The sequence below is a fragment of the Dyadobacter sp. CY347 genome, from assembly GCF_021502655.1.
In the GTDB taxonomy this organism is placed as follows: domain Bacteria; phylum Bacteroidota; class Bacteroidia; order Cytophagales; family Spirosomataceae; genus Dyadobacter.
The window spans coordinates 229764-345106 of the sequence record NZ_JAKFFT010000009.1; the positions used below are offsets into that span (position 1 = coordinate 229764).

Here is a 115343-nt window from a genome sequence, read left to right on the forward strand (position 1 = left end):
GAAGTGGACCTTTCATTGCAAAACATTAATGACAGCCAGCTTCAAATGATGTTTGCTGTTTGTCACCCTTCCGTTTCTCATGAATCCCAGATCGGCCTTTCACTGCGCATTCTTTGCGGATTTGGAATCGATGAGATTGCGAGCGCTTTTATGACCAATAAGGATGTCATCAACAAGCGCCTTTTCAGGGCTAAAGAAAAGCTGCGTGAAGCGAAAGTGGCTATTGAAATGCCGCCAGCCTCAGCCATTGAAGCCAGGCTGGAACCGGTTTTAAAGACCATTTACCTGTTGTTCAACGAAGGCTATTATTCTGCCAGCCAGAACAATACATTAAGAAAAGACCTTTGCCTGGAAGCCATAAGGCTCTGCACCATGCTGATTGAACATTCAGAAACCAATAAACCAAAAGTGAATGCGCTGCTGGCCCTGATGTGCTTTCATGCATCGCGATTTGATGCAAGAATCAATGATAATGGTTCTGCCGTTCTTTACGATGAACAGGATTCCAGCCTTTGGAACAGAGACCTGATCAGCAAAGGCGGGTATTTCCTTAGAATGGCCGGACAGGGAAATGAATTGTCGAAATATCATCTCGAAGCCGGCATTGCAGCATGGCACACGCAGCAGTCCGACACGGCGGAAAAATGGGAAGGAATTTTGCACCTTTATAATCAATTATTACAAAGAGAATACTCCCCTGTCGCGGCACTTAACCGCACCTATGCGGTGGCAAAAGTCAGGGGGAAAGAAGCGGCTATTGCGGAAGCAGAAAAGCTGCAAATACCAGAAAATCACTTTTATTTTGCACTCTTAGGAACGCTCTATACAGACATTGATGACCAAAAAGCAATGCTGCACTGGCAAACATCCCTGTCTCTCGCAAAAACAGACAGCGACAAAGAAGCGATCCGAAAAAAGCTGAGAAGTGAAATTTAACTAAAAGAGGTTGTGCCTGTGAAGTTCTGTAATCGAATTGCCGCAATCGAATTGCCACAATGGAATTGTCGCAATGTACCCTCTAATTCGTCGTATTTGCACTGCTTCCTTCGGCGAAAGATGCAGTAGGTTTGTATTAGCAAAAAAGAAACTCAATCATCAAACATTTACTGTCATGAAAACGACCCGCATTATTTTCTGGATTTCTACAACATTGATCTTTCTGTTCGAAGGCGTAATGCCCGCACTTACTTCCCAAACTGAAATGGCCCGCGAAGGAATCCGGCATCTTGGTTATCCCGACTATTTCGGCCCCATGCTTACGGGCTTCAAGATCGCAGGTTCGTTAGCTTTAATACTGCCAAAAGTCCCTTCCCGTCTGAAAGAGTGGGCATATGCGGGTTTCGTCTTCGACTTTCTCTGCGCCAGCATCAGCACGACCGTAGTGGACGGATTTGGCTTTAATTCTGTATTCCCACTGATCGTGCTGGCCGTTCTGATGGTGTCCTATTACAGTTATCACAAACTCCAAGCTGCCGAGCACCGCACGCACGTTTATTGATCGCGCTGCAATTCGGAAAATGAATAAAATAGAAAGGTGCGATCCTTTCTATTTTAGTTTGTAAAAAGTAGGGAGTGTAAATATTCGCCAGATAAAAACGCTCAAAAACATTTCCAGGGCCTTGCAGCGTATCATTTAAATTGTACTTTTGCAAAATCCTCGGCCAGGTGGTGGAATTGGTAGACACGCTACTTTGAGGGGGTAGTGCCTTCGGGTATGGGAGTTCGACTCTCCTCCTGGTCACATGTTATAAAGTGCGTTTAGACTTCTTAAACGCACTTTTTTTATGACCGAGGCATCCGTATCGCCAGGATCTCGCCAATTTCTCGCCCAAAAGCATGACCTCTGGCTAGACGAAAGCGGCCCCTACCCTTTCGAATTTGCTGTATTGCAGCGACCGAAGACATCTCAATGGTATGTTTCGTTTTACGTGTTTTCGGTAAAGCGAAATGAATTGGTTAGGAAAAGGAGATACATTTCAGGCGACTCCCAAAAAGTGAAGAGAGAAAATGCCAGAAAAATTATTGACGAAATCAATTTAGTGTTGAAAGCAGGCGGGCATATTGATCCAATAAAAGTGTTACGGGATTCTGGGCAAATGCCGCTAGTTGTGGCGCTAGATGAGTTCACGAAAGATAAGCGCTTGACCCTGAAACGCCAGTCTGTAACAACCTATGAAAAATGGGCAAATTACTTTATGACGTTCCTGGAAGCCTATGAAATCGTAAATATCAACTTGAAGGACTTCAATAATGAGCATGCGGCCGATATGCGCACTCATGCATTGACGGTCCTAAAAATGGGCGACAAGTCCTACAACACATATAAGGCATTTGTCAGCGGTTTTTTCATTTACAGCAAACCCATTTATAAGCTTACCTCAAATCCTATTTCGGAAACGCTTTTCAATCTTCCCACTAAAACGAGTAAGCACATTGCTTACAACAGCACACAGATAAATGCTTACAAGGAGGCTTGTGAAAAGTTGGGGCTTCCGGAACTTTGGTTTTTTGTCCGAATGATTTATTACACCTTCTGCCGGCCTTGGGAAGAAGTGCGAAAAATGCAAGTTGGAGACATCAAAGACGATCACATTATTATTTACGCTGACACCTCGAAGACAAATCACAGATCTGTAATGATACCGCCGGCACTGGAAGTGATTTTTAAAGAGTGGAGCGTTCGAGAATATCCAGCACACTTTTACCTGTTTTCTCATGGCTATAAGCCTGGGAAAACTCTGGTTAGCCCTAACTTTTTCTATGACAAGCATCGTAAAGTTCTGGACGAAATGGACCTTGCAAGGCAGGGCTATGACATTTACGGATGGAAACACACCGGTGCGATAGCACTTTACAAGGCGACAAAAGACTTAATGCTGGTCAAAGAGCAATCCGGGCATTCAGACATAAGCCAGACAGTACAGTATTTGCGTGACCTGGGTGTGTTTCACTACTCAGCTGGCATCAACCTATTTCCCGAAATCTGAGAGCATGTTCAAATATAATCCTAGTGTTCATCGTGAAGATGATATCATCGAATACATACTAAATGAATTGATAAAACCTGAGTGGGCTGGCGGTTGTTTACAGGTTCCTGATTTTTGTCGAACACTAGATAGCTATGACCGATTTATGGAGCAAGCGGTGCGACAAAAAATGTACAGTCACAAGGTAGCCCAAAGATGTAATGGGATCAATCAACCCGAAACCGCAATAATGATTTCCCTTATCGGTATTAATATTGCAAAAAATGGAGGTTGGAAAGTTTATCTAAAAAATGCAGCAGACAGACGACGAGCAGAAAGACAGCAGCTTGCAGATAAGGAACGTGCCAGAGACGAACGTGATATGTTTGAGACTGAACGAAGTAAGCTTGAAAGTATAAAGACGGCGCTGGAGATTGAAAACCTCACTTACGAGAAAGAAACCAGAGAATTGAACGAGAGAATCAAGCGATTATCGAGTGTAAATTTACAACTTCAAAACGCTGATTTTGTCGGAAAATGGATTTCAGGCATATTAGGTGTGTTGGTGACAATGTGTATTTCCATTATTACGGAAGCGAAATTCCAAGCCATATCAAGGCTAGCAAAAGCAATATTGAAAATATGGTCATCCATAGATTGACGATAGTTCTTGTTGCTTTAAAATGTCTGAGTCTCCAATACTCGGCATTCAAATAGTTATCCAGATCTTTTAATTGTTGATTGTTCATTTTTTGATTAGTGTCGAAATGAAGACAGCATAAAGTTAAAAAAAAACTAGTGCTATCCTTAAAAAATCCCTCGCTAGGAAGTTTTCCACTACTCAACGGGTATCAACTTTATTCCAGAAATTTAGAAGCGCCACATCCATCATAAAACTCGTTTCCATGCAGCAGGACGAACTCGATCAAATGATAAATTATATTTTACCCATCATTCAATATAATACCGATGATGGACAATTGTGCGATGCTAACCAAGTTCTTGCTACTGGTTTTGGCTACAATCGCCAGCAAGTCATGATTCTTGTCGATACGCTTTTGGAACAAAAGCTAGTCACTTCAGGACAGAAGGCAAAAACACTATTGAGAATAACTCCACATGGCACAAAAATAGTTGCTGATGGAGGCTGGCACATTTACCTGGAACGGAAACAACGACTTGAAGAAGCTGAGATAGCCCGACAGATTAACCTTGAAGATGAGATGCGCGAAAGGCAGCGCCGAGAAGATGATCGGGCTGAACAAAATCTAAGAATAGGAATAGCAACAGCTCGTGCTGCAAAGAATTCAGGAATAGCAGCTTGGGGATCTGTTTTTGCAACGGTCGTATCCTTTCTATTCTCAGTTTGGAATGGTGATAACGAGAAGGCAAAGGCAATCGAAATCGCATCCAAAGTTGATTCGTTAAAAATGGCTGTTTCTCAACTAAATAAAGAAATGACTATTTTGCAAGATACTGTTCCGATAACCTCATTTGCGGTGCCAGAAACTACCTTAGGAAGCAACAAAGATTCAAGTTCTCAAGGAGCTATTAAGCGCCCAACCCGCGACAGGTAGCACCTTTGAAACTTTGAAATTAGGTCCTCAATAAACTATTTAGCTTCCCGTAGCCAAGCCGCGCCGGTCATGTATCCATAAACAGTGTAGATCCGGATTTGGCTACCAACTTCTGAATCATAGAAGATTCCAGGCTTGCAGTCAACCTTTACAACCTGGCCCGTTTGAAGTTTTTCGTAGAAATGCAAGGATGCAGGCGCATGCCGAACGCTCGTGCTGGTGTTATATCTCCCTTTTGAGTCAGTATAAGAATTGTGTTCAACATACTCACGCTCTTGTTTAAAAACCTTTTCCACGACGGTGCCGGTCTCTGCTTTTTCATTACCCATACAAATATCAATGGCGAAACAAATGATCACAGTAATAACGAGCGAAACGACGATTTTTTCGAAAAAATATCTCATAGGATTGTTGGTAAAAAAAGAACGGGACCGCTACTGCTCACCCGTTCTTTCTGTGTTGTTTGATCATGTTACTATGCCGTCGCCGGCTTGTAATCGGTTTTGATAGTGATCCAGATTTCTTCACCTTTTTTATCCGCTGCCATAATCTTTTGCATAAGGCGCTCATGAGCGGTTACGCTGGATCCGATGCAGTATTCTTTATCCTGGATCCAGTTTGTTAGACCTGGAAGCAAACAGCCTTCAGTGTTCCGGATGTAGTTTCCTGGATGAATAAGAATGCCACTGTAACCAGGTACGCCAACCAAGCGCGGCAAAAGCCTTTTGAAACGGTTTGAGTATGCAATAATGACCTTATATCGGCTGGTCGGGATGGCCGTTTCTTTCTTGGTTTTTTTGGCTGCTATTTGTGCCAGGCTCATTTTCCAGTCTAGCCCACGGTCTTTATCTTCCAAAATAAAGTGATGCACTTTTCCGTCGACGGTCAGCGAGCTGAGCGTACTGGCTTCTCCCTGCCAGCCTCGGGTCATTACTAATTCCATCAGGGTTTATCAGTGTTTTCTCGGCTGCTAGGATTTTCTTAAAGCTTTTTGCGGAAGCTAGTTGAATCCGACCCATTAGTTTTATCTAGGACCTATTCGCTTACGCAACGGACAACGTCTAGATCCTTATATAGTCTTAGCGAGATATTGTCAAAATACCAACTACATTAAACGTTGTCTTCTTTAGACAAATTAACGCACAGACACAGATCTCAACCCCTACCGAAATCTCATATGGCATTCCTTTTTAAAAAAATAGCATATATTTACTATCAATTGAACGACCCCTGATTTTGTAAATAGTTTGAAGGACTACCATCACATGAAAGCAATTGCTCTGCTTGGAGTTATTGGGCTGGTTTTTGCTTGCCGGTCTGTCTCCCATGCACAGTGCCTCACCAAAGTAAGCCGATCCACGAACAAAACGGAATATTATCAAATTGTTCAGCTGGTTGATAAGAAGGAATATCTAAGCTTGTCGCGCACGGGAGAAGAGAAGATTTTTACTTACCATAATGAAGAAGTAGAGCTTATTTTTCACGTGCAAATGTTCACGGAAATTCGGTTCACGACCAAAGAGGGCACTTTTTCACTTTTCACGACCACTTCCGACCGGAATTTCTGGAACAAGTCATTTATGCTTTCCTCGCCGGTTACGCCGCAGGAATTGGAAAAAATGAAAGGCACATCCAAGATTGAAATTATCCTTCCCGAAGAACGAAAGGTCTACACATTCAGTCCCAAAAGCAATCAGATCCTCAACAAAGCATTGGCCTGCGTGCTTTAACTGAAACAACATAACAATGTGGTTTTCAGATATAAAACAACTCTTTGTTCAATTTGGAAACAATGAAGTTGAAGTCCTCGGGATTAGCTGCAAAATCCATCTGATTTACATCGATTTCAATGATCTTGCCGTGATCGTAATGCTTGACGAAGTCTTCGTAATAGTGGTTAAGCGCCATCAGGTAATCTGTTGAAATGTCTGCTTCGAAGTCCCTACCCCGTTTTTTAATTTGTGAAACCAGTTTGGGAATGTCTGCTTTGAGGTAAATGAGGAGGTCTGGTTGTGAGACTGTGCGGATAATGGATTCAAAAAGTAAAAGATAGGTCTGGTAATCCCGTTCTGTCATCACGCCCGACTCGTGCAGATTTCTTGCAAAAATAAATGCATCCTCGTAAATGGTCCTGTCCTGAATAATGGTCGAGTAAGTGGTTTCGCGGATTTTTTGGACTTGCGCAAAGCGGTTATTCAGGAAAAAGATTTGCAGATTAAATGCCCAACGGTTCATATCCTGGTAAAAATCAGCCAGATATGGATTGCCTTCGACGGCTTCGTACATGACATCCCATTTGAAATATTCGCCCAGCATTTGGGTTAATGTTGTTTTACCGGCGCCGATATTTCCGATGATCGCGATGTGCATAATGTGAGCAATGTAATGGTTAGGAATGCATTGAGTGGGGTAAAAATATAGAAATCATTTTAATAGTTTGCTGTACGCAAAGTCCAATTACCGGATTTTCGTTAAAGTGCGTTTCTTCGTATATTTGCACGTGATTTGGAGGAAGGAGCTGCGTGGAAGAATTTCTTTCCTCTTTGGAATACATCAAAAAATGCAATAATGAAGCCTTTCAAGGTCATTTTATATTATTTCTATGCGCCCATCGAAGACACGGAGACGTATCGCGATGAGCATCATTTGTTTTGCGTGCAGCACAATCTTTTAGGCAGGATCATCATTGCGCCGGAAGGTTTGAACGGGACCGTTTCGGGCACTCCGGAGGATTGCGAGGCATACATGAATTATGTGCGTTCCGACAGCCGGTTTAAAGATGTGCAGTTTAAAATCGAAGAACACGATAAAATTGCTTTTCAAAAGCTGCACGTTCGGGTTAAGGATGAGATTGTGAATTCCGATCTGGGTGTTGACCCACTGGTCCGTACAGGGAAACATTTGGAACCGTCTGAATTTAAGGAGCTTATTAATGATCCGAATGTTGTGCTTGTGGATATGCGCTCTGATTATGAGCACGAATTAGGCAAATTCAAAGGCGCTATCACTTTTGATATGCACAACCTGCGCGAGCTCCCCGATCACATTCACGAGATCGAACATTTGAAAGAGAAAAAGATTGTAACCTATTGCACAGGCGGGATTAAATGTGAAAAAGCAAGTGCTTACCTGCTGGAACAAGGCTTCCAGGATGTGTATCAATTGCACGGCGGCATTATCCGTTACGGACTCGAAGAAGGCGGAGAGAATTTTGATGGCAAATGCTACGTTTTTGACAACCGCATTGCCGTAGAAGTTAATAAGGTTAACCCGACCGTTATTTCCCGTTGCTACATCTGCGACGAACCTTGTGACCGGATGATCAACTGCGCCAATGCCGAATGTAACACGCACGTGCCGGTTTGTTACAAATGTGGCGAAGAAATGGAGGGCGCTTGCTCTCCTGAATGCAAGGCGCATCCCGATAAGCGTACATATGATGGAACGGGTTACTATGTGAGCAACAGCAACCATTACCATCCGTTACAAGGCCTGAAAAGCCAGAAAAAGAACATTAAAAAGATGAAACTGGCAGAAAGAACTGAACCGGCCCAGTGAGTCAGTTCAGTTCCTTTTCCAGGATATAATCGTTCATCCAATAAGGACCAATCGGAATGTCTTCTTCTCCGGTGACAGAAAAGCCCAATTTTTCGTAAAAACCTTTGGCTTTATTATACCGGTTTACATTTAAAATCAGTTTTTTGCCTCCGTTCGACTTTACAAAATTTTCAGTTTCAACCAGCAGGAATTTCCCCGCGCCCGTTCCCTGCGTGGAGGGAAGTACGTATATTTTCTGTAACTTAAACTTTTCCGGCCCTTCCTGTGATACGGACGAAAATCCTTCCGGCTCGCCATTGTTCAGCAGGATCAGGAAGAAATGTTGGTCAACGGTAAACTGACGCTGAAGAGAATCATAAGAATATATTTTTTCAAACATAAAGTCAATTTGCTCTTTCGTAAGTATATCACCATAAGTAGGTTCCCAGGTTTTTTCCTGGATTGCAATGATGGTCGGGATGTCTGCGGTGGTGGCAAGCTTTGTTGAGAATGATGGCATAATGTTTAATTTTGGCTCATTACAGTTACAAATAAATATTTTTTCAACCTAAAAATCACATAGCTTCATCAGCAAGCCGGAACATGAAAACTTCCAAAAGTGGCTGGCAGATAAGTAGAAATATATGAAACCCCTTATTTTAGTTACAAATGACGACGGCATTACGTCCAAAGGAATCCGGACACTGGTAGAAGTGATGCAAACAATTGGAGAAGTGATCGTTGTGGCGCCAAACAGTCCGCAATCCGGAATGGGGCACGCAATTACGATTGGAGAACCTTTAAGACTATATTCGACGCATATATTTGAAGGAGTTGTTGAATATGAATGTTCGGGAACACCGGCTGACTGCGTGAAATTGGCTAAAAATTATGTGTTGCAGGATCGCAAGCCGGATTTGGTCGTGAGTGGCATCAACCACGGAAGCAACAGCTCGATCAGCGTGCTTTATTCAGGAACAATGTCCGCGGCCATCGAAGCGGCGATTGAAGGCATTCCGGCGATAGGATTTTCGCTGACAGATTACCGTGAAGACGCTGATTTTGACCATGCTATTCCATATATTAAATCCATTACCGAAGAAGCGCTCAAAAACGGAATACCAAACGGTATTGCATTAAACGTTAACATTCCTGAGAAGAGCGACCTGCCCTTGAAAGGCGTGAAAGTTTGCAGACAGGCTCACGCGAAATGGCAGGAAAAATTCGATTACCGCGTGGATCCGAATGGAAGAGGTTACCTGTGGATGGCGGGAGAATTCGTCAATTTTGACACTGAAAAGGAAGATACCGATGTCTGGGCGCTGGATAACAATTATATTTCTGTTGTCCCGTGTCAATATGATCTGACAGCGTATGAGGCAGTTAAGCAGCTTTCGACCTGGGATTTATAATTTTAAAATTCAGCTATGGCATTAGTAGGGAGTTTATTAAAAAAAGGAATTCATATCAGCAATATCGTTGCTAACCGCAGAAAAGCAAGTCTTCATATTCAGCAAAAAAAGACTTTGGCAAAATTGCTCGCCAAGGCGCGCTACACCGAGTTTGGAGAAAAATACAATTTCGACGAGTTGCTATCATCGATCTTGTTCAGTGAAAAAGGCGCTTACTACGAATTATACAAGAAAACCGTCCCAGTTTACGATTATAACAAGATTTTCAACGAATGGTGGCACCGGTCACTCGAAGGGGAAAAAGACATTTGCTGGCCAGGCCAGATTAAATATTATGCATTGAGCTCGGGCACTTCTGAGGCTGCCACCAAGCACATTCCGGTTACCAAAGCAATGTCGCGCGCGATCCAGAAGACGAGCATCCGCCAGATCCTCTCGCTCGGACATTACAAAGACCTTCCCAATGATCTGTACGAAAAAGGCTTCCTCATGCTGGGCGGCAGTACAAATCTGAATAATCAGGACAAACATTTTGAAGGCGATCTGAGCGGCATTACGGCCAAGCAAATCCCCTATTGGTTCAGACCTTACTATAAACCCGGTGAAAAGATCGCGGCGCAAAAGGATTGGGGATTGAAACTGGAAGAAATTACCAAGCAGGCGCACGAATGGGACATTGGTTTCATCGTGGGCGTTCCGGCCTGGATACAGCTTTTGATGGAAAAGATCATTGCGCATTATAATGTAAAGACGATTCACGATATCTGGCCCAATTTGCAGGTTTTTGCCCACGGCGGCGTTTCTTTTGAGCCTTATAGAAAAGGTTTTGAAAAACTCCTCGCGCGCCCATTGATCTACATTAATACCTATCTGGCTTCCGAAGGATTCATCGCCTACCAAACCCGCCCGGGCGCACAAGGCATGGAGTTGGTTTGCGACAATGGCATTTTCTTTGAATTTATTCCTTTCAACGAAAAAAACTTCGATTCCGACGGCACATTACTGGCTGATCCTGAGACATTAATGATCGACCAGGTGGAAGAAGGCAAGGAATATGCCCTTTTACTGTCGACCTGCGCGGGGTCATGGCGCTATTTGATCGGGGACACGGTAAGATTTATTGATAAAGCCAAAGGTGAAATTGTCATTACAGGACGCACAAAGCATTATTTAAGCCTTTGCGGTGAGCACCTTTCGGTTGATAATATGAATAAAGCTGTTGACCTTGTTTCGGATGAAATGGGTTTAACTGTGAAGGAATTCACGGTTTGCGGCATTGAGTATGGTTCAATGTTCGCACACCACTGGTATGTGGGCGTAGAGGAAACGGACGTAAATGCCGAGGAGCTCAAAACCAGGCTGGATGCCAAATTAGCAGAACTGAATGATGATTACGCAGTTGAAAGACGCCACGCATTAAAGGAAGTTTTTGTAACGGTTTTGCCCAACAAAGCTTTCTACGACTGGATGAATTCCAAAGGAAAAATGGGCGGTCAACACAAGTTTCCGCGCGTTTTCAAGAACTTCTTAATGGACGATTGGAAGGGATTTTTGGAAAAGAACGGTTACGTTAAAGACGAGCCCATCCATTAACTCAGAAAATTGACATAAGCAATCTGGCAGGCGATCAGGATAAAAACGACGCCTGTCACTTTGTTAAATATCGTGACCACCCTCGGCGTAAAAACGCGTTTCAGCTTGTGTGCAAATACTGCAATGCCGCATTCCACCAGAAACACCGCTACCACACTCGCCCCGAAAAACATCAGCACCTGGTGATAATTGTAATGCAGATTGGTGCGTATATAGGACGCAATCGTTACCCAGCTGATAAAATTCACCGGATTAAGCCCGTTTAAGAAAAAGCCGGTTGTGAAATAATAGAGCAGGTTTCCCAGACTCGTTTTTGGATAAGCAATCTGCGGCTGCCCTTTGATAATGTTCGTCAAGCCAAGGGCGATCAGAAAAAACACGCCTGCACCAGCCATCCATTTTTTAAAGTCCGGAATATCAGGAAGCAATGCAGTTCCGTAAATGGCGAAAAAAACGAAGATAATGTCGCATACGAATACGCCCAAAGCGATTTTTATCCCGGTTTTATAACCATTGTCAACACTGTTCTGAACCAATGAAAAAAACACGGTCCCGAATGTGAGGCATAATCCTATTCCTGTAAGCGTGCCATAGAAAAGCGATTCCAGCATATCAGATTCCCCTCAGTCTGGCGGTCATTAAAATGGCGCATACAGAGAGCGAATCGGTGATTTCAGCGCGCATGCACATGTCAACTGCCTCCTGCAAAGACACTTTCCGCACTTGCAGATCTTCCGTATCCTCCGGCTCCGCAGCCTCCTGCGTCAATTCCTCGGCGATGAACAGAAAGCCTTCTTCATTTGTGGCGGAGTTGGAAGTATGAATGCGTCCGAGTTTCGTCCATTTTCCAGCAACCAGGCCCGTTTCCTCTTTCAATTCACGCTTTGCGGCAACCAGCGGATCGGCATTCAGTGCGCCGCCGCCTTCCGGGATTTCCCACGAATATTCATCAATGGCATAACGATATTGGCCTACCAGATAAATGTTGCCTTCCGCATCCAAAGGAATAACGCCAATAGCCTGATTCTTAAATTTCACCAGCCCATATATGCCTTTATTCCCCGACGGGTTGATCACATCGCGATGGCTCAGTTCCAGCCATGCATTTTCGTAAACAGTTTCGGTTGAAAGTGTTTTCCAATTATTTTCTGTGGTTATAACCCGCATTTTCTTAGTATTTTTGGCCTCTGAATTTCAAATCGCAGATGCAAATAAACCAAAATAAGCTTAAACAACGTCTCATACTGCTGTCTTTTATAGCCAGCATCCTGCTGACGGGTTTGAAATTCTTCGCCTACTATCTCACCTCCTCCAACGCCATCCTGAGTGACGCGCTCGAATCGATCATCAATGTGATCGCGAGCGGTTTTGCGTTTTACAGCATTTATCTTTCTGCGCAGCCCAAAGACCGCAACCATCCGTATGGTCATGGTAAAATAGAGTTTTTCTCGGCCGGGTTTGAAGGTGCGCTGATCATGATCGCTTCGCTTTTTATCATTATAGAAGCGGTAAACAGGATTCTGGACCCCGCTCCTATTCAAAACCTGCTTCAAGGTTCCGGTTTTATCCTTTTTACCATTCTGGTGAATACTGCTATTGGTTATAAACTATTAAGCGAAGGCAAAAGGGTTAATTCGCTGGCATTGATCGCTGATGGCAGACATTTGATGACGGACAGCGTCAGCAGTATGGTGCTCATATTAAGCGTTGGCCTGATCATGCTCACGGGTTATGTCTGGATTGACAGCGTGGCATCGTTGCTGTTTGGCCTATTCCTGGCTTATAATGGTTTCCTGTTAGTCAGCAAATCCGTTGCCGGTTTAATGGACGCGGTGGACGATGCGCTGCTGGAAAAAGTGGTGCAGACATTGAAAATCAACAAAAAGACAGAATGGATTGACGTGCATAACCTGCGCGTGCAGCAGTATGGCTCGGATCTGCACATTGACTGCCATTTGACGCTGCCATATTATTGGGAACTGCAAAAAGTGCATGAAACAATTCATAATTTTGAAAACATACTCAAAGAAAGTCATACGGGAGAAACCGAAATTTTCGTTCATGCAGACCCGTGCCTGTATCAGTGCTGCTACTTTTGCCGGGTAGAAGATTGCCCCGTTCGCGCGCATGCATTCATCAAGGACATTGACTGGGACGCAGCGAGCCTCGTGAAAAACGAAAAGCTGTATAACGAAGCCAGAATTCACATTCCATAATAAACATAAATCTAAATTCTAACCAAAATGTACGTTTCCCGTCGTGATTTCCTTAAAAAAGCTGGTGCGACTGCCTTTGCAGCAACTGCTTTTTCCGACTTACTAATGGCAGATCCTGCTAAAAAACTATGGTTTGATATTTCTCTCGCAGAATGGTCATTACACAAAGCGCTTTTCAAAAAAGAACTGACTAATCTTGACTTCCCTGCGTTGGCGAAAAAAGAGTTTGGCATTTCAATCGTAGAATATGTAAACCAGTTTTTCAAAGACAAAGCGGAAGACAAAACATATCTGAATGATCTGATTCAAAGACAAAAAGACAACGGCGTTACCGCTCACCTGATCATGATCGATGGCGAAGGTGGCCTCGGAGAATTGGATGCTGCGGTGCGTAACAAAGCAGTTGAGAACCATTATCGCTGGGTTGAAGCTGCAAAATATTTAGGTTGCAAAACTATCCGTGTGAATGCATTCGGAAAAGGAAGCTTCGAAGAAATAGAAAAATCTGCCGTTGAAGGACTTGGCAAGTTAGGTGAGTTTGCTGCGAAAACCGGCATTAACGTAATCGTAGAAAACCACGGAGGATCTTCGTCTAATGGACAATGGTTGTCAGGCGTTATGAAGCAGGTTAACCTCAAAAACGTAGGAACATTACCAGATTTCGGCAACTTCTGCATCACCAGAAAAGACGGCGGCTGCGCAGAATCATACGACAGATATCAGGGAACAAAAGAATTAATGCCTTTCGCAAAAGGTGTAAGCGCTAAAACCTACGATTTCGACGAAAAAGGAAACTGCGTAGAAACAGACTACACAAAAATTCTGAAAATCGTAAAGGACGCTGGCTTCAAGGGAATTGCAGGGATTGAATATGAAGGAAGCAAGCTTTCCGAGTATGACGGGATCAAGGCGACGAAGGCGTTGCTAGAGCGCGTTGGGCCTACTGTATAACCCCCAACCTATTGAACGGAGCTGCTTGTTTTTGCCCCCAAACCCCTAAGGGGGGCTTCGTTACTGCTAGTTAAATGACTTGTCACCCTGAGCGGAGTCGAAGTGAGGACCGTTATGCCCATTGCATCCTACACTTCCCTTCGACTCCGCTCAGGGTGACAGTTGGCTTAGATTAACTCTATTAATAAGAATGACGGAAATAATCTCCGAGCCACCTTTTTAGATCTGGTAGCCTTACATCCCCAAATAACTCAAAAACTCCTTCTTAGTCCCTTCTTCCTGGAACTTCCCGCCATAAAACGCAGTAACAGTAGAACTCCCCGAATCCCGGATTCCGCGTGATTGTACGCACATGTGTTGCGCGTCGATTACTACGGCTACATCCTCCGTTTCCAAAGCCAGTTTCAACTCGTTAGCGATTTGCACGGTGAGTCTTTCCTGAACTTGCGGGCGTTTTGCGAAGTATTCTACGATGCGGTTTAGTTTGGAGAGGCCGATCACTTTGCCGCTGGAAATGTAGGCGACGTGGGCTTTTCCGTAAATAGGCACGAAATGGTGTTCGCAGTTGGAGAATACCGAAATATCTTTTTCGACCAGCATCTGGTCGTATTTGTATTTATTTTCAAAAAGTGTGACCGCTGGTTTGTTTTTAGGATCGAGTCCGCTGAAAACCTCTGTGATATACATTTTGGCGACACGTTTTGGCGTGCCTTTCAGGCTGTCATCGGTCAGGTCGAGACCCATGATTTCCATAATGTGGCGGAAATGCTTTTCGATCAGCTCCATCTTCATATCATCATCCATCGCAAAAGCATCTTGGCGCATGGGCGTATCTATGGAAGAGAATAAATGATCATTCCCGATTTCCTCAACCTCAACCGTTTCAGTCGACTGGATATTCGACGAAGTTCCGTTCTGTTTCATATAATCTAACTTTCAGGTCAAGGCCTGAGTCAATTTTTGGTCTCAATATTGAATATATAACAATCGCGATATTTTCCGCGGAGGGGTTGAGTGATTTGAATTCTTCGACGTCCAGGTTCAGGTTTTTGTGGTCAAAACGATCTAGTACAAATTCCTTTAAAACAGAACTTAACACCTTCATGTCCAATACATAACCTGTTTCAGGATCCACCTCGCCGGTTACTTTCACGATCAGTTCGTAATTATGCCCGTGAAAATTGGGATTGTTGCATTTACCGAACACGCGCTCGTTCTTTTCAGCCGGCCATTCCGGATTATGAAGACGATGAGCCGCATTGAAATGTTCCTTTCGAAACACCGCCACCTTTTGCGCCATATGATTTATATAAATTAATGTTTGCTTTAAATGTCGTTACAAAGTATGTGCCCAACACATTTAAAGCCTTCGAGCCTGGACGTAATGCTCGTTTTGGAGTTACTTGATTGGGTTAACGCTTTACAAATCCAATTTGTTCATTTTTTGAAACATTCATTATCAGTTACGATAAAGGACTTCAAAGGGATTAATAAAAAAATTAAAAAATACGGTTATTGCATGTAAATTGCGATCTTGGAAACCATTGCACCTAGGCCGGTTTACTGCATTCTAAACCTTTAAGTTGGACAACTTCATGAATAGACGCGATTTTATTCAAAAAGCCACAATGGCCGGACCCGCTATCGGGATACTGCCATCATTGTATTCAAACGAAGCAAGAATTGCTGATAAAGTGCGGCTTGGCTTTATTGGCGTAGGCCTTCGCGGCCGCAGCCATCTGGAACAGGCGCTTTACAGAAAAGACGTGGAAGTGAACGCGATCTGTGACATTGATCCTGCTGCCATTAACTTTTCACTCGAACAAATCAAAAAATCAGGACGAAAGGCACCGGCAGTTTACGGCAAAGGGGATGAGGATTTTTTGAACCTTGTCAAACGCGACGATCTGGACGGCATACTCATCGCCACACCCTGGCAATGGCACGTGCCTATGACATTGGCTGCGATGAATGCCGGGAAATATGCGGCAGTAGAAGTCTCCGCAACAGTTACGCTGAAAGAATCCTGGGACCTGGTGGATACTTTTGAAAAAACAGGCTCGCATTGCATGATCCTGGAAAATGTTTGTTACCGCCGGGATGTCATGGCCATTCTGAAAATGGTGCGCGAAGGAATGTTCGGAGAAATGACCTACGCACATTGCGGTTATCAGCACGATCTGCGATCCGTTAAACTCAACGACGGCAAAAGCAATGGCGGCGTGGGTGTGGAATTTGGCGAGAAAGGATTTTCCGAAGCCAAGTGGCGCACGCAGCATTCAGTAGACCGCAATGGCGACATCTATCCGACACACGGTTTAGGCCCCGTTGCACATTGGCTGGACATTAACCGCGGAAACAGCTTTTCCTATCTGACTTCAACAGCCACGAAATCAAGGGGATTGCATAAATATATTGTAGATCACGGCGGGAAAGACCACCCGAATGCCAAAGTTAATTTCAAGCTCGGCGACATTGTAACGACTGTAATTCAGTGCCATAATGGCGAAAACATCGTGCTCGTTCATGACACTAACTCGCCACGTCCCTACTCGCTGGCTTTCCGTGCGCAGGGAACAAACGGCATCTGGATGAATGACGGCAACAGTATATATATAGAAGGTGTTTCTCCCAAAGAGCACACAGCCGAGCCCGACAAGGCATATTTAACCAAAAATGATCATCCTTTATGGTCGAAATACGCGAAAGACGCCGAAAGTGCAGGCCACGGCGGCATCGACTATTTTGTATTGAGAGGATTTATTGAATCCATTAAAAGAAAAACGGCACCGCCCATCGACGTGTACGACGCGGCGACTTGGAGTGCTATCAGCCCATTATCAGAATTATCCATTGCAAAAGGAAGCGCACCGGTTGAAATCCCTGACTTCACAAGAGGCAAATGGAAAACCAACAAGCGCATTTTCGGGCTCAATGATGAATATTAGGATCTCATTTTTCATTTTAAACTGCATAACCCTGACCAATTAATTTTAACCTAAATGAACAACAAGAACAGCTACCTTGGCCCTCTCTTTATGATTGGCGTTATATTCTTTGTGATGGGTTTCATCACTTGGGTAAACGGCACCTTGATTACATTTTTCAAAAAAGCATTTTCCCTTGACAACACCAGCTCCTATCTGGTGACATTCGCCTTCTTTATATCCTACACGGTCATGGCGATCCCTTGCTCGTACGTTGTAAAAAAGACAGGTTTCAAAAACGGAATGTCGCTGGCATTGCTTGTAATGGCTGCAGGAACATTGATCTTCATTCCAGCCGCTGAAATGGCATCCTACCCCGTATTTCTGGTTGGTCTTTTCACAATCGGGATCGGTCTGACTGTTTTACAAACATCTTCCAACCCATACGCAACGATCCTCGGGCCTCGCGAAAGTGCAGCACAACGGATCAGTATTATGGGAATTGCCAATAAATCAGCAGGGATTTTGAGCCAGGTGATCATTGGTAAATTGCTTCTGTCGGGCGCAAGCTCAACAGATCCACAAGAAGAACTGGACAAAGTGGTTGTTCCGTATCTCGTTCTGACGGCCGTTTTGGTTGGTCTGGCAATTTTGATCCGTATGTCAAAAGGTCTGGTTGAAGTAAGCGAGGAAGAGGAAGCGCCGGTTGGGACATTGCCTGTTGTTGAAAAAACGAGCGTTTTCCAGTTTCCTAACCTTGTGTTGGGGGTGATTGCCTTGTTCTGTTATGTCGGTGTTGAAGTTATTGCCGGTGATACTATTATTAACTATGGCGTTTCGCTGGGCTTTGCGGAAGAGGAAGCGAGACTTTTTGGAACATATACATTGGGCGGAATGATGTTTGGCTACATTTTAGGCATTGTATTAATTCCTAAATACGTATCTCAACAAGCATATCTCATGTTTTCGGCCGTTCTGGGAATGGTGGTGACCATTGCTGCGATCTTCACGACAGGTTTTGCTTCTGTCATTTGCATTGCCATTTTAGGTTTTGCCAATGCGGTGATCTGGCCGGCATTATGGCCTTTGGCTTTGAGCGGGTTAGGTAAGTTTACTAAAATTGCATCTGCGTTACTGGTGATGGGAATTTCCGGTGGTGCGGTGATGCCATTGATTTATGGCGGCATTGCGGATTCCATCAAAAACGAACAGCAGGCCTATTGGATCATGGTTCCATTATATATGTTTATCCTTTATTTCGGTCTGATTGGCCATAAAAAGAAAAGCTGGTAGTTCATGAGGATTTCGACTCCGGGCCGTATATGTTTATTTGGTGAACATCAGGATTATCTAGGATTACCTGTTATTGCAGCAGCCATTTCGCGCAGGATCAGCATCGACGGACATTACCGCGATGACAATAAGATCATCCTGCATTTGCCCGATCTCGGGCTGAAAGAGGAATTTTCACTTCAAGATACATTTCCATACGTGGTGCAGCGGGATTATTTCCGCAGCACCATTAATATTTTAAAACGAAAAGGTTTATCATTTTCAAAAGGTTTTGAATGTGTAATCCAAGGTAACATTCCGATCAATTCCGGGACATCCAGCTCCTCTGCACTGATTGTCTCCTGGGCGCACTTTCTGGATAAAATGAGCGATAACCCCGTTGGTTTTTCTCAAAAGGAACTCGGTGAGATAGCCAACGCGGCGGAAGTGCTTGAATTTGGGGAGCCCGGTGGGATGATGGATCATTATTCAACGGCTATCGGCAATGTGATTTATCTCGAATCAACCCCCATCATCCATGTCGAAGCGCTGACGCCCACATTAGGAACATTCGTGTTAGGCGATTCTTTGGAAGCAAAGGACACATTGGGAATCCTCGCAAGATGCCGTTATGGAATGGAAGATGTGATTAAAAAAGTCACTAACTACGACCCCGAATTTTCCATTTTCACCACACCTTATGACAAATGGAGTGACTATAAAGCGCAGCTTACCGATGACGAGCTGAGCCTTTTGAAAGCCAATCTGGAAGATCGCGATATTCTCATTGAGGGGAAAGCCTTATTAAACCAAAGTGTTAACAGCCCCGTCGATGAAGTTTTTGACAAAAAATTCGGTGGTCTTCTTTACAAACATTACAAAAACCTGCGCGACCACAAACGGACCTCAACGCCGAAAATCGAACGCATGATGAATGCTGCATTATCTGTGGGCGCATTGGGCGGGAAAATCAATGGTTCGGGCGGCGGCGGTTGCATGTTTGCATATGCGCCGACCAGGGCCGAAGAAGTAGCAGAAGCCATTGAAAAAGAAGGTGGAAAAAGTTACATTATCACCGTTGATTCAGGAACACGGATCGAAAACTGAGGCATTAAAATGCACGATTGTAATTCCGATTGTGTTTTTGTTTTAAGACCTTTGCCAATAATAATAACAACTCCATGGCAGTAGTTACAGCTTCTGAAAAAACAACAAATCTTTACTGTCCCTCACTGACAGCATATAACAGGCGAAAGACCATCACAATCAATATCGGCGACCTTCCCATGGGTTCCGATTATCCCATTCGCGTCCAGTCGATGACGACCGTGGACACGATGGATACGCAAGGCTCCATTGATGAAGTGATCAGAATGGTGGATTCGGGCTGTGAATATGTGCGCATTACGGCGCCTAGTGTAAAGGAAGCGCAGAATCTTGAAAACATCCGGAACGGCCTGCGCAAAGTTGGCATTAATGTTCCTTTGATTGCTGATATACATTTTACACCCAACGCGGCTGAGTTAGCGGCGAGGATCGTAGAAAAAGTTAGGATTAACCCCGGAAACTACGCCGACCGCAAGCGTTTCGAAGTGATCGATTACACGGACGCTTCTTATGCTGCGGAGCTGGAAAGAATTCGTGAAAAATTTATCCCGCTCGTGCGCATATGCAAGGAATATGGCACCGCCATGCGCATTGGTACCAACCACGGTTCCCTATCCGACCGGATTTTAAGCCGTTATGGCGACACGCCGCTGGGCATGGTGGAATCTGCACTGGAATTTTTGCGGATCTGTGAGGAGTTCAATTATTTCAACATTGCGCTTTCCATGAAATCCAGCAACACGCAGGTGATGGTGGAAGCTTATCGTTTGCTCGTGCAGCGCTTGGATGAAGAAGGTTTGAAGCCTTACCCGCTGCATCTCGGCGTTACGGAAGCCGGCGAAGCAGAAGATGGCCGGATCAAATCGGCCGTGGGAATCGGCACCTTGTTGGAAGATGGGCTTGGTGATACGGTAAGGGTTTCACTGACGGAAGCACCTGAGAAAGAAGCACCTGTGGCACGCGCATTAATCCAGCGCTACGCCAATCGCACCCCTCATGATTACATTGAACCTGTAGAATCCTGCCCGATCAATCCATTCCAATATACACGACGGGATACTCAGGAAGTTTACAACATCGGGCACTTGAATGTGCCACGTGTTATCGCGGATTATTCCAATATAGAAGTAACGCAGCTCGACGACCTGAAAAGCATCGGACATTTCTTTTTGCCTGTGCCAGATAAGTGGGCAATGAATGATCAGGGAGCTGATTTTATCTATTCAGGAAAAAATCCTTTGCCGTTCATGTTACCGAATGGACTGCGTGAAATCCTGGATTATGAGCAATGGCTCACGCACGAGAACGCAGTCAACAAATTCCCTCTTTTTGGGGCCGAAGAATGGCTTGAAGCCGATAAAATAAACGTTTCCACACAGCTGAATTTCATCAAAGGAAACATTCACACGCTCGACAATTCGCTTCTTGAAAGCATCAGATTCTCGACGAATATTGTTCTTCTAATTCATACTGACAACGCCCACGCAATGCCCGAGCTTCGCCGTTTTTTCTATAAACTGGTTGAAAAAGGCATTAAGGTTCCCGTAGTTGTGCAGCGCTATTACGCAACGGATCTTGGCGATGAACTCACATTATATTCAGCCACGGACATTGGTGGTTTGCTTGTAGACGGTTTTGGAGATGGCGTATTACTGCAACCCACATTTCCGGAACATCAGGTTCACGCTGAAAAATTAAAGTCTGCTGCCTCGTTCAACAGCATTGCTTTCGGCATTTTGCAGGCAGCAAGAACCAGGATGTCGAAAACGGAATACATTTCCTGTCCATCCTGCGGCAGAACCCTTTTCGATTTGCAGGAAACCACCGCAATGATCCGCAAACATACCGAACATTTGAAAGGCGTAAAAATCGGCATTATGGGCTGCATCGTAAATGGCCCAGGTGAAATGGCAGACGCGGATTACGGTTATGTGGGTATGGGAAAAGATAAAATTGCTTTATATCGTGGTCAGGAAGTGATCAAGAGATCGGTTACAGCGGCAAAGGCCGTGGAAGAATTGATTGGCTTAATCCGTGAAGACGGCCGCTGGATTGAGCCGGACGAGCGGGAAATATTGGTTTAGTAGGGTTGGTTAAGACAGCAATCAGTAAATTTTATGAAAAGATACTTTCAGTTAGGCGACGTGTTTGGCTATTTCATCCGCGTCTTCAAAAAAAGGGATCCTAATGCCCCCGATTCCTTTAACCTGCGCATGATGCATGGGATCAACAAAATTTCCATCATCATGTTCCTGATTTGCGTTATTGTAATGATCGTTAGAGCATTGACACGATGAATTTAGAATCGCTGAGAGATTACTGTCTGGCATTGCCGGGCGTAATCGAAGAACTACCATTCGGTCCTGATACACTGGTCTTTAAAGTAAAAGGCAAAGTGTTCCTGCTCACCCCAATGGACTCAGCGTCCCACCAGTTCAACGCCAAATGTGACCCCGAAAAAGCCGAAGAACTCCGAGAAAAATATCCGGACGTAAAGCCCGGATATCATATGAATAAAAAGCACTGGAACACGGTTTACGTAACCGGTAACATCCCAAGTGAGACGTTATTTGAATGGGTAAAGGATTCTTATGATCTGATTGTGAAGAGTTTGCCCAAGAAAGACCAGGCGGAGTTGGCTGGATAAGTAGTGTTGTGCTAGGCCTTCGGCTGGCCGGCGATCCGGTATGCTCAGTGTGACAGGTGCTCGACGTGTGCATTGTGCTGGCGCTTCGGCCGGCCGGCGATCCGGTGCGCTTAGGCTGACAGGGGCTGGAATTGAGCGTTGTGCTTGCCCTTCGACTCCGCTCAGGGTGACAGGGTATGGAACTGAGCTTTGTGCTGGCACTTCGGCCGGCCGGCGATCCAGTGCGCTCAGAGTGACAGGTGCTGGGAATAGAGCATTGTGCTTGCACTTCGACTACGCTCAGTGTGACAAGGTGCTCGACATGTGCATTGTGCTGGCACTTTGACTCCGCTCAGGGTGACAGGTGCTGGGAATAGAGCATTGTACTAGCACTTCGACTAAGGTAAGTGTGACAGGTCGGACGAGACATTAACAATATCGAAATAAGCTACTGTCAGTCTGAGCGGAGCCGAAGACACATCCCCGATGCACTCACGGACCCCAACGCCTTAACGAGCAACAACGCCCTGGCAGTTTGAGCGCACCGGATCGCCGGCCGGCCGAAGACACATCCCCGACGCACTCACGGACCCCAACGCCTTAACGAGCAACAACGCCCTGTCAGTCTGAGCGCACCGGATCGCCGGCCGGCCGAAGACACATCACCGACGCACTCACGAACCACAACGCATTAACGAGCAACAACGCCCTGTCAGTCTGAGCGTACCGGATCGCCGGCCGGCCGAAGACACATCCCCGACGCCAAAACGAGTCAAAACGCCCTGTCAGTCTGAGCGGAGTCGAAGACACATCCCCAACGCCCTATCGAGCATCAACGCCCCGTCAGTCTGAACGTACCGGATCGCCGGGTGGTCAGAGCAACAACGCCTAATCCCGCCAATACGCCGTGCGAAAAACTACTTCGCGGCCTTCATCTCTTCATCCAACTTCTTACTCAGTGTTTCGCAAACGCCTTCAATGGCATCTGCCATGATGTTGTCATTGGTGGCTGTCAGTAGCGTGTCGGCTATTCCGCTCATGAGTTCGATGTAGAAGCGTTTCATTTCGAAGACTTCCATGTCCTTTGTCCAAAGGTCGATTTTTAATGTGCCGCGGTGGTAATGGTCCCAAACAGCGATGGCGATGGCGCGGGTGTCGTTGATGCCTTCGTTGGGATTGTCGGTTGCATTCCAAAAAATCTTTTCAGGTATGTTCTTGTCGTCGAGTTCAACGCTAAAATGTATTTCCGATTTTTTCATATGAGGTGTTAATATTTAGACAAAAGTAACCATTCGGTGAAATTTATAGTTCTGAAATTACTTTGCTGCCTGCTTAAACACCTTTTTTAACAAATCGGTTACCCTTGCTTTCGGGTCTTCGCGGATCTTTTTTTCTTCCTGCGCGATCAGCACATATAGTCCGTCAATCGTCTTCTGGGTCGCATAACCTTTCAAATCCGGGTTCACTTTTTTCACCAGCGGGATTTTGTTGTAAGTATCGACGATCTCTTTATAATAATCGGTCGCTTTGTTCAGGTTCAGTGTTGAATCGACAACCGGGAAAAAGGTTGCGTACAAATCTTCGTTTGTAGTTTTCTTTAAATACTGGGTAGCAGCATCATCTTGCCCTTTCAAAATGCCTAATGCATCCGGCACAGTCATGGAAGTGATGGCTTTTACGAAAATCGGCTTTGATTTTTTTGCGGCGTCTTCCGCAGCGCGGTTCAGCGACAATGTAAATTTATCAACCTGATCGCCAAGTCCCATTTTCCGCAATGTCTCAGCGACCTTCTGCGCTTCCGGCGGAACGGCGATTTTGATTAATTCATTTTTGAAAAAACCATCCATTTTGGAAGCTTCCGCGGAACCGTTGCTAATCCCGACATTCAGGGCTTCTTTTAAACCCGACACGATCTCATTTTCACCGAGCCCGTCTCCTTTTCCGCTCACCTTATCCAGCACTTTTCCTAAGTTGAACTGTGCCTGCGAATTAGTGCCTGTTATGAGCGAAAATAATATTATTGCTAAGATTTTGTGATTCATTACGATTGTGTTTGTTAAATTCTGACTACGCCTTAAACGTACTCAATAACGATTAATTTTACTTATTTTTGGGAAAATAACGGTCTCATTCAACCAATTCCAAACTATGGTTCCCTTAATCCGGGCTGAAATATTAACGATCGGTGATGAAATTCTTTTTGGACAAATTACGGATACAAATACGCAATGGATTGGCGCTCAACTCACTGATATTGGCATCCGTCCGGTCAGAAAGACTTCGGTTGGTGACAATAAGGCCGACATCCTGGATGCCTTCTCGGCGGCCAGTCAGCGGGTGGACGTTATTATAGTGACGGGTGGCCTTGGCCCTACCCGGGATGACATTACCAAGCATACATTTTGCGAATATTTTGGGACTGAACTGGAAATCAACCAGGAAGCGCTGGAACTGATCACTGCGTTTTTTGCGAAACGCGGCCGCGCCATGACCGAGCTGAACATTCAGCAGGCAGCACTTCCCAAAAATTGTACTTACATTCCAAACCTTTGGGGAACAGCGCCCGGAATGTGGTTTGAAAAAAACAATGTAGTCTACGTTTCGCTGCCCGGCGTTCCATACGAAATGAAGAGCCTGATGGAATTTGAGATCCTTCCCAGGCTGAAAGCAAAGTTTGTTTCCAATATTATTCAACATAAATCGGTTCGGACGATCGGCATAGGAGAATCCTTTCTGGCCGAGACGATCGCACCTTGGGAAGACGCCCTTCCGGAACACATAAAATTGGCTTATCTTCCTCATTTTGGTCAAGTTAAGCTGCGTCTGACGGGAACAGGAACGGACCAAAATCAGCTCGATGCTGATCTGGCAGAGCAGGTTGCATCGCTGATGCCTTACATTGAAGAGTGGGTTTTCGGGTTTGACAATGATGAACTGGAAACGGTCGTAGGATCGTTACTAATCCGGAACCAGGCTACGGTAGGGACCGCAGAAAGTTGCACGGGCGGTTTTGTAGCCAATCAGATCACGAATGTCCCCGGCGCGTCCCGATATTTTGAAGGGTCCGTGGTGAGTTACAGCAATGAGGTGAAAATGAATGTTTTAGGCGTCTCACCTCAGACATTGGAAACATTCGGGGCGGTGAGCGAGCAGACTGCACGTGAAATGGCCGAAGGCGCCCGCAAAGTCCTGAACACGACATTCGCGATCTCTACAACGGGCATAGCAGGACCGGATGGCGGCACAGCTGAAAAACCGGTCGGAACCGTGTGGATCGGCTGCGCGACACCGGACGAGACATTTACCCAGTTGCTCACTTTACGCAACAACCGCAAGATCAATATAGAACTCACCTCTTCCTATGCATTGAATTTGTTGCGGAAAACCATTTTGAAAACAAATCTTGCCATTAAGGGTTGAGAAAATCATTTAATACATTCGGCAGCGAAATGGGCTGTCGGGAATGAAAGAAACCAGTTATGAAAATAGTTGAAATGGTAATGCCTCCAATGGGCGAAAGCATTATGGAATGCACTGTACTTCATTTACTTGCGAAAGCCGGGGATAAGGTTTCGGTGGATGATTCGATTTTGGAGGTTGCCACGGATAAAGTGGATACGGAAGTGCCCTGCCCTTTTTCGGGTGTGCTTACAGAATGGCTTGTTGCTGAAAATGACATTGTGCCGATCGGGAGCCCGGTCGCAAAGATCGAGGTGGAGAATGATGTGGACGAAGGCGATCAGCAACCGGTTAGTAAACCTGATAATGAATCAGTTACATCCGCACCAGAAGTGGAAGCAACAGCTGCTGTTTTGGAAAAAGAATATGAGCAGGTGCTGACCAAAAAGGCGGAACCCGCCCTGGATTTGGCGCATAGTAATCCGGATTACAACGCTTTTTATTCCCCGCTCGTGCTTAGCATTGCACGTGAAGAGCACATTACCGAAACCGAGCTTGCTACCATTCCCGGAACGGGCATGGAAAACAGGGTGACCAAAAGCGACATTTTCTCCTTTCTCAATAATCGTAAAAAGCAAGTTGCCGTTCCTGCGCCCGCGGCAACTTCGCTGAATGGCAGCAACGAGATCATTGAAATGGACCGGATGCGGAAGATGATCTCGCAGCGAATGGTGGAGTCCAAGAGAATTTCGGCGCACGTTACCTCATTTATCGAGACTGATATGACGCCGGTTGTTCAATGGCGGGAACATACGAAAGCCGAATACCGGAAAAAAACAGGAGACAGCATCACATTCACCCCGATCTTGATCGAGGCCGTCGTGAAAGCAATTAAAGATTATCCGATGATCAACATTTCCATCGATGGCGATAAGATCATTAAGAAAAAGGAAATTAACATTGGTATGGCCGTGGCTTTGCCGGATGGAAATTTAATTGTTCCTGTCATTCACCGAGCCGACCAATATGACTTGCCAGGTCTGGCTAGAAAAGTGAATGATCTTGCCAAAAGAGCGCGTGAAAATAAATTAAAAGCCGATGACCTGGCTGGCGGAACTTACACGATTTCCAACATTGGTGCATTTGCCAATCTAATGGGAACGCCGATCATCGTGCAGCCGCAGGTTGCGATCATGGCTTTCGGTGCGATCAAAAAGAAACCGGCGGTGATTGAAACGCCGCAAGGTGATTTGCTTGGCATCCGCAGCCTGATGTTTATCTCGCATTCTTACGACCACCGCGTTGTAGACGGCTCATTAGGCGGGCTTTTCCTGAAACGTGTGAATGATTACCTGGAAAATTTCGATACGCACAGATCTATAATGTAATGCTCAGACTTACCCTGGACATGGACGATGTGATGGCGAACACACATAAGAAGCTCGCCAACATTGTGCATAATGATTTTTCAACAGTATATAACGAAGAACAGCTGAGAAAAAGCGCTTTCAGGGACATCTTACACCCAAAGCAACTTGCAAAGCTGCACAAGATCATTGATACACCCGGTTTTTTTGCTGACATTGAAGTGATGAACGGGGCGGTTGAAACGGTTTACAAACTGTCCAAGTTTTATGAAATATTTGTAGCCACTGCCTGTATGGAATTTCCAACGTCCTTCAACGACAAATTTGCATGGCTTAAAAAGCATTTTCCGTTTATTCCCTGGACTAATGTTGTGTTTTGCGGTTATAAAAGCATTATCCAATCTGATTATTTGATCGACGATCATGTGCGGAACCTGAATGCATTCAAAGGAACGGGCATACTTTTCACAGCGCCGCATAATGTTAAAGAAACCTCATTTAAGCGTGTTTCCAATTGGAAGGATGTTTCTGAATTATTCCTACCTATCGCATGAAACTACTATTAATTGAAGACGAACCGAAAACGCTGCAATCCATTAAACAAGGGTTGGAAGAAAACGGATATGAGGTCGACATTGCATATGACGGTCTGATCGGCAGGCAGTTAGCAAAAAATAATACATATCAGTTGATCATTAGCGATATTATCATTCCTGGTATTAATGGCATCGAGCTTTGCCGCGAAATCCGTACCTGGGGTGATGAAACGCCGATATTAATGTTAACCGCATTAGGCACAACGGATGATAAAGTTACGGGCCTGGATGCTGGCGCGGATGATTATCTGGTCAAACCATTCGAATTTAAAGAACTTCTTGCGCGTGTAAGGGCGCTCACGAAACGCGGGACAACCGTTTCCCACACCGCGCAGGTCCTTAAATTTGCCGATCTGGAAATATCATTGGATGCGAAAACAGTGCATAGGTCAGGAAACAAGATTAATCTTACGGCAAGGGAATTCAACTTGCTTGTCTACCTGATCCGTAACCAGGGCCGTGTGATTTCAAAAGTAGAAATTGCGGAGCAGGTTTGGGACATTGGGTTTGATACGGGCACGAATGTGATTGAAGTTTATGTCAATTATCTTCGTAAAAAAATTGATAAGGATTATCCTGTCAAACTGATCCACACGCAATTTGGCATGGGCTATGTGCTTAAAGTAGAGTAAATTATGCAAATCCGCACCAGACTTACAGTTCAGTTTTCCCTGCTGGTGAGCGGAATCCTTCTGATCACGTTTCTTGCAATCTACTTTTTTTCCTATTACAATGTTAATGAGGATTTTTACGACCGGTTAAGGTCCAAAGCGAAGTCGCAAGCTGAGCTTTTGCTGAAAGTCCCGCAGGTGAATACGGAGGTTTTAAAAGCGCTCGATGAAACAAACCGCGATCTGATATACGACGAGAACACATTCATTTTCGATGAAAAGAACCGTCTTATTTATAGCAACCCGTCCAGCCCGCAATCTAAATCCATTCACGTTTCCAACTTTTGGCTTGACGAAATCCGTAAAGCGGGACAGATCCGCTACACAGACGGGGACTATAAGGTTGTCGGACTATATTACAAGTATCCGTTCAACCGGGCCGTGGTTTTGTTAGGTGCCAAAGATTTGTACGGGCAGGCGAATCTGTCCAATCTGAGCACCCTGCTCACTGTGTTGTTCTTCATTGTGACCATTATTGTTGCGCTTGTCGGCTGGATATTCTCAAAACGAGCATTACGGCCCATTTCCAAGGTTATGAATGCCGTGGAAAGAATTTTACCCCAAAAATTGGACACCAGACTTGACGTTCCGAACCAAAAAGATGAGATAGGACGCCTCACAACAACATTCAATAACCTGCTGGACCGGATCGAAACAGCGTTCCAGATGCAAAAGATTTTCGTGGCCAATGTCTCGCATGAGCTCAAAAATCCTTTGACCAAAATACGATCGCAACTCGAAGTGAGTATGCTGAAAGAGCGCAACACGGCTGATTACCAACTGACTATCCGGTCCGTTTTGGAAGATATTCAGGAGTTGGCCCAACTTTCAAATACATTGTTGGAACTAGCGAAAGTGAGCGAGGACCAAAAAGATCTGCTCACAGAAATAATCCGTGTAGATGATCTTTTGCTGGATTGCCGGCTTGGCCTCGCACAGGCAAACCCTTCCTACAACATTCAGCTTAATTTCGACGATTTGCCCGAAGACGACACCTGGCTGGAACTGACGGGAAATACAACATTGCTTAAAACAGCATTCCTGAACCTGATGGACAACGCCTGCAAGTTTTCAGACGATCACACCGTGAATGTCAATTTGAAAGCATCTGCAAGAAGGTTAACATTAAGCTTTTCAGATAATGGGAAGGGGATTCCGAAAGAAGATCAGAGTCTGGTTTTTCAGCCATTTTACCGGAGTGACAACACGGCAAACATTAAAGGGTACGGGATAGGCCTTTCACTGGTTGAGCGGATTGTGAAGCTGCATTCAGGCAATGTTAACATTTACTCCAATGAATCGAAGGGAACGACATTCGTCGTCATTTTTTCGAAGCTCTAAGCAAATTCTAACTTTTTATTAACGCCTTTTTAAGTATTGTATGATTTATTTGTATTGTCTCAATAAGACATGCCGATAAAACGGCAGTTCAAGAGGATTTCATTTTTTGTGGTGTTAATAAGCAAACTTGGCAGGTGTATCTCACACCTGCCAAAGTTTTTTTGTGGCCGCCCTCCTTCGACTACGCTCAGGAGGACAGGCTTCATACTTCACTTCGATTACGCTAGATGTGCTTAAAAAAAACTCCGCTCAGACTAACAGCTGACTGTCACCCTGAGCGGAGCCGAAGTGCAAGTAGCAAGATACTTACTAGTTCTTCTTTCGTATCTCAATAATCTTCAATTTATTCAGCATCTTAATCACTGGGTAAGTCGGATCGACTTCGTACCAGCGTGAGCCGAAATTGATCGAATTTGGTCTTTTATGGTGGTTATTTTGGAATAGCTCACCCATCATTAGGAAGTCAAAAATCAACGAGTTCTTCGACTTGTCCTCGTTATCAAAATTCTGGTAACCGTATTTATGACCGCTCCAATTTACAATCGCTCCGTGGATCGGGCCCATCAGGAAATGTATTGGTAACAAGAAGAAAAACGCCCAGTGCATATCCAGGTAAACGTAAGCCAGGATATAGAAAGCGGTGTAAAGCAATGCCCAGCCGGAGCGTGAAAGCCAGGAATCTCCCAACTTTTCAATGAAACGCCATTCCGGATAATTTCTTTCGAATTGCGATTCGATCGCACGCTTGCGGCTTAGTACTGCATTATAAATATTCTTCGTTTCCCACATCATCGTAAATACGTTTTTTGTGTGGTGCGGCGAGTGCGGATCTTTTTCTGTGTCGCTGAAAGCGTGGTGCATGCGATGCAGAATCGCGTAAGCTCTTGGACTTAAATAAGATGATCCTTGGGAAAGATAAGTAAGCAAATAGAAGAACCGCTCCCATGACTTGCTCATAATGAACATCTTATGAGCGGAATAGCGATGTAGGAAAAAGGTTTGACAGAATAGGGACAAATACCAATGTACAACAAAAACGATAAGGACTATATACATGGAACGAGATGAAATGATATTATTTTAAACTTTGTACAAAAGTAAGGCTAAGCGCTTACAAAACCGAAATTCAGAAAACTAATTTGGAATTATTTTATATAGCCTGATGCGAAATTTAAAGAATCATAAAGGCATAGCTGACCAGGTTAGCGCCCATTTGTAAAGCCTTTCTCCGCATTTCCTCAGGATCATTGTAAACGCTCTGATCTTCCCAGCCATTCCCCAGATCCGTTTCATAACTATAATAACAAACCAGCCGGCCTTGCCAGATGAGCCCGTAACCCTGCGGCTGCTTGCCATCGTGCTCGTGAACCTTTGGCAAACCTTCCGGAAACACATATTTGATCCGGTAAACCTGATGATCAAAAGGCAGTTCCACAAAAGAAAGCTCAGGAAAAACCTTTTTCATTTCCCTTCTGACAAACTGGTCCAGGCCATAATTGTCGTCAATGTGCAGAAAACCGCCGGATAACATATAGTTACGGAGGTTTTGGGCTTCGGCATCGCTGAAAACAACATTGCCATGGCCGGTCATATGCACAAACGGATAAGTAAAAATATCCGGGCTGCCCACTTCCACCACGTCTTCCGCGGGGTTAATGTTCATTTTCAGTTCCGTATTACAGAATTTGATCAGGTTAGGAAGGGAGGTTTTGTTTGCATACCAATCCCCGCCGCCGCCGTATTTTAGCTTCGCGATTTTCAATGATGACTGCGCCAATGTTGCGGTGCTTACTAGAACAAATGTGACCAGCCCTAAAAATTTCCCAAAACTCACTACTGATCGTTTCATACTAACTAATGCTTTTATAAAATGTTCTGTGCCAGGTTAATGGCGTGGCAACCAGCTACTGCTGCGGTTTCTGTCCGCAAACGGGTCGGGCCGAGTGAAACTGTTGAAAAGCCATGATCGAGCGCCATTGAAACTTCCATCTCACTAAAATCTCCCTCCGGTCCTATTAATAAAGTTGTTCCCTGGCCTTTTTTTACTTTACTAAAAACGTGCTCAACCTTATTATGATCTGGCACATAGGCAATTAATTTTATAGAATCGGATGCTTCTTTAACAAATGCCTCATATTGATTGCCCACCGTAATGATAGGCAGATAGTGCTGTTGAGACTGTTTCATCGCCGCAGCTGCGATCCGGTTCAGCCGGGTCAGGTTTACCACGCGATTGATCGTATCTGTATTGGTATGTTCTGTGATAACAAAATCAATGCGCTCTACGCCTATCTCCGTCATCTTTTCCACCATCCATTCGTTGCGCTCGGCCTTGCGCGTGGGCGCGATCACCATATTTACGGCAAACGGGCGTCTTTCGATTTGCTGAGATTCCAAAACTGCGTAACCCACCTTCTTTCCCTGAACATTCAAAACGCATTTCTGCAATGTTCCTTTTCCATTGGTCACATATATAATGTCGCCGGAGCCTAGCCGCAGCACTTTGGAACTGTGCCTGGCCTCTTCTTCATCCAATTCAAAAATTTTCGAATCGGGCTGGTAAAATAGGTGCATTTGAGATTAAATAATTAATAAGATAAGAGAACCGTCGAACATAAGCAAAATGACGCTCAAATTTACGTCCGACAGAGACAAAACCGTCTTGGTTGGCTTATATTATTCCACGAATAGTCAAAAACCTAATTTTTGCATTTTCGCAACATTTTACCACAAAACTTATTTGAATGAAACACACTATTGCACTTTTTGCAAAATTATTTCCGCGAACCATTTAATTACGATTTTGAGTGTTTTATAAGAATAATACATCTTTTACTGACAATACTACCACAAACCCAATAATATTCTGTGTATGGTTAATTTTTCTTAGGTTTTATTTTTTGGAAATACATTTTTGCATTAATATTGTGCCGTTATAATAATTCGTCACCACTTTATCTAGTACTATTATGTCAAAATCCAAGCTGGAATATATTTGGTTGGATGGCTACAAGCCGACCCAAAGTTTACGTAGCAAAACCAAAATTGAAAGCGATTTCAGTGGAAAATTGGAAGATTGCAGCAACTGGTCATTTGATGGTTCATCTACTGAACAGGCGCTTGGCGGTTCTTCTGACTGTTTGTTAAAACCAGTTTACATTTGCCCGGACCCATTGCGCAGAGATGCATATCTTGTTATGTGCGAAGTGCTTAATGCAGACGGAACTGCTCACGTATCCAATGGTCGTGCGACGATTGAAGATGATGACAATGATTTCTGGTTCGGTTTTGAACAGGAATATTTCCTTTGGGATATTGATACAAACAAGCCATTGGGCTTCCCGGCAAATGGCTACCCTGCGCCACAAGGACCATATTATTGCTCAGTAGGCGCTCAGAACGCTTACGGTCGCGAGATCATTGAGGAGCACCTGGACGCTTGTCTGGATGCAGGTCTGAATGTTGAAGGGATCAATGCAGAAGTTGCAGCAGGACAGTGGGAATTCCAGATCTTCGCAAAAGGCGCGAAAGAAGCTGGTGACCAGATCTGGCTTGGCCGTTACCTGCTTGAAAGAATCGGTGAAAAATATGGTGTTGCTATCAACTGGCATTGCAAGCCTTTGGGCGAGCTTGACTGGAACGGAAGCGGAATGCATGCTAACTTCTCAAACTCAGCTTTGAGAACTGCGGGCAGCAAAGAGGTTTTCGATAAAGTTTGCGAATCGTTCCGTCCGGTTGTGAAAGAACACATTGAAGTTTACGGTGCTGATAACCACCTTCGTTTGACTGGAAAGCACGAAACTGCTTCTATCCACGATTTCAGCTACGGTGTTTCTGACCGTGGTGCATCCCTCCGTATCCCTGTTTTGGTTCCTCAAAAAGGATGGAGCGGATACCTGGAAGATCGTCGTCCAAACTCAGCTGCTGATCCTTACAAAGTGGCAGCGCGTATCATTAAGACTGTTAAATCTGCGCTATAATATTCGCAGGTTCACAATATAGTAACACAAAAAAACCACCTTAAAAGTGGTTTTTTTGTGTTTTCAGGAAGCTTAAAAAATTGGATCTTCGGTCAATCCTGCTCTTCGCTTCCTGAGAATGAGTAAAGCGTCGGATCCAATTGAATGCGGCCGGCGTTGAAGCGGATGATGAAATCGTTGATCGTTTTATCGTTGATCTCCGTTTTGTTCAAACCAACTTCCAACCCGATTCCGTAATCGAATTTATCATCTGTTTCAACGTGCTCGCGAACCGTGATTTCTTCATTTTCTTCGATTTCCTCGATGAATTCGGTCAGCATCAATTCTGCTTCTTCGTCTTGCTCGTCGTCCGCCACGTAATCTTCCGGGCGCTCGTCGAGGGAAACGTAATTCGGCATCACTTTTTTGAGCCTTTCCAGCGCTGCATCATAAACAAGAGTTGAATGGTGCAATCTCAATGTATAAATCAGCGCGTCGTAGATCACTTCCTTTTCCTTATAAAAACCAACAAACTGAACATGCGCATGTTCGTTGTTGTCTTCTTCATCCTCTTCCAGTTCGTCTTCAACATGTATAAAGCTCGATCGCTCTGCCTTACATTCTTGTTTCAGCACTTCAATTTCTTCTGGATCAAATCCCGGATTCATAGTCTCGATAGTTTGTTAAATAAAGCGTTTGCTTTAAAATTATTCCAAAAATAACATTTCACGGTATTTTGCCAAAGGCCAGTCTTCATCGTCGATCAATAATTCCAGTTTATCCACGTGATATCTGATCTCTTCAAAGAAACCCTTCACTTCTGAGCCGTACATTTTTGCCCTGTCGTAAAGATCATCAATGTTGTTGGCTGTTTTTCGCTGCTCCGTCATTTCATGCACGAGCTTTTTAATGATGACAATGTGCGTCGAAATATCCTTAATGATCTCCTTAATAGGCGCCGCTTCATCCAGCATTTCGAGGTCTGTCAGCGACCGGGCCGTTTGCGCAAGTTTAAACTGGTATTTTACAACCGTAGAAACAATGTGGTTTAATGCAAGATCGCCGATGACACGGGATTCGATCTGTAATTTCTTCACATAATTTTCCAGTTCAATTTCGTAGCGTGCATGCAATTCGCGCGAGGTAAGCACGCCCATTCTTTCAAATGCCGCAATGGTACGCTCTGTTTTATACGCGTGCAAAGCCTCGTAAGTTTCACGGATGTTGGTCAGTCCACGATTTTTAGCTTCCTCCACCCATTCCTCAGAATAACCGTTTCCTTCAAAAAGAATGTTTTTTGATTCGGTAAAATAGCGTTTTAGAATTTCCACTGTCGCTACTTTTTTCTCTTCCCCTGCCGCGAGGCGCTCATCCATTTCTTTCTTAAATTCCAGCAGCTGGTTGGCAACAATGGTGTTCAAAACGATCATTGGCGACGCGCTGTTCTGCGAGCTTCCAACTGCGCGATATTCAAATTTATTTCCTGTAAAACAGAATGGCGAAGTGCGGTTACGGTCCGTGTTATCGCGCTGCAAATTCGGAATGCGGGTTATGCCGAGTTTGTAATAAAAATTCTCCCCTTTTTCCAGCGTAATCTCGCCCTTATTAACCAACTCTTCAAGCATATTGGTCAGCTCATTGCCCAGGAAAACGGATACAATCGACGGTGGTGCTTCGTTAGCTCCCAATCTGTGCTCATTACCGGCAGAAGAAATGGATGCACGAAGTAAGTCCGCATGATCGTGAACGGCCTTCACAACATTCATCAGGAACGTCAGGAAGCGTAGGTTCTCTTTTGGCTTGGAAGTTGGTGCAAGCAGGTTAATGCCGGTGTCGGTAGAGAGCGACCAGTTATTGTGCTTTCCGCTTCCGTTGATACCAGCAAAAGGCTTTTCATGAAAAAGAACCTGGAAATTGTGTCTGTCTCCCACTTTCTGCATTAAATCCATCAATAATGCATTGTGGTCAATGGCGAGATTAACTTCTTCGAATGTCGGTGCACATTCGAACTGACCGGGCGCGACTTCGTTGTGGCGTGTCCGCACAGGAATGCCCAGTTTCAATGCTTCGAATTCAAAATCCACCATGAATGCATTTACGCGCGGGGATATGGAACCAAAGTAATGGTCGTCCAGCTGCTGGCCGCGCGCGGGGCTGTGTCCAAAAACGGTCCTACCGGCCATTAGCAGGTCGGGACGAGCATAGTAAAGGGCTTTATCAACTAAAAAATATTCCTGCTCGATGCCTAACGTGGGTGTTACTTTATCAACATCACGATTGAAAAACTGGCAAACCGAAGTGGCCGCTTTATCCAGCATAACCAGCGATTTGAGCAATGGTGCCTTATAATCCAGCGCTTCGCCTGTGTATGAAATGAAAACAGACGGAATGCATAAGGTCTTCCCTCCCGCCCCATTGTCCATCAAGAACGCCGGAGAGCTTGGGTCCCAGCCTGTGTAACCGCGCGCTTCGAATGTTGCCCGCAAGCCGCCGCTGGGGAACGACGACGCATCCGGCTCCTGCTGCACCAATGCGCTCCCTTTGAATTTTTCGACGGCTTTTCCGTCCATTGTCAGGTCAAAAAATGAATCGTGCTTTTCTGCCGTGGTTCCGGTCAGTGGCTGGAACCAGTGCGTGTAATGCGTCGCTCCTTTGGAAACTGCCCAGGATTTCATTGCCGCTGAAACTTCGTCTGCAACTTCCCGGTCGATAGTCGAGCCGGAGCGTATTGCGTTGGAAATCTTGGTGTAAGCCTCAGCGGAGAGCAATGTTTTCATTACATCATCGCTGAAAGTGTTACTACCATACAAGTCGGTAATTTTTTCTGATGGAGGAGTAAGTGAGGGAGCAACCCGGCCTTGAGCAATCTCAAAAGCTTTGGAACGAAAAGTCATTTTATATCTTGATTTATATTATTTCTGCCCAAAATTATTTATTTAAAAGTACGAACAACAATTATGGGCGACATTTTCATATTTAACCTGATTACATACGGCAGGTTGGCGCAATTTTCAGAACTTTGCAAATTCTCTCTGACACAATGCGCAAAAGATTAGAATTTATTGCCCTTTACGGGATCACCTGGATCATCCTTTTCCAGTTTTTCCGGATCATATTCCTTGCTTACCATTATAAAAAAACACTGGAACTGCCTCCTTCTCTTTGGGTTAGCAGTTCCACGCATGGATTACAAATGGACATTTCCTTTGCCGGCTACATCCTCCTGATTCCCACATTACTGATCATATTCACGGCCAAAAATTGGCGTTGGTTTTCTAAAACACTGTCTATATACAGTTTCATCGTCTCATTTGCAATTGTTTTGCTGGTTGTTACCGACCTGGAATTGTTCCGGGCGTGGGGATTTCGCATTGACGGGACATCATTACATTACTTAAAAACACCCAAAGAAGCCTTCGCGTCCATGGGTGCCGCGCCGGTAGTCCCGCTTCTGATGTTATTTGTGGTGCTCTTTGTGTTGGTCTGGAAACTGTTGGAAATAATTATAAAGCGAAGCACATCTGCATTCCAGAAAACTGGTTTCGTTTATACCATTCCGGTTTTTCTTGTTTTGACTGCCAGCCTGATCATCCCCATCCGCGGCGGCCTGCAACTTGCGCCAATGAATGAAAGCGCCGTGTTTTTCAGTGATAAAAGTTTTGCCAATTATGCAGCTGTGAATGTTCCCTGGAATTACATGAGTTCGCTGATCAATTCGACTTACGAAAAGAAAAACCCATTTAAATATTTCGAAGAGAAGCAGGCTGACGAGATGGTTAAGGCACTTTATCAGCCCGACAGCACAGCGGAAAAGATTGTTAAGGAAGGAAAGATTAATGTAGTGGTTATTATCTGGGAAAGCCTTACAGCCAAAGTGGTAGGCAGCTTGAATGGTGTCAAAAACGTGACGCCTGAGTTTGATCAGCTTGCAAAGGAAGGTTTACTTTTTACACAAATGTATGCGAGTGGAAACCGGAGTGATAAGGGAATGGTCGCGATATTGAGCGGCTATCCGGCACAACCGACTGCTTCGATTATTAAGATTCCTAAGAAGACAGCAACGCTCCCGTCTTTGCCCAAAATATTCCATAAAAACGGCTGGTCCACTTCCTTTTATTACGGAGGGGAAACTGAATTTGCCAATATGAAATCCTATTTTTTACAACAGGAGTTTGACCGGATCATTGACAAAAATGATTTTGATCAAAAAGATATGAATTCCAAATGGGGCGCGCACGACCACATTGTTTTGAACCGGTTACTGAGTGACCTGGATAAGCAAAAACAACCATTTTTCTCAACACTTTTTACATTAAGCAGCCATGAGCCGTTTGAGGTGCCCGTTGCAACAGCCATTCAGGGCAATGATCCGGAGCATTTGTTTTTAAATGCACATCATTATACGGATGCTTCGATCGGTGATTTTATCAAAAAAGCGAAAACCAAATCCTGGTGGGACAATACATTGGTAATCATTATCGCAGATCATGGCCATCCGCTTCCGGAAACGGACAAATCAAAACCTGCCGAATTCCACATTCCTATGCTCTGGCTGGGCGGGGCGCTTGAAAAACCAAGCGCTCGTGTCGATTCGCTCTGCTCGCAGACAGATCTGGCAGCCACATTATTGAACCAGTTGCGTATGTCTTCGGGTTCATTTAACTGGAGCAATGATATATTTGGTAAAAACCGGACGCCATTTGCCTATTTCGCCTTTAATAATGGTTTAGGCTGGATGAAACCAGGCGGATTTTTGGTGCGGGACAACATTGGCGGCAACATTACCGAGAAATCGGGAGCGTTGACGCCGGAAGAAGAAAATTTGGGTAAAGCATATTTACAGTCTTCTTTCAACGATTATTTAAAGCGTTGAGCCTAAAAGGTGTAATTTTGCAGAATATTTGAAAACAATGAAAAAAGTCGCTTTCTATACATTAGGCTGTAAACTGAATTATTCCGAAACATCGTCCATAGGCCGCATGTTTGAGCAGAAGGGATATACTAAGGTTGAGTTTAACGAAACACCTGATATTTTTATCATTAACACGTGCTCTGTTACCGAAAATGCGGATAAGAAATGCCGCAAGATCGTAAGGGAGGCGCAAAAGATCAATGCGGATGGTTACGTGGCCATTATCGGCTGCTATGCGCAATTGAAACCCAAGGAAATCTCGGAAATCCCGGGTGTGGACGCAGTCTTGGGCGCAGCTGAAAAATTCCGTTTGGTGGAGCTGATCGATACATTTGAGAAAACTCCCCTTGGTCAGCCTGCGCAAGTGATGGCTTCCACCATTGACCACGCCATCGAATATCACACCTCATATTCATTAAATGACAGAACCCGCACTTTCCTGAAAGTGCAGGATGGCTGCGATTACCCTTGCTCCTACTGCACCATTCCATTGGCGAGAGGCAAGAGCCGTTCGGACAGTATCGCGAACATTGTAAACGCTGCCCGCGACATTGCTGCCAGAGATGTGAAGGAAATTGTTTTAACAGGTGTCAACATTGGTGATTTTGGTTTACAAAATGGCGAGCGGAAAGAGACATTTCTGGATCTGGTAAAAGCATTGGATGAAGTGGAAGGCATTTTACGATTCCGCATATCGTCGATTGAACCAAACCTGCTTACCGACGAGATCATTGAATTTGTTGCCGGGTCGAAGCGATTTGCGCATCATTTTCACATTCCGCTGCAATCGGGCTCCAACACCGTTTTGGGCTTGATGAAGCGTCGTTACAAACGCGAGCTTTATGCAGAGCGGGTTGCGAAGATCAAATCGCTGATGCCCGAATGCTGCATTGGCGTAGACGTTATTGTGGGCCATCCGGGTGAAACGCAGCAGTTATTCGAAGAAAGTTACCAGTTCCTGAACGAGCTGGATGTTTCCTACCTGCATGTATTCACTTATTCTGAAAGGGAAAACACGGCCGCTTTGAACATCAGGCCGGTTGTAGCTAAAAATGTAAGGGCGGATCGCTCCAAAATGCTGCATATCCTGTCAGAAAAGAAAAAACGATTCTTTTACGAGCAACAAATTGACAAACAAAGCCTTGTGCTGTTTGAAGATGAGATACAGAACGGTCAGATGCTTGGTTTTACAGACAATTATGTCCGTGTGGCTGTTAAGTATGACCCTTTATTGATCAATGAAACCAAGGCGGTCCGTTATAGCGAGATCAATGCGCTGGGCTTGATGGAAGTAACCGAAGCAGAGGAGCTTGCGCCTTTAATGATCTGATTTTTTTATTGAGTTTTAAGATACAAAAAAGTCCGCCCTGGTTTTACCCTGGGCGGACTTTATGTTTATAACCGTTGAGAAAAATTACGCTTCTACAAGAAACTCATCGTGCTGACTAACATCCAATCCAGCTTTTTCATCTGATTCAGATACACGTAGCGGCAAGATCAGATCCGTGATTTTAAGCAATAGCAATGAACCTCCGAATGCGAATACTGATACACCTACCAGCGCAATCACGTGGTTAATGAACAATGTTGTTTCACCAAAAGCAAGACCTTGATCAGTTACCAGTGAGTTAACACCGCTTGTAGCGAACACACCAGTCATAAGCATACCAACCATACCGCCTACACCGTGGCAAGGAAACACGTCCAATGTATCATCCAATGTAGAACGGGTGCGCAGGTGAGCGACATAGTTACTGATCACAGCGGCAATTGTTCCGATGAAAAGAGAAGCAGGAACCGTTACGAAACCAGCAGCAGGCGTGATAGCCACAAGACCTACAACCGCACCGATACAGAAACCAAGTGCCGACACTTTTTTACCTCTTGCAACATCAAACAAAACCCATGAAAGACCAGCGGCACCAGCAGCAGTATTTGTAGTAGCGAAAGCGGAAACTGCCAAAGGAGAAGCGGAAAGTGCAGAACCAGCATTGAAACCAAACCAGCCGAACCAAAGTAAACCTGTTCCCAAAAGAACAAAAGGAATGTTAGCAGGAGGCAAAACATGATCTTCCAACAGTGACTTACGTCTTTTCAGGTAAAGCGCGCCAGCCAAAGCAGCCCAGCCAGCAGACATGTGAACAACAGTTCCACCCGCAAAGTCAAGCACACCCATTTTGAAAAGGATGCCATCCGCATGCCAGGTCATGTGCGCCAATGGAGAATAAATGAAGATACAGAACAAGATGATAAACAACACGTAAGAACGGAAGTTAACGCGCTCAGCCATTGAACCAGTTACCAGCGCAGGTGTGATCACCGCGAATTTCATCTGGAACATAGCGAACAAGGCGAAAGGAATCGTTCCCCAAACCGGACCGTCCAAAACGCCTTTGAACATAAAGTGCGTCATTGGGTTACCGATAAATCCGCCAATGTCATCACCAAATGCCAAGCTGAAACCGACCACAACCCAAAGGACACTGATAACGCCCATTGCGATGAAGCTTTGAAGCATTGTCGAAATCACGTTTTTGTTATTCACCATTCCGCCGTAGAAGTAAGCCAGACCAGGCGTCATAAGCAATACAAGCGCAGCAGACACAAGTAACCATGCTGTGTCACCGGAGTTGATCCCCTCAGTAACGATCTGAGTCGGAACGTTAGGAATGAAGGCACCGAGAATGCTGATTGTCAGCAGGATAATCAGCGGAATGAAATTACGTTTTTCCATTTTAGTAAATTGTTATTATGGGTAGATTAAGAAGGTATGTGATTGAAATTAGAATTTGTAAATGAATGCAAGTCCGAATGTAGTCTGGCTGTTTTTGGTAAACTCGCCATTTTTGTCTTCAAATTGCTGTGCTTCTGTCGCGCCGCTTATTTTTGGATATGAATCAAGGCGGAATTCAGGTTTTACAAGAATGTGTCCGTCTGCAAGGCTGATGTTACCCGTTAGTGTTATTGAATTTACACTCGTTCCCATGCCGGCAGGTGTAAGCAAACCTCTGACACCGCTGTCATTGTTGAAATACTCATAACGCGCTCCGATTGCGAAGTTGTCCGTCAATGCTGTGTTTGCGTAAACCGCTACACCGCCCCATGTTTCCGTGTCAGCAGGTCCGCCGAATCCCTGATAATCTCCTTTTTGGCTTCCGTATGCAGCATTTAAGCCAAGTAAGAACTTCTCAGTGATCTGGAAACTTGTGGTAAGGTCAAAAACCTGGTAAAAAGCAGATGGCTCTTTGAATGTAACTGTGTCCGGGTTAGCCTCGTTGCTTCCGATATAGTTTACATATACGTTCCAGTTTGCGACAGGCTGGAAGTAAAGTTGGCTGATAATCCCTTTTTTCCGGTTGTTATCGCCTAGTCCATCAACATTATTGATAACACCCACCATAAGGGATGCCTTATCAGAAAAAGCATAAGTTGCTTTCAGACCTGCGTGGTAGAATGGGCCGTTGTTAAATAAGTTTGAGAGAGAATAGTTGAAGTTGGCCGGTGCGTCGATCACTTCATATCCGATGTTTGTTCCGAATTGTCCGGCAGTCATCGAAAACTTGTCTGTGAATTTGTAGGTGAAATAAGCCTGCTTGATAGCAAGTGCAGTGCTGAACAATGCGTTTCCATAGTTACCCATGTTTGCATTAGGACCGAATGTCAGGTCGACAACTGCTTCCGATTTTGCATTGGTGTAAGCCACTTTTGTTTGTACCAATCCCAAAGAGAACTGACCGGAACGCTGATCAAAAACCCGTGCATTGCTGCCTCCCATGTTAGAGCGTGACGCGGGTTTGTTGAAATTGGCCATGTAATAGGAATCCAGATAACCCGAAAACGCAAACGCGCCTTTCGCTTCATCTTCATCCTTCGCCTCGGTTACCATTAATGTATCAGCTTTGGCTGCTTTCTTGTCTTCATTTGCCTTCGCAAAACCCAAAAATGAGATCATCAAAGATAATACTGTACAATAGACTTTTTTCATAATTATATTCTGTTTAAGTTAATATCACTATCCGGCTCGATTGATGAATCAAATATTATATATAAATTGTATTAATCAAATAACTGAGGCAAAATTTATCCAAAAAAACACAATTATCATTTTTTTATCATCTATTTTATTGTTTTATGAACATAAAATCGGTGGTTTTACAATTTTTGGATAAATATTTAAATTTTGTAAAACTATCGATATACAGAATTTTATAAATTAAGTTACGTCAGATACATTGGAGCTGATTATGACTAAAATGCCATTTTGATTTGGTTAGGGCACAAAAAAAGCCCCGATGTGGGCGGGGCTTCAAAATCTTATTTGGTCAGCAGGCTTTATTCACCGTGCATCCATGCTTTTTTAGCAAGTAATGTATCTTGTTCCTCTTCATTGTCAGGATCCGGAACGCAGCAATCGACAGGACAAACCGCTGCACATTGAGGCTCTTCATGGAAACCTACACATTCGGTACATTTATCTGTAACTATATAATAGAATTCGTCAGAAACCGGTGATTGTTTTTCCTTACCGCTTACGATGGTTCCATCGCCGAAATCCACCTCGTCCAGACTTGTCCCATCTCCCCAGGTCCACTCAACACCTCCTTCATAAATTGCTGTATTAGGGCACTCTGGCTCGCACGCCCCACAATTTATGCATTCATCGGTTATCATTATAGCCATATCGCCGGATTGTTTATATTTGTTGCTATTTCTTCTGTTTAGAGTAACAAATATAACTATTTATAGTTTCCCAACAATCAGAAAAATAAAAACGAATACCTAATTTCACTTTTCAGCGTTCAGTCAGAATGATATCGAGAGCCCAGCGGATCAATGCATTTATAAATCTTGGAAAATTCATCACAAACCCTCAAAATGAACCGGTAACCGAAGAATGGATCGCCCGGGCCAACAGCAAGAACAACTGGTTTACTCCCGAAAACGTAGCGAGGTCGCTGAATGCTATTGCCCATCAATTTTTAAATCCGGACAAGCTGAATGCGTGGGCAGCGCAATATCCCGAGGCAGGATCATCTCAAAAAATAGGCGTTGTAATGGCCGGGAACATTCCAGCGGTGGGATTTCACGACGCATTATCCGTCATCATCAGCGGACATATATTAATGGCCAAACCGAGCTCAGACGACCATATGCTCATCCATGCATTATTGGATACGCTTGTTGATATCGAACCAGGTTTAAAAGATCAGATTCAGTTTGTCGAGCGCCTGAACGATGCCGACGCGTATATTGCCACGGGAAGCGACAATACTGCGCGTTATTTCCATTATTATTTTGCTAAAAAACCCAACATTATCCGCAGAAACCGAACATCGGTGGCCGTGTTGACAGGCAATGAAAGTACGGAAGAACTGGCGGCGCTTGGGCGTGATGCATTACAATATTTTGGCTTGGGATGCCGCAATGTATCCAAGCTTTTTGTTCCGGCCGGATATGATTTTACCAAGTTTTACGAATCCATTCAGGACCTGGACAAGACGTATTTGCATCACCATAAATACTTTAACAATTATGAGTACAACAAGTCGATCTTCCTGGTAAACCGGGTGCCGCATTATGATAACGGCTTTCTGCTGCTGACAGAAAGCAAAGCGCTGGTTTCTGCGATCAGTGTGCTGCATTACGAAACATATGAATCACTTTCGGACATTGAAGAACCATTAAAGGAACAGGCAGAGAAGATACAATGTGTGGTTACAAATGCTGAGATTGACCTTCCGGCGCTGATCCCATTCGGGAAAACGCAGGAACCGGGATTGTATGATTATGCAGACGCCGTTGACACGATGGCATTTTTAGCAAAATTCTAATTTTCTGCTTCCGTCAAATTTTCATCAGTTTTCTTGCGAAACCCATCTCAAAAAGTCAGGAAGCGCTTCGGACCAGGTTTTAAGATTATGCTCGCCGAAGGCAATTTCTTTGTAAAATACATCACGGTTCCAGGCGTAACCTTTCCGTTCTAATTCGGCAATGCATTCCAGCGTATCCTGGATCGAATCAATGACGCCGTCGCCATCACGATCGTCGTATTCATCCAGGGAACCGCATTGAAACCAAAATTTGAGGTCCGGTTTGGTTTCAGCATTGCGCAGCTGCGCGTGCATGATGCGGTCGGAATCGTTATAATCATCGTGGAGCGCTCGTTTTCGCCACCAGAGTGCACCGGAAAATATGCCCGCTTTGGAGAATATCTGCGGATTGTTCCAAACTATGTCCATCGCCATTAAACCGCCCAATGAAAATCCCGCATATGTAATGCGTTCCTTCACAACATTATAAGCTTCATTTAAATGTGGGATCAGTTCCTGCACTACAAACCTGGAAGTGGCCTCTGCCCTGTTTCCGCGTCCTGCATAATCTGCCTCAGCTGCGACGCCATATTCGTAAATGCGGTTATCATTGGCGTGAATGCCTACTATTAGCACCGGATCGATCTCCCTACTTGATTGCAAATCCGCCAGGGTCTGCGCCAATCCCAACCCTTCGAAATCCTGGCCGTCATTAAACAAAATCAGCGGATAAGCTTGGGACGGCCCGAAATCTTTTGGCAGCAGAATAGTGACCACGACCTCTCTTTCCAGAGAGACAGAAAACACATTTTTAGTAATGGATTGAACAGGATCAGTAGCGAAACTCAAATTGGCTGGGTTGAAATCGTTGTCATATATGGCTGCAAGTTAATAAATGCCTATAATTTGGTTCCGTTAATTTGTTTTGTATATTTCAATATCAATGCTTTTAAATAAATAAGATCCTTTTGGAAGAGAAGCATATCACCTATTATTCGCATCACCTGGACAGAAATGTGGACATGCTCGTCTACGGAAACTGGGGCTATCCGCTCCTGCTCTTCCCGACCACATTGGGACGATATTACCAGGCCAAAGACATGGGCCTGATTGAAGCTGTAAGACCATTGGTAGAATCAGGAAAATATAAGATATACTGTGTAGATTCCATCGATGCAGACTCCTGGTATGCCAAACATCTGAATCCACAATACAGGGTACTGAACCACATTCAGTATGACAAATTTCTGCATCATGAACTCGTGCCCTATATAAGAAATGAATGTAATGTGGGCAGAATCGGCGTAGCCGGATGCAGCTTTGGAGGGTTTCACGCGGCCAATTTTGCATTCAAACATCCCGATCAGGTGGCCTATATGATTAGCATGAGCGGCGCATTCGACATCCGCAGCTTCACCGACGGGTTTTACGACGACACTGTTTACTTTAATAACCCCGTCGATTTCATGCCTAATGAACAGGGCTGGCGCTATGGCCACATGAAAATCGTTTTGGGCACCTCGGATTGGGATATTTGCCTGGATAGTAATTTAAAGATGTCCAAAATCCTCAATGACCAGGGAATAGAACATTGGCTCGATATTAGAGGGTGGGAAAAACACGACTGGCCGCTGTGGAACAAAATGTTCACGGATTACCTGTCGCGTATCATGTAACAACAAAACAAAAAACCGGATATGAAGAAAATTGGAATTTTGTTTGGAATGGAAAACACTTTTCCAAACGCATTTATTGAAAGAGTAAATAGCAAAGACAGCGGTTTCATCGCAGAAGCCGTGACGATTGACAAAGTAGTTCAGGCCGATCCAACGGAGTACGCGGTGATCATTGACCGGATCTCTCAGGATGTGCCTTTTTATCGTGCATATTTGAAAAATGCCGCATTATCAGGCACGGCAGTCATTAATAATCCTTTTTGGTGGAGTGCGGATGAAAAGTTTTTCAATAATGCACTGGCCGAAAAAATAGGTGTTCCGGTTCCAAAAACGGTGCTGATCCCTTCAAAAGAACGTCCGGAAAATACATCTGAAACATCTTTCCGTAACCTCGCATTTCCAATGGCCTGGGAAGAAATATTTCAATACATTGGCTTTCCGGCCTATATGAAACCACACGACGGCGGAGGATGGAAAAGCGTTTATAAAGTGGTTAATCCGCACGATATGTGGCATAAGCATGAGGAAACCGGTCAGCTGGTCATGATGTTGCAGGAAGAAATAGAGTTTACGGATTATTTCCGCTGCTATTGCATAGGTCAGAAAGACGTGCTGATCATGCCTTACGAGCCAAGAAACCCGCATCACTTGCGCTATGCAGCCGAAATGAAGGCAACTGGCGAAGAAGGCGAAAAACTTTTGGAAACAATAAAAGACTATACATTGAAATTGAATATCGCATTGGGTTACGATTTCAATACGGTGGAATTTGCAGTGCGGGACGGCATTCCTATCGCCATTGATTTTTGCAATCCTGCGCCAGATGCAGACATTTATTCCGTAGGCCGCGACAATTTTGAATGGGTTGTGGAAGCTGCCGCAAATCTGGCCATCGAGAAAGCCAAAGCACATGTTCCTGGTCAAACCAACCTGACTTGGGGAACATTTGTAAAAGACTCAATAGGCATTTCGGCAAAAACTGGCGCTTCTGCTGACATTACTCCGGTCAATGTTGTTGAATCCGCAGAACAGCCCATAGCAACTCCGGCTTCCGCCAAAGAAGTAAAGGTTAAGACGGTTACACCTAAAAAATTACCGAAACTGGTGGAAGATAAGGGCAACCAGCCCGTGCCGAGCGAGCCGACACCAAAAATCCCTACCAAAAAAGCAGCTGCTACCAAAGCGCCTGCGGCTAATTCTAAACTGAAAAAATCTTAATCCATCCGCATACGCACGCTCTATGGCCACTTTCACGCTGGGAATTGAGGAAGAATTTCAGACCATTGATCCTGTAACCAGGAACCTGCGGTCACATATGTCGAAGCTTGTTGAGGATGGAAAGATCACGCTCAAAGAGCGTGTGAAAGCCGAGATGCACCAGGCCGTTGTGGAAGTGGGCACCAATATTTGTCATAATATTCAGGAAGCCCGTGAAGAAGTTACCTATCTGCGGAAAATGATCCTGGACCTGGCCGATAAACAAAACTTGCAAGTCGCCGCAGCCGGAACACATCCGTTCGCAGACTGGGTTGAACAGCTCATCACACCCGACCCGCGTTATGACGAGATTATCGACGAAATGCGCGACGTGGCACGCGGCAACCTGATATTCGGGTTGCACGTGCACGTTGGCATCGAAAACCGGGACGAAGCCATTCAGATCATGAATGCGGTGAGATATTTTCTGCCGCACATTTATGCATTATCAACGAATTCGCCCTTTTGGTGCGGCCGTAACACGGGTTTTAAATCTTACAGGTCGAAAGTTTTTGATAAATTTCCACGGACCGGAATTCCGGATTCCTTCTCCAGTGCAGCGGAATATGATGAATATGTCAATCTGCTGATCAAAACGAAATGCATTGATAATGGCAAGAAAATCTGGTGGGACATTCGCGTCCATCCTTTTTTTGACACCATTGAATTCCGCATGTGTGATGTGCCTATGCGCACGGACGAGACCATTTGCCTGGCCGCCATTATGCAAGCCCTCGTTGCCAAAATCCACAAGCTGCACCGCATGAACCTGACGTTCAGGCCTTATCACCGCATGCTGATCAATGAAAACAAATGGAGGGCGGCGCGTTATGGAATTCATGGCAAGCTCATCGATTTCGGCAAACAGGAAGAGGTTGAATATAATGTGCTGGTTGTTGAGCTTCTGGAATTTATAGAAGATGTGATAGACGAGTTAGGGAGCCGGAAAGAGATCGAATACATTCATCAAATCATGGCTATGGGAACCGGAGCCGACAGGCAACTGGCTGTTTTCGAAGAAACCGGAAGTATGAATGCAGTGGTGGATTATATCGTTTCCGAAACCAGAATCGGCCTGGATTAGCTTGATTTCAATTTTGTGCGAACTAATAGTCCGTCAGGTTGTTAACCATATTTACCCTATTTATTAAAAATAATGTTAACGGCTGACACTAAGCAAGCAGCCCTTGAAGATGAACGATAACAAAAAACATTTCCGGATTGCCATTCTGGACATGTACGATGGCTTCGAAAACGAAGGAATGCGTTGTATTAAGAAAATTATAACTGCATTTGGTGAACGGGAATCTGTGGAGGTTGCCTACACGGTTTTTGATGTCAGACAGAAATTGGAAATTCCGGGAATGGATTTCGATGCATACATTTCAACCGGCGGACCCGGAAATCCTTCCCCGGTGGGCGCGGCCTGGGAGAAGAAATTTTTTAGTTTTCTGGATCAAATGCTGCAATTCAACGCCAGCAGACATAACAAGATCAAAAAACATCTTTTCTTAATTTGCCATTCATTTCAAATGGCCAGCATTCACTGGCAATTGGCGAGTGTGAGCAAAAGACGGAAAACTTCATTTGGGACATTTCCCGTTTACAAAACTGCGGCGGGACATAAAGATTCCCTTCTCGCTGCGCTGGCAGATCCGTTTTGGATCGTTGACTCCCGTGATTATCAGGTTACCCAACCAAATCAATTCGCTTTCGATGATTTGGGCGCCAAGCTGCTTTGTCTCGAAAAGATCCGGCCGCATGTTCCGCTCGAACGTGCTGTCATGGCGATCCGATTTTCTAAAGAAATTGTGGGAACGCAGTTTCATCCGGAGGCAGATGCAGAGGGCATGCTGCGCTATTTTTTACGTGAAGACAAAAAGACCAGCATTATCGCAAATCACGGCGAGGCCAAATACAATGAAATGATCGCGCATTTGAATGATCCGGACAAGATTATGATGACCGAATCGGTTATCATTCCCGCTTTTCTTAAAAATGCTCTGAACAAATCTTTTCTGCCCGCCTATGCATAAGCAAGCCCGCGAAGCATTTAATGAATCATTTACAACTGGTAAATACGAGGCATTTGTAAAATCATTTGAAGCCGACTTTCCCGGTCAGCTTGATTTTCGTGTTGCCGAAACGCCGATTTTTGTTCCGAAGGAGTTATTTGAAAAAATCAACATTGCCTCAGAGCAGATCATTGAAACATTGCGTTCTGCGCAATTTGTAAGTCAAACACAACGGGCCGTTCCGGCAGATCAATCCGTTCCGAATGAGAATGCCCACACATCCTTCCTGGCAATTGACTTCGCGGTTTGCAAAGACGAAGCTGGCAATCTGATCCCGCAATTGATTGAATTACAAGGATTTCCTTCCTTATTCGGTTATCAGGCTTATTTGTCGGAAAACTTCAAAATGCATTTCGAAATCCCTGAGAACTTTGGTTACAGCTTCGGGGCCGGTTCCTATGAAGCGTACGTTGAAAAATTGAAGCATTTAATCCTGGCCGGTGAAGATACTGAGCATGTTATCCTGCTAGAAATATTTCCGGAGAAGCAAAAAACGCGCGTTGATTTTGCAGTGACAGAAGCAATGCTGGGTGTGAAAGCTGTTTGTTATACCAAACTCATTAAGGAAGGAAAAAATCTTTTTTACGAAGAGAATGGCAGAAAAATTCAGGTGAAAAGAATCTACAACCGCCTGATATTCGATGATTTACTTAACTATCCCGACCTGCAAACCAGCTATCATTTAACAGACGATGTGGATGTAAGCTGGGTGGGCCATCCTAACTGGTTTTTTCGGATCAGCAAATTTTCACTCCCCTTCCTTAAAAGCGAGTACATCCCAGAAACGCGATTTGTCAGCGACTATCAAGGTAACTTTCCGGCAGATCTGGAAAATTTCGTTTTGAAACCACTCTTTTCATTTGCAGGCGCAGGCGTGCAGTTGCACATTACAAAAGCCAATTTGACTGCATTACCAGATCCGGAAAACTATATTTTACAGCGCAAAGTAACCTACGAGCCCGTCATTCAGGCGCCGGATGGGTTAGTAAAATGTGAAGTTCGCATGATGTACGGTTGGAATGACAATGCTGAAAAACCCGAATTGTTTGTTGCTTTGAGCAGGCTTAGCCGTGGAGAAATGATCGGCGTTCGTTACAATAAGGATTTCACCTGGGTTGGCGGAAGCGCGGCCTTCTTCGAAAAGTAAATGAAGTTTTATAAATTTAAATAATAAAATACTTTTCAAAAGTATTTAACATTTAGAATGCACATATCCCACCGCCAACATTTTTTTGACCACTTAGCTCAAACTTCCGATTACCCGCTTGCACTTGAAATTGAGAAAGCGGAAGGTGTTTATATGTATGGTCCGGATGGCAAACGCTACATGGATCTGATCTCCGGGATTGCAGTTAGTAATGTTGGGCACAGACATCCCAAAGTGCTCGCGGCTGTGTATGAGCAACTTGAAAAGCATATGCATTTGCTTGTGTACGGTGAATATGTACAAAGCACGCAAGTGCAACTTGCCAAAGCGCTTACTCAAACATTGAAAGTGGAAAGCGAATATCCATCGCCCTATGGCTTGATTGATAATGTGTATTTTACAAATTCGGGAACGGAAGCGGTCGAAGGCGCGATGAAACTCGCGAAACGTTTTACCGGACGCAACGAATTTGTGTCTTGTTTCAATGCTTACCACGGAGCTACGCAAGGTGCATTGAGCCTTGCCGGAGCTGAATTTTTCAAACGAAACTTTCGTCCCTTACTGCCTGGTGTCACCCACATTCAGCATGGATTTCTGCCCGATATTGAAAAAATAACGGAAAAAACTGCCGCGGTTATTATTGAGATTATTGGCGGTGAGTCAGGTGTACGCGTACCATATTCCGAATATTTCCCGGCATTACGGAACAAGTGCAATGAGACAGGTGCGCTTCTGATCTTTGACGAAATTCAAACGGGATATGGCCGTACGGGCTCATTCTGGGCATTTGAGCAATTTGGAGCTTATCCGGATATGCTGCTCAGCGCAAAAGGGATGGGTGGCGGCATGCCTATCGGCGCGTTTATGGCTTCTCAGAACATTATGGAAGTTTTCAAAAACAATCCAATTCTTGGCCATATTACCACATTTGGCGGGCATCCGGTAAGCTGCGCGTCTTCGCTTGCGGCATTGCAGGTTACATTAGATGAAGATTTACCAGTGGCTGCCATTGAAAAAGGCGACCTTTTCAAATCATTGTTAGTCCATCCGGCAATTAAGGAGGTGAGAGGAAGGGGCTTAATGCTCGCGGCAGAAATGGAATCTTTTCCTAAATTGAAGGACACCATTGATCGCTGCATCGAACGAGGCGTGGTTACCGACTGGTTTTTGTTTTGTGATAACGCCATGCGCATCGCGCCGCCGCTTACCATTACAGAAGCTCAGATCCGTGAGGCTTGCGCCGTAATTTTATCAGTTTTGAACGATAGCAACATATGAATCACTCAATCGAAAATCATTTCTTAAAAATTTCCGTACAGGAAAAAGGTGCAGAACTTTGCCAGATCCAGTCCACCATTACCGGAAAAGATTTTTTATGGGATGCTAACCCGGATGTTTGGGCGAGTTATGCTCCCGTACTTTTTCCCGCCATTGGTGCGATCAAGAATGGTTTTGTAAATTATAAAGGCAAGCAATACGCAGTTCCGCGTCACGGATTTATCAGAAACAATGCTGATGTAAAGCTTGTGAACCAAACTGACAATAGCCTGACATTCGGACTTAAATTCAGTAAAAAGACATTAGAAATTTACCCATTTGAATTCGAATTCCGCATCACCTACAGCTTGCTGGAAAAGCGGGTTATTGTCAACCATGAGGTGATCAACCACGGAACGGATGAAATGCTATTCTCACTAGGCGGACATCCCGCATTCAAATGTCCCATGCACGAGGATGAAGCTTATGAAGACTATTATCTTGAATTCTACGCCGTCGAAAATGATTCAACCTGGCTTTTAGAAAAAGACGGCCTGGTAGGAAACACGACCAAACCAATCCTGGAAAATACCAACATTCTCCATCTAAACAGACAGTTGTTTGACAAAGACGCATTGATATTCAAACATTTAGTCTCCAAACAAGTAAGTCTCCGCAGCACCAAATCCCCACAAGTCATCACCGTACATTACGACGACTTCACATATCTCGGCATCTGGGCCAAACCCGGCGGCAACTTCGTCTGCATCGAACCCTGGCTAGGCATCGCCGACTCCGCCGATTCAGATCAGAATTTCGAAACGAAAGAAGGAATTTTAAAACTGCCCGCCGGACAAACGTTTGAGGCGAAGTTTGAGATTGAGATTAGCGAATAATTACAATCACTACAATTTCAGCGCCAGAAGCTCGCTGCCCAACTGATGCAGTGCAGCTTCTATTTTTTTCGCCTGTGCCGGACGAGGTTTTTTCAAGCCTGAGGCATAATGATTCAAGAGCTTCTCGTTGATTCCAGTCAAGCGTGCGATGCCTGTTTGACTAAAAATGCCCTTATAATATTGTAAAAAGCTACCCACATCCAGCCGCCATTCAATTTCATACTCACCTTTAAGAGCAGCGGGAATGTTCTTATTGTCAAATGTTTTGATGATTTCAATACACTCCAATACTGATTTTTTCACATCCTCGATCGTCTCCCCACCGCCATTTATTCCTCTCACATTCTCGGAATGCGCTCCGTAGAAATCTTTACTTCGCCCTATGAGCACCTTAATGATTTTCATCTCTTTTGTATGTCTAAGCCCATAACTTTAATCGCTGCCAAACGCGTAGGCTCCGCCATCTCTCTGGAACCGTGATTAGCCACTGCATAAGTAATGCCTCCTTTTCGGTAAATACAATGGCTGCCTCTCGTTCGTACAAGCAACCAGCCATTACGCCGTATAATGCGGTGAAACTCTGAATATTTCATTGATAGTGTGAGCAAAGTGTAAGCCCAAAGGTATACAATTATATACCATGCCAAATCAATACTCACAAAAAAAGCTCCCGGTTGGGAGCTTTTAGTCTTTTTACAAACCGCTTACTACTATACCGTAGCTTCGATCTGTGCATTTAATTTATCTTCCAAAGTTGTTTTTGGCACAACGCCTACAACTTTATCTACTAATTGTCCGCCTTTAAAGATCATTAATGTTGGGATACTGCGAATACCGAATTTAGCTGGTATCGAAGAATTCATATCCACATCCATTTTACCAATAACCGCTTTTCCTTCGTACTCACCAGCAAGCTGTTCTACAACTGGCCCGATCATCTTACAAGGACCGCACCATTCAGCCCAAAAGTCTACAAGTACTGGCTTATCTCCCTGGATGAGATCTTCAAAGGTGCTATCGGTAATTTCAAGTGCTTTTCCCATGTCGAAAAAATGTCTAATGTTTTTTTATAAATCTGATGTAATAAGGATTATAAGTAACTAAAAGTTCCTGATTCTATCGCCTGCAGGTTAGTTTAAAAAGAATTTTACGCCATGAAATCCATTGAGCACTTTGAACAGTTCATTCGATGGCGCAACGCGGTAACCGCGCGACACCATTTCCACTTCCAGATGCGTTTCCGGATCCACAACCGTCATATTCACCGCACATGCACCCGGATGGTTACCAAAAGTTTCGTTTAATAAATAAATGAATTGTGCATCGATCTGATCTAATGTCAGGTTTATTCGGATCTTCCGGCACATCTTTTCACGAATCTCCGTTAGCAGCTGAATTTGTGAAATCTTAAACTCAAACTGATCTTCCTGTTTCCAGCGGTTCTGCACTTTGCCTTTAATATAAAGGAACTGCCCAACCTGCAAGTAGTTTTTGAACCGGATATAATCCTCGCCTCCCAAAAGCATTTCCATGGAACCCCGGTAATCCTCAATTTTAAAGATCATAAACAAGCTGCCATTCCGCGACATGCGCTCCTGTGCACTCGTAACAATTCCCCCCACATTAATTTCCTTTCCAAAATACTTCGGCGCCTTTTCGTTTTCGCCGATTTCCATCACCTTATCAACGGTGCAGTTACAAAAATTATCCAGCTCCACACGGAATGTGTCCAGCGGGTGCCCTGAAATGTAAAAACCTACAACTTCCTGCTCATAGCGCAACTTAGCAAGATCATCCCAAGCCGCAATATCGGCAGCTTTCGGTTTGGCAATTTCAGCACCGCCACCGGAATGACTAAATAAATCGACCACGCCTCCGCCTTGCGCTTTGTTGGCATAGCGGATCAGTTTTTCAATAAAAGTAAGGTTATCATTAGCATCCGTCGCAAAATACTGGGCGCGGTGATATTCAGGAAAACAGTCAAATCCACCCGCATAGGCCAGACTTTCAATGGTTTTCTTATTGACCGTGCGCAGGTTTACCCGTGTCATAAAATCAAAAATATCCTTGAACGGTCCATTCTGGTTCCTTTCTTCAATAATAGATTCCACAGCCGCATCGCCACTTCCTTTCACACCCGCTAATCCAAAGCGGATTTCACTTTTCTTATTCGCATTAAACTGCCTGTCCGACTCATTAATATCGGGACCTAACACTTTCAATCCCTGCGCTTTACATTCTTCCATGAAGAATGTAATCTTTTCAATGTTGCCCAGCGAGCTCGTTAATACCGCAGACATATATTCCGCCGTGTAATGTGCTTTCAGATAGGCAGTTTGATACGCAACGAAGGCGTAGCAAGTCGAGTGTGACTTGTTAAAAGCATAAGATGCAAACGCTTCCCAGTCTGTCCAGATTTTTTCCAGCTTTTTGGCATCCAGACCTTTTTCAGCGCCGCCTTTCATGAAGTCGCCCTTCATCTTGTTCAGCGTTTCGATCTGCTTCTTACCCATCGCTTTACGCAATGTATCGGCTTGTCCTTTTGTAAACCCCCCCAATTTTTGGGACAAAAGCATTACTTGCTCCTGGTAGACCGTAATTCCATAAGTATCAGCCAGATATTCTTCCAATTCAGGCAAATCATATGTTACTTCCTCCAATCCATTTTTACGGCGGATAAAGTTCGGAATGTACGCGATCGGTCCGGGGCGGTACAACGCGTTCATGGCGATCAAGTGCTCGAAACGATCCGGGATCAAGTCGCGCATGTACTTTTTCATCCCGTCGGATTCAAACTGGAAAATCGCGTTGGTTTCGCCTCTTTGGAACAGTTCAAACACTTTCGGATCGTCCAGTGGAATGTCGTCGATCACAATGTCGACATTGTGGTTTTGCTTGATGAGCCGCAATGCTTCCTTAATAATGGTTAGGTTTCGCAGACCTAAGAAGTCCATTTTAATAACCCCCGCATCCTCAATGATCTTTCCCTGATATTGGGTAATCAAGAAATCAGAATCTTTCGACGTGCTGACAGGAATAATCTCAGTAAGATCGCTTGGTGCGATAATGATCCCGGCTGCGTGAATTCCTGTGTTCCTGACTGTTCCTTCGAGTCGTCTGGCTTCCTGTAAAACACTCGCCTGCAAGTCATTACCCAAAGCAATGGCGCGCATTTTCTTCACATTATCCAACTCCTCAGGCGCAATTCCTTCTTTTTTCGTCAAACTCCCCTCTCCTTCCAGCGGCGCTGTAAAGATCCGGTTGAGCGTCATGTTATAGGTAGGCTTATCAGGAACGAGTTTGGCGAGCATGTTGGCATCTGCGAGCGGCAGGTCCATTACACGTGCTACGTCCTTAATAGCTGATTTCGCAGCCATTGTACCATAAGTCACGATTTGCGCAACCTGATTGTAGCCATATTTTTTAACTACATAATCAATCACTTTCTGACGGCCCTCATCATCGAAGTCCGTATCAATATCGGGAAGTGAAATACGATCCGGATTGAGGAAACGCTCAAAAAGGAGGTCGTATTTAATAGGGTCAATGTTCGTAATTCCGGTGCAATAAGCAACCACCGACCCCGCCGCAGACCCACGTCCCGGGCCAATAAAAACGCCCATTTTACGGCCTGCATCTATAAAGTCGGCCACGATCAGGAAGTAACCTGGGAAACCCATGTTACGGATCGTCTGCAACTCGAAGTTCAAACGATCTTCAATTTCTGGCGTGATCGTGCCGTATTTGAATTTTGCGCCTTCGAATGTTAAGTGCTTTAAGTATTCCCACTGGTTTAGTACATCGGCCGAAAGTTCCTTTTTACCAACCATTTCCGACAGCGTATGCGTCTTAAACTCGTCGGGAATCGGGAAGTTGGGCAGCAGTATATCTTTGCGAAGATCCAGTGCTTTTATTTTATCAACAATCTCATTCGTATTGTCCAGCGACTCGGGCAAGTCATTGAACAGCTTCATCATTTCGCTGGTATTTTTGAAATAAAACTGATCATTGAAAAAAGCGAAACGTGAGCCTTTCGGAATGCCTTTATCATCGTCAAAATCCTTGGCAGAAGGTGTGCTCTGCTTATCCCCTGTGTTGATACAAAGCAAAATATCATGCGCGTTCCAGTCTTCCTGATCCACATAATGCGAATCATTGGAAGCGATAATCTTAACATTATATTTCCTTGCAAATTTTACAAGAACCTGATTTACAATGAGCTGATCCCGGATTTCATGACGTTGCAGCTCAACATAAAAATCGTCACCAAAAAGATCCAGCCACCATTTGAATTCCTTCTCCGCTTCCTCCTCCCCTTTCCTTAAAATGGTTTTTGGAATAATCGCACCAATGCAGCAGGTTGTCGCAATCAGGCCCTTATGATATTTGACAATCAGCTCCTTATCAATCCGAGGGTACTTTCCATACATCCCCTCGATAAAGCCGAGCGAACACATTTTAACCAGGTTTTTATATCCCAATTCATCCTTGGCAAGCAGCAGCTGGTGATGACGTACGTCCTTTTTATCCTTTGTAAACTGGCGGATATGCCGGTCTTCCACCACGTAAAATTCGCAGCCCACAATCGGCTTAATGCCCTGCTTATTGCCTTCCGCCACGAATTCGAACACGCCGAACATGTTACCATGATCCGTAATGGCCACGGCAGGCATATTGTCTTCCTTGGCCTTTTTGAAAAGCTTTTTTATATCCGCCGCACCATCCAGAAGGGAAAATTGGGTGTGGCAGTGCAAGTGTGAAAATTGCATATTTTAAAATTGTGGTTTGGAATTGTAGATTAGTCAGAAAGGCAGGCACGCAAACTCAGGACTCCGCAGGCTGTTCATATATTACATAATTCATATAATCCGTAAAAGGTTTAAGGATGAAAATTCCTTTTACGACCATTTTTCCAAAGTCCTTGGAAGCCACTTCTTTATCCGTGAAAGTGTGGGAGAAAAAAAGTTGTTTTTGTTTCAATAGCTCAATCTCGGGATGATCCTTGGCGTAACCTTTGGGCGTGGTTTTCAAAGCCTCACCCTCAATGTTCGGATAATAGGCCTGAAACTCCTTATCATGGATAATTTGCTTTAACTCATCCGCATTATAATCAATTTCCTGACGAAATCTGGCCAGTTGCTCAGGTGTGGTCTCCCACATGCCTCCGCCCAGAAAGCTTCTGTTGCCAGGCTGGATCTGTAAATAGTAATCGATTTTACCTGCTTTCTTTCCGCCTGGTCCAATGCCCGCGCTAATGTTGTTTTTATAAGGGGTTTTATTTTTTGAAAACCGGATATCGCGGTTGATCCTGTAAATGCATTCTTTCACTTGCAGATTGCCGAGGTCCTGAAATTTGCCTACTTCTTCAATTAGATAAGCCACCAGTTTCTCTAAATCGGCCTTTGCTGCGTCATAATCTGTCCTGTTTTGCTGGAACCATTCTCTGTTGTTGTTTTCGGCTAGTTGACTTAAAAAGTGAAGTGTTTTGGATTCCATCGTATCTTGGTGAAGCTATAAAATTCAAATTTACTACGTTTTGTGATCCAATTTAACGAATTTTGGCAAATTAGAGATCGGAAAACTTCTTAAAAACTGATAATCAGGAGAAAGCTATGAACGTGCAGTTTTTGACAAATGAACGCGGCGAAAACACACACGCTGTCATACCAATCAAGCTCTGGAATAAAATTCAAAGGGATTTGCAAAAGCAGAAATTAAAAGAATCCCTTACTCTGGCTTTCAAGGAAGTAAAGCTGGCGGAAGAGGGCAAAATAGGCCTTGCCAGCATCGACGAGCTTTTCAAATAATTACAAAATAATACCAGTAACAAACTATAAATGGCCAGAATCCTTACAGGCATTCAGAGTAGCGGGAGGCCCCATTTGGGGAATATTTTGGGGGCGATTGTTCCTGCTATTGAATTGTCCAAAAACCCTGAAAACGAATCATTCTTTTTTATTGCAGACCTGCATTCCCTGGTGTCTATCAAAGACGGGAAATTGCGCCAGGAGTATGCGCGGGCGATTGCGGCAACGTGGATCGCATTCGGTTTTGATTTTGAGAAGAATGTGTTTTGGAGACAGTCCAGGATTCAGGAACACACGGAACTGGCCTGGTATCTCAATTGCTTCACGCCGTTTCCGATGCTGGCCAATGCAACTTCGTTTAAGGAAAAATCTGAGAAACTGGCGGATGTGAACGCAGGATTGTTCACATATCCGGTGTTGCAGGCTGCGGATATTTTGCTTTATGATGCCAACATTATCCCCGTTGGAAAGGACCAGAAGCAGCACCTTGAAATGACTAAGGATATCGCTACGCGATTCAATCTGGTGGCCGGGGAGGAAATGCTGGTGTTGCCGGAACCGCAGATCGATGAACGCATTATGACCATTCCAGGTGTTGACGGGCAGAAAATGAGCAAGTCCTACCACAACTACATTGATATTTTTGTTCCGGAAAATGAGTTGAAAAAAGCAATTAAAAAGATTGTTTCCGATTCTACACCCCTGGAAGATCCCAAAGATCCCGACACAGACATTACATTCAAGTTATATAGCCTCGTTGCTTCTGAAAGCGACATTGAAACCATGCGCCAGAATTACCTGAGGGGCGGATATGGTTATGGGCATGCCAAGCAGGCACTTCTGGAATGTATGCTGGAAAAATTTGCAGAGCCCCGCCGTATTTTCAATTATTATATGGAAAACGAACAGGAGCTGGAAGCCATTCTGGTGGCAGGTGAAACGAAAGCGCGGGCCATTGCACAGGAAACGATTGCAAAAGTTCGTAAAGTCCTCGGTTATAGCTCATGACGGAAAGTGTTGACATGCTGATCAATTCAGACCAGGATCTTTTTCTCTGGTTGAACGGTCACCATGCCCCCTGGCTAGACACATTAATGTATTGGATCACATTCAAATACACATGGATCCCAATGTACATGGTCCTGATCGCTGTGCATTTGCGAAAGGATTGGAAGAAAGGTTTGGTTGAACTTGCAGTTGTGCTGATCGCAGTCATCATTGCAGATAAAATTACATCGGGCTTCATGAAGCCCTATTTCGTGCGGTACCGGCCCTGCCATGAACCCGAATTACAAGGGTTGGTCCATGAGGTCACAGGTTGCGGCGGGCTTTATGGTTTTGCTTCATCCCACGCTTCCACGAGTTTTGCGGTGGCAATGGCCTGGTTCGCTTTTTTACGGACAAAATTGCCGTATATGTGGTTCCTCTTCATTTGGGCGGGTATTTACTCTTATAGCCGCGTTTATGTAGGCGTACATTATCCGGCAGATATCCTGATCGGAGCAATGATCGGGCTGCTGGTGGGGTGGCTTTGTATAAAACTTTACCACACTTTTTTGAAGAGATATTACCGTATCTGATCGATTTTATTTAATTTTGCGCAAATTTCAGTTTGGCCAATGGGTTCATTTAATACAGTAAAAATATTTTCGGGGAGTCAATCCGAATATTTGGCCAAAGACATTGCCAGGTATTATGGCAAAGAACTGGGAGGTTATACATTAAGGAAATTTAGTGACGGAGAGCTTTCCCCCAGCTTCGAAGAATCGGTCAGAGGGTGCGATGTTTTCCTGATCCAATCCACTTTTCCTCCGGCTGACAATCTGATGGAATTGCTTTTAATGGTGGATGCCGCACGCCGCGCTTCTGCACATTATGTAACTGTGGTAATCCCTTATTTTGGTTACGCTAGGCAAGACCGGAAAGACAAGCCGCGCGTAGCGATTGCTGCCAAAGTCGTTGCCAACCTGCTCACGTCTGTGGGTGTGGACCGCTTAATGACGGTTGATTTACACGCCGGACAGATCCAGGGTTTCTTTGATCTCCCGGTGGACCATTTGGAAGGAACGTCGATTTTTGTGCCTTACATTAAATCGCTGAACCTCAAAAACCTGCTGATTGCATCGCCGGATATGGGCGGAGCAGCGCGGGCACGTAATTTTGCAAAGTTCCTGAATGTGGACATGATCCTTTGCGATAAGCACCGGAAACGGGCGAATGAAATCGCGAGTATGCAGGTGATCGGGGATGTGGAAGGAATGGATGTTGTGCTGGTTGATGACTTAATTGACACCGGCGGCACACTTTGCAAAGCAGCCGAACTGATCATTGAAAAAGGGGCCAATTCTGTGCGGGCCATCAGTACCCACGCGATTATGTCGGGTAAAGCGCACGAAAACATTGCTAATTCTGTTTTGGAAGAGTTGATCATCACTGATACAATTCCTTTGAAGCAGCAGAACGCAAAAATACGCGTACTGTCCGTTGCGGAATTATTCGCAAAAGCCATCGGCCGTATCCGTGATCATGAATCTATTAGTTCTTTATTTATACATTATCAGTAAATTTTTTTATTTTTTATCTTCTAATTAAATATTCTTATGAAAACGCATGAGATTGTAGGGTTTAAAAGAGCGAATCTCGGCAAGACGGAAGCGACCGAACTACGTTCACAAGGTTATGTTCCGTCTGTGCTGTATGGTGGAGCTGAGCAGGTTCATTTTTATGCACCGGCTATGTTGTTTCGCCAGTTGCTTTTCACACCGGATATTTTTAATGTTACGCTGAATATAGAGGGAACTTTATATAATGCCATCTTGCAGGAAAAACAGTTTCACCCGGTTAACGACTCATTAATCCACGCGGATTTCTTGCAGATCGTTGATGGCAAGGAAATTAAGGTTGACGTTCCTGTTAAATTGACAGGCACATCATCTGGTGTTATGAAAGGTGGTAAAATGAACCAAAAATTGCGTAAATTGCGTCTACAAGGTTTGGCTGAGAACATTCCTGACTATGTAGATGTTGATGTAACTGAGCTGGATTTAGGAAAATCTGTGAAGGTTGGTGCAGTTAAGGCTGAAAATTTCGTTATATTAACAGCCGCAAGCAACCCGATTGCTTCAGTTGAGATCCCACGTGCACTGAGAGGTACACTTGGTAAGTAAGTATTTTATTTTTCATGGCTAATAGATGCAAACGTGCCGACCTTTGGTCGGCATATTTGTTTATAGCCAGTCCCGGATCTGCTCCACCAGCACCTCGTTGATACGTACATAACTCTCGTGCGTCCAGCCTGCGATATGTGGGGTGAGCACCACATTGTCTGACGCGCGCAGATAATCAAATGCCTCCTGTTGCGCAGATGTCAGCTTGTTGATCTTTTCATTTTCGAGAACATCCAGGCAAGCGCCCAGGATCTTTCCAGATTTTAATCCTTTTACAACCGCATCAAGGCTTACGGTTTCTCCCCTCGAAAGGTTGAGCAGATAAAATGGTTTGGAAAAATTATTTACAAAATCGTCATCGACCAGATAGCGCGTTAGCTCCGTTAGTGGAATGTGCAAACTGACCACATCTGCCTGCTGCATAATGTCCTCCAAACTGGATTCCACAGCGTAGGCATCGCCATAATTGTCACGGTATTTGTCATACGCAAGCACGCGGCAGCCGAAGCCGCTAAGGCGCTGCGCCGTAGCCGAACCATTATTCCCATAACCGATTATACCGACGGTCTTTTTCATCAGTTCCACGCCCCGGTTTCCCTCACGGTCCCAGGTTCCGCTGCGGACCTGGCGATCGGCCCTTAATATGTTGTTGAAAAGCGCAAGAAGCATCCCGAGCGCGTGCTCGGCCACTGCGTCCCGATTTCCTTTTCCCGCATGGAAAACCTCTATATGATGCTTTGCAGCAGCTTCCAGATCAATGAGATCGAGCCCTGCTCCTGCCCTGGCGATAAAACGCAGTTTGGTCGCAGCAGAAAGCATCTCTTCATCCACATTGGTTTTACTGCGGATCATGAGTCCTTCGTAGCCGGAAATGTGGGTTAAAATGTCTTCGCGGCGGAACTCTGGATGATAATCATATTCCCAGCCCTGATTGATCAACATGTCAAAAAGCGAGGGATGCATGGAGTCTGCGATCAGGATTTTCATAGGAGCACGGGATTTTTTGTAACTTGCCGGTCAGACATTGCGCAAAAGTAATACAGAATTACTCAGAAGAACAGTTACAATAGCATTAAACCTACATGAGCGATCAAATCAGCGATAAACCTGTTATAGGAATTACATTAGGCGATTATAACGGAATTGGGCCGGAAGTTATACTCAAAGCATTAGAAGGGAATCAGTTAGCAAAATTGTGCACACCCATTATTTACGGTTCGTTGCGTGTGCTTAACCAGTATCGCAATCTTTTTGAAATGAAGGAATGGACCTTGCACGGCATTCAGAAAGCAGATCAGGCCAATCCGAAATTAACCAACGTCATCACTTGCTGGCATGACCATCAAACAGAAATTCAGCCAGGAAAAATAACGGCAGAAGCCGGTCAGGGATCATTTGCATCATTAAAAAGAGCCGTTGAGGACCTTAAAGAAGGAAAAATCCAGGCTCTGGTGACGGGGCCGATCAATAAGGACAACATTCAAAACGAAGACTTCAAATTTCCGGGTCATACCGAGTTCCTGGCGCAGTCCTTTGGCAAAGAGGATGCATTGATGTTCATGGTTTCCGGCGAGCTGCGTGTGGGCGTTTTGTCGGGCCACATTCCGCTTGAAAAGGTAAGCACGAATGTTACAACGGAAAGACTGACGGCCAAAATTGAGCAGATGCTGCAATCACTGAAAGGGGATTTTGGTATAAAAAAACCCAAACTGGCGTTGCTGGGTCTTAATCCCCACGCCGGTGAGAATGGCTTGCTGGGAAACGAGGAAATTGATGTGATCACGCCAGTTATCAAGAACTTTAAGGAAAAAGGAAACCTGGTTTTCGGTCCTTTTCCAGCGGATGGCTTCTTCGCGGCTGCTACTTACAAGCAGTATGACGCGGTTTTAGCCATGTACCACGATCAGGGATTGATCCCGTTTAAAACTCTGGCATTCAATGAAGGGGTAAATTTCACAGCCGGACTCTCAGCGGTCAGGACCTCTCCGGATCATGGAACGGCCTATAACATTGCCGGGAAAAATATTGCAGAGCCAGGCTCATTGCTGCAAGCCATTTACCTGGCTTGTGACGTTTCCAGGTTCCGCGTGGTGAATGAGGATATTGATAAACATGCATTAATTTCAAAGCCGCAACAATCTGAAAGCCAGCATCCTGCCAAGTCCGGGGGAAAGCAGCGCTTTAACAACTAACATTCGGCTGCCGGATTTGAAACGGCGCCTTACTTATATTTACCTAGATCAAAAACCAATGTTAAAATCAATGACCGGATACGGTGTATCCAACATCGAGTCCGATTCAATAAATGTTACGGTTGAGATAAAAACGCTTAATTCTAAGTTTCTTGACATTTATTGCCGCATACCCAGGCAGTTTTCCGAGAGGGAAATAGAGATCCGGAACCTGCTCACGCAATCACTTGAACGTGGGAAAGTTGAGTTTACATTGACAGTCCAGCCGGTAGGGAAAACCGTGGCTTCAACGTCCGTGAACAGGGCGCTTGTAAATGCCTATTATACAGACCTTTCTGCAACTGCGACTGATCTCGGATTCATGCCCGATTTCACAGAATTGTTCCGCATTGCATTGCAGATGCCTAATGCTTACAACAACGAGACTGTTGACGATTCCAGCAAAGAAAATGACTGGACGCAGATTAAAGTGGCCGTTTTGGAAGCCATCCGTAAATGCTCTGTTTTCAGGGAGCAGGAAGGAAAGATGACCTCTGAAAAGTTCACGGAGTATATCAACACCATTCAAACATTGCTGGACAGTGTTTCCGAACAAGACAAACTACGCATACCAGCAGTTCGTGAAAGGCTCGAAAAACAGATCCGGGAGCTTTTGGCCGATGATAATTTTGATACCAACCGTTTTGAGCAGGAATTGATCTATTACGTTGAGAAATTTGACATTTCGGAAGAGAAGATCAGGCTTGCCAACCACCTTACCTATTTCACCGAAACATTGCAATCGCCGGAAAGCAATGGTAAGAAGCTAAACTTCATCGCGCAGGAAATTGGCCGGGAGATTAATACGATCGGCTCTAAGGCGAATGACGCGACGATCCAGCATTTGGTAGTTCAAATGAAGGATGAGCTCGAAAAGATCAAGGAACAAACCATGAACATCATTTAACTGGTGCCCGGAAGCATACTGCCATTATCATTTTACGACGCTTTCGACACGCGCTCGCTCGCAAAAAGATTACTTGGCTGCGAACTTGTGCACGAAAGTCCGGATGGCATTACCAGCGGGATCATCGTGGAAACGGAAGCATATCTTTCCGATGATCCCGCGTGTCATGCATACAACAGGCGCACCACACGCACGGAGCCTATGTACGGCGTTGCAGGAACAAGCTACGTATATCTGATCTACGGTATGTATGAATGTTTTAATGTGGTAAGCAACAAAGAAGGAGTTGGCGAGGCGGTGCTGATCCGCGCTTTGCAGCCGGTTCAGGGCATCGACATAATGGAATTGCGCCGGTCACTTATCCCGGGCAAAACAGCGCCGAAGATCCGGACGAAGCAATTGAAATTAAATGAGTTGTGCCGAGGGCCGGGAAATCTGGCAAGAGCAATGGGCATAGAAAGGTCGTTGCACAACAATATATCATTGACGGATGGGCCGCTGTACATCCGGGACCGTGTTACCCAAGCTGTTGAAGTGGGATCTTCCACGCGCATTGGGATCAATGTCGGCAAGGATCTGCTTTATCGATTTTATATAAAAGATAATCCTTTTGTTAGTAAATTGTAATTTTTTACAGGAAATATACTACCGTCCTGTACTTTTAAAGCCTAATACTCCTGCGCTTTTGCAATTACTTTTTATCTTTGGCTAGTTAAACCCACACTCAACGATTCTATGAAAACCTACAACAGCTGCACCTTGCGGCCTATCCTACCCGTACCGGCAGTCTAGTTTATGGGTAATCTTTACAGACTATTAACGATTTTGTCCCTGGCAGCGCTGGTAAGCGGGAGTCGTTGTACTTCTGTATCTGATAACGAAAACATTGCCGCCAAAAACGAAGTCGTTGAAGCCATGCCTGTGGAGGGTTTTGCGGAAGACACTGTCCTGATTTTAAAATACCACCAGTTTGCAAAAGAATATCTGTTTCAGGATGCTGAAAAAGCAATGTTTTATTCCAAACATGTCCTGAGACTTTCCCAAAAACACCAATGGAACAAAGGCAAAATACTGGCCTATAACCTGCTAAGCACTTATTATCTTTTGGATGGTAGTTATGATGTGCTCAGGGAGCTTTCCAATGAAACCATGACGCTTTCCAAGCATATGCCCTTGTATACGGCGCATGCAAAGCGTTTTCTGGCCGAAAGTTATTCTGAATACCGGCAGTGGGACTCCGCGCGGATCAATTACCGGCAGGCATTCGCCATTTTTAAGGAACTTGGGGAAGACAGCTCTGCTGCCACCTGCCTGGATAACCTCGGGAATTCTTACCGGGAAAAGGGAATGTATAATGAGGCTATTCCTTACTACGACCAGGCCTACGCGCTTTTTGACAAAATGGATTCGGACTGGGGGCGTGCGACGGTGCTTCAGAACAAGGGTTATCTGCATGTGGTAAAAAAAGAAGGCAAGGCTGCCGAGGAGTTACTGAAACAGTCGCTGGCCCTTTTTCAAAAGATCAATAACCGTTACGGGGAATTGAATGTTTTAAATGATCTGGCCAACATTTACTGCCTCAGCCAGCAAAATGAACTGGCCATTGAAACTGCTGCAAGGGCGCTTGAATATTCAACGATATTCCATTCGTCGCAACAAACAAACTGGGCTTTACTCTCACTATCAAGGGCTTATAAGAACAAGAAAATGTTCCAGGAGGCGCTGGATTACATGGAAAAGGTGATTTTTAACCGGCGCATGCTCCATACGGAATATGTGGAAAGGCAGTACACCATGTTCCAGCTGAGCTATGACAACCAGATCATGGACTCTCAGATACAGAGCAAAATCATTGCCGAGCAACGCATCGTACAGCGCTTCCTGATCGGATTTTCATGTCTGATCATCGCATTTGCTGCCTTTTTATGGTTTAATAACAAAAAGCTCCGCCGGAAGAATGCTGAGATCCGGGAAGCCATGGCGCGCGGACAAGCCATCGAGCGGAAGCGCGTTGCAGCCGAATTACATGATAACCTGGGTGGAACGCTTGCTTCACTGAACTGGTATTTATTTGGCATTGATAAAAAAGTCCTTTCGCCGGAAGAGCAAAAAATCTACGAAAGTGTGCATCAGATGGTGGGTGCGGCTTATCGGGAGGTGCGGAGCCTCTCTCACAACCTGATGCCCGCTGAATTGGAAGAGCACGGGCTGGTAATGGCCCTGCACCGGCTGATCGACAAGATGAACGAGAACAAGAAAATTGAGTTTAGTTTCAACATTTCCGGAATGTCGCATCGTTTGAATAACAAGACTGAATTTGAGTTGTACAGCATTGTTCTCGAACTTACCAACAACATTATCAAGCATTCAGGCGCGACGAAGGCAAGCATTAACCTTACCGAAAACAAGAACATTCACCTGACGATCATTGACAACGGCAATGGGATGGTGGAACCTTCGCGGCAAGGTGTAGGACTTAAAAACGTGAAGAACAGAGTGGAAAGTCTGAGGGGAAAAGTACAGATCATCAGTCAGCAGCCCAGCGGACTGAAAGTGGATATCGAGATTCCCAAGACCCTAATTTAACGAATGACAGCAACCCCATCCATGATAATTTTACCCAAAGCAGAAGAGTTTATTTCAGCATTTGAACAGAGCATTTCGAATAATTCCTTTATAAAATTGTCTCTCGGCAATTACCAAGGATCCGAGGAAAATCTGAAAAATATTTATGTCAGAAAGATCCTCATCAAAAAAGAGGAGAAATTTAGTTTTACATATCGATATAAAACACGGGACATTGTCAAGAACTACACACTGGACGAAACCAAAGCGCTTTTTAAATCCCTTATCGCAACAGATTTCCACGTTGCAACGCTTTTCACCGATTCCGAAGAATTGCAGTTTGAGATTTTGAAAAACAACAAAATCACCCTTAAAAAGAAGGTTACCGACGCCAAAGAAGTGCCTCTTCCCGAACACGATCACAGCAAAAGCCGGCTCATCAGCAGCGAAAATAAGGTTTATCTGCAAGAACTGAACATTACAGATAAGGACGGGACGGTTTTCAAAAAAGCACAGGATAAGTTCCGGCAGATCAACCATTACATTGAGATTTTAAGCGCACTGATCAAGGAAATTCCTACGGATAAGCAGCTTGATGTGGCTGATATGGGATCCGGTAAAGGCTATCTGACATTTGCCCTCTACGATTATCTGCAAAATGTCCTGCATGTGGATGCACATGTAACAGGCGTGGAATTTCGGCCGGATCTGGTTGCATTATGCAATGAGATCGCTCAGCATTCTGAGTTTAAAAACCTGCATTTCGAAGAGGGAACAATCGAAAATTTTGATAGCCAGGGTGTTAACCTACTTATTGCGCTACATGCCTGTGACACGGCAACAGACGATGCCATTTTCAAAGGAATTTCAGCTGGTGCGGACCTGATTGTCGTGGCGCCTTGCTGTCACAAACAGATCCGGCGGGAAATAGAAAAAATTAAAACCGGGAATGATGTTCAGTTTCTTACCCGATACGGGATATTCCTGGAAAGGCAGGCAGAGATGGTGACGGACGGGATCCGGGCATTGATCCTGGAATATTTCGGATACAAAACCAAAGTTTTTGAATTCATTTCCGACGCCCATACGCCCAAAAATGTCATGATCGTGGGCACGAAAGACAAGCGCAATGCGCCCGATCAGCCGGGAATATTGAAAAAGATCCAGGACGCCAAGCTGTATTTCGGCATTGGTTACCACCATCTCGAAAAAATTGCCGGTTTGCAAAGTCACTAAATGTCAATTGGATCGTCTTTTGTAAACATCTTCAAAGACGGATATATCTCGTGAAAAGTCTCACTTTCGCTTCCCTGTCCGTATATTTGCACCTTTTTGTGGAACTGACTAACTTAATATGTGGAATAAAATAGCAACTTACATTATCCGCTACCGGCTTTTGTGGGTTGCACTGGTGTTCGTTTCAACGGTTTTCATGGCATATCAAGCCAGCAAAATCGAACTCTCTTACAATTTTGCCCGGATATTGCCTTCCAATGATCCGGTTGAAAAAGAATATCAGGATTTCAGGAAACTCTTCGGAGAAGATGGCAGCGTAATGGTTATTGGCTGGCAGGACCCGCAACTTTTTGAGATCAATAAATTCCGCGGCTGGTGCGAACTCACCCAGCGCATTAAGGACACGGAAGGCATCAAAAATGTGCTTTCGCTGGCGAATGTCTACAAAATTAACCGTAACGACAGCCTGAGGAAATTTGACGTGGCGCCGGTTATCAAGCAAATCCCTTCCACACAAGCCGAGGCTGACAGCATTCAGAAACAAATTGCCAACCTGCCGATCTACGAAGGACTGGTCATCAACAGCAAAACAAACGCAACGCTTATCGTTGTAACATTCAACGACAAGGAACTTAATTCGAAGCGCAGGCTTACCATTGTGAGCGACATTGAAGCCATGGCGGAAGAGTTCGGGGCAAAATATCAGGCGGATCTGCATTATTCCGGGATGCCTTATATCCGGACGGTGAATATGAAAAAGATCTCCGGCGAAATGGAGCTGTTCATGGGATTGGCCGTTTTTGTAACATTATTGATCCTCTGGGCATTTTTCAGGTCGCTGCGGCTTACATTATTATCTATTGTGGTGGTGCTGATCGGGGTGGTTTTCTCCGTCGGGATTTTGCATCTTTTCAACTATAAAATTACAGCACTGACCGGTCTACTGCCGCCCTTGCTTATTGTGATCGGGGTGCCGAACTGCGTCTTTCTGATCAATAAATATCAGGCTGAGCTCAGGTCACATAGTAACAAGGATGAAGCTTTGCTTGAAATGATCCGGCAAATCGGTTTGTCAACATTCCTGGCGAATATGACCACGGCTATCGGATTTGGGGTGTTTTATTTTACAAACAGCATTTTGCTTGTTGAATTCGGCGTGGTGGCTGCCATCAGTGTGATGGCCACTTATGTGCTTTGCCTGCTTCTTTTGCCGATCACATTGCATTATATGAGCGTGCCCAAAGCGCGACATTTGAAGCATCTTGACGGAAAATGGGCATCCGGTTTCCTGAGAAAAATCGATTTTCTGGTGCATAACCGCCGCAAGGAAATTTACATGGCCATGGTCGTTCTGATCATCATTTCGGCTTTTGGAATGACGAAGATCAAGACAATTGGATATGTGGTGGATGACCTTCCAAAGAAAGATGTTGTTTACACGGATTTAAGATTCTTTGAGAAAAACTTCAATGGTGTCCTACCCTTTGAGGTAATGATCGATACCAAACAGCCGAATGGAATTTTTGCCGATCAGGCTGAGGTGCTTTACAAAATAAAAGCCTTCCAGAATGAAATGGCCAAGTTTCCTGAGTTTTCCAAGCCACTTTCGGTCGTGGAAGCTTCCAGGTTTTTATATCAGTCATACCGTGGCGGCGATGCGAAATATTATGCATTACCAGGGGTTTTGGAGCTGAACAAACTTACGGGTTACGTGCAGGATCAGCAAGGCGCGGCCAAGCAGTTGAATGCATTTCTGAACAAAGATAAAAGCGTCACGCGGGTTAGTTTCCAGATGGCAGACGTAGGCTCTGAGCGTATCAAGGAGCTGATGCAGAAAATCCGTCCGAAAGTTGATTCCATATTCAGTCCGGAAAAATATAAGGTGAGCCTTACAGGTCACAGCCTTGTTTTCCTGAAAAGCAATGATTACTTGCTAAGCAACCTGTATGAAAGCTTACTGATCGCAATTGTGCTGATCGCTATTGTGGGAATGGTGCTTTTCAGATCTGTGCCTATCATTTTACTTTCCAAACTGCCTTGTCTGATCCCTCTGGCGCTTACTGCCGGCATTATGGGCTATTTTGGTATTTATTTTAAACCAACAACCATTCTGATTTTCAGCATTACGTTTGGCATTGCCTCAGATGGGACCGTTTATTTCCTGACACGTTATCGTGAAGAGCTGCACAAAAACGGCCTGACGCCGTCCCAGGCAGTAACGCAATCCCTTTTTGGAACGGGTCTTAGCATGATTTATACGGCTGTGATCCTGTTCTGCGGATTCTCGATCTTTGCAGCATCCAGCTTCGGGGGAACTGCGGCAATGGGTGTGATGGTTTCTATCACCTTGCTGGTTGCGATGTGCACAAATCTGATTTTACTTCCTGCATTGCTGCTTTCCATTGCGAAACGCCAGGGCAAGAATGTCAGGCCCACCTGATCAAAGGTTCCGATAAAGATCATATGTGAAAAATATCATTGAGCATAATATAACAACAAAGGCTGCCCGCATGGACAGCCTTTGTTGTTATTCTACTTTCTCGAAACTCTGATCCATCCATTCTTCCGGGATGTCGTCGAGCGCCTGCTTTAATTTATCGGCCCAGATGTCTGAGATCTGTTCCAGGTCTCTTTTTTCGTATCGGTGTTCAACAATCTTGAAGCTGTCCTTTTTATAAAGCACCACATCGATCGGGAAATCCACATCATTATTACTAACCCTCGTCGAGTCGAAAGACAAAAAACCAGCTTTCAAAGCCTGCTTCATCGTTGATTCGCCATTCAGTACGCGGTTCAGGATGGCTTTTCCCTGGCCTGAGTTGCCGATGATCACGTAAGGGGAACCTTCGTCCAGTTCCACCCAATTCCCTTCGGAGTAAAGCAAAAACAGCTTATGGTCCTGATCGTCCTTCAATTGCCCACCAACGATCGTGTTGAGGTTGAATTTCAATCCGGCACGTTCCAGCGAAGCTCTATCCTCTTCCGCCACACGCTTGATCTGCTCTCCGAATGCATTCACAGCTTTGTAAAGCTTGTTGTAAACAACGCCTTCGCTGATCAGTTCTTCAAAATAATGCACCGCCTTATCCCGCACGGAACGCAGCCCGCTGGTCATGATAAAAAGTGAGTAATTATCCTTTTGCGTCACATACATCTTCTTTTTTACAGTCGTATTGGTGCCAGCTGTAATGCGGGTGTCGGCCAATGCGACAAGCCCTTCTTTTACTTTTATCCCTAAACAATAAGTCATTTTATACTGAAATTAAATCGCCCGAATCGCCGGTTTGATATGGTCATACGCGGCTTCAACGAGATTAAATACGCTCAAAAGTACCAAAATGACCGATGGCGCGAGCAAAAAACATACATTTAATAGTGATTTTTTTGAAATTGCAACCACTGCAAATGCGTTGCCCACAATCAAACGAGCCACAATCCAATGATCGAAACCGTCCATTTGTTTCCTCTTCTAGACCAGAAATTAATAGAAATGTTAAAATCATTGTCCTATGACGACTGGCACAAACCGACCGTCGCAAAACTATGGACGGTGAAAGATGTGGCCTCTCACTTGCTGGACGGCAATCTCCGCGTGATTTCGGGATACAGGGATAATTACAATGTTCCGGCCGATATGGAGATCGATTCCTATCAGGATCTGGTCGGCTTTCTTAATAAGCTGAACAATGATTGGGTTAATGCAACAAAACGGCTCAGTCCTGCCGTCATCATTGATTTGCTGGAAAGCACCGGAAAAGAATATTCACTGATCATGGCAGAGCAGGATTTAGAGCGCGAAGCTAAATTTTCCGTAGCTTGGGCAGGTGAGCAAACATCAAAAAACTGGTTTCACATCGCCCGCGAATACACCGAAAAATGGCATCATCAGCAGCAGATCCGGGAGGCAACTGGCAAGCAGGGCATCATTACGAAAGAACTTTAATATCCATTTATAGAAACATTGCTTCGCGGCCTGCCACACACATATCGCAATATCGCGGCGCAAACCGGAACAGCCATAGCCATTAATGTAGGTTTGGAACAACCGTTTTTTAGGTATTTAATCAAAAATCAAGAAGGTTGGAAAATCGAAAACGATCATTCCGGCAGCATTGATTCTGCTATAATCATTCCTGCCGGAACAGCATGGAAGTTGTTTACCAGGGCCATCAGGCCAGAGGAAGCAAGAGAGAATGTTACCATGGAAGGCGACGTTAATCTCGCCGAAACTGCGTTAACGCTGATCGCCGTAATAGCGTAATGTGACTTCGATTGATCTAATCCGTATAAATATCTGTATATAAACAGGAAAAACTGCCCATAGCACGGTGTTATGGCTAACGGAACGATCAGGATGAAACTGCTTCAGGTAATTTTTATATACACAATGCTGCTTGCTGGTTGCAGCAAAAAGAGTGATCCGGGCAATGCTTATAATCCGGGAAACACAGAGCCTGGGGCAAAAATGCTTGCGCTAGGCGATTCCTATACAATCGGGCAAAGCGTCACCGAAGCGGAGCGCTGGCCTGTTTTACTGGTCAAGAGCCTAAAAGAAAACGGGATTGCATTCAGGTCGCCGGACATTATTGCTACAACGGGCTGGACTACGCGCGACCTTATTTTTTCGGTTGATAATGCCAAACCTGCAACGGACTACGATCTTGTATCGCTCATGATCGGCGTGAATAACCAGTTTCAGGGCAAAAGCATGGATGAGTACAAAACCGAATTCCGCAGTTTGCTAACCAAAAGCATCGCACTAGCCAGCGGCAAAGCGGATCACGTCTTCGTTTTATCTATTCCCGACTGGGGCACAACGCCCTACGGCGAAAGCGACCGCCCCAACATTGCGAAGGAAATTGATGCTTTCAATCTGGTGGCAAAAGAAGAATGTGACAAACAAAAGGTCATTTTCATTGATATAACCCCTATTTCCAGAATGGCATTGAATGACCCGACGTTGCTGGCGCGGGACAATCTCCACTATTCGGGCAAAATGCATCAGCTTTGGGTCGATGCGGTTATTCCGGTGATTAAATCCAGGATTTGAATGCCTTCAAAACTAAAAACCTCCGCTTTATCAAGGCGGAGGTTTATGTACTCATATTCCAAAATTCTATAACCTTTAATTACGCTTCCTGTAAAGCTTTTATGCGGATTACCAAGCCGTCCATCTGATCATTGCAGCGGAGCTGGCAGGCCAGTCGGCTGTTCGCTTCGGCATCGGGTAATGTGTCCAGTGTTTCCAGTTCATTATCGTTCTGCGCGGGCAAACCGTCACCTCCTTCCAGCACGGCAATATGGCAGGTGGCGCAAAGTCCCATTCCGCCGCACGTCGCCTGAATGTCGTATTCATACGCTTTGAGCATTTCCATCAGGTTAAGGCCCATATCCACCGGCACTTCCAGTTCCTGACGCGCTCCGTTATTATCCTCTACTTGAATATTTATCATGGCTAAAATGCGTTTACACCATTTACAGTTGTGTATTTAAAGCTTAATTTCTGATCCGGATACACATATTTAAATGCGCTTTGCATCATTATTGCGGCCTCGTGGAACCCGCATAGGATCAGTTTCAACTTGCCCGGATACGTGTTGATGTCGCCTATGGCATATATACGCGGAACATTAGTGGAGTAGTCAAGCGTGTCCACGATTACGGCGGACTTCTCAACACCAAGCTTCCAGTCGGCGATCGGGCCGAGCTTTGGGCTTAATCCGAAAAGCGGGATAAAGTGGTCAGTAGCAATGGTAGTTACGTTTTTATCATTGCCCACGATGGAGATTTCCTTCAAAACACCATTGCCGCCGAGGCTGCTGACCTGGGATTGAAGGATCAGATCGATCTTTCCTTTTTCAGCTAATTCGAAAACCTTTTCAGCGGAATCCGGCGCGCCGCGGAATGTATCGCCCCTGTGGACCAGTGTTACCCTTGAAGCAATATCAGCAAGGAAAATGGTCCAGTCCAATGCAGAATCACCGCCACCGGCCAGCACCACGTTTTGATTCCGGAACTGCTCGGGCTTTTTGACCATATAATGCACGCCTTTGCCTTCAAAATATTCCAACTTCTCAACAGCAGGCTTTCTGGGCTCAAAGCTTCCGAGTCCGGCTGCGATCACTACAACTTTGCAATGAACCGCCGTCCCTTCATTCGTGCGGACAATGTATGTTTCGTCTTCCTGCTTTTCAAGCGCTTCCACGCGCTCGCCCAGGGTAAATCCGGGTTTGAATTCCTCGATCTGTAACATCAGGTTTTTGACAAGATCTTCGGCAATGATGCCCGGCGCGCCCGGAATATCGTATATGGGCTTTTGAGGATAAATTTCAGCAAGCTGGCCTCCTACAAGCGGAAGCGCATCAATTAAATGGCAGCGCATTTTGAGCAGGCCCGCTTCGAAAACTGCGAACAAACCGACCGGCCCAGCGCCAATAATGCAAATATCTGTGATAATCATAAGTGTTATGCGATTGAACTTTGGAATAATATAATGTTCCAAAATTACCGCTTAACCGGCCGCCATGCCAATCACATTTGCTTATCCACCATAACCAAAAGTTATTGGTTCGCGGGAGAAGTCACGATAAACTGCATCATGTTGGGTTGTATCTCAATGCGGATCTCAGCCGGACTTTCCACCTTAACGCGCTCATCATCAATGTGCAGATCTTTTCCTTCCCATAACAGCATTACATTCTTGGCTTTGATAGTCGTAAAGTCGAATTCAGTGTCCTCACCATTGATCAGGCTCAGGATATAAGTTTCGAGCTTTTCCCGCTGCGTTTCGGGGATCATCACAATTTCCAGTTCTCCGTCACCCGGATCTGCATCAGGAGCCAGAACGAGGTTGGGGCCTATGGACCGGATATTCATCACTTCCACCATCAGATATTTGCCTGAGTACGAAACGCCATCCGCTTCTACCCTGCATTCTTTCGCTTCATAATTCAATACAACATCATACAGCACTGCCAATGCTGCTTTCAGCTTTTCCTCCACCGTATCGCCGATCTCGTCTTCGATCTTTCCCATTACTTTCATCAGGCGTGGAAATACGCCATAACCAAAACCTTCCAGGAAAAATCGGTCGTCCTTCAATCCGTATACTTTGCCAATATCGAAAGGCTGAAAATGTCCTTCGTGCCAGCGCTTTGCGATCTCTTTCGGTTTGCCGCTGATCTGTAAAGCGGTGGCAATGTTGTTGGCCGTCCCGTGCGGGAGCAATGCCAGCGGATATTGCTTATCCAGCCGCTTCCTGGCCATGAGGGCTTTGGCTACGCGCCTCACCGTTCCGTCGCCACCGGCAATGATAAGAAAATCTGTTTCTGTCTTGAACTGGTCCCAGCCCTCTCCTTTTACGGAGGAATATTCACAATTAAAACCCTCCGCCTCAATCTGCTTCACTAGTTCCTTTTCGGAAAAATCATTGTCCCCGGCTGTGGGGTTATGCAAAAGGTTTGCGTTTTTCATAGGAAGTATTTAGGATTACTCAGCAGGCATAAAAAACATACCAGGCATAATTTTATTACCCTGAACCCTAAAAAAGATATCATTATGAAAATCCTGGTGACAAACGACGATGGAATATACAGTCCCGGACTCGCTGCCCTGGCGAAAATTGCGGCGCGGTTCGGAGAAGTTAAAGTGGTTGCCCCTGATGTAGAACAATCATCTATGGGTCACGCGATTACGGCTTCCAGACCGCTTTCTTACAAAAAATCACCCATTGACTTCGACGGGATTGATGCCTGGCGCGTTAATGGCACCCCAGCCGACTGTGTGGCATTGGGACAGCATTTGTGGGACAAACCGGATGTGGTGCTTTCGGGCATCAACATGGGGCCAAACCTGGGAAATGCCATGTGGCACTCCGGAACCCTTGCTGCTGCGAAACAAGCGGTGCTATTTGGAATGAAAGGAATTGCCCTTAGCACGCCTACGGACAAGGAGCCTGATTTCGACGCATTGGATCCTTTCGTAGAGAAAGCCCTGGCCCTTTTATTCCAGAATGAACATTTGAATCTCGTAAACGTCAACTTCCCGCACGACCCGCAAGGGGTGCGATGGACAAGGCAATCGGTAAGGTTATACGACAACCAGATCGTGCCTGCCCTTGATCCGATGGGACGGAAACATTACTGGTTTACGGTTATTCCCATGGAACCGGCAGAAGAAGGAACCGACCGTTGGGCCATTGAGAACAATTTTGTGTCCATAACCCCGCTCCGGCTCGACCTTACCAATGAAGCTGATCTGGAAAAAGCGCAAAAGGACTATCCGATCAAGTAATTGAAGGTTAATTCATAGTTACAGAAAAATGCATTCTCCCGCCACTACAAGCCAGCTTGTTAGAGGCGGGAGTCTTTTTTTATTAGGGGCAGACCAACGGTTTTAAGGGGTAGAATGGGCAAAAAACAGTCTTCTTTCCGAACAGATAGTTTTTACATCCTGAATCCGAAAAAATCGATTTACCTCTCACTATGGAAAAATCCAAAATTGGCAATTACCGTTGGGTCATTTGTGCATTATTATTCTTCGCCACCACAATCAATTACATCGACAGACAAATCCTAGGCTTACTGAAACCCACGCTCGAAGTGGAATTCAACTGGACCGAGACTGACTATGCAAATATTGTCATGGTGTTTGCCGGATGTTATGCCTTGGGTTACATCATTTTCGGGAATTTCATCGATCGGATCGGTTCAAAAGTGGGATATTCTATCTCCATCATTATTTGGAGTATTGCTGCCATAGCGCATGCATTTGTGAAAAGCACATTCGGTTTTGGCGCTGTAAGGGCCGTTTTAGGGCTTGGTGAAGCTGGTAACTTTCCGGCTGCTGTAAAAGCAACCGCCGAATGGTTCCCCAAGCGTGAGCGCGCACTGGCAACAGGGATTTTCAACTCGGGAACAAGCATTGGAGCCGTCGCAGCACCTATTATGGTTCCTTGGTTACTCGGCGCTTACGGCTGGCAGGAGGCGTTTCTAATTACAGGTGCGCTGGGGTTTATCTGGCTGATATTCTGGTGGTTGTTCTATGAAATCCCTTCCAGGCACAAGAAAATCCAACCTGCTGAATTCGAATACATTCACAGCGACAGCGAGGATATCGCCACTCCGGATCAGAAGCCGATCAGGTGGGCCAAGTTGGTCCAACTTCCTCAGACATGGGTCTTTATCAGCGGAAAATTGCTTACCGATCCCATCTGGTGGTTTTTCCTGTTCTGGCTTCCCTCCTATTTTGCCACGACTTTTGCGCTGGATCTTAAAAAACCAAGTTTGCATTTGGCGGTCGTTTATACGGCAACAACATTCGGCAGCATTGGCGGCGGTTATCTGTCTTCTTATCTGATCAAAAAAATGGGCTGGGAACCCTTGCGGGCGCGAAAAACAACATTGCTGGTCGTTGCCATCGCTGTATTACCAATTATTCTGGCGCAATTCGCGACTGACATCTGGGTGGCAGTGGGCATTATCAGCATTGCGGCAGCAGCGCATCAGGCCTGGAGTGCGAATATTTTTACCATTGTTTCAGATATTTTCCCAAAACGCGCGGTAAGCTCCGTGGTTGGGATAGGTGGGATGGCGGGATCGATCGGCTCTACGCTTTTCCCTTTGCTGGTGGGCTCGTTGCTGGACTATTACAAAGCCGCCGGGAACATTGGTGCCGGGTACAATATTTTGTTCATCATATGCGGCTTGGCTTACCTTGTGGCGTGGCTCATTATTCATTTCCTGACAAAAAATATGAAACCGGTTGAAGATGCGTTAAGAGATTGATCTTTTGGTGTTTCCAACCCGTTTATATCAAAAAATATTCATCATTACTGCACAGAGATTATTCATTGAAATGAGAAAGTCCCGCTACTATATACTCTTCCTGACAATTTCGATCACGCTGTTTTATTGCAAGTCCAATAAACAATCCGTTTCGAAGCAAGCTGTTCCGGAGAAAGTGGAAAAGGAAGAGCCTGCAAAGCCTAATGTTTCCGCATTATCACCATTTATTTCACCTGAAAAGACCATTGAAAAAATGCAGGTGGAAGATGGTTTCGAGGTAAAATTGATCGCCGCCGAGCCGCTTATCAGTGCGCCTGTTGCCATGCAGTTTGATGACAAAGCCAGAATGTGGGTCGTTGAAATGACGGGATACATGCCCGACACCATCGGCACCGGTGAAGACATTCCTAACGGTAACATTGTTGTCCTGGACGATAAAAACAAGGACGGCGTCTACGACGACCGGACCGTCATCATAGATTCACTCATTCTTCCGCGCGCCATTTGCCTGATCGAGAATGGGATTCTGGTGGCCGAGCCTACTAACCTTTGGTTTTACGAGATCAAAAATGATAAAGTTGGAAAAAGAACATTAGTTGATCCAAAATATACGGAAGGCGGTAATGTTGAGCATCAGCCCAACGGGCTTTTCAGGGCGCTCGACAACTGGATTTACAATGCCAAGTCAGACAAGCGTTACCGCAAGCGGGGCAATAAGTGGGAAATTGAACACACACATTTCCGTGGCCAATGGGGCATCAGCCAGGACAATTACGGTCGCCTTTACTACAATAATAATTCACAAAACCTGATCGGGGATTATTTCCCGGCCGGACTTGGCGCTTCCAACAAAAACCAAAAAAATGTGGCGGGTTATAATGAAAAATGGGTGGCTAACAACCGCGTTTTCCCATTGCACCCCACTCCCGGCGTGAACCGCGGCTACATGAAAAACGTCCTGGACGACAGCCTGCGCCTGACCAATTTTACCGCAGCAGCCGCACCAGTCGTTTATCGTGGCGACTTGTTCGGCGATAGTTTTGCATTCAACGCATTTGTTCCCGAGCCTTCTGCCAATCTCATTAAACGGAACATCCTTAGTGAAAATGGCTATGTCGTAAAGGGTGAGCAGGCATACAAAAACAAAGAATTTCTGGCCAGCACAGATGAGCGTTTTCGTCCCGTAAGCCTTTATAATGGTCCGGATGGTGCCATGTACATTCTGGACATGTATCGAGGGATCATTCAGCATAAAACTTATCTGACCCCATATCTCAAAGACCAGATCGGCAAGCGGGACCTTACACAGCCGCTTTCCAGCGGAAGGATTTATAAAATTGTCCCAAAAAACGCAAAAGCTAAACCGGTAATGATCCCCTCCGGTGCCGATGATCTCGTGAAGCTTCTGGGCCATGCGAATGGCTGGGTAAGGGACCGGGCACAACAAAAACTGATCGACGGTAAATACAACCAAACGGTTCCTGCCTTGCGCGCGGCAATCAAGCAGACGGCAAATCCTTTGCTTGCGATTCACGCCTTATGGACATTGGAAGGACTTAATTCGCTTAAAACGGAGGAAGCATTGTCGTGGCTCAGGCAGTCCGATTGGAAGTTTCGTATGCAGGGATTGGCTGTGTCGCCAGCGCTTATGACGCCTGGTTCACACCAGCAATTTGCATCAGCGTTCAATGCTATGGTAGATGCTAACGATACATTAGCAGCACCTTACATTGCACTGGCTGCGAAAACGATCCAGCCATTTGATACGACGGCCGCTCGTGGCCTGCTCACTAAGCTAGCCACAAAATATCCGAACAACCGTTATGTTACGGACGCCATTATCAGCAACTTGCAGGATCAGGAAGAAAGTTTTCAATCGGAAATCTCCGCTTCTCTTTCCAACCCCGACTTTTTACTGAATAAACAATTACAGCGGGCCATTGCCACAGTGCAAAGCACCCGAGGTAACAGGAATCCTGAAATGCTCAAAAAGGAATTTCCGAAAGGTGAAGCATTATTCACATCGATCTGCCAGACTTGCCATGGTGCAGATGGCGCCGGGATCAGGTCGCTTGCACCGCCTTTGAACCAATCGGAATGGGTTACAGGGAACAAAGAGAAGCTGATTTCTATCATCCTGTACGGCTTAACTGGTCCGGTTAAAGTAAATGGTCGCATTTACCAGACGCCTGAGGTGAGCGGTGATATGCCGGGAATTGGTTATGATAAGGATATGCCTAGCGAAGATATCGCGCAGCTTTTGAGCTTTATCCGAAAATCGTGGCGCAATGATGCGGATAAGGTGACAACGGAGGAAGTTGAGATAACAAGACGGAAACTAACCGGTCGTGAAAAAGCATTCACCGAAAGTGAGCTGAACGGAATATAGGCGGTTAGGGCAGAATGCACTAAGTTTGTTCTTTTATAATAAACAAACGAGCTGGTCGCAGAAGCTCTCACTTTTCGCATGTCATATTTTACAACACCTTCCCGCGTCATTATCACTTGCCACAAACGTCTTGCGCCCTATCTGGAACAAGAGGTGAAAGACCTGGGCTTTGATATCGAGGAAGCATTTGTTACCGGATTACGGATCAAAGCATCTATAAATGAATGCATTAAACTCAATCTGAATCTCTATTGCGCCAGCCAGGTTCTGTATAGCCTGGGTTCATTTACGGCGCATCATCCCGATGACGTTTACCGGTTCCTGCTGCAAATGCCCTGGGAGGATATCATTGCAGACGAAGGATATTTTTCGGTCACCAGCAATGTTCAGAATCCGACTATTAACAACAGCATGTTTGCGAACCTGCGGGTTAAAGATGCCATTGTAGACCGGTTCCGGGATAAAAAAGGCACACGCCCCACGACGGGTTCGGACCTGATAGGCACAGTAATCCACTTATTTTGGAAGAATGAATCTGCTGAAATATTCATAGATACATCGGGCGACTCGCTCGCCAGGCACAGTTACCGCAAAATTCCGGGCAGAGCGCCAATGCTCGAAGCCCTTGCGTCTGCTACCATTCTTGCCAGCCGCTGGGACCGAAACTCAACATTCATCAATCCGATGTGCGGCTCGGGCACTTTGGCCATTGAAGCAGCATTAATCGCTACAAACAGCCGCCCAGGCCTTTTCAGGGATAATTTCGCATTTATGCACGTGCTCGGTTACGACCAGGAAATTTATTACGCTGAGCAGGACAAGCTAGAACAGCAGATCAGGGAAGTGCCGGGCCTGCGCATTATCGCAACAGATTATAGCAATGTGGCCATCGCCAATGCAAAGAAAAACGCCATTGCCGCAGGCGTCGCTGAAATGATCGATTTTGAATGCTGCGACTTTGCCGATACGGAAGTGCCCCATGAAAACAAGGGCGTATTTTTCATCAATCCCGAATATGGCGACAGGCTTGGCGAAATCGCAGAGCTTGAAGAAACATACGCACGGATTGGCGATTTTATGAAACAAAAGTGTGGAGGATATTTCGGCTATGTCTTCACCGGAAACCTGGACCTTGCCAAGAAAATCGGGTTGAAAGCGAAGCGAAGAATTGAGTTCTACACCAGCACAATCGATTGTCGCTTGCTGGAATACGAGCTTTACGAGGGAACGAGGAGAAAATTTGAGACGGAACCTGCACCGCTGGCATAATTTTTAAACTAACTTATGCATAACCAAATAAAGATTGTCATGAAACAGTCACAAAATTCGGGATCAATGCAACAATCGCAAAGTAACCGCAAGCCTGACAATAAAGACAATATCGATAGCAGGCACAAGGAAGAGGAAATGGTTAAAGGAGACCACATTACAAATAATCACAAAGAGCAGCATAGCAATTCAAAACAGCAGAAACAGCAACAATAGCAGTTGTGAAAAATGCAGTTTTTTAAAGTAGGCCAGGATTCGTTCCTGGCCTTTTTTGCAATATATATCTCAAAATTCATACAAAAAATATGATCGTTAACTATCAGGAAAATGCATGGCAGATCATTTCGCAAAGGGCGCACGGGCTCCTTTCCGGGCAAATTTGTTTTCACTGGAAGCATGAGTTCAGGCCGGAGCGATGGCTCGAAACAATCATCGCCACGACCGAGCACGATGATGCATTCAACGAATTCGTCAATGATGACACGCTTCTGAATGAGAATGGCGGACCTGTGAATTTCAAAATGCGCAAATTTGATGAAAGTAAATGCGAAGAGCTCCTGCAACTGGCCTTATCGAAAAGCCGTTACATTGCGTTGCTTACATCCCAGCATTTGCAGTTTTTATACGAAAAAGAAACAGATAAAAAGATCATCGCATACTGTTCTAAGCTCAAAAAATGGGATCAGAAATGGCGTAAAGAGGCTGGTCTGGATGAGAAGGAGATCAAAACGTCTTATGCTATACTGGAATGGTGCGATGCATTTTCCTTGTTGTTATGCCAAAACCTGGTTCCTCCCGAAGGTCGTAAAATCGAGATCAGCGCAGGGCCTGATAACCGCAATTACGAACTCTGGTCACCCGCAGAAAATGAATTAAGCGTGACGCCATGGCCGTTCGATGTGGATAGTTTTCAAATGAATTTTGAATCCAAAACCATGACCCAATTGAAATTCGACAATGTGGAAGAATTCAGGGAGAAACTGAGAGAAGCGCCGCTTACGTTCCATACTTATGTGATTTCAAAACATTGACTACACAATGCCCGTTTTATTCAATTTAAAGACCATACATTCGTTCATTAGCTGATTATCGTTCAAACTTTGCCGGTAATGCAGTATATTATTATGAAAACTGCCCTTTTTTGTGCCTTAATCCTATTTGTAACCGCTTCCTGTGACTGGATCGGCAACACGCCCAGCTTCGGTGACGATTTTATTACTTACACGATCAAAGCCGGAGAACACGAGGTTGAGAAGAATGTAAATACACCGTTTACTGCCGGTTCAATGCGTTTTCAGGTTGTATTTGATAGTTCCTGCATTTACAAAACGGCTATTCCCGAGAATCAGTTTGATATTAACAAGCTATATGGATTTTCGGATTGCAGCTCGCAGCACCAGAACAACAGCGCCAGGTTCGGCTGGAACTGGCAAGAGGGCAACATTCATATATATGCTTATACATATGCGAATGGCGTCCGGGAAGTTAAAGATCTGGGTACAGCGGAATTAAACGAAACCAATAGCTTCAGAATTTCCCTGGAAGACAAAGCTTACATTTTCTCTTACCATGGCGTTGATAGAAAAATGCCACGCCACTGTTCAGGCGGCGTGGGCATTGCTTATAAACTTCTTCCCTATTTCGGCGGCGATGAAGTTGCGCCCCACGAAATGAAGATTAAAATACGGAATTTGTAAAAATGGCAAAACTCTCCGGCGGCAGCATAATCAGCCTGTCTGCCGGCGGCTCGGTAACATTTCCGAATCCATTCCAGACTTCATCAGAAGACGCCAGCAACTTTTTCCAGCCGTTCGTTTGCTCGGGTAACCATGCTTCACGAACTGATTTCGAGAAATTCAGCACCGCAATAACCTCTTGCTCTGGTGTCCGGCGCCGCAGGGTAATGGTCTCATTAACAGAGTTGGGCTCAACCTCTATCGCTTCACGATCAGTGCTGCTTAATGCTGGCTGTGTTTTCCTCAGATGGATCAGCTTTTTGTAAAACTGAAACATAATCTGGTGCTGTCCTTCTGCTGGCAATGACCATTGAAGTTTGGAGTTGTTAAAAGTCTCCTCCGCCATTGGGTCCGGTGCTTCCCCATCCAGGTGAAAAGCAGCGAACTCGCGTTTTCTGCCTTTTCTGACGGCTTCTGCCAGCTCCGGGTCGGTGTGGCTTACGAAATATTGGAACGGATTACTTTCGCTATACTCTTCTCCCATGAAAAGCATAGGCAAATAAGGGCTGACGAAAACAGCGCCTGCCAGCAGTTTCTGCATTTCAAAGGAGACAAGCTGGCTTGTCCGCTCGCCCATCATCCGGTTCCCTACATGATCGTGATTTTGAGAAAATACAACAAACTGCTCTCCCGGATGACCATCCGCTTTTACGCCAAACTTGCGCTTCCGATGCTCCGAAAACGCTCCGTCATATACGTATGCATCTTTGTATGATTTCGCGAGGGACGTGATAGGTTCAAAATCAGAGTAGTAACCACTTCGCTGCTGCCCGGATGAGACGCGCAATGCATGGTGAAATTCGTCAATCCACTGTCCGTCCATCCCATAACCACCTTTCGAAATGGGATTAATGTAGCGTGTATCGTTCAAATCCATTTCTACGATCAGGTAATGTGTTTTGCCGGTTTCCTTTGCCAGCGCATCAACATGCGTCTTCATTTCCTGTAAGATATGGACCGGACTCATGTCCTTGATCGCATGGACGGCATCCATTCTCAAAGCATCAATATGGAAATCCCGGAACCACATCAGCACATTTTCCGCAAAATATTCCCTGACACCGTCACACCAGGGCGAGTCAAAATTAAGCGCATCGCCCCATGGTGTGTTGTATTTATCTGTAAAATATGGACCGTATTGGGGTAACACATTGCCTTCCGGACCAATATGATTGTAAACGACATCCAGGATGACCGCTATTCCCTTTTCATGACAGGCATTTACCAGGTGTTGCAAAGCCTCCGGCCCGCCGTAAGAATCCTGCACACAATATGGAAGCACACCATCATAACCCCAGTTTCTGGCACCTGCAAACTGTGAAACGGGCATTATTTCAATTGCATTGATTCCCAGATCAACCAGATAATCCAGTTTACTTTCCATAGCTGCAAATGTGCCTTCCTCAGTAAACGTCCCGGTGTGCAGCTCGTAAATAATGTAATCTTTCAACGCCACTTGCGGCAGTTCCTGGTCAGTCCATTTGAAGTTCCGCAGGTCGTAAGCGGCGGATGGTCCATGAACGCCCTTCGGCTGCCACAGCGATGCCGGGTCTGGCAAAGGCTTGTCTTTAACTACAAACTGATATAGGTCGCCCGGTTTTAATGCGTCCGTCCGCAGCAACCAATAGCCAAATTCCTGTTTTTTTAGCGGAAACTGTTCGTTTGTGTTTTCCAGCTGCAATGATATCTCATCCAGTTCAGGCGCCCACACTACAACCTGTGCCTCCCCAAACTCATTGAACCGCACGCCCGGTATCCATTTTTCGTTATCAATCATATTTTTTGTTGTTCCAATGAATGTTTAAAAACAACGATTGACCTGCTATCCACCGTCACGGATGTATCCGGTCCGGATATCTCGCCGTCTTCGGTGACGCAGCCTTCACTCGTATCAATTACTTTTCGCCATTCCATTCCGTACTTTTTCGGAGGCAGGGTATATTCCACAGGTTCATAATGTGCGTTGAAGATCATATAAAAGCTATCGTCATAAATCGGTTCGCCCTTTTTATTCACGTGCCGGATCCCTTTTCCATTTAAGAAAACGGCCAATGATTTAGCATAATCATGATTCCAGTTTTCTTCCGGCATTTCACTTCCGTCCGGCAGGAACCAGGCAATGTCTTCGAGGCCTTTTCCTTTAATCGGTAACCCACGGAACCAATCCCTTCTCCGGAATGAGCGGTGCGCCTTACTGAAAGCGATGAGCCTCTGCGTGAATGTCAGTAATTCTGTGTCTGCTTTATCCCAGTTGAGCCAAGAGATCTCATTGTCCTGGCAATATGCATTGTTGTTTCCACCCTGCGTCCTCCCCCACTCGTCCCCTGCAACCAGCATAGGAACACCCTGGGACAAGAATAATGTGGTTAGGAAATTGCGTTTTTGCTTGTTTCTTAACGCATTCACTTCCGCATCGTCCGATGGCCCCTCAGCGCCACAGTTCCAGGAACGGTTATGATCATCGCCATCATTGTTGTCCTCGCCATTGGCGAAATTACGTTTGTCATTATACGATACAAGATCGTTCAGTGTAAACCCGTCGTGCGCCGTGATGAAGTTAATGCTGGCAGTTGGCCTCCGGTATTCTCCTTTATACAAATCCGAACTTCCTGTGAAACGCTCCGCGAATTCTGCAAGCATACTGTCGGCACCGCGCCAGTAATCGCGCATGCAATCGCGGTAACGGCCATTCCATTCGGCCCAGCCGATCGGGAACTTCCCAACCTGGTAACCGTCAAAACCAATATCCCAGGGCTCAGCGATAAGTTTCACTTGTGAAATGATCGGATCCTGGTGGATAATATCGAAGAACGCGCTCAGCCTGTCAACCTCATGCAATTCCCTTGCGAGCGTTGAAGCCAGATCGAACCGGAAACCATCGACGTGCATTTCTGTGATCCAGTAACGAAGGCTGTCCATGATCAGACGAAGCACACTAGGGAGCCTCGCATTCAATGTATTGCCCGTTCCAGTGTAATCCATGTAATAGCGGCCGTCCATCAGTCGGTAATACGACATATTATCAATGCCTCTGAATGATAAAGTGGGGCCCATCTGGTTTCCTTCGCCGGTATGGTTGTAAACCACATCCAGGATAACCTCTATTCCCGCCTTATGCATTTCCTTGACCATATTTTTAAACTCGACCACTTGTTGCCCAAGTGTGCCGGAGCTGCTGTAACGCACATCCGGCGCAAAAAATCCGATTGAGTTATAACCCCAATAGTTGGTTAGTTCGCGTTCTTTAAGGTGTCGGTCAGAAATAAAATGGTGCACAGGCATAAGCTCGACCGCATTTACGCCGAGTTCCTGTAAATATTTAATGGAAGCGGGATGCGCCAGACCGGCATAAGTGCCGCGGATTTCCTCAGGGACATCCTCATTTAAAATTGAAAAGCCCTTTACATGCGTTTCATAGATGATCGTATCATGATAAGGAATTTCCGGTGGCTGAACACCCTCCCAGTCAAAACCTGATTCAATAACCACCGATTTGGGAATATAAGGTGCACTATCCAGCTCGCTGAAACTCATATCTTCATTCTCATCGCCGATAACATAGCCGAATAGCGCATCATGCCATTGGATCGTTCCCGAAATGGATTTTGCATAAGGGTCGATCAAGAGCTTATTGGGATTAAACCTCAGCCCGGCAGATGGTTCGTAGGGCCCGAGAACACGGTAACCATACAACTGGCCGGGCCTTATACCTGGCACATATACGTGCCACACATGGTGTGAAGCTTCCTGGATTTCTATCTTGATATGCTCACGCTCACTGTCCTGACGCTCGAAAAGGCACAGTTCAACGCCCGTTGCGTTTTCGGAATAAAGTGCAAAATTGACGCCCTCACCATCATACGTGGCACCAAGTGGATAGGGTTCGCCGGGGTAAACAGTAATGTTACTATGTTCTGATTTCTTAACAACGTTATTGTTAGATACTTTTTTCATTTTCAATATTTTAAGTACAAACTCTCATTTCGCCCCACACGGAAAACGTCCGCCTGAATCAACATTAACAGACCATCTTCGCCATAATCATTGTTTGAGAACACTATTTGCTATAAAATTATGCCAGTAAGGCGTATAGTGATTCGGGAAAATATTCTACAAAGCCCCTTTTCAGGAGCATAACATTTATAATATGGACAAAAACATGTTGCCGGAATTGCTGGCATTTCTGCAAAAAGTGAGCGAAATGAATGAGGATACCGTTTACGATTCTTCGGAAGAGCATCTGGTGAATGCCATTATCACGCTGGTTAACGAGCAGGGACATACTTCTATCGCAGACGACTTTAACACACCATTTATCCATCCGATGATCACAATCCAGAAATGGTCGGCAGAATTAAAGGAAATTATTGAAGAGACATATCGTTCGCAACATTCCGGGAATGAGTGAAAAGTGCCGAAATTTGCCTTATTTGGTATGATTTTTGTGTAAAATCCACAATATCGATTACTTTACATTGAATTTTTGACTTGTTAATATCACTGTATCTTAACTAATTGAATTACAGCGTATACACATGCAGGTTTAATTTAGTATGACAAGATCACTTCTCAACTGACATTAGCAAGGATTTGAATGGATAGTTTTTTACCCATATTATGATTCTGATTGTCGACGACAGGCCCGAGAATATACTTCCACTTAAAAAAATACTTGAACTGCACGATTTCAAAACGGATAGTGCCGGATCAGGAGAAGAGGCGTTAAAGAAGATCCTGAAAAACAGCTATTCCGTGATTATCATGGACGTCCAGATGCCGGGAATGGATGGTTTCGAGGTTGCAGAAGCTATTTCGGGTTTTGGTAAAGCCAAGGACACGCCGATTATTTTCCTTTCTGCTGTAAATAAGGAAAAGAAATTTATCACCAAAGGCTATTCATCAGGTGGTATTGATTATCTCACCAAACCGGTTGATGCCGACATTCTGCTGCTTAAAGTAAAGACTTTCTACAAGCTATACGAGCAACAGCAGGAACTGAAAGCCATTCAGCATTCGCTTCAATATGAAATTGATATAAGAAAAAAGGCGCAGGAGGAACTCGCCGGCCGCATGCAGGAACTGCGTTTTATACTCGAATCACTTCCACAAATTGCATTTACAATCGGCAGCGACGGTAAGATCGAGTTCGTCAATGAACATTGGTTCCAGGTTTCGGCGGACGCAAATGTATTCCCCGAATCGCATCCCGAAGACGACCTCTACGAGCATTGGGAAACATCCTTTAAGAATGGGCTGGAATTTACAAGCGAAGCCAGGTTAAGGCATCTCGAAACACAGGAATACAAATACTTTCTGATCAAGATCATTCCTATCCTCCAAAACGGCGCAACGATCCGCTGGGTGGGCACATTTACAGACATTCACCAGCAAAAAATGGCCAATGAGCTGCTGGAACATAAAGTAGAGCTCCGAACGAAGGAATTGCTGGATAAGAACTCAGAGCTTGAAACGACGAACCACGAGTTGCAGCAATTTGCCTGGGTCGTTTCGCATGATTTGAAAGAACCTTTGCGTAAAATACAGACATTCAGCCATTTAGTTAAGGATAAATATTTGAATGAGAATGCGGAAGCCGTTTCCTATCTTAACCGCTCCATCAACTCATCAGCGCGGATGTCCCGCCTGATCAGCGACCTGCTCGATTATTCGCGGCTGTCTATCAAGGCACATTTCCAACCTACCGACCTGAACTTATTGCTGGAAGATTTACTCTCGGACTTTGACGAGATCATCCTGAATAAGAAAGCAGATATACGAATCACCAAGCTGCCGATCATTGATACCATTCCGAGCCAGATTCGACAGGTTTTTCAGAATTTGATCAGCAATGCACTCAAATTTTCCAAAGAAGGTGTTCCGCCAGTCATCAATATTACATCCTCAACCATTGCAGACAAGGATGTGGACGCTCCTGAGCAATACGACGGACATTATTGCCGGATCGTGATCGAAGACAACGGCATTGGGTTTGATGAAAAGTTTCTTGACAGGATATTCGTCATTTTCCAGCGGCTTAATAACATGAACAACTACGAAGGCACGGGGATCGGGCTGGCGATTGCTAAAAAAATCATGGAAAAGCATAACGGGGTTATTTCGGCAAGAAGCGTTGAAAATCATGGTGCGCAGTTCATTCTTATCCTGCCCCTCGTTCAGGAGCAGCCTTTAAACGAAATCAAAATTGAAAAATCAGCTTTAAGCGCAGATGAAAAAAACCTCTAACTCTATAATCCAGCAATTACAAATTGTATTTTCCTTTTCTATCCTGCTGCTCATATTCAGCCTTTTGGCTTCCTATTACAGCACTCAGAAGCTCATCAATAATTCAGAACTGGTTAACCACACAAACCAGGTCCTCATAGAAGCCGAATTGATAATCTCTTTTGTAAAGGATGCAGAAACCGGCCAGCGGGGATTCCTCATCACATCAGACGCGACATTCCTGGACCCATACCAGGATGCTTATGCAAACACAACAAACAGCTACAATAACCTCAGCGAACTAACCTCCGACAATCCCGCCCAGCAGAAAAACCTGCGGGAGGTGAAAGCATTGTACGAAGCTAAATTCGGGCAAATGCAATACATTATTGACCAGACGCGCCGGAACAGCAGCTTTGGCGACGATCAGGATGGCAGGTTGCGTGAAATGATCAAGGGAAAAAAGATCATGGACGACCTTCGGCTTACCACAGAAAGGATCAAGGCTGAGGAAAACAAAATTCTCCAGCAGCGACTGGAACAGCAGCAGATCTACATTCAATATACACCCATCCTGCTGGTTGTGGCTGCATTGATCTCGATCCTGATCACGGTGTTCGCCTATATGCGAATTAAGAATGATATGGATAAAAGGCTTGCTGCGCAGTTGCTTGAAGAGCAGAAATATGCATCCACGGAACGCAGGATCAACCGCATTGAGCAGATTACCCGCCAAGTTTCAGAAGGAGATTATTCGGTAAGGTCGCAGGATGATCTCGACGACGATCTGGGCCGCATTTCGGCAGCGCTGAACAAGATGACCGCATCTCTGGAACAAACATTCAACGATTTAAACACGAAAAACTGGCTGCAAACCGGGATGGTGGAAGTTAGTAACGCCATTCGTGGGGAAAGGATTTTGAAGAAGCTGGCTGCGAACCTCATCGAAACCATTACCCGCTATTCCAAAGCCCATCTGGGGACGATCTACATTCAGGATAATGATTGGAATTTCAGGCTGGCGAGCAGTTATGCGGTCGAAAATGCACCGGATGCGATTGTTCCCGGCGCCGGACTGGCAGGACAAGTGATTGAAAGCAAAAAGCCCGTCGTTGTGTACGACGTGCCTGAAAATTATTTGAGAGTAACCTCAACGCTTGGTGAAACAAAGCCTGCGACACTAGTGATCCTGCCGCTTATTTATGCTTATGAATGTATTGGTATAATTGAACTGGGCTTCCTGTCAAGACCGGATAAACTTGAAATCCAATTCCTGGAAAGCAACCTGGAATCAATTGCCACGGGCATCAACTCGGCGCTGGATTACCTGAAACTGCAAAATTTCCTTGAAGAAACACAGGCACAATCCGAGGAATTGCAGACGCAGCATAACGAGCTGGAAAACCTGAATGCTGAGCTTGAAGCACAATCGCAAAAGTTACAGGCTTCAGAAGAAGAACTTCGCGTGCAGCAGGAAGAGTTGCAACAAACCAATGAGGAGCTGGAAGAGCGGAGCGGCCTGCTGGAAGAGAAGAACATGGAGATCCAGAAGAAAGCAGAAGAACTGGAACTAACCACGCGCTATAAGTCTGAATTCCTGGCCAATATGTCGCACGAGTTGCGGACGCCGCTGAATTCCATTTTACTATTAAGCCGGTTACTCTCTGAAAACGATGAAAAAAATCTGAACAGTGAGCAGGTTGAATATGCAACCGTAATACAATCCTCGGGAAATGGCTTGTTAGGACTGATCGACGAAATCCTCGACCTGTCGAAAATCGAAGCCGGCAAGATGGAGCTGGACTATGTCAATGTGACCGTAAAGGAAATCGTTGACGATCTGAAAGGCATGTTCGGCCCGGTTGCACGGGAAAAAGGACTTGACTTTGCGATCAACATTGAGAATGGGGTTCCGCTGGTGATCGAAACGGATAAAATGCGCTTGGAACAGATTCTTAAAAATTTGATATCCAATGCACTGAAATTCACCTCTCAGGGTTCTGTCCGGATCGATATCAAGCGCAAGCCGGGCTCCGAATCTCTGCTGAGTTTCGCGGTGACGGACACAGGCATAGGCGTGGCACCGGAGAAACAGCTGCACATTTTCGAGGCGTTCCAGCAAGCCGATGGCTCCACGAAGCGGAAATATGGCGGCACGGGGTTGGGACTGTCTATCAGCCGTGAACTTGTGAAACTGCTGGGAGGCGAAATAGAATTGACCAGCAAATTAAACGAAGGCAGCACATTTACGCTCTCTATTCCCGTTGCAAAAACATATGCGACCAATAACGCCGAGCCCAAAACCTACTTCCTGAACCACAGCGAAGAAGCACTGAAAACCAAGCCGGAAGGAAATGACGCGCGTTTTATCAGCACGGTGATCCCGGCAAGCATTGCCGACGACCGCGACAACATTCAGGCATCAGACAAAACAATTTTGATTGTCGAGGATGATACCATGTTCGCTAAGTCGCTTCTGGATTACACGCGCAAGCAAGGTTATAAAGGCATTGTGGCCGTTCGAGGGGATGAGGGGCTTGAATTGGCGCAAACATTTAGGCCAATGGGCATCCTCCTGGACATTCAGCTTCCCGTTATGAGCGGCTGGGAAGTGATGGATGAATTGAAATCAAGATCGGAAACGAGGCATATCCCGGTGCACATTATGTCGTCGCACCGCATGAAAAATGAAAGCTTGCTGAAAGGCGCTGTGGACTTTATCGATAAGCCAGTTGCGTTCGAAAAAATGGAGGAGATTTTCAAAAAGATCGAGTTCGTGGTAAGCAAGCAGAGCAAAAAAGTGCTCATTGTGGAAGATAATTCGATGCATGCGAAAGCCCTCGCTTATTATTTGTCGTCATTTAACATCAATTCTCAGTTGAAAAGCGACATTAATGAAGGACTGGACGCATTACAGAACAATGAAGTTGACTGCGTGATCCTGGATATGGGCATACCGGACAAAAAAGCATACGAAATGCTGGAAATGGCCAAAATGAACCCCGGCTTCGAGCATATCCCGATTATCGTCTTCACCGGAAAAAGTCTGTCGATGACCGAAGAACTGCGTATCAAACAGTATGCAGACTCGATCATTGTTAAAACAGCCCACTCCTACCAGCGCATGCTGGACGAGGTCTCACTGTTCCTGCATGTGGTTGAAGAAAGCAAAAAGACACCGCAGAAAACGTCGGACAGGCAGAAACTTGGTGGCCTCAGTGAAATTTTGAAAGGTAAAACGGTGCTCATTGCCGATGACGATGTGCGGAATATTTTCTCTCTCTCCAAGTCTTTGGAAAACTTCAAAATGAATGTTTTGACGGCATTGGATGGCAAGGAAGCCTTGCAGCGCCTTGAAGAAAATCCGAATGTGGATGTCGTGCTCCTGGACATGATGATGCCGCAAATGGACGGATACGAAACGGCCAGAAGGATCCGGGAAAATTACAAGTGGCGCAGCCTGCCTGTAATTGCCGTCACAGCAAAAGCCATGACGGGCGATCGCGAAAAATGCATCAATGCGGGCGCGTCAGACTACATTACCAAGCCTGTGGACATTGATCAGCTGATGTCCCTGTTGCGGGTGTGGCTTTATGAGAAATCCTGATTCAGGGCACACGCATTAAAAAATCCAGATCCTCCATAAACCGACCTTCTTTATGAGTAAGAAAAAAGTGCTGATTATCGACGATGATTCCAGAAACATCTTTGCACTGAAAGCGACATTAAAATCCAAGTCATACGATTGTATTTCCTGCTCAGGCGCACCCGAGGCATTAGAATTGCTTAGGACAAATGAACCTGTTGATGCGATCCTGATCGATATGATGATGCCCGAAATGGATGGCTACGATGCTATCCCTTTAATAAGAAACATAGAAGGCAGAAGAAACACGCCCATTTACGCAGTTACTGCGCAAGCTATGGTAGGCGACCGCGAAAAATGCCTGAAAGCCGGGGCCGACGATTACATATCGAAGCCGATCAACGTCGACAAATTATTGCAGATTTTAAAAGACATCTAGACGAAATGATCGAGGACGAGGAAGTTGAAATACTGCTGACAGATTTAGTGGACATTTATGGCTACGACTTTACCAGCTATTCCCGTGCATCGCTGAAAAGGCGCATTATACGGCTCGTTTCTATTGATAAATTCCCAAGCTTCGCTGAGTTTCGATACAAGGTCAGGACGGATGAAAATTATCTGAAAAGATTTGTCGAGGAAATCACTGTGAATGTGACGGAAATGTTCCGTGACCCGTCTTTTTACAAATCCCTTCGGGAAGATATTTTGCCCGTACTAGGCACAAAACCTTTCATAAGGGTTTGGCATGCAGGCTGTTCCACGGGCGAGGAAGTATTTTCAATGGCAATTTTACTAAAAGAAGCCGGGCTTCTGCGAAAATCCTTATTATATGCAACGGATCTTAATCCGAGCGTGCTCGACAAGGTTAGGAAAGGGATTTTTCCTTTGCAGCAAATGAAGCATTATTCTGAAAGCTACATTGAATCAGGTGGATTAAAGGACTTTTCGGAGTATTACACGGCGAATTACGGACAAGCCAAATTTGACCGGGAATTGTCTGAGAAGATCATTATTTCAACACATAACCTCGTATCCGACAGCTCTTTCAATGAGTTTGACCTGATTCTGTGCAGAAATGTGCTCATTTATTTTGATAAAGATTTGCAGGACAGAGTCTTAAAACTCTTCGATGCCAGTTTGGGAACGCTGGGTTACCTGGCTTTGGGAACAAAGGAAACATTGAAATTTTCGGTGATACAAAACAAGTATAAGCAGCTTAACCGGGAAAAAATATGGAAGAAAGTGATGTAACAAGCTCTGTGAAGGCGCTGCTGATCGGTGGATCTGCCGGAAGTTTGCAGGTGCTTTTCAACTTGCTTCCTTCACTTCACCACGACCTGCCATTCGCCATGATTGTGGTGCTGCACCGCCGCCATTCTGCGGATTCCGCCCTTTCGGAGCTGCTTGCTACAAAATCCGTACTGCCTACCCATGAGGTGGAGGACAAAGATGTGATCCGTCCCGGGCACATTTACCTGGCACCCGCCGACTATCATTTGCTGGTAGAAAAAGATGAGACCTTTTCCCTGGATTATTCGGAAAAGGTGAATTTCAGCCGTCCGAGTATAGACGTCACATTCGAATCTGCTGCGGAAGTGTATGGTTCTTCACTGGCTGCATTATTGCTTTCCGGTGCCAATGAAGACGGAACGAAGGGTCTTATGTATGTGAAGAAAATGGGGGGAATAACCCTTGTGCAAGACCCGGAAACGGCCCAAATGCCTTACATGCCCCACTACGCTATGTTGCACGCTGTGATTGATCAAGTGTTAAACATCCGCCAGATGTCGCATTACATTAACAACCTCCGCTGACATCTGCCGGATGCCTTCACAAACTGGCACGGGTTTTATAACCGATCGTTGATCTGTACCACAAAACATACCATCAGTCTTTCTTTCTAAGCTGATTTCTCGCGAAATTTGTGTCAATCCAAAACTTCAATACCATGGCAAAGCCAAGTAAGTTATATACCGTTCTGTTTAATAAATGTCCGAGATGTGGTGTGGGTGATTTCTTCATTTCGAAAAGCGCCTATAATCTTAAAAACTTCGATAAAATGAATAAGCATTGTCCGCATTGCGGTGAAAATCTGGTTCCTGAGCCGGGTTTCTACCAGGGTGCGCTGTACATGAGCTATTCGTTTTATGTAGCGTTTATGGTAATCTACTTTTTGATATTCGTCAATTTTTTCGAGCCATATCTGGACTATTTCTTAATGTCGATCATTCCGGTCCTCATCATTCTGACACCGTATTTTTACCGGTTGGCGCGGCGGTCGTGGTTGGCATTGTTCATTAAGCCAGCCAACCAGGAACCTGTTGAACATTAAGGCTTAACAGATTGATTCGCAGATTTGGCGCGAAAGGCTTCGGGCGTCATGCCTGTCTCTTTTTTGAAAAAACGCGCGAAGTACGAATTGTCATTGAAATTGAGTTTGTAGGCAATTTCCGAGACTGTAAAATCCAGATTGATCAGCAGTCTTTTTGCTTCAAGCGCAATGCGGTTCCTGATGACGGCTCCCGCTTGCAAACCTAAGTGCTCCTTACAAAGCGCATTCAGGTGATTGGGCGTAACGTGCAGCATTTCAGCATATTCGCCCGGTTGTTTGACCTTAATAAAATTTTTCTCGATCAGTTGCTGAAAATTCCTGATCAGAGGATTTTGCTGGTTTCTGAACGCTTCCTTGTTGTCCTGCGCCTGACTTTGTTCCAGCAAAAGAAAAATGTGCAGCAGCAAAACCCGGATAATGTCTTCCCGGAATTTCACCTTTTTTGACTGCACCAATAAATCTTCAAAAAGCTTTACAACATCGGCCTGAATATCCGCCGAAATGGCGATCACACTGTTATTGCTGTCGCCGTCAAAAAACGAAAAAGATTCCAGATAATCCGGTTTGAGCAGGAATGACCTGAAAAATGCTTCCGAAAAATTAACCACAAACCCATTCATCTCCCCTACAAAATTCCAGGAATGAACCTGCCCCGGACTCATGAAGTAAATCTGGAACGGATGTACTTGGAAGTGGTTGAAGTCAATGGTGTGAAATCCCCCACCCTTCGTAAAAAGCACCAAATGATAAAAGCCATGCCGGTGCGGGAACACCAGGTTCTGATGCTCAGCCAGATAGTCTTCAAACCGGCTGATCATTATATCATCCTCCTTGTACTCAGATAGCGGGCCAATGTCAAGCCGCGGGAAAGTTGTCTGCATGCGAAAATAGATCGGACATCATTTTCCCGGCAATTTAACAATATACCGTTACTGGCGACCAATCTTCACAACTTTCCTAGTATCATGAACGGACGTCATGTAGTCGATCATATCGGCACAAGTAATGTCCCAGGAATTTGTGCTCAAAAACTGATCTACGCCGCCTAGCCACCCTTTTTTATCACGCAAATCGAGCCAGTAAGCAATCGCCTCCACGAAATCCTTACCGTCTTTTCCGATAGACACCAGCTTGTTTGTGCCATAAGGATTCACCACATCGCGGATCGGCGTAGAGACCACAGGCTTGCCTGCGCACAGATATTCCGGTGTTTTTGTGGGACTGATAAATTGGGTGGACTCATTCAGCAGGAACGGCACCAACGCAACGTCCCAGCCGGAAAGATATGCCGGTAACTGCTCATAGGATTTGGCCCCCAGATAATGGATATTAGCCTTCCTGGGCAATGTTTTAGGATCAATTTTCACCACAGGACCGATGAGGATGATGTTCCAGTCGGGACGCTGCGTGGCGATGTCCCGGATAAGGTCAATATCAAAACGCTCGTCGATGACGCCATAAAAGCCGATCTTTTTTCCGCTGATCATTGCCTGATCGGCTGGTTCATAGTTACTTTCTCTTGCCTGCCCGAAATGCTTTTTGTCTATGCTGCTTGGAAAGGGATAAATGTTGGCATGTAGATTGCGCTTCGACTCAAAAAGTGAATGTCCTCCGGTAAAAACCACGTCTGCGCGCGTCATCAGCTCTTTTTCCAGTCCCTTCAACGATTCCGGCGCAAACTTGAATGCCGAAAGTTCATCCATGCAGTCGTAGACAGTCAGTCCCGGCGACAAATGCGATGAAAATTCGAGTGCCATAGGCGTGTAATACCAGAAGATAAATTCATCCAGTTTTTTATTGATGAAAAATACCCGGATCAGTTCGCGCAACTGTGCATTCACCTCGTCCTTGGTAAGGCCGTCTGCCAGGTGCGGGACGCATACCCAAAGCTCAGGAAGCCTCTGGGAAAAAGTTAGATATGGAACATCTGTTTTTCCAAAAACAGGTTCTTCCAAAAAATAAACCGCCGCAATGTCCGAGAAGCGCGTAAGCAAATGCTGTGGACGCTGATAAACAAAATCCCATCTCAGATGAGAAAAGCATAGCAGGTTTTTCGGGAGTGAATCTTGCTCCTCGTTTCCCGCCAGGGCTAAGTGCTGCAACTGATTTGCAGTAAAATCGTTGCTGATTGGGGTATCTATCATTATACAAATATGAATGTTGATGAATGTGCGATCCGTTTTGTTTTGCTGTCAATATCCAGACGTCAAAACGAACCGGAATGAGCCCGTATCATAAATTACTATGCCAGAAGTTTTAGCTTAAAATTGCCCAGGCAAGAAGCGGAACGTGTTCAACTATACGCAATGCAGCCCAAATAGCAGGAAAAATTGATTTTTCTGTGTAATATTATAGTAGCAAAACGAACCCGTTGCCAATGCCCAAAACCTTTACCCTCCTGCTTTTTGCATCCCTTCTAATTTTTGCTTTCAACCAAAAAATGCCCCCGCGCAAAATTGGTGTGGAGCAATGCATTGCAAGGTTCAGGGTCGATTCAAAGTCATATGCATTGAGCCTTACGGATCTCAAACAAGCCATTCAAACCATTGACGCTGCTGAGCCTGAAACGGTCGAAAATGCAAAAACCAAATTGATTTACAGCCGTTTGGCCTACAAGCGGATCGAATATTTTCTTGAACATTTCTTCTTCACTTCATCCAGGATTTACAACCGCGCGCCCAAGAACGAAATTGAGGAACCCCATCTGGAATACATGGAACCGGCCGGCATGCAGTATATGGAAGCCATGTTGTTTGACAGCCTCACAACCGATTCAAAGAAAGAATTGCTGACCCAGGCTGAATTGCTGACCAATGCTGCGAACGATCTGCACGCATTGTTGTACAAATTTGAAACCAATGACAAGCAAATTCTCGCTGCTACCAGGCTCCAACTGATCCGCATTATTGCACTGGGCATCACCGGATTTGATGCGCCCATGTTGAAGAGCGGCATATGGGAATCGGCGTCGGCTATGGAGACAATTGCCCTCACATTGAAACCCTACCTGGATGAAAGTAAACACGACAGCGTATTTTATTATCTCAAAAATTCCATCGGCTTTCTGCGCACCAATGCTGAATTTGACTCTTTTGACCGCCTGAAATTCCTCACCGAAAATGCCCTGCCGCTGCAAATGCATTTGAACATAATGATCCGCGAAATGGGCCTGGATTCCGCGGCCCCCGGAATGTTGCGCTATAATGCGCCGCATATGTTCAGTCCGGGAGCATTGGATTCGATGTATGATGAGGGTTTATTTCAAAAACAGGCTGAGCTTGGAAAAAAGTTGTTTTTCGAAACGCGGCTCTCGGGTAACAGTTCCAAAAGCTGTGCTTCCTGCCACAATCCTGCCAACTATTTTACTGATGGACTTCCGAAAAGCATTGGCATTAATGCGCACACAACCGTCAGACGGAACGCACCTTCACTCTTTTATGCCGCAGCCCAGCACAATCAGTTTTGGGACGGACGTGCGAAAACATTGGAAGAACAAATTGAGGCGGTTATGCGCGATTCGTCAGAAATGAATGGAAGTCCGGCTGGTAGCATGCAAATGTTGCTCAAAGACAAAGAATACAAGAATTTATTTAAAAAAGCTTTTCCTGGGAAAGGATCAAAAAAGCGAGATGAGCAACAAATTTATTCCGTGTTGGCCGCATTTATTAGAAACTTTAAACCCTTACAATGCTGATTTTGACCGATATATAGCAGGAAACAAGCATGCATTAACGGATTCCCAGATCAGCGGTTTCAACCTTTTTATGGGAAAAGCGCAATGCGGGACCTGCCACTTCGCACCGTTATTCAATGGCCTGATCCCGCCTTTTTATGCATTAACAGAATTCGAAATTATCGGCGCAACAGCCACGGACGATCTTCTAAACCCCGTCAAAGATCAAGATAATGGTCGCATGGACGTTCGGGCGACACCTTACTATGAAGCGGCATTTAAAACACCAACGGTCAGAAATGCTGCGGTAACCGGCCCGTACATGCACAACGGCGCATTTACCACACTCGAAAAAGTCATTGATTTTTATGACAAAGGAGGCGGCGGCGGTCTTGGACTGGACATTCCCAGACAAACGCTATCCACACGGCCGCTTAACCTGACGGACCAGGAGAAACAAGACATTATTGCTTTTATGCATGCCTTAACCGATAAAATATGAAGAAATATTTACTCCTCGTTTTACTCATTCATTTTCTTCAATCTGCCCTGGCACAAACAACATTGCTGCGCGGGCCCTATCTCCAGTCAGCTACTTCCACAAGCATGGTCGTACGCTGGCGAACAGACCTCGCAACCAACAGTATGGTACGATATGGCCTTTCTCACGCCGCATTGAACATGCAGGTCGAACTTACTGCAAAAGAAACGGAGCATGAAGTGAAGTTGTCGGAGTTGGACCCGGCCACGCGTTACTATTATGCGATTGGTTTTGCGGGTGAAATTCTGGAAGGCGGTCTGGATAATTATTTTGAAACCGCGCCCAAACCGGGCACAAAAGGAAAATACAGGTTCGGCGTCCTCGGGGATTGCGGGACAAATTCGGCCACGCAGGACATGGTGCGCGAAAGGATCTCTGCTTATTTGGGTGAAAATTATATGAATGCGCTGCTTTTATTGGGCGATAATGCATACGCTTTCGGGAAAGATGCGGAATATCAATCCAATTTTTTCAATCATTACAAAAGCAATTTCCTCAAAAAAAACCCGGTCTTCCCTGCACCCGGAAACCACGACTATAACAACGACAACCCTGACCGACAAAAAGATCACAATGTTCCCTACTACGACGTTTTTACGCTTCCCACACAAGGCGAAGCAGGCGGCGTAGCATCCGAAACCGAGGCTTTTTATTCTTATGATTATGGTAATGTGCATTTTTTATCCCTCGATTCATATGGAAAAGAAGATCAGGCGACGCGCTTATATGACACCCTGGGCAGGCAGGTCCGGTGGATCAAAAAGGATCTGGCTGCTAATCAAAACAAAGATTGGATCGTAGCTTACTGGCATCATCCGCCCTATTCCCAGGGTTCACGCAATTCCGAAACCGAATTGGATATGATCAAAATCCGCGAAAATTTTATCGGCATCCTGGAAAAGAACGGTGTTGACCTGATCCTTTGCGGGCATAGCCATGTCTACGAACGCTCGCGTCTGATGGAGGGACATTATGACAAAGCCGACACATTTGATCCCGAGAAACATAATCTCAGTAAGTCCTCAGGCCGATACGACGGCACACAAGAATCTTGTCCCTATCTGAAAAAATCGGATTCCAACAAAGGCACTGTGTATGTGGTGTCTGGCTCCGCGGGACAGCTGGGATCCAAGGCGGCCGGGTTTCCGCACAAAGCCATGTATTATTCAGACGCTGAACGCTCAGGCGGAATGGTCCTCGAAGTAGAAGGAAACCGTCTCGATGCCAAATGGATAGGCGTTGATGGTATAATTTATGATCAGTTCACCATTGAAAAAGATGTTAATAAAGAGACCACCATTGAGATCGATGCAGGAGAGCGTGTTGAATTAAAATCTTCATTCATAGGAGATTATATCTGGAACAATGGTGCCAAAACAGCCTCAATAACCGTTTCTCCCGATAAAACAACAGATTACAATGTGAAAGATGCCCAGAACTGCATCACTGATGTATTTCGTGTAAATGTTACGCTTGCCGACCCCGTCAAACTCATCGGTTTTTCGCGTAAAGCAGATGCTGCGAACGTGGTAACATTATCCTGGACGACCGAATTTGAAAATGCATTCTCGCATTTTTTAATCGAGCGCGCACAGGACGATCTGAAATGGGCGGAAGTCGGGCGCGTGGACGGCGGTCCGAATTCAACAACGAATAAATATTATAGTTTTAAAGACGAGCAAAGTCCGAAACTTGACCTGAACCAGTCGATCTATTACAGGCTCAAAATGGTTGCACTTGGTGGCCGAACCTTGTATTCGATGATCACGACCATTCGTTTGCAGGAAATTATCCTGGCTGTAAATCCCAATGCACAACCGTTTGACATTGAAGTCATTCCAAACCCTTCCGCCGCACGGCAAATGCAGGTTAAGCTGTCAGAGCGAGCGTCATTGAAAGCAGAAATGCAATTGATGGACGTTTCAGGAAGGATATTAGTAGAAAAAACAATGACACTGACGGAATCGCCAGTGTCATTCTTGCCGGATAATGTTGCTGCCGGGATATATTTGTTAAAAGTAAGTGTAAACGGACGGAGCGTTGTGCGTAAGCTGGCGGTTAATTAGTGCTTTTTTACACGGCCGAGATCCATCTTCGGTGATAATTGATCTGGCCTAAGTGGTAGGATAAATGCGTCAATAAATGAGTTAGGACCAAGGCTGTGGTTTGGTTGGCAAACATATCCAGAACATTGCGGGGATATTCGGCTTCGAGCTGCGCTTCTGACAGGCTCTCTACGGATTTCATGACGATAGGAAGCAATTGATCCAGTTCTTCAAGCAATGCAGTTTGGGTGAAAAGTCGCTCCGCAAACTCTGCGTCGCGGTTTCTCACATAATGGACCTGGCCAAGTGCGAGCCCGACATAGGTTCTCAAATTCCCGATCAAATGCTGGCAAAGGTTTCCGCCCGTATTGATCGTCCCCGGCAGCTGGACCCAAAGTGACTCGTCGGAAGGATATTGACGAATTTCGTCCCGTAATTTTTTCAGGTCTCTTTCAAAGAGCCCGGCAATAATTTCAGTATTCATGGCTTGCAGAGTTTAATGGTGCTCGTTATTGATGCTTTGAAGTGATCAAGCGAATAAAGCTTTAAGAATGTCGAGCACGCCTTCGGACGTTTCGGCGTCCAGCATGCCTATCTTTTTGCTTAACCTCACTTTATCAACCGTCCGAAGCTGATCCAGAGCGATCTGCCCCGATTTGTTTGCTACCGAACATGCAATGCGCGTCGGGTATTTTTTAATAGTCGATGTGAGTGGTGCGATAATAACCGTATTGAGCGATCGGTTGACTTCGTCGGGTGAGACTACGACGCACGGCCGCGATTTTTTGATCTCACTGCCAATGGTAGGATCAAGAGAAACAAAGTAAATTTCAAACCTTTTAATCACCATGTCCACTCGGAATCATCAAATTCATTGGAAAAACCTTCCATCAAATCCTCGTCCTGTCCCTTATTGGCCAAGTCAAATTGTTGTTCCCAGCCAGCCCGCGGACTTTGCGATGCAGGTTCAATCACAATGGCATTCCCTTTGACCTCCACATTCACCAGGTCTTTGATATCGCATTGTTCCATCATGTTCTTTGAAAGAATAACTCCCTGGGAGTTTCCAATCCTGCGCACCCTGACTAACATATTTCAAAGTTATAATAATGTTATAACAATTCAAATTTTAGGCTGAAATTCAAGACGATGCAATGTAAGTCCTGTGCTGTGGTGACATTGAGGAACACATCATTAGCCCTGCAACAACATTGCAATTACTTGATTTTCAGCACTTGTAACCCTGTTGCATGGTGTTAGGGCATATATTTGTTGTGTCGTTATCGGATGCCAGTTACAATGTGTAATGATAACGGCGACACCTTTCATAATAATCGGATGAAGTTGAATACAAGTAAAGAACATATAGATCAGGATGGCAAAGAATGCTGTTCCGGAGATACGCCGGTCCTGGTAAAACACGCAAAGGAACACAACCATGCACCGCATGAAGGGCACGATCATGACCACGACCATGACCATGACCACGGCGGCGGCTCAGAAAGCAGTTTGCTGAAAAGCCACTGGATGCTTTGGCTGAGTCTGGCGCTTTTGTTGGGTGTCCTTTTCGTCTCTTTTGTTTTAAAAATTGAGATCGACAGGAATGTAGAAATCGTCCTGATGCTGGTTGCTTATGTTTTGGCAGGAAATAAAACCATTGCAACGGCATTCCGGCGCGTCATGCGCGGTGATCTTTTCAATGAATTTACTTTAATGACCATTGCGACCATCGGAGCATTCTATATTGGTGAATTCAGCGAAGGCGTTGCGGTGATGATCTTTTATGAGATTGGTGAACTGTTTCAGGATCTGGCGGTTAGCAGATCCAAACGTTCCATTAAGGCACTTCTCGACATTCGGCCTGAGCAGGTTACCGTGATCCGTGATGGCAAAGACGTTCAGGTTGCGCCGGCCTCGGTTGCCATTGGCGAAACAATTGTGGTGAAAGCGGGCGAGAAAGTGGCTTTGGACGGCACATTGAAGTCATTGCACGGCACATTCAACACGGCGGCCCTCACCGGCGAATCCGTTCCCGATCAGAAAAATCAAAACGAACCAGTCCTGGCCGGAATGATCAACACCGAGAAATCTGTTGAAGTGGAGGTTACGGCGCTTTTTAAAGATTCAAAACTCTCGCGGATCCTGGAAATGGTGCAGGAAGCAACCGGAAGGAAAGCGCCTACGCAGCTGCTGATAAGCCGGTTAGCAAAAATTTACACGCCTATCGTTTTCCTGCTGGCAGTGCTGATCATCCTCCTCCCCTACTTTTTTGTCAGCAATTATATTTTTGACCAATGGCTTTATCGCGGCATGGTGTTCCTCGTGATCGCATGCCCGTGTGCGCTCACGATCTCTATTCCGCTCGGATATTTCGGCGGGATCGGGTTGGCTTCGCGGAATGGGATTTTGGTTAAAGGGGCGAATTTCCTGGATGTTATTACTAAGATTGATACGCTCGTTTCCGACAAAACTGGCACATTGACCAAAGGAGTCTTCAAAGTACAAAAAGTAGAAACTGCACTGGATATCAATGACTTTATATTAAAAACGGCTTCACTTGAAAGTTATTCAACGCATCCTGTTGCCAAAGCGGTCGTAGTGCATGCCGCCGATCTTACACTAATAAAACCAACCGAAGTTGAAGAGATCTCCGGCCACGGATTGAAGGGAAAAGTAGGCGAAGATCTAATGCTGGCGGGGAACCTGAAACTGCTCGATAAATTCCAGGTTGCTTATCCGAGAGAGCTGGGTAACATTGCCGAAACCATTGTCGCCGTTGCATTGAATGGCTCTTATGCAGGCTACATCACAATCGCCGATGAGATTAAGGAGGATGCAATGGAAGCTGTTTTGGAATTGAAAAAGCTTGGCATTGAAACGATTATGCTTTCAGGCGATAAGAAAGCCGTGGTTTCGCACATTGCCGGGCAATTGCAAATCGACCGAAGCTATGGAAACTTGCTGCCGGAAGACAAAGTCAGAATTGTGGAACAACTGAAAGCCGAAGGCAAGCACATTGCCTTCGCCGGTGACGGCGTGAATGATGCGCCGGTGATTGCGCTGGCAGATGTGGGCATTGCCATGGGCGCGTTAGGATCGGATGTGGCGATTGAAACGGCCGACATTGTGATCCAGAATGATCAGCCCTTAAAAATTGCCTCCGCCATTAAGGTGGGAAAAATTACTAAAAGCATTGTCTATCAAAACATTTCAGCTGCAATGGCTGTAAAAGTGCTCGTGATGATCCTGGGAGCCGGCGGAATCGCAACATTATGGGAAGCGGTTTTTGCAGATGTTGGTGTAGCGTTACTGGCAATCCTGAATGCTTTTAGAATACAGGGAAAGAAGATCTAGGTGTGCTCTTTACAAGACCGAATGATTGAATTAAGAGTAATTTTTACACAAAAAACCCTTTATTCAATTCTTAAAGAACATGATCATTCAACCAACGATTATCTAACCGCCAGGAAAAATGTCCAGAACCGATGCATTATCCCCTGAACAACTTCGGGAAGAATTACAGGAAAACACACAGAACCAGGCCGTTGGCGACATTTTGCTTTTCGAGAATGATAAAGTCAAAGTATGGCACATCAGCTTGCAACCCGGCGAGCGCATCCATTATCACCGTCATAATTACGATTATTTCTGGACCGTTTTACAGGATGGGCAAGGCGTTTCCAACCAGGAAGACGGCAGCCAGGTAAGTTTTACATTCAAAAAAGGGCAAACCTCTTTTCAAAATATTATTGAGCAGGGCAGCTCCATTCATGATCTAAAAAATACCGGCACCGGCATCTTGGAATTCATTACTACGGAATTAAAGTAACGGCCCGTATTACACTACACTGACCGGCTTAATACCTGCAATTTTTTCGAGTGCAACCGTGACGCGCTCAATGCGGTCCACATTTCCACGACTGCTGTCTGACACTGCCTGGGCGACGGAGGTTAAATAATCTCCGCCCAGCTTAGTGTTGAAGAAGGGGTCCCGGGCGGCCAATACGCCACGCCAGTTTTTACCAACAACATTTCTTGACTTGATGAATCTGAGGAGCAGGCGCTCTTTGATTGTCATACAACCGTACTCTTTCACCCGCGTTTGGTGTTTTTCCATTTGTTACAAAGATAATGTGTGAGAAGATTACCCGCTTTTTTGTAATTTGTGCGTTACTAAAAGCGATATACAAAAGTACAATAAAATTATATCAAGATCAAATTAATTGCACTAAATTCTAAATTAATGATTAGTATTGGCCAAAGAATTAAGCAGGGTCGCGAAAAATTAGGTTTGAGTCAGGAACAGCTGGCATTAATTATGGCGAAAAAAGGCAAGGGAACGATCTCAAATTGGGAAACAAATAAGAACGAGCCCTCCATTGCTGAATTTAAAAAATTGGCAGAACTATTCAGCACGACCGCAGCTTACCTGATCGGTGAAACCCCGCAATTTGAAGAGCCTCAGGAAAATTATGTTATGGTGAAGAAAGACGACCTCATAGAACTTCAAAAAAAGGCGTTGGAAAGAGAGTCTGAAAAAAATAGAGAACTGCTTGATCTGCTGGAACAATCCAAAAAATCAGAAGAGAACGAGGCTTAACCGAGTCTCATTTTTTCTTGAAAAAGCGTTTTGAAACCCACTGCGCAGACAATGCTAAGAAAGATCAATGTAACCCACAGCACGTTGTAACCCCAATGTGCCGCAATGTATGCGCCAGCGCCCGGGCCGATGATCTGCGCAACAGACTGTGACACAGAATAAGCAGCTGAATATTTTCCCCTGTTAAATTCCGAAGCGCGGCTCAGGACAAAAGTGCTGATATAAGGCAACGCGAGCATTTCCCCGATCGTAAAAAATATCACCGCAGCTGCCGCAAGAATGATCGGCGTACTGATCGGAACGACCAGCATGCTGAAAGCCAGCGCACTAAAAACTGTCCCTGCAACCATAAAATAAGAATCCGGCCGCCGGTTTGCCAAATTTTGGATCAGGACCATTTCGAAAAGAGCAATGATGAGCCCGTTCATTCCCAGCAAAATGCCGATCGTTGCTTCATGAATGTGCATTTGTTCTTTCCAATACACAGGTACGAGCCTGAATAACAGCACAAAGCAGATCATATAGAGCATCACAATCACCATAAACCGCACAAAAAGCATGTCTTTCCAGGGCGACTGCCCGATTACCCCGTTCTTATTCTCACGATGAACTGACCGAACTAATTTCGCATTCGGCAGCAAAAACATGATCAATATGCCCGCCATAGCATACACGATTCCATCCACCCAAAATAACAAGCTGTAATTGATCGCAGCTAAAATCCCGCCCACAGAAGTTCCAAAACCGAAGCCAATGTTCGTTGCAAGCCGGTTCAAGGCATAAGACCGGGTAAGATTCTCAGGGGAAGAATAAGCGGCAACAGCCGTGCTATTTGCTGGTTTAAAAGCTTCCACGAAGAAACTGAGCAGAACGATGAGGAAACAAAGACCAGTAAAATTGGTCACCATTCCAAAAAGAACGAACAATAATCCGCTGATAATGAGGCAAAAAATCTGCACAGGCCGAAAGCCCCAGATGTCTGTCAGGTAACCGCCCGCCATCCCGCCCAGGACTGAGCCTGCACCAAACAATGTGATGATCAATCCGGCATCCGCAATGCTGCGGTGCAGGCTTTGGGTAATGTACATACTCATGAACGGAACCGCCATGTAACCGCAGCGGTTAACCAGAATAACCAGGCTCAGCAGCCAGGTTTCCCTGCTCAGTCCGCTGAATGAGACGCGATAGCTCTCAATTATCTTGTTTAACATCATTTGATTTCACGGCTAATTGGCTTACAAATCTCCCAATAAATTCCTGATTATCTCAACACTTTCTTCCAATTCCTGCGCATTGGAAGACGCAAAACCAAGTCGTATACTATTGCCCGGTGGCTCTTCAAAGACATTACCGGCGGGAATTCCCGAAGTTCCATTAGACATATAAAGATCCTTTTGCAAAGCTTTTTCCGCCAGTTTGATTAGATTAATATCCGGATTAAACTGCGTCCAGACCGCCATACCGCCATCCGGTACCTGAAATTTCACATTGTCACCGAGCTTACTTTTCAACAGGTCACAAAACAAATCCCTGCGCTGCTTATATATCCGGACAGACTTGCGCAAATGTCTCTGAATGACGCCCGTATGGAGCAATTCAGCGACTGCATTTTCCAGCATCTGGTCGCCCTGCCGGTCAATGATCCGCCTTAATTTGGCCAAATAGGAAATCACATCCGCCGGCCCAACAAGATAGCCTACGCGAAAAGCAGGCGAAATCGTTTTGGTAAAAGAGCCGCAATACATGACCATTCCGGCCGGATCTGCGCCTGCAAGCGGCATCAATGGCTTGCTTAAATAATGAAAATCACAATCATAATCGTCTTCGAATAGAATAAAACCATACTGTTCAGCCAGTTTCAGCAGGTTAAGCCGCCGATCCGCACGGAGGGCGACGGTTGTGGGATAATGGTGATGGGAAGTCACATAAACCAGCCTGATCGTTTGTTTTAGACATATTTTCTCCAATGCCGCAACATCTATCCCGTGCTCATCCGCAGGCAGCCGCAGCACATTCGCCCCCGCCTGAATAAAATTCATATTGGCACCAAACCAGCCGGGTGCGGACACCACCACATTATCCCCACTTTCCAGCAGGGCCGTGCTCACCAGATACAAACCCATAATCACGCCGCGCACAATCAGGATGTTGTCAGGCAACGTTTTCATCCCGCGGGTCTCGTTGAGGTAGGCCGATAATTCCTCCCTTAGCCATGAAGAACCTTTGGTATCGCCGTAACCCAACCGAAAATAAGGATTTGCACCTAGTATTTGACTCCGGTAGGCCCTTGACAGATCGTCCAGCGGCGCAAGCCGGGGATCGGGAAAACCGTCATCCAAATGCAATCGCGTGCTGCTGCGAAGAACGGCCCGGTCCAGATGTGGTGCTTGTTTAAAACTGAAACCCGCTTTTGCGGCCGGTAGAATGGCCTTTTCGACATGAATATCTTTTTTGGAAAATTGGATTTCAGGCAAATGCTTCGCCACAAATGTGCCGTTCCCGGTGTGACTTTCGAGCCATCCCTGCGCGAGCAATTCGTCGTAAGCCTGCACAACCGTCCGTCTGTGCACTTTTAATAATGTTGCCAACTGCCTGGTGCTGAGCAACCTGTAACTATTTTGCAATGTGCCATTACGGATCAGTGCCATAAGCTGATTGGCAATTTGAAGATAAACGGGTTGCTTGCTACCCTTTTCAACTTGCAGCAAAGTGGACAGGACCTGCACCATAATTGGACTACGTAATTTCTGAATATTGGACTCTTTTGTGCAACCAATTACCACATAATTTTGTCAAAAACAAAACCATATGAACACTCCCCCATCCCATCTGTTGCCAAGCAGATTACCGAAGAGATCCACGTCCGACCACGAAGTGATCTGCTCCATCCTCGATGAAGCATTATTCTGCACCATCAGCTACTCCGTCGATAACAAGCCATTTTCCATCCCTACCGCATTCGTGCGTTATGAAGACAAAATTTACATTCACGGATCGGTAGGGAGCCATTTTATCAGGCAAATCGAAAACGGAATTCCGGTGTGTATTACCGTAATGCTGACTGACGCGCTCGTGGTGGCCAAATCTGCATTCAGTCATTCTGTCAATTACCGGTCTGTTATTATATTTTCAAACGCAGAAAAAGTTGAGGATTGGGATACCAAAAGAGCTGCATTTGAATGGCTTACGAATAAGATCGTTCCGAACAGCTGGGATTATTTGCGTCCGATGAAGGATAGTGAAGTAAAGAAAACGACTGCATTGGCATTCTCACTCGACGAAGCCTGCGCGAAAACGCGGTCTGGCATGCCGAAGGACGAAGAGGAGGATTTGGAACTGCCGATCTGGTCGGGGCTCATTCCCATCCAGACAAAATATCTTGCGCCGGTCGCTGACGAGCTAAGCCAGAACATTCCGTTGCCGAAACATTTGGTTTAATCCGTGCAACCTTGGGTATAATTTGCGCATCTTTCGGCCAGAAAGATGCCAAATGAACCCAAACATTGCAAACCATGACAGGAAAGGAAATTTTTGACCGTTGCCAACTGGCTGCCCTAAAAAACGGACTTGGTTCCCAGGAATTTCATTACGGGAATGTCCTATATCAAGCGCTCCAACTGGAAGGAGAAGAAAAAATCTTCCAGCTATTGGAACAAGCCGAAAACTCAGGAAAACGAGTTGGCTTGGGTTATTCCGCGGACGGGTTTAAGGGAATCAATGATCCCGATATTGCAATTTTGGTTTGAGAGTGGGATTTAAAAAAACAGCAATGCTTGAAGGTTATTCTGAATTTCTTTTCACAATTATCTTATAAAAATAGAAAACCCTCCTAAACTTAGAAGGATCTTCTATTCGTGTCTCTCAACACTACATTACATTATTTTTCAATGACCACTTTCCGTGTGCTGGTGGAACCATCAGGATAAGTAATCAACAAAATATAATTCCCCGCGACAACATTTCGTACATCAATTTCCGAAACTGCACCCAACGATCGATATACAGACCGGCCTTGAACGGTTAGCAGCTGCACACCTTTGACCTCTTGCAAACCATCACTTTCCAACACTAGCCGATCAGATGCCGGATTGGGATATACGTAAAACATTTTTCCTGTCTTCCCAGCCATCGACTCACTAACTTTCCGCTTCACCGTTTCCGACATATCATCCACCACATCCTCCGGCGCAGGCGCACTGCTATTACCCAGAAGATAGGCAGGCAAGTAACGCCACGGACCATAAAGCTGACCAGTCAAAGCCAACGCAGGATCATACTTCACCCGCACCCGAACCTTTGTAGAAGGTCCCTGCTTAGCAATAACACTCTTCAACTCAGTCCCAGTCAGCCCCAGACTCGCATAGGCATTCTGCGAACCAGATGACATTGTGCTATTCGTAATCACATTATTCGCCCCCTTCGAAAACCCCTGCCCGCTAGCCTTTGTTTCCCACACCAACTTGCCTTTGTTTCTGCCCAGGAAAGATTTAGCGTAAAAGCCAGCACCGAAGTTGTTTTTGGCTTTTTGGGTTTGGTTGATCGGGGTTGTGAGGTTGGAGTTGTAGAGGCGGAGGTTGTTTTGGAGGCCTCGGTTTTTATTACCATAGAAAACGAAAGCTGCACCTTCGTCTATTTGACCTTTACTATATTCACGTGATCCGATAATGATGTCGTCATAGCCATCCCCGTTGATATCACCCGCTCCGGCGACTGAGCTTCCCATTAAAGCGTTGTCTTGATTTCCCTCTATCATTAGTGAATAAGTTGGGTTAACTCCGACAGATGATCCATTGAACAAGAATGCTGCGCCTTCGTCAAGATGGCTATCCGAGTAAAACAAGGATCCAACAACTAGATCTGCATACCCATCTCCATTAATATCTCCTGGAATCCCAACATTACCCATCCATCCATTGATCCGATTACTCTCCAAAATTTGTGGACTTTTATCAAATCCATTAATTGATCCATAGTAAATGAAGACTGCGCCTTCTGAGTGTTGACCATTTGAGTACTCGGGTGCTCCAAGCGCCAGATCGAAATATCCGTCACCATTCAAATCCCCAACTTCGATGGAACTACCCATGCCTGAATTTTCCCGATTGCTTTCAACTATTGTTTTTAAGTTAATGTTAAGCCCAACTGCAGAACCATAATATATGTAGACAGCACCCTCATTAGATTCACCATTACTATAGTAAGTGCTCCCAACAATGACATCTCCGTAACCATCATTATTAATATCACCTCCACCTGAGACCTCGTTACCGTAGTTGCACCAGTTCCCACATGCATTTGCTGTTAATATTATGTTTGCTGCGTCTTTATTAATTCCATTTGGAGAACCGTGGTAAACAAAAGCCGCACCTTGATCTGCTGGTAACGATACGAGCAAGCCTGGTGACCCAATTATTATATCACTGAAACCATCACCATTGACATCTCCAACACAGGACACAGAATTTCCAAAGTAAGCGTCATCTTCCTGCTTTCCATATATAATCGTCTTAATATTGCTGTTGATGCCTGCCGGTGATCCTGTATAAAGAAAAACTGCCCCAGCATCGTTTCCACCAAAAAGCGGTATGCCTACAATGAGATCACCATAGCCATCTCCATTTATATCTCCGGCTGATGAAGTACTTCCCATCGAGGCATTCTCTTGATTACTTTCCAAAATTTGATTTGGAACAACGTCAAGTCCCGCAGCAGATCCATGAAATATAAAGATTGCCCCTTCTGATGTCTGGCCATTGTCATAATAGAAAGCCGATATGGCTACGTCACCATAACCATCACCATTCAAATCGCCAGCGCTGGAAACATAACTACCGAACATGGCCCCTGGCTGGTTAATTTCTAAGTGTAGTCCAAGACTTGCTGAAACCCCCTCTGCCATCCCAAACCAAACAAAAGCCGCACCCTCATCCCCCTGCCCCTTATCATACAATATCGCCCCAACCAGCACGTCGCTATAACCATCCCCATTCACATCCCCCGCGCTGCTGACGTTGCTGCCAAACTGGGCGCCGGCTTGGTTGCCTTCCAATATTGATACAGGTGTCGCTGATAGACCAGTTGCTGACCCTTGGTAAATGAATGCTGCACCTTCATTATTTTGGCCATTATCATAAAACATGGCTCCAACGATCACGTCGGCATAGCCGTCGCCATTAACATCACCTGCGCTGGCTACCGAGTAGCCCATTTGCGCTTCGGCCTGGTTTTTTTCCAGGACAATGGCTGCGGCAATATTTACTCCCTGCGCCGAACCATAATGGACAAATGCAGCACCTTCATTGGTTTGCCCTTTGTCATACATGCTGGCCCCGACAACGATGTCGCTATAACCATCGCCATTCACATCGCCTGCAGAAGCAACCGAATGTCCCAGATATGCATTGGCTTGATTACTTCCCAGCACCGTTGCCACAGCACCGGAGCTGATGCCTAGTGCTGAGCCGTGGTAAATGAAAACCGCGCCTTCGTCAGCTTGTCCCTTGTCAAATAAGCGGGCCCCTACCAGGATATCACTGTAACCGTCACCGTTTACGTCTCCCGCCCCGGTGGCGCAGAAGCCGAACATGGCATTGGGCTGGTTTTGTTCGATGAGCACCGGGGTTGTATTCAGCCCGGCTGCCGAGCCGTGGTAGACAAACACAACCCCTTCCTTGGACTGTCCATTGCTGTATGCCCTGGCGCTAACGACCACATCGCTGTAACCATCGCCATTGACATCCCCGGCCAGGCCGACGGCATTGCCCATGTTTGCTTCCGGCTGGTTGCTTTCCAGTACAAGCGATGGCGCCTTGCTGATGCCTTGCGCTGAACCATAATAGACAAATGCAGCGCCCTCATTGTTTTGCCCATTCTTAAACATATGTGCGCCAATGATAATGTCGCTGAAACCGTCCTTGTTAATGTCGCCGGCAGAAGAGACAAAGGCGCCGAAGCGTGCGTCTTTCTGGTTGGCTTCCAGAATAACAGGCGCTGCTGTGTTGATGCCCGAAGCGCTTCCATTGTAGAGAAAAACCACCCCCTCATTTGATTCACCATTGTCATACATAGATGCAGCAACCATTACATCGCTATAACCATCACCATTCACATCGCCCGCACTGGCCACAACGCCGCCCATCCAGGCATTCAACTGGTTGCTCTCAACCATTGCATTGGCATTGGCCGCGTTCCCATTTACTACGATGGGATCAATGGTTACCGGGTAAGCGGCTTGCAGGACGTTGACACTCAGCATAACCAGGCCATCTTCATATTTTAATGTCGCTGGCAGCGTCTTACCGTCTGCATCCCAGCATTTAATGTCTTTGTAAATTAGACTGCCCGTAACCTGGCCTTTCTCATTTTCAGAATAAAATTGGAGCTCATTATTTTCAAGGTCTTTAATTTTTAAACCCTTCGCCGACAGCCTTACCTGCAATTCCTTGGTGGCTTTTGGTGCAGACTTTATGATAAAGTTCTGACGAACACCTTCTTCGTTGTTGACGAATTCTTCTGTGAAGCCCTTATGCTTAATTTGAAGTTTGTTATCTGCATGGTCAAGTGCTGCATCGGGCTGTGGCGCAAGGAGTTTATTGCCATCCGCATAAACGCCTTCGTTGGTGAGCCTTAAGGAAAAGTTATAGCCTGCCGAATCGACACGGTTGTTTACAGTCAGCTGGCCTGGCTTGTAGTAGGCCCGCAGGCCATGCTTGCGGTTCGGGCTTTGCAATGTTTTCTTTTCTTCGTCATAGGAAATATTGTATTCCCGTTTGGCCAGGCTTTGCTGAATGCCGCCTATGGTGCTGTCGTGGACGACGCGCTGTTTATTTGGAACACTTATCGCTTTAACTGCGCCAGGCCGGTCCGGGATGTGTTTGCCGGATGCTTGCTCCTGTATTTTAACTACATAGGCCGCAGCCAATAGTAGAAAGACAATCCCGTAAATGCCTCTTTTGTAATGCTGTTTCATGGTCTGAATTTTAGGGTTATAAAAAAATCCGCAGGCAACATTAAGCCACCTCCGCAAATTTTATTAAACCCGAATTATCCAAAGCAAACCAATGAACGAACGGTAAGGTCATTTACCAGAAGGTAAAGTGGCCTGGTTTTTTGAGTAAATTTCTAAACAAGAAAAAACAATATGAACACAAAACAAGATATTAAGAGAGACCTTGAAGAACGAATTCTTTCGAAACGCCAGCAGATCGAATTTGATAGAAAAAATTTGAGCTTAGAAACTGAGTTTTCGCAGGAAAACCGGGAAAATCCAGAGGTAATGGAGGAAGCAAAAAACTATGATGATCCAACTGAAAGCGTGCTGGAAACAGATGAAGTGAAGGCACTCAGGACAGCCGAAAACGACCTGAATGAACTGATGAAGCAACTACAAGAATTTAATAAAGGTTAAAACGAACAAATCCGTTCTTCCAGGAATGTTTTATTCCGAACGAGCTCTGAAACCACCTCGTTCCATTTACCCGGGTCATTATGAAACGGGTCGTAATCAACATGCAGACGGCCCACTACGCCGAACAAATTAGCCGGCTTAACACGTAATTTAGAAACCAGCCCTAAGACATTAAATACGTTCAAAATCTCGTGCGCAGTGTTGTACGAGTAACTATGTGTGGTGCAAAAAACAAGTGCCCCGTCTTTATAATGGCACTCTATGTGATTTTTCATGGCTGTATTCAAAAGTTTTT

111 protein-coding genes and 1 tRNA gene (1 of these 112 only partly in view) are annotated in these 115343 nt (G+C 45.3%); 71 read left to right on the forward strand and 41 right to left on the reverse strand.

Annotation, left to right across the window (positions count from 1 at the left end; translation table 11 throughout):
• The 6 genes from L0659_RS21885 to L0659_RS21910 all read left to right on the forward strand — a co-directional run.
• Window positions 1-936 carry the 3' portion of an RNA polymerase sigma factor gene (locus L0659_RS21885; protein WP_235128710.1) on the forward strand. Its footprint begins 297 nt before the window's first position, so 936 of the gene's 1233 nt are visible here — the last part of the coding sequence; its start codon lies beyond the left edge, outside the window; its stop codon occupies window positions 934-936.
• 175 nt (window positions 937-1111) lie between these two features.
• Window positions 1112-1498 carry a DoxX family protein gene (locus tag L0659_RS21890; RefSeq protein WP_235128711.1) on the forward strand — a complete coding sequence of 129 codons (387 nt, stop codon included), beginning with the start codon at window positions 1112-1114 and terminating at the stop codon, window positions 1496-1498.
• A 161-nt stretch (window positions 1499-1659) separates the two neighbouring features.
• Window positions 1660-1741: transfer RNA gene (locus L0659_RS21895), tRNA-Leu, on the forward strand.
• A gap of 43 nt (window positions 1742-1784) precedes the next feature.
• Window positions 1785-2987 carry a tyrosine-type recombinase/integrase gene (locus L0659_RS21900; protein ID WP_235128712.1) on the forward strand — a complete coding sequence of 401 codons (1203 nt, stop codon included), beginning with the start codon at window positions 1785-1787 and terminating at the stop codon, window positions 2985-2987.
• Between the two features lie 4 nt (window positions 2988-2991).
• Entirely contained in the window at window positions 2992-3627 is a 636-nt protein-coding gene (locus L0659_RS21905) for a hypothetical protein (protein WP_235128713.1), read from the forward strand.
• 244 nt (window positions 3628-3871) lie between these two features.
• The gene (locus tag L0659_RS21910) at window positions 3872-4543 is read left to right on the forward strand and encodes a hypothetical protein (RefSeq protein WP_235128714.1); all 672 of its coding nucleotides are present in this window, start codon (window positions 3872-3874) and stop codon (window positions 4541-4543) included.
• A 35-nt stretch (window positions 4544-4578) separates the two neighbouring features.
• Here the strand turns inward: L0659_RS21910 and L0659_RS21915 are convergent, their stop codons facing one another.
• Together L0659_RS21915 and L0659_RS21920 are read right to left on the reverse strand one after the other, a co-directional pair.
• A complete protein-coding gene (locus tag L0659_RS21915; RefSeq protein ID WP_235128715.1) occupies window positions 4579-4947 on the reverse strand; it encodes a hypothetical protein in 369 nt (122 codons plus the stop codon).
• Between the two features lie 71 nt (window positions 4948-5018).
• On the reverse strand, window positions 5019-5486 hold the full coding sequence (locus L0659_RS21920) for a DUF5675 family protein (RefSeq protein ID WP_235128716.1): 468 nt from the start codon (window positions 5484-5486) through the stop codon (window positions 5019-5021).
• Window positions 5487-5808: 322 nt separating this feature from the next.
• On the opposite strand from L0659_RS21920, the gene L0659_RS21925 reads away from it, so the two are divergent.
• Window positions 5809-6273 carry a hypothetical protein gene (locus L0659_RS21925; protein ID WP_235128717.1) on the forward strand — a complete coding sequence of 155 codons (465 nt, stop codon included), beginning with the start codon at window positions 5809-5811 and terminating at the stop codon, window positions 6271-6273.
• A 25-nt stretch (window positions 6274-6298) separates the two neighbouring features.
• Here L0659_RS21925 and L0659_RS21930 read toward each other — a convergent pair whose 3' ends face one another.
• Window positions 6299-6913, reverse strand: coding sequence for a deoxynucleoside kinase (locus L0659_RS21930; protein ID WP_235128718.1), 615 nt, complete (start codon window positions 6911-6913; stop codon window positions 6299-6301).
• Window positions 6914-7111: 198 nt separating this feature from the next.
• Between L0659_RS21930 and L0659_RS21935 the strand changes: the two genes are divergently transcribed.
• Window positions 7112-8101: a rhodanese-related sulfurtransferase gene (locus L0659_RS21935; protein ID WP_235128719.1), complete on the forward strand. Its 990-nt coding sequence runs from the start codon at window positions 7112-7114 to the stop codon at window positions 8099-8101.
• A 1-nt stretch (window position 8102) separates the two neighbouring features.
• Here L0659_RS21935 and L0659_RS21940 read toward each other — a convergent pair whose 3' ends face one another.
• The gene (locus L0659_RS21940) at window positions 8103-8600 is read right to left on the reverse strand and encodes a GNAT family N-acetyltransferase (RefSeq protein WP_235128720.1); all 498 of its coding nucleotides are present in this window, start codon (window positions 8598-8600) and stop codon (window positions 8103-8105) included.
• A 124-nt stretch (window positions 8601-8724) separates the two neighbouring features.
• On the opposite strand from L0659_RS21940, the gene surE (L0659_RS21945) reads away from it, so the two are divergent.
• Both surE (L0659_RS21945) and L0659_RS21950 read left to right on the forward strand, forming a co-directional pair.
• Complete coding sequence (gene surE, locus L0659_RS21945) at window positions 8725-9492, forward strand: 5'/3'-nucleotidase SurE (RefSeq protein WP_235128721.1); 768 nt, start codon at window positions 8725-8727, stop codon at window positions 9490-9492.
• 15 nt (window positions 9493-9507) lie between these two features.
• The gene (locus tag L0659_RS21950) at window positions 9508-11085 is read left to right on the forward strand and encodes a GH3 auxin-responsive promoter family protein (RefSeq protein ID WP_235128722.1); all 1578 of its coding nucleotides are present in this window, start codon (window positions 9508-9510) and stop codon (window positions 11083-11085) included.
• Here L0659_RS21950 and L0659_RS21955 read toward each other — a convergent pair.
• Both L0659_RS21955 and L0659_RS21960 read right to left on the reverse strand, forming a co-directional pair.
• Window positions 11082-11696, reverse strand: coding sequence for a LysE family translocator (locus L0659_RS21955; RefSeq protein ID WP_235128723.1), 615 nt, complete (start codon window positions 11694-11696; stop codon window positions 11082-11084). The two genes, L0659_RS21950 and L0659_RS21955, sit on opposite strands and share 4 nt — an antisense overlap.
• Before the next feature lies 1 nt (window position 11697).
• Window positions 11698-12252 carry an NUDIX hydrolase gene (locus tag L0659_RS21960; RefSeq protein WP_235128724.1) on the reverse strand — a complete coding sequence of 185 codons (555 nt, stop codon included), beginning with the start codon at window positions 12250-12252 and terminating at the stop codon, window positions 11698-11700.
• 38 nt (window positions 12253-12290) lie between these two features.
• Between L0659_RS21960 and L0659_RS21965 the strand changes: the two genes are divergently transcribed.
• Complete coding sequence (locus L0659_RS21965) at window positions 12291-13301, forward strand: cation diffusion facilitator family transporter (RefSeq protein WP_235128725.1); 1011 nt, start codon at window positions 12291-12293, stop codon at window positions 13299-13301.
• Window positions 13302-13328: 27 nt separating this feature from the next.
• Window positions 13329-14252, forward strand: coding sequence for a sugar phosphate isomerase/epimerase (locus tag L0659_RS21970; protein WP_235128726.1), 924 nt, complete (start codon window positions 13329-13331; stop codon window positions 14250-14252).
• Window positions 14253-14486: 234 nt separating this feature from the next.
• On the opposite strand, the gene folE is transcribed toward L0659_RS21970, so the two are convergent.
• The gene (gene folE / locus L0659_RS21975; RefSeq protein WP_235128727.1) at window positions 14487-15176 is read right to left on the reverse strand and encodes a GTP cyclohydrolase I FolE; all 690 of its coding nucleotides are present in this window, start codon (window positions 15174-15176) and stop codon (window positions 14487-14489) included.
• Window positions 15136-15552 (reverse strand): 6-carboxytetrahydropterin synthase, encoded by a 417-nt coding sequence (locus L0659_RS21980; RefSeq protein ID WP_235128728.1) that lies wholly within the window; start codon window positions 15550-15552, stop codon window positions 15136-15138. Before L0659_RS21980 ends, folE begins: the two co-directional genes overlap by 41 nt.
• 328 nt (window positions 15553-15880) lie before the next feature.
• Here L0659_RS21980 and L0659_RS21985 point away from each other — a divergent pair, with 328 nt between their 5' ends.
• The 6 genes from L0659_RS21985 (at window position 15881) to L0659_RS22010 (ending at window position 22205) form a co-directional block, all read left to right on the forward strand.
• Window positions 15881-17200, forward strand: coding sequence for a Gfo/Idh/MocA family protein (locus tag L0659_RS21985; protein WP_409019375.1), 1320 nt, complete (start codon window positions 15881-15883; stop codon window positions 17198-17200).
• Between the two features lie 54 nt (window positions 17201-17254).
• On the forward strand, window positions 17255-18472 hold the full coding sequence (locus L0659_RS21990; RefSeq protein ID WP_235128730.1) for a sugar MFS transporter: 1218 nt from the start codon (window positions 17255-17257) through the stop codon (window positions 18470-18472).
• Window positions 18473-18475: 3 nt separating this feature from the next.
• Window positions 18476-19558, forward strand: coding sequence for a galactokinase family protein (locus L0659_RS21995; protein ID WP_235128731.1), 1083 nt, complete (start codon window positions 18476-18478; stop codon window positions 19556-19558).
• A gap of 74 nt (window positions 19559-19632) precedes the next feature.
• Window positions 19633-21642: a (E)-4-hydroxy-3-methylbut-2-enyl-diphosphate synthase gene (gene ispG / locus L0659_RS22000; RefSeq protein WP_235128732.1), complete on the forward strand. Its 2010-nt coding sequence runs from the start codon at window positions 19633-19635 to the stop codon at window positions 21640-21642.
• Between the two features lie 33 nt (window positions 21643-21675).
• On the forward strand, window positions 21676-21855 hold the full coding sequence (locus L0659_RS22005; protein ID WP_235128733.1) for a DUF6728 family protein: 180 nt from the start codon (window positions 21676-21678) through the stop codon (window positions 21853-21855).
• Window positions 21852-22205: an MmcQ/YjbR family DNA-binding protein gene (locus L0659_RS22010; RefSeq protein ID WP_235128734.1), complete on the forward strand. Its 354-nt coding sequence runs from the start codon at window positions 21852-21854 to the stop codon at window positions 22203-22205. Before L0659_RS22005 ends, L0659_RS22010 begins: the two co-directional genes overlap by 4 nt.
• An 896-nt stretch (window positions 22206-23101) precedes the next feature.
• Here the strand turns inward: L0659_RS22010 and gldC are convergent.
• Complete coding sequence (gldC, locus tag L0659_RS22015; protein WP_235128735.1) at window positions 23102-23443, reverse strand: gliding motility protein GldC; 342 nt, start codon at window positions 23441-23443, stop codon at window positions 23102-23104.
• 57 nt (window positions 23444-23500) lie between these two features.
• On the reverse strand, window positions 23501-24226 hold the full coding sequence (locus L0659_RS22020; RefSeq protein WP_235128736.1) for a DUF4197 domain-containing protein: 726 nt from the start codon (window positions 24224-24226) through the stop codon (window positions 23501-23503).
• A gap of 106 nt (window positions 24227-24332) precedes the next feature.
• Between L0659_RS22020 and L0659_RS22025 the strand changes: the two genes are divergently transcribed.
• Genes L0659_RS22025 through L0659_RS22045 form a run of 5 tightly spaced genes read left to right on the forward strand, consistent with a single transcriptional unit; the run spans window position 24333 to window position 29558 of the window.
• Window positions 24333-25604, forward strand: a complete 1272-nt coding sequence (locus tag L0659_RS22025) for a competence/damage-inducible protein A (RefSeq protein ID WP_235128737.1) — start codon at window positions 24333-24335, stop codon at window positions 25602-25604.
• Window positions 25605-25663: 59 nt separating this feature from the next.
• Window positions 25664-26971 (forward strand): dihydrolipoamide acetyltransferase family protein, encoded by a 1308-nt coding sequence (locus L0659_RS22030; RefSeq protein ID WP_235128738.1) that lies wholly within the window; start codon window positions 25664-25666, stop codon window positions 26969-26971.
• Window positions 26971-27504 (forward strand): 5' nucleotidase, NT5C type, encoded by a 534-nt coding sequence (locus tag L0659_RS22035; protein ID WP_235128739.1) that lies wholly within the window; start codon window positions 26971-26973, stop codon window positions 27502-27504. Before L0659_RS22030 ends, L0659_RS22035 begins: the two co-directional genes overlap by 1 nt.
• Window positions 27501-28178 carry a response regulator transcription factor gene (locus L0659_RS22040; protein ID WP_235128740.1) on the forward strand — a complete coding sequence of 226 codons (678 nt, stop codon included), beginning with the start codon at window positions 27501-27503 and terminating at the stop codon, window positions 28176-28178. The genes L0659_RS22035 and L0659_RS22040 overlap by 4 nt, the downstream gene beginning before the upstream one ends.
• A 3-nt stretch (window positions 28179-28181) precedes the next feature.
• Entirely contained in the window at window positions 28182-29558 is a 1377-nt protein-coding gene (locus L0659_RS22045) for a HAMP domain-containing sensor histidine kinase (protein WP_235128741.1), read from the forward strand.
• Window positions 29559-29867: 309 nt separating this feature from the next.
• On the opposite strand, the gene L0659_RS22050 is transcribed toward L0659_RS22045, so the two are convergent.
• The 3 genes from L0659_RS22050 to L0659_RS22060 form a co-directional block, all read right to left on the reverse strand.
• Window positions 29868-30614, reverse strand: a complete 747-nt coding sequence (locus L0659_RS22050) for an acyl-CoA desaturase (protein WP_235128742.1) — start codon at window positions 30612-30614, stop codon at window positions 29868-29870.
• A gap of 115 nt (window positions 30615-30729) precedes the next feature.
• Complete coding sequence (locus tag L0659_RS22055) at window positions 30730-31407, reverse strand: DUF4159 domain-containing protein (protein ID WP_235128743.1); 678 nt, start codon at window positions 31405-31407, stop codon at window positions 30730-30732.
• A gap of 14 nt (window positions 31408-31421) precedes the next feature.
• Complete coding sequence (locus L0659_RS22060) at window positions 31422-32132, reverse strand: 16S rRNA (uracil(1498)-N(3))-methyltransferase (protein ID WP_235128744.1); 711 nt, start codon at window positions 32130-32132, stop codon at window positions 31422-31424.
• Between the two features lie 395 nt (window positions 32133-32527).
• On the opposite strand from L0659_RS22060, the gene L0659_RS22065 reads away from it, so the two are divergent.
• Window positions 32528-33538 (forward strand): glutamine synthetase beta-grasp domain-containing protein, encoded by a 1011-nt coding sequence (locus tag L0659_RS22065; RefSeq protein ID WP_235128745.1) that lies wholly within the window; start codon window positions 32528-32530, stop codon window positions 33536-33538.
• Window positions 33539-33630: 92 nt separating this feature from the next.
• On the opposite strand, the gene L0659_RS22070 is transcribed toward L0659_RS22065, so the two are convergent.
• Window positions 33631-34185, reverse strand: a complete 555-nt coding sequence (locus tag L0659_RS22070; protein WP_235128746.1) for a hypothetical protein — start codon at window positions 34183-34185, stop codon at window positions 33631-33633.
• A gap of 39 nt (window positions 34186-34224) precedes the next feature.
• Window positions 34225-36411, reverse strand: coding sequence for a glutamine synthetase III (locus L0659_RS22075; protein WP_235128747.1), 2187 nt, complete (start codon window positions 36409-36411; stop codon window positions 34225-34227).
• Window positions 36412-36557: 146 nt separating this feature from the next.
• Between L0659_RS22075 and L0659_RS22080 the strand changes: the two genes are divergently transcribed.
• Together L0659_RS22080 and mtaB are read left to right on the forward strand one after the other, a co-directional pair.
• Window positions 36558-38390, forward strand: coding sequence for an LTA synthase family protein (locus L0659_RS22080; protein WP_235128748.1), 1833 nt, complete (start codon window positions 36558-36560; stop codon window positions 38388-38390).
• A 37-nt stretch (window positions 38391-38427) separates the two neighbouring features.
• Window positions 38428-39759 carry a tRNA (N(6)-L-threonylcarbamoyladenosine(37)-C(2))-methylthiotransferase MtaB gene (gene mtaB / locus L0659_RS22085; RefSeq protein WP_235128749.1) on the forward strand — a complete coding sequence of 444 codons (1332 nt, stop codon included), beginning with the start codon at window positions 38428-38430 and terminating at the stop codon, window positions 39757-39759.
• Window positions 39760-39843: 84 nt separating this feature from the next.
• On the opposite strand, the gene L0659_RS22090 is transcribed toward mtaB, so the two are convergent.
• The 3 genes from L0659_RS22090 to L0659_RS22100 all read right to left on the reverse strand — a co-directional run bounded on the left by L0659_RS22090 (window position 39844) and on the right by L0659_RS22100 (window position 43109).
• Window positions 39844-41163 (reverse strand): ammonium transporter, encoded by a 1320-nt coding sequence (locus tag L0659_RS22090; protein WP_235128750.1) that lies wholly within the window; start codon window positions 41161-41163, stop codon window positions 39844-39846.
• 48 nt (window positions 41164-41211) lie between these two features.
• Window positions 41212-42414, reverse strand: coding sequence for a porin (locus L0659_RS22095; RefSeq protein ID WP_235128751.1), 1203 nt, complete (start codon window positions 42412-42414; stop codon window positions 41212-41214).
• Window positions 42415-42761: 347 nt separating this feature from the next.
• Window positions 42762-43109, reverse strand: coding sequence for a 4Fe-4S binding protein (locus L0659_RS22100; RefSeq protein WP_235128752.1), 348 nt, complete (start codon window positions 43107-43109; stop codon window positions 42762-42764).
• Between the two features lie 128 nt (window positions 43110-43237).
• Here L0659_RS22100 and L0659_RS22105 point away from each other — a divergent pair, with 128 nt between their 5' ends.
• Window positions 43238-44260 (forward strand): acyl-CoA reductase, encoded by a 1023-nt coding sequence (locus tag L0659_RS22105; RefSeq protein ID WP_235128753.1) that lies wholly within the window; start codon window positions 43238-43240, stop codon window positions 44258-44260.
• Between the two features lie 24 nt (window positions 44261-44284).
• Here the strand turns inward: L0659_RS22105 and L0659_RS22110 are convergent, their stop codons facing one another.
• Window positions 44285-45088 carry an esterase family protein gene (locus L0659_RS22110; protein ID WP_235128754.1) on the reverse strand — a complete coding sequence of 268 codons (804 nt, stop codon included), beginning with the start codon at window positions 45086-45088 and terminating at the stop codon, window positions 44285-44287.
• A 119-nt stretch (window positions 45089-45207) separates the two neighbouring features.
• Here L0659_RS22110 and L0659_RS22115 point away from each other — a divergent pair, with 119 nt between their 5' ends.
• The 7 genes from L0659_RS22115 to L0659_RS22145 all read left to right on the forward strand — a co-directional run bounded on the left by L0659_RS22115 (window position 45208) and on the right by L0659_RS22145 (window position 52547).
• Complete coding sequence (locus tag L0659_RS22115; RefSeq protein WP_235128755.1) at window positions 45208-45915, forward strand: esterase family protein; 708 nt, start codon at window positions 45208-45210, stop codon at window positions 45913-45915.
• A 21-nt stretch (window positions 45916-45936) separates the two neighbouring features.
• Window positions 45937-47133, forward strand: a complete 1197-nt coding sequence (locus L0659_RS22120) for a RimK family alpha-L-glutamate ligase (RefSeq protein WP_235128756.1) — start codon at window positions 45937-45939, stop codon at window positions 47131-47133.
• A 22-nt stretch (window positions 47134-47155) separates the two neighbouring features.
• Window positions 47156-48256, forward strand: coding sequence for a carboxylate-amine ligase (locus tag L0659_RS22125; RefSeq protein WP_235128757.1), 1101 nt, complete (start codon window positions 47156-47158; stop codon window positions 48254-48256).
• A 109-nt stretch (window positions 48257-48365) separates the two neighbouring features.
• A complete protein-coding gene (locus L0659_RS22130) occupies window positions 48366-49208 on the forward strand; it encodes a type 1 glutamine amidotransferase (RefSeq protein ID WP_235128758.1) in 843 nt (280 codons plus the stop codon).
• Window positions 49201-50394: a hypothetical protein gene (locus tag L0659_RS22135; protein WP_235128759.1), complete on the forward strand. Its 1194-nt coding sequence runs from the start codon at window positions 49201-49203 to the stop codon at window positions 50392-50394. The genes L0659_RS22130 and L0659_RS22135 overlap by 8 nt, the downstream gene beginning before the upstream one ends.
• Before the next feature lie 57 nt (window positions 50395-50451).
• A complete protein-coding gene (locus L0659_RS22140) occupies window positions 50452-51672 on the forward strand; it encodes an aspartate aminotransferase family protein (protein WP_235128760.1) in 1221 nt (406 codons plus the stop codon).
• On the forward strand, window positions 51669-52547 hold the full coding sequence (locus L0659_RS22145; protein WP_235128761.1) for an aldose 1-epimerase family protein: 879 nt from the start codon (window positions 51669-51671) through the stop codon (window positions 52545-52547). Before L0659_RS22140 ends, L0659_RS22145 begins: the two co-directional genes overlap by 4 nt.
• Before the next feature lie 9 nt (window positions 52548-52556).
• On the opposite strand, the gene L0659_RS22150 is transcribed toward L0659_RS22145, so the two are convergent.
• The 5 genes from L0659_RS22150 to L0659_RS22165 all read right to left on the reverse strand — a co-directional run bounded on the left by L0659_RS22150 (window position 52557) and on the right by L0659_RS22165 (window position 58043).
• Window positions 52557-52952 carry a type II toxin-antitoxin system HicB family antitoxin gene (locus L0659_RS22150; protein ID WP_235128762.1) on the reverse strand — a complete coding sequence of 132 codons (396 nt, stop codon included), beginning with the start codon at window positions 52950-52952 and terminating at the stop codon, window positions 52557-52559.
• Complete coding sequence (locus tag L0659_RS26560) at window positions 52949-53140, reverse strand: type II toxin-antitoxin system HicA family toxin (RefSeq protein WP_409019377.1); 192 nt, start codon at window positions 53138-53140, stop codon at window positions 52949-52951. Before L0659_RS26560 ends, L0659_RS22150 begins: the two co-directional genes overlap by 4 nt.
• Before the next feature lie 117 nt (window positions 53141-53257).
• Window positions 53258-53590, reverse strand: coding sequence for a thioredoxin (trxA, locus tag L0659_RS22155; RefSeq protein ID WP_026632915.1), 333 nt, complete (start codon window positions 53588-53590; stop codon window positions 53258-53260).
• Window positions 53591-53677: 87 nt separating this feature from the next.
• The gene (gene dnaE / locus L0659_RS22160) at window positions 53678-57316 is read right to left on the reverse strand and encodes a DNA polymerase III subunit alpha (RefSeq protein ID WP_235128763.1); all 3639 of its coding nucleotides are present in this window, start codon (window positions 57314-57316) and stop codon (window positions 53678-53680) included.
• Window positions 57317-57371: 55 nt separating this feature from the next.
• Window positions 57372-58043, reverse strand: coding sequence for a DUF2461 domain-containing protein (locus L0659_RS22165; RefSeq protein ID WP_235128764.1), 672 nt, complete (start codon window positions 58041-58043; stop codon window positions 57372-57374).
• A 116-nt stretch (window positions 58044-58159) separates the two neighbouring features.
• Between L0659_RS22165 and L0659_RS22170 the strand changes: the two genes are divergently transcribed.
• The 5 genes from L0659_RS22170 to L0659_RS22190 are packed head-to-tail and all read left to right on the forward strand — an operon-like array spanning window position 58160 to window position 61521.
• Window positions 58160-58354 (forward strand): hypothetical protein, encoded by a 195-nt coding sequence (locus L0659_RS22170; protein WP_235128765.1) that lies wholly within the window; start codon window positions 58160-58162, stop codon window positions 58352-58354.
• 30 nt (window positions 58355-58384) lie between these two features.
• A complete protein-coding gene (trpS, locus tag L0659_RS22175) occupies window positions 58385-59362 on the forward strand; it encodes a tryptophan--tRNA ligase (protein WP_235128766.1) in 978 nt (325 codons plus the stop codon).
• Window positions 59359-59934, forward strand: coding sequence for a phosphatase PAP2 family protein (locus L0659_RS22180; RefSeq protein WP_235128767.1), 576 nt, complete (start codon window positions 59359-59361; stop codon window positions 59932-59934). The genes trpS and L0659_RS22180 overlap by 4 nt, the downstream gene beginning before the upstream one ends.
• Before the next feature lie 39 nt (window positions 59935-59973).
• A complete protein-coding gene (locus L0659_RS22185; RefSeq protein ID WP_235128768.1) occupies window positions 59974-60918 on the forward strand; it encodes a ribose-phosphate pyrophosphokinase in 945 nt (314 codons plus the stop codon).
• Between the two features lie 36 nt (window positions 60919-60954).
• Window positions 60955-61521 (forward strand): 50S ribosomal protein L25/general stress protein Ctc, encoded by a 567-nt coding sequence (locus L0659_RS22190; RefSeq protein WP_235128769.1) that lies wholly within the window; start codon window positions 60955-60957, stop codon window positions 61519-61521.
• Window positions 61522-61581: 60 nt separating this feature from the next.
• On the opposite strand, the gene L0659_RS22195 is transcribed toward L0659_RS22190, so the two are convergent.
• Window positions 61582-62508, reverse strand: coding sequence for a 2-hydroxyacid dehydrogenase (locus L0659_RS22195; RefSeq protein WP_235128770.1), 927 nt, complete (start codon window positions 62506-62508; stop codon window positions 61582-61584).
• A 95-nt stretch (window positions 62509-62603) separates the two neighbouring features.
• Here L0659_RS22195 and pdxA point away from each other — a divergent pair, with 95 nt between their 5' ends.
• The 6 genes from pdxA to L0659_RS22225 all read left to right on the forward strand — a co-directional run bounded on the left by pdxA (window position 62604) and on the right by L0659_RS22225 (window position 70900).
• The gene (gene pdxA / locus L0659_RS22200) at window positions 62604-63713 is read left to right on the forward strand and encodes a 4-hydroxythreonine-4-phosphate dehydrogenase PdxA (RefSeq protein WP_235128771.1); all 1110 of its coding nucleotides are present in this window, start codon (window positions 62604-62606) and stop codon (window positions 63711-63713) included.
• A gap of 58 nt (window positions 63714-63771) precedes the next feature.
• Window positions 63772-64659, forward strand: coding sequence for a YicC/YloC family endoribonuclease (locus L0659_RS22205; RefSeq protein WP_235128772.1), 888 nt, complete (start codon window positions 63772-63774; stop codon window positions 64657-64659).
• A 3-nt stretch (window positions 64660-64662) separates the two neighbouring features.
• Window positions 64663-65286 (forward strand): DNA-3-methyladenine glycosylase, encoded by a 624-nt coding sequence (locus L0659_RS22210; RefSeq protein ID WP_235128773.1) that lies wholly within the window; start codon window positions 64663-64665, stop codon window positions 65284-65286.
• A 168-nt stretch (window positions 65287-65454) separates the two neighbouring features.
• The gene (locus tag L0659_RS22215; RefSeq protein WP_235128774.1) at window positions 65455-67245 is read left to right on the forward strand and encodes a tetratricopeptide repeat-containing sensor histidine kinase; all 1791 of its coding nucleotides are present in this window, start codon (window positions 65455-65457) and stop codon (window positions 67243-67245) included.
• A 21-nt stretch (window positions 67246-67266) separates the two neighbouring features.
• Window positions 67267-68460, forward strand: coding sequence for an SAM-dependent methyltransferase (locus tag L0659_RS22220; protein WP_235128775.1), 1194 nt, complete (start codon window positions 67267-67269; stop codon window positions 68458-68460).
• 118 nt (window positions 68461-68578) lie between these two features.
• Window positions 68579-70900: an RND family transporter gene (locus tag L0659_RS22225; RefSeq protein WP_235128776.1), complete on the forward strand. Its 2322-nt coding sequence runs from the start codon at window positions 68579-68581 to the stop codon at window positions 70898-70900.
• An 87-nt stretch (window positions 70901-70987) separates the two neighbouring features.
• On the opposite strand, the gene L0659_RS22230 is transcribed toward L0659_RS22225, so the two are convergent.
• Window positions 70988-71710: a peptidase gene (locus tag L0659_RS22230; protein WP_235128777.1), complete on the reverse strand. Its 723-nt coding sequence runs from the start codon at window positions 71708-71710 to the stop codon at window positions 70988-70990.
• A 189-nt stretch (window positions 71711-71899) separates the two neighbouring features.
• On the opposite strand from L0659_RS22230, the gene L0659_RS22235 reads away from it, so the two are divergent.
• The 3 genes from L0659_RS22235 (at window position 71900) to L0659_RS22245 (ending at window position 73510) form a co-directional block, all read left to right on the forward strand.
• Window positions 71900-72403, forward strand: a complete 504-nt coding sequence (locus L0659_RS22235) for a maleylpyruvate isomerase N-terminal domain-containing protein (protein ID WP_235128778.1) — start codon at window positions 71900-71902, stop codon at window positions 72401-72403.
• A gap of 18 nt (window positions 72404-72421) precedes the next feature.
• Window positions 72422-72721 (forward strand): hypothetical protein, encoded by a 300-nt coding sequence (locus L0659_RS22240; protein WP_235128779.1) that lies wholly within the window; start codon window positions 72422-72424, stop codon window positions 72719-72721.
• 72 nt (window positions 72722-72793) lie between these two features.
• On the forward strand, window positions 72794-73510 hold the full coding sequence (locus tag L0659_RS22245; protein ID WP_235128780.1) for an SGNH/GDSL hydrolase family protein: 717 nt from the start codon (window positions 72794-72796) through the stop codon (window positions 73508-73510).
• A 79-nt stretch (window positions 73511-73589) separates the two neighbouring features.
• Here the strand turns inward: L0659_RS22245 and L0659_RS22250 are convergent, their stop codons facing one another.
• From L0659_RS22250 to L0659_RS22260, 3 genes are all read right to left on the reverse strand, one after another.
• Window positions 73590-73913, reverse strand: a complete 324-nt coding sequence (locus tag L0659_RS22250; RefSeq protein WP_235128781.1) for a 2Fe-2S iron-sulfur cluster-binding protein — start codon at window positions 73911-73913, stop codon at window positions 73590-73592.
• 2 nt (window positions 73914-73915) lie between these two features.
• Window positions 73916-74920, reverse strand: a complete 1005-nt coding sequence (locus tag L0659_RS22255) for an NAD(P)/FAD-dependent oxidoreductase (RefSeq protein ID WP_235128782.1) — start codon at window positions 74918-74920, stop codon at window positions 73916-73918.
• A gap of 101 nt (window positions 74921-75021) precedes the next feature.
• Window positions 75022-75933 (reverse strand): diacylglycerol kinase family protein, encoded by a 912-nt coding sequence (locus tag L0659_RS22260; protein ID WP_235128783.1) that lies wholly within the window; start codon window positions 75931-75933, stop codon window positions 75022-75024.
• Window positions 75934-76017: 84 nt separating this feature from the next.
• Between L0659_RS22260 and surE (L0659_RS22265) the strand changes: the two genes are divergently transcribed.
• From surE (L0659_RS22265) to L0659_RS22295, 7 genes are all read left to right on the forward strand, one after another.
• Window positions 76018-76752 (forward strand): 5'/3'-nucleotidase SurE, encoded by a 735-nt coding sequence (gene surE / locus L0659_RS22265; RefSeq protein ID WP_235128784.1) that lies wholly within the window; start codon window positions 76018-76020, stop codon window positions 76750-76752.
• A 191-nt stretch (window positions 76753-76943) separates the two neighbouring features.
• Window positions 76944-78245 carry an MFS transporter gene (locus tag L0659_RS22270; RefSeq protein WP_235128785.1) on the forward strand — a complete coding sequence of 434 codons (1302 nt, stop codon included), beginning with the start codon at window positions 76944-76946 and terminating at the stop codon, window positions 78243-78245.
• A 70-nt stretch (window positions 78246-78315) separates the two neighbouring features.
• Complete coding sequence (locus L0659_RS22275) at window positions 78316-80634, forward strand: c-type cytochrome (protein ID WP_235128786.1); 2319 nt, start codon at window positions 78316-78318, stop codon at window positions 80632-80634.
• A gap of 78 nt (window positions 80635-80712) precedes the next feature.
• On the forward strand, window positions 80713-81903 hold the full coding sequence (locus L0659_RS22280) for a class I SAM-dependent RNA methyltransferase (RefSeq protein ID WP_235128787.1): 1191 nt from the start codon (window positions 80713-80715) through the stop codon (window positions 81901-81903).
• A gap of 39 nt (window positions 81904-81942) precedes the next feature.
• The gene (locus tag L0659_RS22285; RefSeq protein WP_157486859.1) at window positions 81943-82119 is read left to right on the forward strand and encodes a hypothetical protein; all 177 of its coding nucleotides are present in this window, start codon (window positions 81943-81945) and stop codon (window positions 82117-82119) included.
• An 89-nt stretch (window positions 82120-82208) separates the two neighbouring features.
• Window positions 82209-82934 (forward strand): DUF3891 family protein, encoded by a 726-nt coding sequence (locus L0659_RS22290; protein ID WP_235128788.1) that lies wholly within the window; start codon window positions 82209-82211, stop codon window positions 82932-82934.
• 93 nt (window positions 82935-83027) lie between these two features.
• Window positions 83028-83600 carry a hypothetical protein gene (locus L0659_RS22295; protein ID WP_235128789.1) on the forward strand — a complete coding sequence of 191 codons (573 nt, stop codon included), beginning with the start codon at window positions 83028-83030 and terminating at the stop codon, window positions 83598-83600.
• Here the strand turns inward: L0659_RS22295 and treZ are convergent.
• Together treZ and glgX are read right to left on the reverse strand one after the other, a co-directional pair.
• Complete coding sequence (treZ, locus tag L0659_RS22300) at window positions 83581-85416, reverse strand: malto-oligosyltrehalose trehalohydrolase (protein WP_235128790.1); 1836 nt, start codon at window positions 85414-85416, stop codon at window positions 83581-83583. The genes L0659_RS22295 and treZ overlap by 20 nt on opposite strands.
• Entirely contained in the window at window positions 85413-87593 is a 2181-nt protein-coding gene (glgX, locus tag L0659_RS22305; protein WP_235128791.1) for a glycogen debranching protein GlgX, read from the reverse strand. Before glgX ends, treZ begins: the two co-directional genes overlap by 4 nt.
• 193 nt (window positions 87594-87786) lie before the next feature.
• Between glgX and L0659_RS22310 the strand changes: the two genes are divergently transcribed.
• From L0659_RS22310 to L0659_RS22340, 7 genes are all read left to right on the forward strand, one after another.
• Window positions 87787-88047, forward strand: a complete 261-nt coding sequence (locus tag L0659_RS22310; RefSeq protein ID WP_235128792.1) for a hypothetical protein — start codon at window positions 87787-87789, stop codon at window positions 88045-88047.
• Between the two features lie 209 nt (window positions 88048-88256).
• Window positions 88257-89882, forward strand: coding sequence for a response regulator (locus L0659_RS22315; RefSeq protein WP_235128793.1), 1626 nt, complete (start codon window positions 88257-88259; stop codon window positions 89880-89882).
• Window positions 89866-93468 carry a response regulator gene (locus tag L0659_RS22320; protein ID WP_235128794.1) on the forward strand — a complete coding sequence of 1201 codons (3603 nt, stop codon included), beginning with the start codon at window positions 89866-89868 and terminating at the stop codon, window positions 93466-93468. Before L0659_RS22315 ends, L0659_RS22320 begins: the two co-directional genes overlap by 17 nt.
• 52 nt (window positions 93469-93520) lie before the next feature.
• Window positions 93521-93886, forward strand: coding sequence for a response regulator (locus tag L0659_RS22325; RefSeq protein WP_235128795.1), 366 nt, complete (start codon window positions 93521-93523; stop codon window positions 93884-93886).
• A 5-nt stretch (window positions 93887-93891) separates the two neighbouring features.
• Complete coding sequence (locus L0659_RS22330) at window positions 93892-94701, forward strand: protein-glutamate O-methyltransferase CheR (protein WP_235128796.1); 810 nt, start codon at window positions 93892-93894, stop codon at window positions 94699-94701.
• The gene (locus tag L0659_RS22335; protein ID WP_235128797.1) at window positions 94683-95264 is read left to right on the forward strand and encodes a chemotaxis protein CheB; all 582 of its coding nucleotides are present in this window, start codon (window positions 94683-94685) and stop codon (window positions 95262-95264) included. Before L0659_RS22330 ends, L0659_RS22335 begins: the two co-directional genes overlap by 19 nt.
• 134 nt (window positions 95265-95398) lie before the next feature.
• The gene (locus L0659_RS22340) at window positions 95399-95782 is read left to right on the forward strand and encodes a DUF983 domain-containing protein (RefSeq protein ID WP_235128798.1); all 384 of its coding nucleotides are present in this window, start codon (window positions 95399-95401) and stop codon (window positions 95780-95782) included.
• On the opposite strand, the gene L0659_RS22345 is transcribed toward L0659_RS22340, so the two are convergent.
• Together L0659_RS22345 and L0659_RS22350 are read right to left on the reverse strand one after the other, a co-directional pair.
• Window positions 95779-96663, reverse strand: a complete 885-nt coding sequence (locus L0659_RS22345) for a helix-turn-helix domain-containing protein (protein WP_235128799.1) — start codon at window positions 96661-96663, stop codon at window positions 95779-95781. The genes L0659_RS22340 and L0659_RS22345 overlap by 4 nt on opposite strands.
• A 48-nt stretch (window positions 96664-96711) precedes the next feature.
• A complete protein-coding gene (locus tag L0659_RS22350) occupies window positions 96712-97926 on the reverse strand; it encodes a glycosyltransferase family 1 protein (RefSeq protein ID WP_235128800.1) in 1215 nt (404 codons plus the stop codon).
• Between the two features lie 296 nt (window positions 97927-98222).
• Between L0659_RS22350 and L0659_RS22355 the strand changes: the two genes are divergently transcribed.
• From L0659_RS22355 to L0659_RS22365, 3 genes are read left to right on the forward strand one after another with little or no spacing between them, the layout of a single operon-like run.
• Entirely contained in the window at window positions 98223-99476 is a 1254-nt protein-coding gene (locus L0659_RS22355) for a cytochrome-c peroxidase (protein ID WP_235128801.1), read from the forward strand.
• Window positions 99412-99957, forward strand: coding sequence for a cytochrome-c peroxidase (locus L0659_RS22360; RefSeq protein WP_235128802.1), 546 nt, complete (start codon window positions 99412-99414; stop codon window positions 99955-99957). The genes L0659_RS22355 and L0659_RS22360 overlap by 65 nt, the downstream gene beginning before the upstream one ends.
• On the forward strand, window positions 99954-102062 hold the full coding sequence (locus tag L0659_RS22365; protein WP_235128803.1) for a metallophosphoesterase: 2109 nt from the start codon (window positions 99954-99956) through the stop codon (window positions 102060-102062). The genes L0659_RS22360 and L0659_RS22365 overlap by 4 nt, the downstream gene beginning before the upstream one ends.
• Before the next feature lie 7 nt (window positions 102063-102069).
• Here L0659_RS22365 and L0659_RS22370 read toward each other — a convergent pair whose 3' ends face one another.
• The 3 genes from L0659_RS22370 to L0659_RS22380 are packed head-to-tail and all read right to left on the reverse strand — an operon-like array spanning window position 102070 to window position 103133.
• On the reverse strand, window positions 102070-102525 hold the full coding sequence (locus tag L0659_RS22370) for a DUF1572 family protein (protein WP_235128804.1): 456 nt from the start codon (window positions 102523-102525) through the stop codon (window positions 102070-102072).
• 45 nt (window positions 102526-102570) lie between these two features.
• Window positions 102571-102891, reverse strand: coding sequence for a type II toxin-antitoxin system PemK/MazF family toxin (locus L0659_RS22375; protein ID WP_255727593.1), 321 nt, complete (start codon window positions 102889-102891; stop codon window positions 102571-102573).
• Complete coding sequence (locus tag L0659_RS22380) at window positions 102885-103133, reverse strand: AbrB/MazE/SpoVT family DNA-binding domain-containing protein (protein ID WP_235128805.1); 249 nt, start codon at window positions 103131-103133, stop codon at window positions 102885-102887. The genes L0659_RS22375 and L0659_RS22380 overlap by 7 nt, the downstream gene beginning before the upstream one ends.
• A gap of 246 nt (window positions 103134-103379) precedes the next feature.
• On the opposite strand from L0659_RS22380, the gene L0659_RS22385 reads away from it, so the two are divergent.
• Together L0659_RS22385 and L0659_RS22390 are read left to right on the forward strand one after the other, a co-directional pair.
• A complete protein-coding gene (locus L0659_RS22385; RefSeq protein WP_235128806.1) occupies window positions 103380-105395 on the forward strand; it encodes a heavy metal translocating P-type ATPase in 2016 nt (671 codons plus the stop codon).
• A 118-nt stretch (window positions 105396-105513) separates the two neighbouring features.
• Window positions 105514-105870, forward strand: coding sequence for a hypothetical protein (locus tag L0659_RS22390; RefSeq protein WP_235128807.1), 357 nt, complete (start codon window positions 105514-105516; stop codon window positions 105868-105870).
• Window positions 105871-105879: 9 nt separating this feature from the next.
• Here the strand turns inward: L0659_RS22390 and L0659_RS22395 are convergent, their stop codons facing one another.
• The gene (locus tag L0659_RS22395; RefSeq protein ID WP_235128808.1) at window positions 105880-106158 is read right to left on the reverse strand and encodes a hypothetical protein; all 279 of its coding nucleotides are present in this window, start codon (window positions 106156-106158) and stop codon (window positions 105880-105882) included.
• Between the two features lie 126 nt (window positions 106159-106284).
• Here L0659_RS22395 and L0659_RS22400 point away from each other — a divergent pair, with 126 nt between their 5' ends.
• Window positions 106285-106641, forward strand: coding sequence for a helix-turn-helix domain-containing protein (locus L0659_RS22400; RefSeq protein WP_235128809.1), 357 nt, complete (start codon window positions 106285-106287; stop codon window positions 106639-106641).
• Here the strand turns inward: L0659_RS22400 and L0659_RS22405 are convergent.
• Both L0659_RS22405 and L0659_RS22410 read right to left on the reverse strand, forming a co-directional pair.
• Complete coding sequence (locus L0659_RS22405) at window positions 106638-107855, reverse strand: MFS transporter (protein ID WP_235128810.1); 1218 nt, start codon at window positions 107853-107855, stop codon at window positions 106638-106640. The two genes, L0659_RS22400 and L0659_RS22405, sit on opposite strands and share 4 nt — an antisense overlap.
• A 21-nt stretch (window positions 107856-107876) precedes the next feature.
• Window positions 107877-109370: a PLP-dependent aminotransferase family protein gene (locus L0659_RS22410; RefSeq protein WP_235128811.1), complete on the reverse strand. Its 1494-nt coding sequence runs from the start codon at window positions 109368-109370 to the stop codon at window positions 107877-107879.
• Window positions 109371-109449: 79 nt separating this feature from the next.
• On the opposite strand from L0659_RS22410, the gene L0659_RS22415 reads away from it, so the two are divergent.
• Window positions 109450-110079: a pyridoxamine 5'-phosphate oxidase family protein gene (locus tag L0659_RS22415; RefSeq protein ID WP_235128812.1), complete on the forward strand. Its 630-nt coding sequence runs from the start codon at window positions 109450-109452 to the stop codon at window positions 110077-110079.
• 74 nt (window positions 110080-110153) lie between these two features.
• Entirely contained in the window at window positions 110154-110387 is a 234-nt protein-coding gene (locus L0659_RS22420; RefSeq protein WP_235128813.1) for a hypothetical protein, read from the forward strand.
• A gap of 131 nt (window positions 110388-110518) precedes the next feature.
• On the opposite strand, the gene L0659_RS22425 is transcribed toward L0659_RS22420, so the two are convergent.
• On the reverse strand, window positions 110519-114610 hold the full coding sequence (locus tag L0659_RS22425; RefSeq protein ID WP_235128814.1) for an FG-GAP-like repeat-containing protein: 4092 nt from the start codon (window positions 114608-114610) through the stop codon (window positions 110519-110521).
• A 171-nt stretch (window positions 114611-114781) separates the two neighbouring features.
• Here L0659_RS22425 and L0659_RS22430 point away from each other — a divergent pair, with 171 nt between their 5' ends.
• Window positions 114782-115048, forward strand: a complete 267-nt coding sequence (locus tag L0659_RS22430; protein ID WP_235128815.1) for a hypothetical protein — start codon at window positions 114782-114784, stop codon at window positions 115046-115048.
• Here L0659_RS22430 and L0659_RS22435 read toward each other — a convergent pair.
• On the reverse strand, window positions 115045-115323 hold the full coding sequence (locus L0659_RS22435) for a hypothetical protein (protein WP_235128816.1): 279 nt from the start codon (window positions 115321-115323) through the stop codon (window positions 115045-115047). The genes L0659_RS22430 and L0659_RS22435 overlap by 4 nt on opposite strands.
• Between the last annotated feature and the right edge of the window lie 20 nt (window positions 115324-115343).

What these genes read in the sequence shown, in the direction of transcription:
- L0659_RS21890 (WP_235128711.1), top strand. Translation starts at nt 1,112, where the DNA reads ATGAAAACGACCCGCATTATTTTCTGGATTTCTACAACATTGATCTTT.
- L0659_RS21900 (WP_235128712.1), top strand. Translation starts at nt 1,785, where the DNA reads ATGACCGAGGCATCCGTATCGCCAGGATCTCGCCAATTTCTCGCCCAA.
- L0659_RS21905 (WP_235128713.1), top strand. Translation starts at nt 2,992, where the DNA reads ATGTTCAAATATAATCCTAGTGTTCATCGTGAAGATGATATCATCGAA.
- L0659_RS21910 (WP_235128714.1), top strand. Translation starts at nt 3,872, where the DNA reads ATGCAGCAGGACGAACTCGATCAAATGATAAATTATATTTTACCCATC.
- L0659_RS21915 (WP_235128715.1), bottom strand. Translation starts at nt 4,947, where the DNA reads ATGAGATATTTTTTCGAAAAAATCGTCGTTTCGCTCGTTATTACTGTG.
- L0659_RS21920 (WP_235128716.1), bottom strand. Translation starts at nt 5,486, where the DNA reads ATGGAATTAGTAATGACCCGAGGCTGGCAGGGAGAAGCCAGTACGCTC.
- L0659_RS21925 (WP_235128717.1), top strand. Translation starts at nt 5,809, where the DNA reads ATGAAAGCAATTGCTCTGCTTGGAGTTATTGGGCTGGTTTTTGCTTGC.
- L0659_RS21930 (WP_235128718.1), bottom strand. Translation starts at nt 6,913, where the DNA reads ATGCACATCGCGATCATCGGAAATATCGGCGCCGGTAAAACAACATTA.
- L0659_RS21935 (WP_235128719.1), top strand. Translation starts at nt 7,112, where the DNA reads ATGAAGCCTTTCAAGGTCATTTTATATTATTTCTATGCGCCCATCGAA.
- L0659_RS21940 (WP_235128720.1), bottom strand. Translation starts at nt 8,600, where the DNA reads ATGCCATCATTCTCAACAAAGCTTGCCACCACCGCAGACATCCCGACC.
- surE (WP_235128721.1), top strand. Translation starts at nt 8,725, where the DNA reads ATGAAACCCCTTATTTTAGTTACAAATGACGACGGCATTACGTCCAAA.
- L0659_RS21950 (WP_235128722.1), top strand. Translation starts at nt 9,508, where the DNA reads ATGGCATTAGTAGGGAGTTTATTAAAAAAAGGAATTCATATCAGCAAT.
- L0659_RS21955 (WP_235128723.1), bottom strand. Translation starts at nt 11,696, where the DNA reads ATGCTGGAATCGCTTTTCTATGGCACGCTTACAGGAATAGGATTATGC.
- L0659_RS21960 (WP_235128724.1), bottom strand. Translation starts at nt 12,252, where the DNA reads ATGCGGGTTATAACCACAGAAAATAATTGGAAAACACTTTCAACCGAA.
- L0659_RS21965 (WP_235128725.1), top strand. Translation starts at nt 12,291, where the DNA reads ATGCAAATAAACCAAAATAAGCTTAAACAACGTCTCATACTGCTGTCT.
- L0659_RS21970 (WP_235128726.1), top strand. Translation starts at nt 13,329, where the DNA reads ATGTACGTTTCCCGTCGTGATTTCCTTAAAAAAGCTGGTGCGACTGCC.
- folE (WP_235128727.1), bottom strand. Translation starts at nt 15,176, where the DNA reads ATGAAACAGAACGGAACTTCGTCGAATATCCAGTCGACTGAAACGGTT.
- L0659_RS21980 (WP_235128728.1), bottom strand. Translation starts at nt 15,552, where the DNA reads ATGGCGCAAAAGGTGGCGGTGTTTCGAAAGGAACATTTCAATGCGGCT.
- L0659_RS21985 (WP_409019375.1), top strand. Translation starts at nt 15,881, where the DNA reads ATGGCCGGACCCGCTATCGGGATACTGCCATCATTGTATTCAAACGAA.
- L0659_RS21990 (WP_235128730.1), top strand. Translation starts at nt 17,255, where the DNA reads ATGAACAACAAGAACAGCTACCTTGGCCCTCTCTTTATGATTGGCGTT.
- L0659_RS21995 (WP_235128731.1), top strand. Translation starts at nt 18,476, where the DNA reads ATGAGGATTTCGACTCCGGGCCGTATATGTTTATTTGGTGAACATCAG.
- ispG (WP_235128732.1), top strand. Translation starts at nt 19,633, where the DNA reads ATGGCAGTAGTTACAGCTTCTGAAAAAACAACAAATCTTTACTGTCCC.
- L0659_RS22005 (WP_235128733.1), top strand. Translation starts at nt 21,676, where the DNA reads ATGAAAAGATACTTTCAGTTAGGCGACGTGTTTGGCTATTTCATCCGC.
- L0659_RS22010 (WP_235128734.1), top strand. Translation starts at nt 21,852, where the DNA reads ATGAATTTAGAATCGCTGAGAGATTACTGTCTGGCATTGCCGGGCGTA.
- gldC (WP_235128735.1), bottom strand. Translation starts at nt 23,443, where the DNA reads ATGAAAAAATCGGAAATACATTTTAGCGTTGAACTCGACGACAAGAAC.
- L0659_RS22020 (WP_235128736.1), bottom strand. Translation starts at nt 24,226, where the DNA reads ATGAATCACAAAATCTTAGCAATAATATTATTTTCGCTCATAACAGGC.
- L0659_RS22025 (WP_235128737.1), top strand. Translation starts at nt 24,333, where the DNA reads ATGGTTCCCTTAATCCGGGCTGAAATATTAACGATCGGTGATGAAATT.
- L0659_RS22030 (WP_235128738.1), top strand. Translation starts at nt 25,664, where the DNA reads ATGAAAATAGTTGAAATGGTAATGCCTCCAATGGGCGAAAGCATTATG.
- L0659_RS22035 (WP_235128739.1), top strand. Translation starts at nt 26,971, where the DNA reads ATGCTCAGACTTACCCTGGACATGGACGATGTGATGGCGAACACACAT.
- L0659_RS22040 (WP_235128740.1), top strand. Translation starts at nt 27,501, where the DNA reads ATGAAACTACTATTAATTGAAGACGAACCGAAAACGCTGCAATCCATT.
- L0659_RS22045 (WP_235128741.1), top strand. Translation starts at nt 28,182, where the DNA reads ATGCAAATCCGCACCAGACTTACAGTTCAGTTTTCCCTGCTGGTGAGC.
- L0659_RS22050 (WP_235128742.1), bottom strand. Translation starts at nt 30,614, where the DNA reads ATGTATATAGTCCTTATCGTTTTTGTTGTACATTGGTATTTGTCCCTA.
- L0659_RS22055 (WP_235128743.1), bottom strand. Translation starts at nt 31,407, where the DNA reads ATGAAACGATCAGTAGTGAGTTTTGGGAAATTTTTAGGGCTGGTCACA.
- L0659_RS22060 (WP_235128744.1), bottom strand. Translation starts at nt 32,132, where the DNA reads ATGCACCTATTTTACCAGCCCGATTCGAAAATTTTTGAATTGGATGAA.
- L0659_RS22065 (WP_235128745.1), top strand. Translation starts at nt 32,528, where the DNA reads ATGTCAAAATCCAAGCTGGAATATATTTGGTTGGATGGCTACAAGCCG.
- L0659_RS22070 (WP_235128746.1), bottom strand. Translation starts at nt 34,185, where the DNA reads ATGAATCCGGGATTTGATCCAGAAGAAATTGAAGTGCTGAAACAAGAA.
- L0659_RS22075 (WP_235128747.1), bottom strand. Translation starts at nt 36,411, where the DNA reads ATGACTTTTCGTTCCAAAGCTTTTGAGATTGCTCAAGGCCGGGTTGCT.
- L0659_RS22080 (WP_235128748.1), top strand. Translation starts at nt 36,558, where the DNA reads ATGCGCAAAAGATTAGAATTTATTGCCCTTTACGGGATCACCTGGATC.
- mtaB (WP_235128749.1), top strand. Translation starts at nt 38,428, where the DNA reads ATGAAAAAAGTCGCTTTCTATACATTAGGCTGTAAACTGAATTATTCC.
- L0659_RS22090 (WP_235128750.1), bottom strand. Translation starts at nt 41,163, where the DNA reads ATGGAAAAACGTAATTTCATTCCGCTGATTATCCTGCTGACAATCAGC.
- L0659_RS22095 (WP_235128751.1), bottom strand. Translation starts at nt 42,414, where the DNA reads ATGAAAAAAGTCTATTGTACAGTATTATCTTTGATGATCTCATTTTTG.
- L0659_RS22100 (WP_235128752.1), bottom strand. Translation starts at nt 43,109, where the DNA reads ATGGCTATAATGATAACCGATGAATGCATAAATTGTGGGGCGTGCGAG.
- L0659_RS22105 (WP_235128753.1), top strand. Translation starts at nt 43,238, where the DNA reads ATGATATCGAGAGCCCAGCGGATCAATGCATTTATAAATCTTGGAAAA.
- L0659_RS22120 (WP_235128756.1), top strand. Translation starts at nt 45,937, where the DNA reads ATGAAGAAAATTGGAATTTTGTTTGGAATGGAAAACACTTTTCCAAAC.
- L0659_RS22125 (WP_235128757.1), top strand. Translation starts at nt 47,156, where the DNA reads ATGGCCACTTTCACGCTGGGAATTGAGGAAGAATTTCAGACCATTGAT.
- L0659_RS22130 (WP_235128758.1), top strand. Translation starts at nt 48,366, where the DNA reads ATGAACGATAACAAAAAACATTTCCGGATTGCCATTCTGGACATGTAC.
- L0659_RS22135 (WP_235128759.1), top strand. Translation starts at nt 49,201, where the DNA reads ATGCATAAGCAAGCCCGCGAAGCATTTAATGAATCATTTACAACTGGT.
- L0659_RS22140 (WP_235128760.1), top strand. Translation starts at nt 50,452, where the DNA reads ATGCACATATCCCACCGCCAACATTTTTTTGACCACTTAGCTCAAACT.
- L0659_RS22145 (WP_235128761.1), top strand. Translation starts at nt 51,669, where the DNA reads ATGAATCACTCAATCGAAAATCATTTCTTAAAAATTTCCGTACAGGAA.
- L0659_RS22150 (WP_235128762.1), bottom strand. Translation starts at nt 52,952, where the DNA reads ATGAAAATCATTAAGGTGCTCATAGGGCGAAGTAAAGATTTCTACGGA.
- L0659_RS26560 (WP_409019377.1), bottom strand. Translation starts at nt 53,140, where the DNA reads ATGAAATATTCAGAGTTTCACCGCATTATACGGCGTAATGGCTGGTTG.
- trxA (WP_026632915.1), bottom strand. Translation starts at nt 53,590, where the DNA reads ATGGGAAAAGCACTTGAAATTACCGATAGCACCTTTGAAGATCTCATC.
- dnaE (WP_235128763.1), bottom strand. Translation starts at nt 57,316, where the DNA reads ATGCAATTTTCACACTTGCACTGCCACACCCAATTTTCCCTTCTGGAT.
- L0659_RS22165 (WP_235128764.1), bottom strand. Translation starts at nt 58,043, where the DNA reads ATGGAATCCAAAACACTTCACTTTTTAAGTCAACTAGCCGAAAACAAC.
- L0659_RS22170 (WP_235128765.1), top strand. Translation starts at nt 58,160, where the DNA reads ATGAACGTGCAGTTTTTGACAAATGAACGCGGCGAAAACACACACGCT.
- trpS (WP_235128766.1), top strand. Translation starts at nt 58,385, where the DNA reads ATGGCCAGAATCCTTACAGGCATTCAGAGTAGCGGGAGGCCCCATTTG.
- L0659_RS22180 (WP_235128767.1), top strand. Translation starts at nt 59,359, where the DNA reads ATGACGGAAAGTGTTGACATGCTGATCAATTCAGACCAGGATCTTTTT.
- L0659_RS22185 (WP_235128768.1), top strand. Translation starts at nt 59,974, where the DNA reads ATGGGTTCATTTAATACAGTAAAAATATTTTCGGGGAGTCAATCCGAA.
- L0659_RS22190 (WP_235128769.1), top strand. Translation starts at nt 60,955, where the DNA reads ATGAAAACGCATGAGATTGTAGGGTTTAAAAGAGCGAATCTCGGCAAG.
- L0659_RS22195 (WP_235128770.1), bottom strand. Translation starts at nt 62,508, where the DNA reads ATGAAAATCCTGATCGCAGACTCCATGCATCCCTCGCTTTTTGACATG.
- pdxA (WP_235128771.1), top strand. Translation starts at nt 62,604, where the DNA reads ATGAGCGATCAAATCAGCGATAAACCTGTTATAGGAATTACATTAGGC.
- L0659_RS22205 (WP_235128772.1), top strand. Translation starts at nt 63,772, where the DNA reads ATGTTAAAATCAATGACCGGATACGGTGTATCCAACATCGAGTCCGAT.
- L0659_RS22215 (WP_235128774.1), top strand. Translation starts at nt 65,455, where the DNA reads ATGGGTAATCTTTACAGACTATTAACGATTTTGTCCCTGGCAGCGCTG.
- L0659_RS22220 (WP_235128775.1), top strand. Translation starts at nt 67,267, where the DNA reads ATGATAATTTTACCCAAAGCAGAAGAGTTTATTTCAGCATTTGAACAG.
- L0659_RS22225 (WP_235128776.1), top strand. Translation starts at nt 68,579, where the DNA reads ATGTGGAATAAAATAGCAACTTACATTATCCGCTACCGGCTTTTGTGG.
- L0659_RS22230 (WP_235128777.1), bottom strand. Translation starts at nt 71,710, where the DNA reads ATGACTTATTGTTTAGGGATAAAAGTAAAAGAAGGGCTTGTCGCATTG.
- L0659_RS22235 (WP_235128778.1), top strand. Translation starts at nt 71,900, where the DNA reads ATGATCGAAACCGTCCATTTGTTTCCTCTTCTAGACCAGAAATTAATA.
- L0659_RS22245 (WP_235128780.1), top strand. Translation starts at nt 72,794, where the DNA reads ATGGCTAACGGAACGATCAGGATGAAACTGCTTCAGGTAATTTTTATA.
- L0659_RS22250 (WP_235128781.1), bottom strand. Translation starts at nt 73,913, where the DNA reads ATGATAAATATTCAAGTAGAGGATAATAACGGAGCGCGTCAGGAACTG.
- L0659_RS22255 (WP_235128782.1), bottom strand. Translation starts at nt 74,920, where the DNA reads ATGATTATCACAGATATTTGCATTATTGGCGCTGGGCCGGTCGGTTTG.
- L0659_RS22260 (WP_235128783.1), bottom strand. Translation starts at nt 75,933, where the DNA reads ATGAAAAACGCAAACCTTTTGCATAACCCCACAGCCGGGGACAATGAT.
- surE (WP_235128784.1), top strand. Translation starts at nt 76,018, where the DNA reads ATGAAAATCCTGGTGACAAACGACGATGGAATATACAGTCCCGGACTC.
- L0659_RS22270 (WP_235128785.1), top strand. Translation starts at nt 76,944, where the DNA reads ATGGAAAAATCCAAAATTGGCAATTACCGTTGGGTCATTTGTGCATTA.
- L0659_RS22275 (WP_235128786.1), top strand. Translation starts at nt 78,316, where the DNA reads ATGAGAAAGTCCCGCTACTATATACTCTTCCTGACAATTTCGATCACG.
- L0659_RS22280 (WP_235128787.1), top strand. Translation starts at nt 80,713, where the DNA reads ATGTCATATTTTACAACACCTTCCCGCGTCATTATCACTTGCCACAAA.
- L0659_RS22285 (WP_157486859.1), top strand. Translation starts at nt 81,943, where the DNA reads ATGAAACAGTCACAAAATTCGGGATCAATGCAACAATCGCAAAGTAAC.
- L0659_RS22290 (WP_235128788.1), top strand. Translation starts at nt 82,209, where the DNA reads ATGATCGTTAACTATCAGGAAAATGCATGGCAGATCATTTCGCAAAGG.
- L0659_RS22295 (WP_235128789.1), top strand. Translation starts at nt 83,028, where the DNA reads ATGAAAACTGCCCTTTTTTGTGCCTTAATCCTATTTGTAACCGCTTCC.
- treZ (WP_235128790.1), bottom strand. Translation starts at nt 85,416, where the DNA reads ATGATTGATAACGAAAAATGGATACCGGGCGTGCGGTTCAATGAGTTT.
- glgX (WP_235128791.1), bottom strand. Translation starts at nt 87,593, where the DNA reads ATGAAAAAAGTATCTAACAATAACGTTGTTAAGAAATCAGAACATAGT.
- L0659_RS22310 (WP_235128792.1), top strand. Translation starts at nt 87,787, where the DNA reads ATGGACAAAAACATGTTGCCGGAATTGCTGGCATTTCTGCAAAAAGTG.
- L0659_RS22315 (WP_235128793.1), top strand. Translation starts at nt 88,257, where the DNA reads ATGATTCTGATTGTCGACGACAGGCCCGAGAATATACTTCCACTTAAA.
- L0659_RS22320 (WP_235128794.1), top strand. Translation starts at nt 89,866, where the DNA reads ATGAAAAAAACCTCTAACTCTATAATCCAGCAATTACAAATTGTATTT.
- L0659_RS22325 (WP_235128795.1), top strand. Translation starts at nt 93,521, where the DNA reads ATGAGTAAGAAAAAAGTGCTGATTATCGACGATGATTCCAGAAACATC.
- L0659_RS22330 (WP_235128796.1), top strand. Translation starts at nt 93,892, where the DNA reads ATGATCGAGGACGAGGAAGTTGAAATACTGCTGACAGATTTAGTGGAC.
- L0659_RS22335 (WP_235128797.1), top strand. Translation starts at nt 94,683, where the DNA reads ATGGAAGAAAGTGATGTAACAAGCTCTGTGAAGGCGCTGCTGATCGGT.
- L0659_RS22340 (WP_235128798.1), top strand. Translation starts at nt 95,399, where the DNA reads ATGGCAAAGCCAAGTAAGTTATATACCGTTCTGTTTAATAAATGTCCG.
- L0659_RS22345 (WP_235128799.1), bottom strand. Translation starts at nt 96,663, where the DNA reads ATGCAGACAACTTTCCCGCGGCTTGACATTGGCCCGCTATCTGAGTAC.
- L0659_RS22350 (WP_235128800.1), bottom strand. Translation starts at nt 97,926, where the DNA reads ATGATAGATACCCCAATCAGCAACGATTTTACTGCAAATCAGTTGCAG.
- L0659_RS22355 (WP_235128801.1), top strand. Translation starts at nt 98,223, where the DNA reads ATGCCCCCGCGCAAAATTGGTGTGGAGCAATGCATTGCAAGGTTCAGG.
- L0659_RS22360 (WP_235128802.1), top strand. Translation starts at nt 99,412, where the DNA reads ATGAGCAACAAATTTATTCCGTGTTGGCCGCATTTATTAGAAACTTTA.
- L0659_RS22365 (WP_235128803.1), top strand. Translation starts at nt 99,954, where the DNA reads ATGAAGAAATATTTACTCCTCGTTTTACTCATTCATTTTCTTCAATCT.
- L0659_RS22370 (WP_235128804.1), bottom strand. Translation starts at nt 102,525, where the DNA reads ATGAATACTGAAATTATTGCCGGGCTCTTTGAAAGAGACCTGAAAAAA.
- L0659_RS22375 (WP_255727593.1), bottom strand. Translation starts at nt 102,891, where the DNA reads ATGGTGATTAAAAGGTTTGAAATTTACTTTGTTTCTCTTGATCCTACC.
- L0659_RS22380 (WP_235128805.1), bottom strand. Translation starts at nt 103,133, where the DNA reads ATGTTAGTCAGGGTGCGCAGGATTGGAAACTCCCAGGGAGTTATTCTT.
- L0659_RS22385 (WP_235128806.1), top strand. Translation starts at nt 103,380, where the DNA reads ATGAAGTTGAATACAAGTAAAGAACATATAGATCAGGATGGCAAAGAA.
- L0659_RS22390 (WP_235128807.1), top strand. Translation starts at nt 105,514, where the DNA reads ATGTCCAGAACCGATGCATTATCCCCTGAACAACTTCGGGAAGAATTA.
- L0659_RS22395 (WP_235128808.1), bottom strand. Translation starts at nt 106,158, where the DNA reads ATGGAAAAACACCAAACGCGGGTGAAAGAGTACGGTTGTATGACAATC.
- L0659_RS22400 (WP_235128809.1), top strand. Translation starts at nt 106,285, where the DNA reads ATGATTAGTATTGGCCAAAGAATTAAGCAGGGTCGCGAAAAATTAGGT.
- L0659_RS22405 (WP_235128810.1), bottom strand. Translation starts at nt 107,855, where the DNA reads ATGATGTTAAACAAGATAATTGAGAGCTATCGCGTCTCATTCAGCGGA.
- L0659_RS22410 (WP_235128811.1), bottom strand. Translation starts at nt 109,370, where the DNA reads ATGGTGCAGGTCCTGTCCACTTTGCTGCAAGTTGAAAAGGGTAGCAAG.
- L0659_RS22415 (WP_235128812.1), top strand. Translation starts at nt 109,450, where the DNA reads ATGAACACTCCCCCATCCCATCTGTTGCCAAGCAGATTACCGAAGAGA.
- L0659_RS22420 (WP_235128813.1), top strand. Translation starts at nt 110,154, where the DNA reads ATGACAGGAAAGGAAATTTTTGACCGTTGCCAACTGGCTGCCCTAAAA.
- L0659_RS22425 (WP_235128814.1), bottom strand. Translation starts at nt 114,610, where the DNA reads ATGAAACAGCATTACAAAAGAGGCATTTACGGGATTGTCTTTCTACTA.
- L0659_RS22430 (WP_235128815.1), top strand. Translation starts at nt 114,782, where the DNA reads ATGAACACAAAACAAGATATTAAGAGAGACCTTGAAGAACGAATTCTT.
- L0659_RS22435 (WP_235128816.1), bottom strand. Translation starts at nt 115,323, where the DNA reads ATGAAAAATCACATAGAGTGCCATTATAAAGACGGGGCACTTGTTTTT.